Below are 113801 nucleotides of genomic sequence, written 5' to 3'. Positions count from 1 at the left end.
TGGGGCAGAGCTCGTTCTGGCTGCGTCCGGACGGGAACGTGACGTGCGCGGTCTCCACCCAATCAGGAGCGCCCTTGGGCAGCGCCTTCTGGTAGAAACCGTCGCCCACGGTCGCCTTGGGCGATCCCGGGTTGCCGTCGCGGATCGGGACGGCCATCGTCATGCCCTCGCGCCAGCCGTCGGGCCAGCGCTCCAACGCACAGGGCCGCAGCCCGATGCTGGCCATCATCGGCGCACCGACGGCGGCGTAGTACTCGGCGACCATCAGCTTGGTGATCTCAGGCGTCCGTTCGGTCGCCTCGAAGATCACCCGGTCGGGGCTGGAGACGCGGACCTCACGCTCGCCCACCGCCACCATTGCCGCTGCCGCCTTCGCCATGACTCCACGCTAGTGGGTCACGGCGGCGGCGCGGATCAGCTGCGCTTCTTGTACGCGCCCCAGCCGAGGGCAACGATGATGGCACCGATGACCGAGCCGATCAGGCCCGCGGGGTGCAGGCCGAGGTCGCCGTCGACGATCAGGCCGATCAGCAGCCCTCCGACGAACGAGCCCGCCAGGCCCGTCCAGAAGGCGGTCGGCCAGTCGATGTCGTTGAAGCCGTGGCCGAGGATCAGCTGGGCCAGGCCGCCGACGAGGAAGCCGAAGACGAGGATCGCGAGGATGAGCATGCCCGAACGCTATCGGTTCGGGCATGCTCACGCTCGCTCAGACCCGCTCAGTAGCGGAAGGTGCCCACCAGCTGGTCCAACGTGCCAGCCATCTCAGCCAGCTGGGTCGCCGACAACGACGTCCCCTGCGCACCCTGCTGCGTCTCCGAAGCAGCCCGCGCCACCTTCGTGATGTCCTCAGCGATCCCGGTCGCACCCGTCGCAGCCTCAGTCACCGAACGAGCGATCTCGTTCGTCGTCGCGGTCTGCTCCTCCACCGCAGCAGCAATCGTCCCGGTGATGTCATTGATCTGACCGATCACACTCGACACCTCACCGATCGCCGCCACCGCATCAGCAGTGTCACCCTGGATCGCCTCGATCCGACGACCGATCTCCTCGGTCGCCTTCGCCGTCTCAGCAGCCAGCTCCTTGACCTCGTTGGCCACCACCGCGAAGCCCTTACCCGCATCACCAGCACGAGCAGCCTCGATCGTCGCGTTCAACGCCAACAGATTCGTCTGCTGCGCGATCGAGGTGATCAACGCGATCACCTGGCTGATCTCCGACGACGACTCATCCAACGACGTCACCGTGCCACGCACCTGCTCCGCCACCCGGACCGCACTCTCAGCAACGACCGACGCATCCGTCGCGTTCTTCGCGATCTCCCGGATCGACGCCGTCATCTCCTCAGCAGCAGTCGCCACCGTCGCGATGTTCGCCGAAACCTGCTCAGCCGCAGCCGACACGTTCCCCGCCAGATCAGACGCCTGCGCACTCCCGCGATCCATGTCATCACTCATCCCCGCCAACAACGACGAAGCCGACGTCAACGACGACGAGGTCTGACCGATCTGCGCCATCGAGGAACGCAACGACGACGCCAGCTCACGCAACGCATCAGCCACCATCCCCAGACTGTCCTCACCCGTCACATCCAGATGACCAGCCAGATCACCAGCAGCCAACGCCTGCGCATAGGTCAACATCTGACCCACCCGACGCGCATCCTCCTCAGCCTTCGCCGCCACCTCAGCAGCACGAGCCCGCTCCACCTCAGCCTCAGCCTGCTCACGCTCACGCTCAGCCAGCCGCTGACGCTCCTCCACCTCACGAGCCTCACGCTCGACCTGCGCCTCACGCTCACGACGCTCCAGCTCAGCCGCCGCACGCTCCGACGCAGCCTGCGCCTCCAGCTCAGCCTTCTCCGCCACCTGACGCGCCTCAAGCTCAGTCCGCTCCAACACCGCCTGCTGCTCCGCAGCCAACCGCGCCTCACGCTCACCCTGAGCCACCAACGCCGCCTCATCAGCAGCATCCAACGACGCAATCACCGCATCCACCGACACCGAGATCGACCCGATCTCATCCTCATTCGGATGATCCACCCGCAACGAACGATCACCCCGAGCAATCGCCTGCAACGACTCCACCACCCGCTTCAACGGACGCGTGATCGACCGAATGATCCCGGCCGCGGAGGCCAGGTAGATCAGGATGCCCAGGAGGGCGATCACGATGATGGAGGTGCGCAATGAGCTGAGCGCGTCGTCCATCTGGACCGAACGGTCCTTGCGCTCCTGCAGGTTGTGGGCGATCAGTTTGGTGAAGAGCGCGTCGGTGGCGAGGTACTCGTCGGTGCCCTCGAGCACAGCCACCCGGGAGGCACCCACCATGTCGCCGGCCTTCATCTTCCGGATGAAGTCCTCGTTGAGGTCGTGGTACGTCGCGGCGGCCTGCTGGACCTCGGAGATGAGATCGAGGGCGGCCTGGTCACCACCCCCCTCTCCGGAGGTCTGGTCGGCGGCCTCGATGTCCTTCACGGTCTCCAGGTGCTTGACGACCAGGTCGTACATCTCGTCGACGTAGGCGATCGTCGAATCGGTGACGCCGGGCGACTCCTTCTCGACCCGCGGTGCACTCAGCGAGGTCTGAGCCGCGTCGTCACTGCCGATCCAGGCCGCGTGGGCGGCGTTGATCGCGGTGGCTGCGTCGGCGTTGGAGTCGTTCGCCTTGATCGCCTCCATCACCGGGTTGACCCGCAGCAGGACGATCCCGCCCATGACGGCGATCACGAGGACCGCGATCGCGGACATCACCCACAGGCGCTGACGGACCGTGACCCGGCGGGTCAGGCGCTTGAAACCGCCCGGCTGGGCCGGAGCAGGAGCGGAGGTGGATGCGGAGGCCCAGGATCCCTGGCCGCCATGGGGTGAAGCGGGGTTCGGCAGAGCGCCCGAGCGCTCGAGGACCAGGGAGGTCATGGTTGTCCTTCGCGTGTCAGAAATCAGTACGGACGACCTATCGGCCACGGTGCGTCCGACCCAAGCGCGGAAGCGAGACAGAAATCGGGACGTCCCGGCCGGGTCCTGGGACCTGACCGGGACGTCCCGTGTCTGTGGAGCAGAACTCAGTAGCGGAAGGTGCCCACCAGCTGGTCCAACGTGCCAGCCATCTCAGCCAGCTGGGTCGCCGACAACGACGTCCCCTGCGCACCCTGCTGCGTCTCCGAAGCAGCCCGCGCCACCTTCGTGATGTCCTCAGCGATCCCGGTCGCACCCGTCGCAGCCTCAGTCACCGAACGAGCGATCTCGTTCGTCGTCGCGGTCTGCTCCTCCACCGCAGCAGCAATCGTCCCGGTGATGTCATTGATCTGACCGATCACACTCGACACCTCACCGATCGCCGCCACCGCATCAGCAGTGTCACCCTGGATCGCCTCGATCCGACGACCGATCTCCTCGGTCGCCTTCGCCGTCTCAGCAGCCAGCTCCTTGACCTCGTTGGCCACCACCGCGAAGCCCTTACCCGCATCACCAGCACGAGCAGCCTCGATCGTCGCGTTCAACGCCAACAGATTCGTCTGCTGCGCGATCGAGGTGATCAACGCGATCACCTGGCTGATCTCCGACGACGACTCATCCAACGACGTCACCGTGCCACGCACCTGCTCCGCCACCCGGACCGCACTCTCAGCAACGACCGACGCATCCGTCGCGTTCTTCGCGATCTCCCGGATCGACGCCGTCATCTCCTCAGCAGCAGTCGCCACCGTCGCGATGTTCGCCGAAACCTGCTCAGCCGCAGCCGACACGTTCCCCGCCAGATCAGACGCCTGCGCACTCCCGCGATCCATGTCATCACTCATCCCCGCCAACAACGACGAAGCCGACGTCAACGACGACGAGGTCTGACCGATCTGCGCCATCGAGGAACGCAACGACGACGCCAGCTCACGCAACGCATCAGCCACCATCCCCAGACTGTCCTCACCCGTCACATCCAGATGACCAGCCAGATCACCAGCAGCCAACGCCTGCGCATAGGTCAACATCTGACCCACCCGACGCGCATCCTCCTCAGCCTTCGCCGCCACCTCAGCAGCACGAGCCCGCTCCACCTCAGCCTCAGCCTGCTCACGCTCACGCTCAGCCAGCCGCTGACGCTCCTCCACCTCACGAGCCTCACGCTCGACCTGCGCCTCACGCTCACGACGCTCCAGCTCAGCCGCCGCACGCTCCGACGCAGCCTGCGCCTCCAGCTCAGCCTTCTCCGCCACCTGACGCGCCTCAAGCTCAGTCCGCTCCAACACCGCCTGCTGCTCCGCAGCCAACCGCGCCTCACGCTCACCCTGAGCCACCAACGCCGCCTCATCAGCAGCATCCAACGACGCAATCACCGCATCCACCGACACCGAGATCGACCCGATCTCATCCTCATTCGGATGATCCACCCGCAACGAACGATCACCCCGAGCAATCGCCTGCAACGACTCCACCACCCGCTTCAACGGACGCGTGATCGACCGAATGATGAACACCGCGGCGAGCAGGAACAGCAGGCCGCCGATGACGGCGACGCCGACGATGGTGATCCGGAGCGAGCTCAGGTTGTCGTTGACGCTCGCGGTCCGGGTGGCCTGCTCCTTCGCGTTGGCGTCGAGCAGGTCGAGGAACGCAGTGTCGAGCTTGGCGTAGGCGTCGTTGCCGGAGATGACCGCGATCTGAGCTGCCTCCACCTCGTCGCCGGCCTTCATCTTCCTGATCGCCTTCAGGCCGAGCTCGTGGTACCCGGTGACCTGGCTCTGGATCGACTCGACCATGGCGACCGCCTGGGGCAGGCTGGCCACGATCTTCGCCGCGTTGTCCAGATGCCCCATCGCGGTCTCGTAGTCCTCGTCGAACAGGTCGACCAGATCCTGGGTGGTGCCCGGGTTGTCAGCCTCGATCGGCTCCGCGTTGATCGCCGTCTGCACGTCGTCGTCGCTGGAGATCCAGGCAGCGCGGGCCGCGCTGATCTCGGCGTACGACTTCGTCGCGAGCGTGTTCGCGTCCGTCGACTCCATCACCGGGGTGACGCTCTTCATCACCAGGACCGACATCACGGCGATGACGACCAGCGCGATCGCGGCCATCGCCCACAGTCGCTGCCGGATGGTGACCCGACGCACGAGGCGCTTGAAGCGGCTCGGCTGCGGCGCGGCGGGGCCGGCGTCGGAGGCGGACCAGGATCCCGGTCCGCCAGCGGGTGAAGCGGGGTTCGGCAGAGCGCTCGAGCGCTCGAGGACCAGGGAGGTCATGGTTGTCCTTCGGTGTCAGAAATCAGTAACCCCTCCCTCATCGACCGGGGACACCCAGACCGAAGTCCCGGATCAGATGAATCTCGTCACCTCCCCCATTAGCGTGGGTGTATGAGCAGCCCGGACGATGCGGTCGCCCTCGTCGAGGAGTTCCTCGACCTCCTGGCCCAGCGCCAGGCCGACGCGGCGATCGCCCTGCTCAGCCCCGACATCGCCTGGCGCAACACCGGCATGCCGACGCTGCGCGGAGCCCGGGCGATCGATGCTCTGCGGCAGATGGAGCGACGCAACATCACCTTCCGTGTCGACACCCACCACATCGCCGGTACGACGTCCGCGACCGCGGCCGGCGAGCAGTCGGTGGTCCTCACCGACCGCACCGACTTCCTCGGCTACGGAAAGTTCGAGGCGTCCTTCTGGGTCTGCGGCACCTTCATCGTGCGTGAGGGCCGGATCACCGACTGGAACGACCACTTCGCCGGCGGCAACGTCGTCGTCGGCCTGGTGCGCGGACTGATCGGGCTGGCCTCGCGATAACCGCCGCCCTGGTGTGCCCGATTACGCTGGTGCCCATGGGCTACAACGTCGAGAAGAGTGACGCCGAGTGGCGCGAGGAGCTGTCTCCTGAGGAGTACGCCGTCCTGCGCCAGGCCGGCACCGAGCGTGCGTTCGTCGGCGAGTACACCGACACCGAGACCAAGGGCGTCTACGTGTGCAAGGCGTGCGACGCCGAGCTGTTCGCCTCCGACACGAAGTTCCACTCCGGCTGCGGCTGGCCGTCGTTCTACCAGCCGATCACCGACACGATCGAGTACATCGAGGACAACAGCCACGGGATGAAGCGGACCGAGGTCCGGTGCGCCAACTGCGGCTCGCACCTGGGTCACGTCTTCCCCGACGGTTACGGCACCCCGACCGGGGACCGGTACTGCATCAACTCGATCTCGATGAAGCTCAACACCGCGGAGTAGACGCGTCTGCTAGACCTGTGGCGTGAACGTCGCGCGCCGGATGTGGACCCTGCTCGAGCCGATCCACGTCGTCACCTACTTCTCACCTGAACCGCTCGGCGCCCTGCGGGACGCCGGCTATCGCGGCTACTGGATGGGGTACTTCGCCCAGCGCAGTGCGCCCTTGGGCGCGGCGAGCCCGGAGCTGGTCGAGGCGCTGTTCTACAACTTCAGCCCCGAGCACATCGGTCGGGCGCTGCCCGACGCCTGGGCGATCGCCCCACCGGGGGCAGCCCTGGCCGCGCGACGCGACGGCTCGGCGGCCGCGCTCGCCCGGATGGCGGCCACCGGCGACGTCCGGACCGACATCGCCCGGGCTGCGGAGATCGCCGGCGAGATCGCCCAGGGCGCACCGGTCGAGGGTCGTGCGCTCTTCGCCGCACACCGCGCGCTGCCGGAGCCGGGTGACCCGTTCGCTCGGCTCTGGCACGCGGCCACCCTGCTGCGCGAGCACCGGGGCGACGGCCACGTCACCTCCTTGCTGGCCCACGGGATCGGCGGCCGCGAGTCCCACGTCTTCCACGCCCTCAAGCACCAGATGCCGGCGGAGGGCTACGAGATCAGCCGCAACCTGTCGGCCGAGGAGTGGGCCGGCCACCTCGAGGCGCTGCGCCTGCGGGGCCTGGTCGACGCCGACGACTCGCTGAGCGACGACGGCCAGGAGATGAAGCAGTCGATCGAGGACCTGACCGACATCCTCGCGGAGGCGGCGTACGCCGGGGTGAGCGATGCCGACCTGGAGGAGCTCGAGGCGCTGGTCGGCCCCCTGCGGCACGCGATCGCGGCCAGTGGCGAGCTGCCGAACCCGACGCCGACCGGGCTGGTGCTGTGACGCGCCGGATCGCGATGTGGTCAGGTCCGCGCAACCTGTCGACGGCGATGATGCGCGCGTTCGAGAACCGAGCCGACTGCACGGTCGTCGACGAGCCGCTCTACGCCGCCTACCTGGCCACCACCGGCATCGACCACCCCGGGCGTGAGGACGTCATCGCCAGCCAGTCCACGGACTGGCGCGAGGTCGCGGCGGAGCTGACCGGCGGAGCGCTGGCCACCGAGCTCGGCTACCAGAAGCACATGACCCACCACTGGCTGCCCGGGATGGACGCCGCGGCGTTCGCGGGACTCGAGCACGCCTTCCTGATCCGCGACCCCGAGCGGGTGCTGACCTCGTACGCCAAGGTCCGCGAGGAGCCGACCCTGGAGGACCTCGGCCTGCCGCAGCAGGTCGCCCTCTTCGAGACCTTCGGCGGGCCCGTGATCGACGCCGCCTCCGTGCTCGCCTCGCCCGCGTCCGCTCTCACGGCGCTGTGCGCGGCCCTCGGGATCGACTTCGACGAGGCGATGCTGACCTGGCCGGCCGGACCCCGGGACAGTGACGGCGTCTGGGCGCCGCACTGGTACGCCGGGGTGTGGGCCTCGACCGGCTTCGACGCCGTCTCCCCCGGCGCCGCGGATCCGTTGCCGGACCGTCTCGCACCGCTGCTGGAGCGGTGCCTGCCCTACTACGAGCGGCTGGCGCCGTACGCCCTGAAGGAGAGTGCCTGATGCAGCAGAGCTACGACGAGCGCAACGCCGACCTCCAGGTCTGGATCAACGGGGAGCTGGCGCACCGGGACGCGGCGCGGATCAGCCCGTTCGACTCGCTCGCCCAGGGCGGCGACGGGGTCTGGGAGGGACTGCGGCTGACCCGGGGTCGGATCTTCAAGCTGACCGAGCACCTCGACCGGCTGCGGCGCTCGGCGAAGGCGCTCGCGTTCACCGACATTCCCACCGACGCGGCGATCACCGAGGCGATCCGGGAGTGCCTGGCCGCCAACGCGATGCACGACGACGTCCACATCCGGCTGACGCTCTCGCGCGGGGTGAAGGTGACCAGCGGGATGGACCCCCGGCTCAACCAGGCCGGGCCGACGCTGATCGTGCTGGCCGAGTTCAAGTCACCGGTGTACGACGACGGGGGGATCTCGTTGATCACCGCGTCGCAGCGGCGGCCGCGCGCCGACATGCTCGACCCGAAGATCCACCACAACAACCTGCTGCCCTCGATCCTGGCCAAGATCGAGGCCAACGTCGCCGGCGCCGACGACGCGCTGATGCTCGACGACCTCGGCTTCATCGCCGAGACCAACGCGACCCACGTCTTCCACGTCGCCGGCGGAGTGCTGCGCACCTCGACCACCCGGGCGTGCCCCGAGGGCATCACGCGGGAGTGCGTGCTGTCCGAGCTGGCGCCGTCCCTCGGCATCGCGACCGAGGTCGGCGACTTCTCGCTGACCGAGATCTACAACGCCGACGAGGTGTTCGTGACCGGCACGATGGGTGGCCTGACTCCCGTGCTGACCATCGACGGACGCACGATCGGGGACGGTCGGCCGGGACCGGTCACCGCGTCTGTCAGCGCTGCCTACCGGGAGCTGCAGGCAAGCGAGGGGACCGTGGTGGCTCCCCTCGCCGGGTGAGTCAGGACTTCCAGAACGAGTAGGCGCCGGAGCCGGCGACAGCGGTGACCACCCAGCGGTAGGTGCCGCTGGCTGCGGTGTAGCTGACGTCCTCGGCCGATCCGCTCGACGTGCTCGACGCCACCGTCGACCACGAGCAGAGCACCAGGACGCAGGACTGCTTCTGCAGTGCGAGGTCGAAGTTGGCGCCCGCCGGTCCGCGCAGGAAGCCCTTGAGGACCCCGCTGCCGGTGAAGCTGCCGGCCGGGGTCGCGGTGGCTCCCGCGGCGAGAGTGCCGTCGTAGCGGGTGCAGGTGCTGCACGGGGTGCTGGCCACGGTCACGCTGGTCGTCGTGGTCCCGGTCTGGCCGGCGGTGTCGGTGACCGTCAGTCGCACGGTGTAGGTGCCGGCGGCGTAGGTGCGGTTCGCCGTCACCCCGGTCGCGGTGGCACCGTCACCGAAGCTCCAGGCATAGCTGGCGATCCCGCGGTCGTCGCTCGACCCGGAGGCGTTGAAGGAACAGGCCAGACCGGTGCAGGCCACCGTGAACGCGGCTGTCGGGGCGCTGTCGACGTTCGGGTCGGACGTCGCGACCCCGTTGTAGAGGAGCTTGTTGGGCGATCCGCTGCCCGGGTCGGTGACCACACCGGGGGTGGCACCGTCGGCGACCAGCTGCTGGGCCGCGGCCGCACTGAGCCCGGGCTGCGCCGTCCGCACGAGGGCGAGCACGCCGGCGACGTGCGGGGAGGCCATCGAGGTGCCGCTCATGGTGGTCGAGCCCGAGGTGGTGCTATAGCTCGCCGCGGTGATCGTGTCGCCGGGAGCGAACAGGTCGACGCAGGTGCCGAAGTTGGAGAACGAGGCCCGGGCGTCGGTCTTCGTGGTCGCCCCGACGGTGAGCACCGACGGCGCGGCCGCGGGCGAGGTGGTGCAGGCGTTCTTGTTGTCGTTCCCGGCCGCGACCGCGAGGGCGACGCCGGAGCTGACCAGCCGGGCCGCAGCGGCATCGATGTCCGCGGAGACCGCGGTGCTGCCGAGCGACATGTTCGCCACCGCGTTGGGGCCGTGGTTCTGGGCGACCCAGTCCATCCCCGCGATGATGGCGGTGCCGCTGCCCGACCCCTGGCAGTTGAGCACCCGGATCGCGTGGATGGTCGCCTTCTTGGCGACGCCCCAGACGGTGCCGGCCGCGGTGCTGGAGACGTGGGTGCCGTGCCCGTTGCAGTCCGTCCAGGCGGCGGGGTCGGGGGTGCCGATGCCGAGCAGGCCGCCGGCGACGAAGTTGCGGCTCACGCCGACCCGACCGGTGAACTCGCTGTGGTTCGGGTTGATCCCGGTGTCGATCACGTAGAGGTTGCTGTTCTGGCCGGCGCTCGACGGGTAGGAGTAGGACCCGCTGAGCGGCAGCGCCCGCTGGTCGATCCGGTCGATCCCGTACGTCGCCCCGGGCTCGACGTCGGTCGCGCGGACGTCGACGTCCTGGCGCACGCTGGTCACACCGGGCAGTGCCCGCACCAGGGCTGCGGCGCTGCTGGGCAGCACCACGGAGAACCCGTTGAGGACGGTGTCGAAGGTGGTCAGCACCTGGCCGCCGAACGGCGCGACCAGGGTGCGGGCCAGGCTCGGCACCACGTCGCGGCTCGGGCTCAGCTGGACGATGTAGCGCTGGAGGGGGCCGGTCGGCACCGCGGCTGCCGCCCGTGTGGCCGACGTCGGTGCGGCCGACGTCGGTGCGGCCGAGGCCGCAGGCGTGAGGGCGGGAGCGGCGGCGAGCCCTCCCGAAGCGACCAGCGTCAGTGCTGCTGCACTGGCGAGACGACGTACGACGAGAGCTGACAAGGCGTGCCTCCTCCGTGGAGCACCCCGCTGTGCTCCTCCGGAGTGAGCAACGACACACCCCCGGCGGGGGTCACGGAAGCTGTTTGAGCAGCTCCGCGACGGTGATCCGGCGGCCGGTGTAGAACGGCACCTCTTCGCGCACGTGGCGACGGGTCTCCGAGGCACGCAGGTGGCGCATCAGGTCGACGATCCGGCCGAGGTCGTCGGCCTCGAACGCGAGGATCCACTCGTAGTCGCCGAGCGCGAACGACTGCACCGTGTTGGCGCGGACGTCGGGGTAGCCGCGGCCCATCTGGCCGTGCTCGGCGAGCAGACGGCGGCGCTCGGACTCCTCGAGCAGGTACCACTCGTAGGAGCGGACGAAGGGGTAGACCGCGACGTAGTCGTGGGCGCGCTCGTCGGCGAGGAAGGCCGGCAGGTGCGAGCGGTTGAACTCGGCCGGGCGGTGCAGCGCCGCCTGGGACCAGACCGGGGTGAGGCGGCTTCCGAAGGCGGTGCGGCGCAGGGCGTGGTAGGCCGCCTGCAGCGTGCCGATCTCCTCGGCGTGCCACCAGACCATCAGGTCGGCGTCCGCGCGCAGTCCGGCGACGTCGTACAGGCCGCGGAGCACGACCCCGCGCTCCGCCTGCTCGGCGAGGAACGCCTCGAGCTCGGCGGCCTCACCCTTGCGGACGACCTCGTTGGAACCGAGGGTGCGGGTGAGGGAGAAGACCGACCACATCGTGTAGCGCTGGGTCTCGTTGAGCTCGTTGATCCGGGCTGCGTTGGACTTGATGTGGGCCTGCGGGTCGTCGGCGCCCGGCGTCTCGGTCATTGCGCCATTATGGCTGTGGCACCAGCATCCGACAGCACCGGGGACAGCGAGGGTGGAGATGAGCGCAGGGAACGTGATTCGGTCTCGGCCGGTCTGGATCGGACTGCGGATCGCGGCGCCGGTCGCGATCCTGGCGGCGATCTGGGTGACGCTGGACGCCTCCCGAGACCTCTGGGCGCGGGAGGGGTACGACGACCTGACGACGCTCTGGGTGAACTTCTTCTCCTACTTCACGATCCTGTCCAACCTGGCCTCGGCGGTCGTGCTGGCGGTCGGGGCCGTCGTGCTGCTGTGCGGAGGGAATCCCCAGCTGCCCCGCTGGAACCTGGTGCGGATCTCGGTAGCGGTCTACATGGGCATCACCGGCGTCGTCTACAACCTCCTGCTCCGCGGCATCGAGCCCACCGGACCGCAGGCGGACATTGCCGACTGGCCCAACGAGATCCTGCACGTGGTCGCCCCGATCGTGGTGGTGCTGGACTGGCTGCTCGCGCCCGGGCGCACACCGATCGCGTGGAAGAAGATCTGGACGATCCTGGCGTTCCCGATCGCGTGGGCCGCGTACACGTTGATCCGCGGCCCGCACACGGTCGACCAGATCAACGGTGAGTCCTTCTGGTACCCGTACCCGTTCCTCGATCCCCACAACGGCGGCTACCTCGCCGTGGCCGGCTGGGTTGTGCTGATCTCCGCCGCGTTCGCCGGGATGGCCGCGCTGCTGATCTGGGCCTCGCGCCGCGGTCCGACCACCTAAGTGGCCCCAAAACCGGAGTCCTCGGCGTCATCGGGCGACTTTTGGGGCCACTTGAGGGACCGGCCCAGGCGTCGCTCGAAGGCTTCTCGCCCTGAGTCGGTGTAGAGGCTGTCCGCCAGCAGGGCGAGCCACGGGGCGACACTGATCAGCCGCCCGAGGCGTGCCGCGATCGGAGCCAGGATGTCCGCGGGCCGAAAGAGCAGGTCCGGCGCGGTCCAGGCTCTTCTCGGCCGTCCCAGATCGGCCAACCCCCGATCGCGGGCGAGGTCCTTGCGCAGCTCCGCGGCTGTGCGGTGCCCAGCGCCGTCGTACTCCTGGGGGTCCCCCGTCTCGTCGACCACCAGGTCCACGCGGGCGACGAAGCGCCCGGAGTTGTCCCGCAGCACGACCTGCGGCGTGACGGGGATCCCGCACGCGACGTGCAACACCCGGAGCATCGTCTCCCAGGCCGACTCGGAGCGGCCGTCTGCAAGGGCGAGCGCTGCACGGAAGGGTCGCACCCCTCGGCGCGGACGGCTGCAGATCTCGTCCAGCTCGGCGCGGGTGCAGAGCTGCTGGTGCAGTGCGCTGTCGATCAGCACGACCTGATCGAGGAGGCCGAGGACGGACGCGGTGGCCAGCAGTGCCTCGGGGACCGACGCGATGCCGATGCCTCGGACCTGCACGTGTGCGGGGGTGCCGGACGACGTGGAACTGGGGGCGCCGCGAGCGCCGGGTCTTGCAGTCCTGGGCCACGAACAGGGGCAGGTCGTCAGGGAGCGACGGGAGCCAGAGTCCGTGGAATCGGGCGGCAGTCAGCCCGGTGAAGATCGCGCTCGGTCCGAGCACGGGACCCCAGCCCATCACCTGGTCGAGGCCACGCTCGCTCGGCAGGGTGGGGTCGAGGCGGACGCCGTAGGCGGGGTGGTCGGGGGTGGGTTCCATCCGTCCACGCTGCCGATTAGACCTCCACCCACGGGCTCGGACGCCGACCGGCGGTGAACAAGTGGCACCAAAACCCCGCCTGGGGACGCTAGCTGGGCACTTTTGGGGCCACTTGGCGGGCCCATCAGTGGGAGCTAACGGAGCGGTGCGGCCAGGTCGGCGGCTGCGCGATGGGCGCTGGCGATCACGGCGGGAATCCCCACGCCGTCGTACGTCGCCCCGGCGATGGCCAACCTCGGGACCTGCGCCACGGCCTCACGGATGCGAGTCACCCGGTCGAGGTGGCCGACGGCGTACTGCGGCAGGCCCTCGGTCCAGCGCTGCACGGCCGCGTCGACGGGGAACGCCGTGATCCCGGCGGCCTCGGCGAGGTCGGCCAGGGAGTCGGTGATCAGCTCCTCGTCGGAGCGGTCGAGGGCTGTCTCGCGGTGGCGGCCCACGGAGGTGCGCAGGATGGTCAGGTCTCCGCCCTCCGCGGCACGTCCGGCCTCGCGGACCCAGTCCCACTTGGCGAACGAGAACGTGGCCGCCTTGATCTTGCGGCCGTCGACCGGCGGCACCAGGAAGCCGGACGTGGAGCCGTCCAGGCGGGGGACGTCGGCGGTCCGGAACGCGAACGTCACCACGGCCATGTTCGCGGTCTCGATGCCCGCGAGCTCGGCGGCAGCGACGGGCGCCACGGTGTCGAGCAGTCGCGCGGCAGCCGGTGCCGGGGTCGCGATCACCACCCCGGCAGCCCGGAGCTGGTCGGCGCCGCCGGCCAGGGTGTTCTCCGCGACCGAGACGCTGGCACCGGCAGCACTGTGCAGGGCCGCCTCCCAGGCGCCGGCGGCGCGGTCGGGGACCCCGGGGCCGGCGATCTCGAGGACGAAGTCGGTGTCGGTGCGGCGGAGGCTGGTCACGGTGATCCCCGTGCGGACGTCGAGTCCGTCGGCCAGCGCGGCGGGGAGCTGCCACATCCCTCCCCGGACCCCGGCGAAGACCGGCTCGGTGGAGACCGGGATCGCAGCCGCCTGCGAGAGCAGCGAGCCGCGACCGGCCAGGGCGGCCAGCTGCGGGACGGTGGCGCGCAGCGAGAGCTCACGGGCGCGGCCGGCGTACACGCCGCCGAGCAGGGGCTCGACGAGACGGTCGGTGACCTCGGGGCCGAGCCGGGCGTCGATGAACTCGCCGACGGAGACGTCAGCGTCCTCGTTCAGCTGCTGGACGATCTCGTGCTCGACCGCGGTGATCCCGGAGACCGAGAGGACCCCGGAGGCCTGCAGCTGAGCCAGATCCATCGGGACGCCCATCAGCGAGCGCGGCATCGGACGCAGGGCGCCGCGGGTCCAGATCGTCGACGTGGCCGCGGTCGGGTGGACGATCGGCAGGCCGAGCTCGGTGGCCAGCGCGGTGCCTTCGGGGCGACGGTGCAGCATCGCTTCGGCGCCGACGTCGACGGTGACCCCGGCGACCGTGCCGGCGCGGAGCTTGCCTCCGATCCGGTCGCCGGCCTCGAGCACCAGCACCTGGTGGCCGGCGGCGACGAGGTCCCGGGCGGCGGTCAGCCCCGCGACCCCGGCCCCGATGACGACGACCCGCTTGGAAGCACCCACCGCGCCATCCTGCCACCCGCCCCTGGGTCGAAACCTGGAAGGCTGGCCCCATGAGCACCTCCGTCCTCGTCACCGCCGCCGAGCTGGCTTCCGCCCTCGACTCCCCCACTCCGCCGGTGGTGCTGGACGTGCGCTGGCTGCTCGGAGGGCCTCCGGGACACGGCGAGTACCTGACGGGCCACATCCCGGGCGCGGTCTTCGTCTCCCTCGACCGGGAGCTGGCCAGCCACGGCGAACCCACCGACGGCCGCCACCCGCTCCCCTCAGTGGAGGCGTTGCAGGAGGCGGCGCGACGCTGGGGGATCTCCTCCGACAGCTCCGTCGTCGTGTACGACGACAGCGGGAACACGGCCTCGGCGCGGGCGTGGTGGCTGCTGCGCTGGGCGGGCCTGTCCGACGTGCGGCTGCTCGACGGGGCGCTCGGGGCGTGGCGGGCGGCCGGGCTGGAGCTGGCCACCGACGACGTCTCCCCGGCTCCCGGAGACGTCACCCTCGTCGGGGATCAGCTGCCGGTGCTTCAGTTCGCAGACGTCGCGGCCTTCGACGGGGTGCTGCTCGACGCCCGGGCCGGTGAGCGCTACCGCGGCGAGGTCGAGCCCATCGACCCGAAGGCCGGCCACATCCCGGGTGCGGTCAGCGCACCGACCGGGGAGAACCTCACCTCCGACGGATTCTTCAAGCCGGTCGACGAGCTGCGGGCCCGGTTCGAGGCGGTCGGCGCCACCGACGGCGCCCGCGTGGCGACGTACTGCGGCTCAGGGGTGACCGCGGCGCACGAGATCGTCGCGCTCGAGCTGGCCGGGGTCAGCGCGGCGCTGTACCCGGGGTCATGGAGCCAGTGGAGCCAGCACGACCTGCCCGTCGAGACCGCGTGATCAGACGCAGCAGGGCGACGTTGGTCACGGCGGCGGTCGCCACCGCGAGCACTCCGACGATGTCGGTGGTCAGCTCGAACCAGGACGCGGGGCCGTCGATGAAGCAGGTCTCTTCGGTCCCACTGCCGATGCAGGTCCCGCTCGCGGTGTCGGGGTTGGCCCCGGGCAGCAGCGCGAGGAACCCGTAGACCAGGTAGTACCCGGGGAGCGCCGCGAGGCCCATCGGCAGCGCCAAGGCGAACCCCGCCAGGATCCACTCCGTCGACTCGGTCGCGAACCCTCGGGCCGCCACGCCTGAGACGACGAGGACGTACGTCGCCTCGGCGACGAATCGGGGGGTGATCCGCATGAGGGCCATCCTCCCCCGGTTCACCGCGTGCTCGACGTTACTTTCCCCCTGTTCACCACTCAGCCGGCGAGGGAGGCGAAGCCGCTGCGGTGGAACACCAGCGGTGAGCCGACCTCGGGATGGGCGACGGCCTTGATCTCGAGCAGCACGATGATGTGGTCCCCGGCCTCGACCTCGCGGTAGATCGCGGTGTCGAAGTGCGCGACACCGTCATCGATCACCAAAGCACCGGCGGACGAGGACGACACGGCCACGCCGTCGAAGCGCGTCTCGGGCTCGCCGGCGAGCTGGCGCGCCACGGCTCCGTGGTGGGCCGCGAGCACGGTCACGCCCAGCCGCCCCGCCCGCCGCAGGTCCGGCCAGGTCTTCGAGGTCGCGGCGATCGAGAACGAGACCAGCGGCGGGTCCAGGCTCTCGGAGCGGAACGACGACGCCGCCAGCCCGACCGGTTCCCCGTCCACGACGGCGGCCACGGCCACGACGCCGGAGGGGAAGATCCCGAACGCCGTGCGCAACCGCGCCGGGTCGAGATCCTGGTTGGTCGGGAAGGAAGCTGTCATGAGGACACCACCGGAGACGTCGTACGGAAGGAGGGCGAAGCCAGGGGGGCGGTCCAGCGGCCGCGGCGCTCGAGCTCGGGCAGCACGCCCTCGCCGAACCAGTAGGACTCCTCGAGGTGCGGGTAGCCCGACAGCACGAACTCGCTGATCCCGACCGCGGCGTAGGCCTCGATCAGGTCGGCGATCTCCGCGTACGAGCCGACCATCGCCGTGCCCGCGCCGCCGCGCACCAGCCCGACGCCGGCCCACAGGTTGGGGTAGATCTCGAGGTTGTCCTTGGACCCGCCGTTGAGGTCGAGCATCCGGCGCTGCCCCTCGGACCCGCTCTTGCGCAGGCCCTCCTGCACCCGGGCGATCTCGGCCTCGTCGATCCCGTCGATCAGCCGCGCCGCCTCGGTCCAGGCGGCGTCCGCGGTCTCGCGGGCGATGGTGTGCAGCCGGATCCCGAACCGCAGCTCCCGGCCGTACGTCGCCGCGGCGGTGCGGACGCGGTCGATCTTCTCCGCGACGGCTGCCGGCGGTTCGCCCCAGGTGAGGTAGACGTCGGCATGCTTCGCGGCGACCTCGATCCCGGCCGGCGAGGAGCCGCCGAAGTAGATCTCCGGGACCTCGCGTGGCAGCAGCTGCAGGGTCGAGTCCTCGACCGAAAGATAGGTGCCGGCGTAGTCGACGGTCTGCCCGCTCCACAGCGCCCGGACGATGGTGAGGAACTCGTCGCAGCGGGCGTAGCGCTCGTCCTTGGACAGGAAGTCGCCGTACATCCGCTGGTCGTGGTCCTCGCCGCCGGTGACGACGTTGAGCATCAGCCGGCCGCCGGTCAGGTTGGTGTAGGTCGCCGCCATCTGGGCTGACGCGTAGGGCGAGACCGCGTCGGGTCGCAGGGCGACCAGGAACTTCAGCCGCTCCGAGACCGCGGCCAGCATCGCCGAGGTCACCCAGGCGTCCTCGCACCAGTTGCCGGTCGGGATCAGGGCGCCCTCGAAGCCGAGCTGTTCGGCCGAGCGGGCGATCTGCCCGAGGTAGGGCACGGTGGCAGCGCGGCCGGAGGATGCGACGCTGACACCGTGCCCACCGCCGACGACCTGGCGGCCGTCTCCGCCATTGGTGGGGATGAACCAATGGAAGGTGAGGGCGGACATCAGAGCTGTCCGTGGCGGGGCGGGAGCAGACCTTCGACGGCCCAGCGGCCGAGGTGCTGCAGCTTCCAGGCGGCGGGGTCGTGCAGCGTGTGGGTGCGGGCGTTGCGCCAGTGCCGGTCGAGGCCCTCGGCGGTCAACGCGGCGCGGGTGCCGGCGACCTCGAACAACCGGGACGACACCTCGACGGAGACCTGCGTCGAGGAGGCGCGCGCGGCGGCGACGGCGAGCGTCGCGGCCGAGGCGGTCTCCTCGGAGAGCGAGGCGTTGGCGGCGTCGACGGCGCGACCGGCCTCGGCCAGCAGCGCCTCGGTGGACCGGACGGCGAGCTCCATCTCCCCGAACGCCTTCACCGTCAGCGGGTCCTCAGCGGCGCGCGTGACGTCGTAGATCGCGACCGCGTCGGGGTAGGGCCGCGACTTCGTGGTCACGAACGCAGCGGCGTCGTCGAGCGCCGCACGGGCGATCCCGACGTCGATCGCGGCGTGCAGCAGCTGCGCATAGGCGCCGTACGTCGTCGGGCCGGTGAACGCGTCGGCGTAGTTGGTGATCCACTCGGCCGTGACCTCGACCTCGGTGAAGATCGCCGTGCCGGACGCGGTCGTGCGCTGTCCCACGGCGTCCCAGTCGTCGACCAGCTCGACCCCAGCGGCCTCGCTGTTGACCCAGGCGACGTGCATCGGGCCGTCGATGCCGAGGTGGGAGAGCACCGGGATCCAGTCGGCGAAGAGCGCGCCGGTGCAGTAGAACTTCGTGCCGTTGAGGTGCCAGTGCAGCTCCTGACCCTCGCCGACCGGGGAGAGCGTCGCGCGGTACTCACGGATGTGCTTGGTGCCGACCTCGGACTGGGCGTTGCCGATCTTCTTGCCAGCGAGCACCTCGGCGAAGATCCGCTCCTGCTGCTCGAGCGTGCCCTGCAGACGGAGCTGGTTGACGTAGACGAAGTGCGAGTGCGGCAGCTGGCCGATGTTGGGATCGGCCTGGCTGATGCGACGGATCACCTCGGCCACCACGGAAAACGGCAGGTCCGCTCCCCCAAACCGCGCCGGCACGGTGATCGCGAGCAGACCCGACGCCGCGAGCTGGTTGATCTGGTCGTGCGGCAGGATCCGCTCCCGGTCGCGTAGGGCGGCGCCGGCGGCGAACTCGCCCGCCAGCCGGGCCGCCTCGGCCAACGCCTGCTCCGCACTCAGCACCGGCACGCGCTGCTCCGGCGGGGCAGCGGCCTCGGGCCGTGCGGCCAGCGCGGTCATCGCCGACACCTGTTCGTCCTGAAGTTCCGCATCTCGATCACCCTCCGCGGTTCTATAGATTGTTGAGTCTGTTTCTTGACTTTAACTCACGCCGTGGTCGCTACCCCAGCGGTGGCGTAGAGCGAGTCCGGGCGATCGAGCCCGTAGTGCTCGCGCAGGGTGCTGCCGGCGTACTCCGACCGGAACAGTCCCCGCTCCTGGAGCAGCGGCACGACGCCGGAGGTGAACGCGTCGAGCAGCGACGGGTAGAGCGGCGGCATCACGTTGAACCCGTCTGCGGCGCCCTCGGTGAACCAGGAGGCGATCACGTCGGCGACCTGCGTCGGGGTGCCGGCCACGACGTTGTGGCCACGCCCGCCGGCGAGCCGGTGGAGCAGCTCGCGCAGCGTCGGCCGATCCCGCTCCACGATGTTGGCCACGACCTGGAGTCGGCTGCGGTTGTTGTCGAGCACGTGGCCGGCGCCGGCGAAGAGCTCGACCGGGACCCGCTCGTCGAGCTCGAGGTGACCCAGCGAGACACCAGTGATCCCCTCGAGCTGGGCCAGCCCGTAGGCGGGAACGGTGAGCGCGTTCACCTCGGCCTGGAGCTCGCGGGCCTCGGCCTCCGTGTCGGCGATGAACGGGCTGATCCCAGGCAGCACCTTGACCGTGTCGGGCGACCGGCCGAAGCGCACGGCTCGGGCCTTGATGTCGTCGTAGAAGGCCCGCGCGTCCCCGAGGGTCTGGTGGGCGGTGAAGATCGCCTCGGCGTTGCGGGCCGCGAAGCTGCGCCCCTCGTTGGAGGAACCCGCCTGGATGTAGACCGGTCGACCCTGAGGGCTGCGCGGGGAGGCGAGCGCCCCCTCGACCTGGAAGTACCGCCCGACGTGGTTGATCGCGTGCACCTTGGCGGTGTCGAAGTAGACCCCGGACTCCTTGTCGGACAGGACGGCATCGTCCTCCCAGCTGTCCCACAGCTTGGTCACGACGTCGAGGAACTCCTGGGCGCGGGCGTAACGCTCCTCCGGTGCCGGGATCTGGCTCAGGCTGAAGTTCCGCGCGACCGCGTCGGACTGGGTGGTGACGATGTTCCACCCGGCGCGTCCGCCCGAGAGGACGTCGAGCGAGCTGAACAGGCGAGCCAGGTTGTACGGCTCGTAGAACGTCGTCGAGGCCGTGGCGATCAGACCGATCCGCTCCGTGCGAGCCGCGATCGCGGACAGCCGGGTGATCGGTTCGAGGTGTGCGACCGGGCGGTGCGCCGACGCCGACCACATGCCGGGCGAGTCCGCGAAGAAGACGGCGTCGAGCTTGGCCGCCTCAGCCCGCTGGGCCAGGTCGACCACGAAGTCGATCTCGGTCACGCGTTCGGGATGGCTGTCGGGATGGCGCCACGAGGCCTCGTGGTGGCCGGTGTCGTGCAGGAAGGCGTTGAGGACGAGCTGACGGGCGGGGGTGGACTGAGACATGGGAGTTCTCCTGTTCGAGGGTGGGTCAGACCGGGCGCCAGCGCGAGAAGCGGCGCTCCAGGGCGATGAGTCCGTAGTTGACGGCGACGCCGATCACCGAGGTGGTGAGGATGGCGGCGTACATCGTCGGGATGAGGAAGTTGAACTGGGCGTAGTTGATCCGGTAGCCCAGGCCCGCGTTGGCGCCGATCATCTCGGCGGCGATCAGGACCAGGACGGCAGCCGCACCGCTGATCCGCACACCGGTGAAGATCGTCGGGACGGCGGCAGGGAACACGACCTTTCGGAACGTCGCCGCCGGCGACAGGCCGAGCACCCGGGCCGAGCGCAGCAGCTGCGTGTCGACGGTCGCGACACCGCTGACCGTGGCCAGCAGGATCGGGAAGAAGCACGCGTAGAAGACGATCGCGACCTTGGAGGTCTCCCCGATCCCGAGGATCAGGGTGAAGACCGGCAGGATCGCCAGCGCCGCGGTGTTGCGGAACAGCTCGAGCAGCGGCGTGAAGAACTCCCGCACCGGGCGGTACCAGGCGATCGCAGCCCCGAGAGGGATTGCCGCCACGACGGCCAGCGAGAATCCGATCGCCGAGCGGCCGAGGCTGGCTTTGGCGTCACTGGCGAGCAGTCCCGACCGGGCGTAGTCCCACCACGCCTGGCCCACGACGTGCAGCGGCGGGATGAAGTAGTCGTCGACCAGGTGCAGGGTCGGTGCCAGCTCCCAGACCAGAGCGAAGACGACGATACCGGCGATCCCGCGGGCAAGGGTGACGGCCCGACGGCGTCGCGGGTTCGGGACACCCTTCGCCTTGGCCGACTCCTCCTGCCGCGGGTTGGGTCGGGCAGCGGTGCGTTCGAGGACCACGGAGTCAGGCAACGGAATACACCTCTTCCTTCTGCACGGCTTCCTTCTGTACGGCGACGGAGCGGTCCTCCGCCGGCGAGCGCAGCAGCGTCCAGATCCGGTGGCGGTACTCGGCGAACTCGGTCGAGCTGCGCAGGTCGCGGTCCCCCGCCGCCGTACGGTCGAGGTCGATGTCGATGACCTCGCTGATCCGGCCGGGGCGCGATGTCATGACCGCGACGCGTTGACCGAGGAAGACGGCCTCGTCGATGTCGTGGGTGATGAAGACGATCGTGGTGCCCGTGCGACGCCAGATGGCGAGGAGCTCCTCCTGGAGTCGCTCGCGGGTCTGGGCGTCGAGGGCGCCGAAAGGTTCATCCATCAGCAGGACCTGCGGCTCGTACGCCAGCGAGCGGGCGATGGCGACGCGTTGCCGCATGCCACCGGAGAGCTCGTGCGGGTAGCGACCGGCGAACTCGGTGAGCCCCACCAGGTCGAGGTACTCGCGGGCCCGCTCACGGCGCTGCTGACGGGGGTACTTCGCAGCCTCCAGCGCCAGCTCGATGTTGCCCTGCGCGGTGCGCCAGGGCAACAGCGTGTACTGCTGGAAGACGACACTGCGGTCCAGGCCGGGGCCGGTGACCTCCGTGCCGCCGGCGGCGACGGTGCCCGAGCTCGGCGAGGCGAGGCCGGCGATCAGGTCGAGCACCGTGGACTTGCCGCAGCCCGAGGGGCCGACCACGGTGAGGAACTCGCCCGCCTCGACGGCGAGGTTGAGCTCCTCCAGTGCGACGAACTCGCGCAGCTGTCGGTCATCGTTCCCGCGGACCCAGAACGTCTGGCGCACGTCTGTCAGCGTGATCGTGGCGCTCATCAGGCATCTCCCGCGTACGGGTTGAACTCGTTGGTGTAGACCTCGCCCGGCTCCAGGTCGTCGACCCCGGGGATGTCCCGGCTCTTGAGCCAGTCGAGCCAGATCGAGATGTCCTTGTCGCTGATCGACGGGGTGGCCGACGGGACACCGAGCGAGCCGGGGAAGTTGGTCTCGATCGCCGCTTCGTACTCGGCGTACCCGTGCTTCTCGAGCCAGGGGAACAGGACGTCGAAGACCTCCTGCTTGTCGTGGGTCTCGATGAAGTTCACCGCCTTGGCGACCCCCGTGACGAGCTCCTTGGCGGCCTCCGGATTGTCGTCGATGAACTCCTCGCGCAGAGTGAGCCCGCCGCCGGAGTACGGGCCGACGACGTCGGTGTCGCGGACCAAGGTGGCGAGCTTGACCGACTGCTGGGCGGCGGTGATCGCGCCGATGCTGAGGTAGGCCGCGTCGACCTGCCCCTCCTTGAGCGCCTGCACGGTGTTGAGCGGCGGCAGCGCGACGAGGGTGACCTTCTTGATCTCGTCGGCGGTCAGGCCCTCCTGGGCGAACCAGGTGTCGAGGATCGCTTCGGCGTTGGCGCCGAGGGTGTTGACCGCGACCTTCTTGCCGATCAGGTCCTTCGCGCTGGTCAGCTTCGAGCCGTCCAGCGTGACGACGGCCTGGCTGACCTTGTCGTTGGACCCGTAGGTCGGCACGACCGCCTTGATCGGGACGCCCGACGCGACCGTCTGGGCGATCGCCCCGAAGAACGCGCTCGCGCCGATGTCGATCTGCTTCGAGGCCAGTGCCTGCAGGCTGGCCGGGCCGCCCGTGACGTCGCCGACCTTGTCGAGCTTGAGATGGGTGAAGTAGCCGAGCGCGTCGGCCAGCTGAACCGGATCGACGCTACCGGCGCCGCTCTGGTAGCGGATGGTGGTGATGCCGTCACTGCTCGCCTGGGAGGCCTCCCCGCACGCGCTCAGTGCGCTCAGGGGCGCCAGGGCGGCGAGGGCGAGGGCAGCAGTGCGGATGCGGATCGTGGTGCGGGCCATGGCGGAACTCCAGGTCGTCATCGTGGATTGAGTTAACGAGTAAGACCATAAAGTTACTAGACTTTTAGTTCAAAGAGCCGTCCGCATCATGAGATGTAGGTTCTAAAAGGTGAGACGGCTCAGCGCGGGTACTCGTGCACGAAGTCGGTCAGCGCCTTGAGCTGATCGGGGTTCGTCGAGGGGATGACCCCGTGGCCGAGGTTGAAGATGTGGCCCTTGGCCGCCTTGCCGGCCTCGATGATCTGGGCAGCGCGGGCGGTCATCACCTCGGTCGGCGCGAACACCAGCGCCGGGTCGAGGTTGCCCTGGACGCCGCGGTCCGGTCCGGCGGCAGCGATGCCGTGCTCCAGCGGCGTGCGCCAGTCGACACCGAGCACGTCGGCCCCGGCGGCGGCCATCTGCGGCAGCAGGCTGGCGCTGTTCACCCCGAAGTGGATCCGCGGCACCCCGAGCTCACCGGCCCGGGCCAGCACGTTCGCCGAGTACGGGGCGACGTACCGCGCGTAGTCGTCGGGGTGGACCGCACCGGCCCACGAGTCGAACAGCTGCACCGCGCTGGCGCCGGCGGCGACCTGGACCTCGAGGAAGGTCGCGGACATGTCGGCGATCTTCTCCATCAGCGCTGACCAGATCTCGGGAGCACCGAACATCAGCGCCTTCGTCTTGGCGTACTCCTTGGACGGGCCGCCCTCGACGAGGTACGACGCCACGGTGAACGGGGCACCGGCGAAACCGATCAGCGGCGTGCCCTGCTCCCCCATCGAGCCCAGCTCGGCGGTCAGCGACCGGATCGCGTCGGTGATGAACGGCAGGTCCTCAGCAGTCAGCGTGGGGATCGCTTCGACGTCGGCGAGCGTGCGCACCGGAGAGGCGACGACCGGGCCGACGCCCGGCTTGATGTCGATGTCGAGACCGGCGGCCTTGAGCGGCAGCACGATGTCGGAGAAGAAGATCGCCGCGTCGACGCCGTAGCGCCGCACGGGCTGCAGCGTGATCTCGGTGATCAGCTCGGCGTTCATGCAGGCGTCGAGCATCTGGACGCCCTCACGGACCTTCAGGTACTCCGGCAGCGACCGCCCCGCCTGCCGCATGAACCAGACCGGCGTGTGCGACGGGGTCTCACCCCGGGCAGCCTGGAGGAACGGGCTCTGGGACAGATCACGGCTGGTCGCGGAGGCGGACATCGTGGTGCTCACAGGGCCGATCGTCCCACCCGATCCGGCGTGGGTACACATTCCGAGGACCCCCGAGGCCTACGCTGCGAGGGTGGTCATGCGGAAGGAAGCGCAGCCTCGCGAGTTCGAGGCCGCCGTCGCGGGGATGAGGGCGGCCGTGCTCCGACCCGAGATCTCGTGCGAGGAGATGCCCGCGCCGCAACGGATCGCCCCCTACGCCTCGGCCCTGTCGGCCGACGTGACCGTGGACGACATCGAGTCCGGGACCGGCCGGCTGATCCTGCTGCACGACCCCGAGGGCAACGACGCGTGGGCCGGCGGCACGTTCCGCTGCGTGCTCTACGCGCGCGCCGACATCGACCCCGAGATGATCACCGACGGCCTGCTGGGCGGCGTGAGCTGGACCTGGCTGACCGAGGCGCTGGAGATGCACGAGGCGCCGTACGCGGCCATCTCGGGCACCGTGACCCGGGTCGCCACCGAGAACTTCGGCTCGATGGAGGAGGAGGACGCGAGCGCGCAGATCGAGATCCGCGCCTCCTGGACCCCCGTCGCCGACGCCTCCGGAATCCTTGATCTCCGCCCGCATGTGGAAGCGTGGGGCGAGTTGCTCTGTACGGCGGCGGGGTTGCCGCCGGTCCCTGACGGGGTGGCGATCCTGCCCAGTCGACGCGGTCAGCGAGGCTCATGAGTTCCCAGAACGACGGTTCCCTCGAGGTGGATGAGGAGACCCCTGAGCCCGCGCCGCTGCTGACGCTGCGCGACGGGCTCCCCCCGCTGATCGACACCGACGAGGGCCTGGTCGAGGCCGCCGCCGCCCTGGCAGCCGGGACCGGTCCGGTGGGGATCGACGCCGAGCGCGCCTCGGGCTACCGCTACTCCAACCGCGCCTACCTGATCCAGCTCCGCCGCGAGGGTTCGGGCAGCTGGATGATCGACCCGATCGGGCTGTCGACGATGCAGCCGCTGATCGACGCCCTGGACGGCACCGAGTGGATCCTGCACGCGGCCACCCAGGACCTGCCGTGCCTCAACGAGCTCGGCCTCTACCCCGCTGCGCTGTTCGACACCGAGCTCGCCGGCCGGCTGCTGGGCTACCCGCGGGTGGGCCTGGGTGCGCTGGTCGAGCGGGTGCTCGGCTTCGGGATGCTCAAGGAGCACTCGGCCGCCGACTGGTCGACCCGGCCGCTGCCGGAGGCGTGGCTGGACTACGCCGCCCTCGACGTCGAGGTGCTGATCGAGCTGCGGGCCGCGCTGATCGAGGAGCTGAAGGCCGCAGGCAAGGCGGAGTGGGCGCGTCAGGAGTTCGACGCGCTGCGTTCCTTCGTGCCGGCGGTCAAGGTGGATCCCTGGCGCCGGGTCACCGGCTCACAGAAGCTGCGCGGGCATCACCTCGCGGCCGTACGCGAGCTGTGGACCGCCCGCGACGCGCTCGCCGCCGAGCAGGACGGCACTCCCGGGCGGATCCTGCCCGACTCCGCGATCGTGGTCGCCGCCACGGCGCTGCCGTCGGACCGGGGCGCGCTGCTCGGGCTGAAGGGCTTCCACGGGCGCGGCGCTGCGCGCTACGCCAAGGACTGGCTGGCCGCGATCCAGCGTGCCGTCGAGCTGCCGGAGTCCGAGCTGCCCGGTCGGGCACCGCGGACCGACGGTCCCCCGGCCGCGCGGGCGTGGGGCGACCGCGACCAGCGCGCGGCGAACCGGCTGGCGCTGGCCCGCGACGACATGGCCGTCCTGGCCGAGGAGCACTCGATCCCGGTCGAGAACCTGCTCACCCCGGACACGATGCGGCGCGTGCTGTGGACGCCTCCGAAGACCCGGGAGCCCGGCGACCTGCTCGACGAGGTCACGGGCCTGCTGGCGTCGTACGGCGCCCGCGGCTGGCAGATCGCGCTGACCGCCCCCCTGCTGGCGCACGCGATCATCGACGCCGACGCCTGACCCTCACGGTGAGCAGGCAGAAGTTTTCAGCTGCGGCCCGCTGAGCAGGCAGAACCTTTCACCGGCGGTGAAAACTTCTGCCTGCTCACCACTCAGGGTGCGGGGGTCTGCGGCCCGACGACCGTGACCGACGCGGCGTCGATCTTCTGAGCGATCTGCTCGATCGTCACCGGCAGCTGGCCGGGCAGGAAGAGCTCCTTGACCGACGGGGCGACCGCGACGGCGACCTTCGTCCAGTCGTCGTCGAACGGGAACATCTCCATCGTCCGCACCGCGGTCGGGAAGACCAGCGCGTGCAGCGGCGACGACTCCGGCTGCAGGAAGGTCGGCGAGAGCGCGACCTGCTGGTTGACCGGCACCACGGTGCCGGTCTGCACCAGCGGCGTCACGCCGGCCTCGGAGGAGAGCCCGACGAGCAGGTCGGCGGCGTTCTCGATCCGCTTCGAGTCGGCCGAAAGGCACAGCGCGGTGTAGTCACCGGTGGTGGCGACGGTGTCGATCTTCGGGATCGGGAGCACGTCCCAGCGCAGGTTCGTGGCCGCGCGTAGCGTCGGGGTGATGGAGCGGTCGCCGACCATCATCGCCAGCTTGCCCTGCGCGAACAGCGCGATCTGGCGGGCCTGACTGGCCTGCGTGGTGATCTTCGGGTTGGCCAGCACCGGCAGGACCGCGTTGAGCGCCTCCAGCGAGTTGTCCTCCGAGAACGCCAGCGAGGACTCGTCGGGCTCGGCCAGCGTGCCGCCGGCGGCGAGCAGGAACGGCGCGATCCCGCCGAGCGTCGGGCTGATCGCGAACGGCTTGGCCTCCCCGCCCTGGGCCTCGGCCCACTCGGCCGCGACCTGGAACTGCTCCCAGCTCCAGGACTTCGAGGCGACGACGTCCGGGACGTCGAGGCCCTGCTGCAGCATCCGCGGGAAGTCGACCAGGTCGGTGTTGTAGTACACGACGCTCGGCGAGACCGTGTACGGCATGCACTGCAGGTGGTGGTCCTGGCTGAACGCCTCGAGCGCGTCGCGGGAGTACTCGTCGCCGATGTCGACGTTGCGAGCGTCGAGATAGGTGTCGACCGGCTCGACCTGGTGGGCCTGCTCGACGGTGTCGAGGTCGGCCCGGTTGATCAGGAACACGTCCGGGACGGCCGCTCCCGGAGCGGTGAGCGCGGCGTGCATGGCTGCGGAGCTGGGCCAGGAGCGCAGGGTGACGTCAGCGAGGTCGGTGCCGGCGTTGTAGTCCTCCACGGACTGCTGCCAGGCCCCGATCTGGGTGGTGCTCCCCCACACGCCGAGGGTGAGCTTGGCCGGGTCGTTGACCGGCTTCGAGGGGGACGGCTTCGCGCTCGGGGAGCTGGTGGAACCGTCGGAAGGACCGCCCGAGCCGCACGCCGCCAGAACGAAGACCCCGGCGAGCGCCGCTACCTGCTTCCACACGAGGGGTGACTCTACCGAGATGGCCTGAGCAGCGCCTGAGCGACCAGAACCCGGGACTCGACCCACCAAAACTCGGGACTCGGCAAATAAGTAGTGCACGCCGGACCGGGAGCGCCTCACGGCGCAAGGCCGCTCTAGGCGGCTGATTTTGGGACCCGGGGCTGCCACGGCCCGACGTGCGTCGCCCAGTTTAACCCCTCAGACCAGGGGGTGATCCAACTCGCGATGACCGGCCTCTTCGAGCTGCTCGGCCAGCTGGAGCATGGCCCGCGGGTCGCGGTCGAGGTGGGCTCGGCCGGTGGCGACGATCCGGGCGAAGGCCGAGGCCCGGAAGAGTACGTCGGCGAAGTCGGTGCCCCCGAGGCCCGCGATGCCGCGCAGCACCTCGTCGATCATGGCGCGCAGCTGGTCCGGCCCGGGCGGGTCCGCGACTCCGGCGACGACCTGCGCGACCTGCCCGACGTGGGCGTTGCGTCCGGCGGAGAACTCGTGCGCGGCCTCGACCGGCGACTGGTAGACCCACTGCCGCAGCACGAACAGCCGCCACAGGCAGCCGGCCAGGGTGTCGGCCGGGGCACCGGACCAGACCTCGGCCACGGTCTCGATGCCCTCGTCGTCGGCCAGGTGGAGCAGCCGCTCAGCCACCGCCGGATCCTTGGCCTCACGAGCGCCGCGGACCAGCAGCGTCGCGGCGAGGTCACCGGCCTCCCGGATCATCGCCGGGTCGGTCCCGGACTCGATCTCGTCGAAGTACCGGTCGCCCGGCTGCATCGGCTTGTGGTGGATGCGGCTCACCGTGTCGAGATTACTCGCCGCGTGTGACGGCAGTGTCACCCGAAAGGTCAGTGCCGCATGGTCAGAGCAGCTTGCGGATCCGGGCGTCGGAGACGGGGACGGCGGTGCCGAGCTGCTGGGCCCACAGCCCGATCCGCCACTCCTCCAGCATCCAGCGCACCTCGCGCAGGTTCGCGCCAGCAGGGCGACCGGGCGGAAGCGCGGCGACGGCGTGCAGGTACCGCTCGGCCAGGTCGGTGAACTGAGCCATCAGGTCCTGGTCGCGCCGCAGGCCGGCCGCGTCACCGAGTCGGGCGCGGCGTTGCATCAGCGCGGCGACGTACGTCGGGTAGCGGCGCAGGTGCGGGCCGGCGTCGGCGATGAAGCCGGGCGCGTACAGACGGGACAGCTGCGCCTTCATGTCGGTGACGGCGGGCAGCTGGTACATGTCGACACGACCGGTCAGCGCCTTGTCGGCCTCGCGCTGGGCGGCCAGGGCACGGAGCGCGTCGGCCAGCGTCGCCTGCACCTTGGCCTCGAGCTCGGCGCGGAAGGCAGCCAGCACGACGCCGTACGCCTCGTCGTCACGTGCCGGCGGGTAGGCGTCGACGGTGGTGCGCGCCACGGCGGCGCGACAGTCCTCGATCAGGTCGAGCGCGCTGGGATACGGCGTGGCGGCCAGCGCGAGCTTGTCGGTCATCGACAGCGAGTCGGCGATCTTCTTCACCAGGCTCGAGCCGCCGCCGGCGTCGAGGAGCAGCAACCGGGCGACGCCCAGTCGGTGCCGGGCCTCGGCCTCGTCGAGCTGCCCGACGACGACCAGCCCCACGGTGGCACCCTCGTCGACGAGCGCACGGTGCACGGTGACCTCGTGCCCGGCGCGACGTTCGGTGACGGTGGGCGCGATCGCGCCGAAGGTCCACGCGGTGGCGCCGGTCGCGGTCAGGCCGGCGTCGGTGGCGACCTGGTCGATCGCGCGCGCGAACTCCCCGGCCAGCGGCGCCTTGAGCGCCTCGAGGTCCTTGCCCCGGGCCTGCTCGCGGCCCTTCTCGTCCAGGACGCGGTACGTCGGGCGCAGGTGCTCCGGCAGCGGGGCCCAGGCCTCGGGCGGGATCACGATCCCGGCGGTGGCTCGCGCCCAGCGGGTGAGGGCCTCGAGCAGCCCCTCCTCTCCGGGAGGTACGGCGCCGAGGAACTCCCGCGCCTTGTCCGGTGCCGGCACGAGGTGGACCCGGAGGTTCTTCGGCAGACCGCGGATGAGCGTGGTGACGAGCTCCTCGCGGAAGCCGGCGACGTTCCACGAGAAGTCGGTGTCACTGACCCGGTTGAGGGTGGCGACCGGGATGTCGACGGTGATGCCGTCGTCGGCGGCGCCGGGGTTGAAGGCGTAGCTGAGGTCGAAGCTGAGCCCCCCATCACTGCCGGCGCCGTCGCCGGAGTGCCACTCGCTGGGGAACTCCGAGACGTCGACGTCGCGGGCCAGCACCGACGGGTCGAAGTCGAGGATCGTCTTGTCGGACTGCTTGCGCCACCAGCTGTCGAAGTGGGCGCCCGAGACGACCTCGGCGCCGATCCGGTCGGCGTAGAAGTCGACCAGCGTCTCCTCGTCGACCACGATGTCGCGGCGCCGGGCCTTGTTCTCCAGCTCGCGGGCCTCGGTCAGGAGGCGGGCGTTGGTGCGCAGGAACCGGTGGTTGGAGCGCCACTCCCGCTGCACCAGCGCGTGCCGGATGAAGAGGTCGCGGGCGACCTCGGGGTCGACCTTGCCGTAGTTCACCAGCCGGTCGGCGACGATCGGGACGCCGTAGAGGGTGACCTTCTCGTGCGCCATCACGGCGGCACGACGGGTGCTCCAGTGCGGCTCGGTGTAGGTCCGCTTCACCAGGTGCGGTGCGAGACGTTCGGCCCACTCGGGCTGGATCGCCGCGACCTGGCGGGCCCAGAGCCGGCCGGTCTCGACGAGCTCGCCGGCCATCACGAAGCTCGGGTTCTTCCGGGACAGCCCCGAGCCCGGGAAGATCGCGAACCGGGAGTTCCGTGCGCCGAGGTACTCACGCGGGCCGCGCCGCTTCTGGCCCGCCTTCTGGCCCTGCTTGGGCTTCTCGTCGCGGACGTCGAGCGCGCCGATCTGGGAGAGCAGCCCGGACAGCAGCGCCTGGTGGATGCCGTCGTCGTCCGGGGTGTCGGCCGGGGTGCCGGTGAGGCCGAGCTCCTTGCAGACCTGCCGCAGCTGGGACTCGAACTCCTGCCACTCCCGCACCCGCAGGTAGTGCAGGTGCTCGGCCCGACACATCCGCCGGAACGCGCTCGAGGACAGCTCCCGCTGCTGGGTCTTGATGTAGATCCACAGGTTCAGCCAGGCCAGGAAGTCGCTCGACTCGTGCTTGAACCGGGCATGCAGCTGGTCCGCCCGCGCCTGCCCCGCCGGGTCATCGGCCCCCGGCCGCTCGCGCGGGTCCTGGAGCGACAGCGCCGCGGCGATCACGATCACCTCGCGCAGGCACCCGAGCCGGTCGGCCTCGAGCACCATCCGCCCCAACCGTGGGTCGATCGGCAACCGGCTCAGCCGCTGACCGAGCCGCGTCAGCCGAATTGAGGGTTCCTGCCGCCGACTTGAGGGTTCTGGGCGTCGAGTTGAGGGTTCCTGCGCCTTCGGTACGTCGGCCTCGCCGGTGGCCAACGCACCGAGCTCGGTCAGCAGGTCGATGCCGGCGGTGATGTTGCGCCGGTCGGGCGGCTCGACGAACGGGAAGTCCTCGATCGAGCCGAGCCGCAGCGACGCCATCTGGAGGATGACGCTGGCCAGGTTGGTGCGGAGGATCTCGGGGTCGGTGAATTCCGGGCGGGCGTCGTACTCCTCCTCGGAGTAGAGCCGGATCGCGATGCCCTCGGCGACACGTCCGCACCGACCCGACCGCTGGTTGGCGGAGGCCTGTGAGATCGGTTCGATCGGCAGGCGCTGCACCTTGGTGCGCGCGGAGTAGCGCGAGATCCGGGCGACGCCGGAGTCGATCACGTACCGGATCCCCGGCACGGTCAGGGAGGTCTCGGCGACGTTGGTGGACAGCACGATCCGGCGGCCGGTGTGGGAGGAGAAGACGCGGTGCTGCTCGGCCGCGCTCAAGCGACTGAACAACGGAATCACTTCCAGCGTCTTCTTCGCCGGGTCGATCCGCAGCGCCGACGTCAGCGCATCGGCGGTGTCGCGGATCTCCCGCTCGCCCGGCAGGAACACCAGGATGTCGCCCGGCCCCTCGGCGGAGAGCTCCTTGACCGCGTCGACGATCGCCTCGGTCTGGTCCTTGACCACGACCTCGCCCTCGTCATCAGACTCGGGCACCTCCATCAGCGGCCGGTAACGCACCTCGACGGGGAACGTCCGCCCGGACACCTCGATGATCGGCGCGGGCTCACCGGTGCGGACGTCAGCGAAGTGCGCCGCGAACCGCTCGGGGTCGATCGTCGCCGAGGTGATGATGATCTTCAGGTCGGGGCGCCGCGGCAGCAGCTGGCGCAGGTAGCCCAACAGAAAATCGATGTTCAGCGACCGCTCGTGCGCCTCGTCGATGATCAACGTGTCGTACCGCTTGAGGTCGCGGTCGCGCTGCAGCTCGGCGAGCAGGATGCCGTCGGTCATCAACTTCACCCGCGACGCCCTCGAGGTCCGGTCGGTGAACCGGACCTGGTAGCCGACGAGGTCACCGAGCTCGGTGCCGAGCTCCTCGGCGATCCGCTCCGCGACGGACCGGGCGGCGATCCGCCGCGGCTGGGTGTGACCGATGATCCCGTGCTCACCGCCGCGGCCGAGCTCGAGGCAGATCTTGGGCAGCTGGGTGGTCTTGCCCGACCCGGTCTCGCCGGCGACGATCACGACCTGGTGGTCACGGATCGCTGCGGCGATCTCCTCGCGCACCGCTGAGACCGGCAGGTCCGGGTAGGTGATCTCGAGCGGCGCGGACATGACCCGCCCATTCTGCCACCTTGCTAGTTCTTGATCGGGTCACAGGCAGCCTTCAGGTGAGCGCCGCATGCTGATGACATGAGTGAGACACCGCAACCCCCGGCGGGCGAGCCGCCGACCTGGCAGCCGGCTCCTGAGCCGACCGCTGCCCTTCCGCCGCAGGCACAGCCCGTGCCGGCGGCCACGCGTCCGCCCCGGTTGCTGAAGATCTGGCAGGCCGCCCTCGTGGGCGCCGCCTGCCTCGTCGTCGGCATCGGGCTCGGCGGATTCTTCGGCGGCCTTCTCGGGTACGTCGTCGCCGACCACCACAACGACAACGACCGGACGTTCCACGTCCAGCTGCCCGACGGCTCGGGCAGCCACCGCTTCGGTGACGGCAACGGCCGTGGCAACGGCTTCGGCCAGGGTCGCCCCGGCATGGGCCAGGACCTCCCGCAGCAGGCGCCGGACAACCAGACCCCCGAGAGCACCGCCCCCTCGACGGGTCAGTAACGAGTCGCACCAGAGTCGGACCGCGAGACCGACTGCTTCTCCTCAGCACCGCCCTCACGTCGTACGGCGTGGGGCGGTGTTGTTTCGTCCCCGGACCTACTCGGGCAACGAGGCAGCCAGGGAGGGGAGGGAGGTGGCGACGAGCTGGAGCAGCTGGTCACGGGTGACACCGGAGTCGCCGCGCTTCCAGGCCAGCACCATCTCCTCGACCAGGGCGGCCCAGCCGCTGACCAGCAGCCGGGCGGCGGGGGTGTCGGGGATCAGCCCTCCGGTGTCCTCCAGGAAGATCCGCGAGGTCAGCGCGGCCCGGCTCTCCTCGTAGATCGCCCGGAGGGTCTCGTTCCCGCTGCGGGCGCCGGTGACCAGCGACAGATAACCCTCGTAGGTCTCATCGACATAGTCGACATAGGCGACCATCGACACCAGCAGCCGCTCGTAGGCATCGCCCGACTCGGGCGGCGCGGTCCGCGCGATCAGGTCGTCGGCGGCACGGCGGACGACCGCCTCCTGGAACCCGTTCAGTCCCCCGAAGTAGTGGTACAGCAGCCCCCGGGAGATCCCCGCGGTCTCGGCCAGGAGGTCGATCGAGATCTCCGAGACGGAGCGGTGCGCGAAGAGGCGCACTCCCAGGTCGAGCAGCTGGGAGCGCCGTTCCTCGGGGCTCAGTCGGGTGCGTGCCACATCACCCACTCTATTGAACAAACGTCAACAACGCTATTGACGTCCATTCAATAACTTTCTACGGTGGACGACATGACCAGCATTCAGGTGGATCACGTCATCGTCGGCGCCGGCTTCGGCGGCCTGTGCGCCGCGATCAAGCTCGACGAGGACGGCGAGCGCGACTTCGTCATCCTCGAGCGCGGCACCGACGTCGGCGGCACCTGGCGCGACAACACCTACCCCGGTGCCGCCTGCGACGTCCCGAGCCAGCTCTACAGCTACTCCTTCGCCCCCAACCCGGACTGGTCGGCCAGCTTCTCCCCCCAACCCGAGATCCAGGCCTACATCCGTTCCGTCGCCCAGCAGTACGGCGTCCTCGACCGCGCCCGGTTCAGCACCACGGTCACCGACGCCGCCTGGGACGCGGCCGCCGAGCGCTGGATCACGACCGCGACCACCGCCGACGGCACCAGCACGACGTTCGTCTCGAAGACCGTCGTGATCGGCCCCGGCCCGCTGTCGGAGCCCAAGCTGCCGGACATCGCGGGACTCGACTCGTTCGAGGGCGAGATCTTCCACAGCGCCCGCTGGGACCACGACCTCGACCTGACAGGCAAGCGCGTCGCCGTGATCGGCACCGGCGCCAGCGCGATCCAGATCGTCCCCGAGGTGCAGGCGGTCGCGGCCCACCTCGACGTCTACCAGCGCACCGCGCCGTGGGTGATCCCCCGCAACGAGCACCGCTACTCCCGGCTCGAGAAGGCAGCGTTCCGGCACATCCCCGGCGTCCAGAAGCTGGCCCGCACCGCGGTCTACTGGGGTCGCGAGGCCTACGTGCCCGCGTTCGTGTGGAAGCCGCAGATCGCCGCCCCGGCCAAGAAGCTCGCGCTGCGCAACATCGCCAAGGGGATCAGCGACCCCGAGCTTCAGGCGAAGGTCACCCCCGCCTACGAGTTCGGCTGCAAGCGTGTCCTGATCTCCAACCGGTACTACCCCGCCCTGGCCGCCGACACCACCGACCTCGTCACCGACCCGATCCGCGAAGTCACGAAGACCGGCATCACCACCGCCGACGGCACCCACCGCGAGATCGACGTCCTGATCGTCGCGACCGGCTTCGAGACCACCGACATCCCGATCGCGCACCACGTCCGCGGCGAGAACGGCGAGCTGATGTCGGAGCGGTTCGCCCGCACCGGCATGGCGGCGTACAAGGGCTCGACCGTGCCCGGCTTCCCGAACCTGTTCTTCATCGTCGGCCCCAACACCGGCCTGGGGCACTCCTCGATGGTCTTCATCATCGAGTCCCAGGTGAAGTACCTGCGCGAGGCCCTGCGCACCATGCGCACCCAGCAGATCGCCACGATCCAGCCGACCGAGGACGCGTTCACCTCGTGGAACGCCACCGTCCAGCAGCGGATGGCGAGCACGGTGTGGAGCACCGGCGGGTGCGAGTCCTGGTACCAGGACGAGCACGGCCGCAACACCACGCTGTGGCCCAGCTTCACTTTCCTCTTCCGGCACCTCCTGCGTAGTTTCGACCTGGAGCACTACGTCGTCACCAGCAACCTCACGTCCACCGACACATCCAACGACAGCAGCAGCACCAAGAACGAGGAGCTCACCCGCGCATGAAGACCATCACCAACAAGGTCGTTGTCATCACCGGAGCCGCCTCCGGCATCGGCCGCGCGCTCGCCCTCGACCTCGCTGGCCGCGGCGCCAAGCTCGCCCTCTCCGACGTCGACCTGACCGGCCTCGAGGCCACCGTCGCAGCCGCCAAGCAGGCCGGCTCCCCCGAGATCGTGCAGCACCGCCTCGACGTCGCCGACCGCGATGCGTTCGAGGCCTACGCGGCCGAGATCATCGAGCACTTCGGCACCGTCAACGTCGTGATCAACAACGCCGGCGTCGCGCTCTCGGGTCGGATCAACGACCTCGAGTGGAGCGACATCGACTGGATCATCGGCATCGACTTCTGGGGCGTCGTGCACGGCACGAAGTTCTTCCTGCCGGCCCTGATCGAGTCCGGCGACGCCCACATCATCAACATCTCCAGCCTCTTCGGGCTGGTCTCGATGCCCGACCAGGGCTTCTACAACGCCGCGAAGTACGCCGTCCGCGGCTTCACCGAGGCGCTGCGCGAGGAGATGCTGATCGACGGCCACCAGGTCGGCGTCACCAGCGTCCACCCCGGCGGGATCAAGACCGCCGTCGCCCGCAACGCCCGGGTCTCAGCCAAGGACGACCAGGCCGCGACCGCGAAGTTCTTCGACGAGAAGCTCGCCCGGATGGAGCCCGCGAAGGCCGCCCAGATCATCGTCGAGCACGGCCTGGTCAAGGAGAAGGCGCGCGTCCTGGTCGGCATCGACGCCCACCTGATCCACCACGCCGCCAAGCTGGCCGGCTCGCGCTACCAGGACTTCATCGCGATGGGTGCGCGCAAGGTGATGCCGCGCAAGCAGTCCTCCACCAAGAACGAGAGCAAGACCGAGACCAAGACCGAGGCGAAGACCAGCAGCACGAGCTAGTCCGGCAACCCGGGCAACGCGTCGGTCGCCTCGAACTGCCCCATCCCCGTGATCTGCAGCAGATCCACGGTGATGGCGCGCAGCTGCAGCAGCACGCCCTCGGCGTTCAGCAGGTGCGTGCGCCCCAACGTCGCGGACCGCTCCCCGAGCCCCACCAGCTCGGCCTGCACCGCGTCGGCCATCCGGTTCTCCGCCAGCTCCGCCGCGATCGACCGGGTGGCCGACGCCAACGCATCGGCCAGCTCGGCGTACTCCTCGGGGATCGGTTGCCCGCGGTACGCCGCCACGGCGACCTGACGCACCAGCACCCGCGTCGAGCGCAGCGCCCGGTCGAGCGGCTCGACGAGCTCACTCATCGCCCGCACGTGCGTGCGGTGCCGCACCCGGAACGGTGAGGACGCGACGACGCTCATGCCCTCGTCGGCCGCGGCCTGAAGCTCGCGCACCAGCGGGTCGGTCGACCGGGCATCAGCCAGCACCGCCATCCCGTGCACGGCGTCGGCCTCCCGCATCACCTCACCGGCCGCGGTCAGCAGCGCGGCGATCTTGCGGGCGACGACGGCGGCCTGCTCGCGGGGCCGGCGCAGGGGTGCGGCCGGCACGATCGTGGCCGCGACCAGCGCGACACACCCACCGACCAGGGCGTCGATCCACCGCGTCCACGCCGATCCCCCGGCGGGCACGATCACCGACACGAAGATCCCCTGCACCGCGGCCTGGTTGAGGAACACCTGTCCCCCGTCGAGCACGATCGCGATCGACATCGCGGCCCCGACGATCAGCACGATCTCCAGCGGTCCGCCGCCGAGCAGCGAGACCAGGAGGTCGCCGAGCAGCACGCCGAGCGCGACGCCCAGGGTGACCTCGGCGACCCGGCGCAGCCGCTGCCCGTAGGACGTCCCCAACGAGACCACCGCAGCCACGGCGGCGAACACCGGTGACGGGTGGCCGAGGACGTCGGAGGCGAGGAACCAGGCGATGCCGGCGGCCAGCGCACACTGGGCGATCTGCCAGCGTCGCGCCTTCCAGCGCGCCATCCCCCGCCGCAGACCGGCAGCGGAGAAGACAGGACTCACGGGTGCCACACGGACTCCACGAACCCGCCACCCAGCGCAGCGTCCACCGCCGTCAGCCGAGCGCGGGTCACGTCAGCCACGGTCACCAGACCGGCCGCCGCGGCGTTGGAGCCGACCCGCACCGGTTCGGCGGAGTTCACCAGCACACACGTCCGGGTCCCCCCGTCGGCGGCGTTCGCCAACGCGACCGCGTGTCCGGTCGTCCCGGACCCCGCGAAGAAGTCCAGCACCCGCGCATCGGCCGGCATCGTGTCGAGCAGTCGTCGGATCAGCCCGGTCGGCTTCGGGGTCTCGAAGAGGTGCCCGCACAGCGCCTTCAGCTCGGCGACGGCGACATCGGTCGACCCGATCTCCTCCGACATCCAGATGGTGCGCAGCTTCTTGCGCCGCGGCGCCCCCTCGGCCCCCACACTGTCCAGCCAGTCCTTCTGGAACACGTCGACCCGCGACCCCAACGTGCCGCGGATCCGGCGACACCGCAGGTCCTCGGCCCGCGCAGCGATCAGCGGAGCCGACCAGCGCCACACCGCCGGTGCCCCGTCGCCGAAGACCGGTTTGATCTCGACCGCGCCCTCGAACGGCTCCACGTCGACCCGCCCCGACGTCTCGTCGCCGTACACCGGGTACGACAGCGTCGGCGCGGTCACCGGGTTGAACTTCTTGTTCGTGTTGCGCAGTGGCAGGAACCGGAACGCCCGGCCGTCCTCCTCGTGCGGGAAGTCGGCGGCATCGACCAGGTGCGGCACCGACGCCTCGAGCACGCACTCGCGCGCCGACTTCGCATAGACGAGGAGATACTCGTGGGACAACGCGAACCCGCGTCCCAGCTGGCGGCCCTTCGGGTTCAGGTTGACCACGATCTGCGCCAGGAACTGCGCCGGCCCGAAGATCTCGTCGAGCAGCAGCCGCAACCGCGCCTGCTCGTTGTCATCGATCGAGATCGCGATCGCCCCCGACGGCGCGAGCACGCGGTGCGCCTCGGTCAACCGCGGCCGCATCATCCCGACCCAGTCGGAGTGCTTGTCGACGTACACGAAGTCGTTGCCGGTGTTGTACGGCGGATCGAGATAGATCAGGTCGTACGACGCCTCGTCCATGCCCTGCAGGACCGCGAGGTTGTCACCTTCGATGAAGGTGTTGGTCGGCGGCACGACCCCGACTTTAGTCGCGCCTTTGGCCGTAGCCCGGCGAACGCCGACGCGAACCTCTAGTTTCTGGACCATGTCCACCCTCGCCAGCCCGACCCGGCGCCGCCTGCCGCGCTGGCCGCTGTACGCGATCGGCGCGATGATCGGCATCCTGGTCGCGCGGTGCGACACCCAACCCGACACCACCGGGCCGCATGCGTTCCTGCACGACGGCGCGTCCTGGCCCTGCGCGCCCATCCACTACCAGATCAGCGACGCCGAGCTGCCCGACGACTTCCTCCAGGTGGTCAACGGCGCGGTCGGCAAGGTCAGCGCCGCCAGTGGGTTCCGGTTCTACTACGACGGCCTCACTCCGGACCGTGACTTCGCCGCCCGGTTGAACGGGAACAGCACCACGGTCCTGATCGGCTTCGCCAACGCGAAGGAGGAGAACGACTTCCGCGGTGACCCGGTCGGCTTGGCCACCGGCGGGTTCTACCCGTCGCTGGGCTACATCAACTCGGGCGTGATCAAGCTCGACGCCACCAAGTACCAGGACGAGTCCGACCTCGCGACCCGCCAGGCCATCGTGATGCACGAGCTCGGCCACATCCTCGGCCTGGACCACGTCGACGACACCGACGAGATCATGAACCCCTACGTCAGCGCGACCCAGTTCGGTCCGGGCGACCTCGATGGACTCAGGGCGCTGTTCGCGACCTCCTGCCCGGACGGCCGCACACCGTAGGAGCGCAGATCAGCCCGGCGGCGGACCGACCGCGATCGCGACGGTCGTGGTCTTCACGCCACAGCCTTCGGCCGTGGGCGCGTCGGAGGGCTGGATGACCATGCCCTCGAAGGACCGGAAGACGATGGCCTCGGTCGGCGCTCCGCAGCCCACGGAGACGATCGAGGCGAACAGGTCGTCCCCGGCCGGCACGTCGGCGGTCTCGAACGCGGTGGCGAGCTTCTGCTTCATCGGCCCGTCGAACTGGGCGGCGTACTCGGCCGCGTCGGCGTCGCTGCGGAGCCAGGTCAGGGTCGAGGCGGTGGTGCCGCCGGCGCCCTTGGCGCTGACCAAGGTCAGGACGCTGTAGCCGCCGTCGTCGACCGCGCCGGACCCGCCGTCGCCCTTGTCGCCCGCACCCGAGGAGCCGGAGGAGTCGGACGACCCGCATCCGGTGAGCGCGAGGGTGCCCGCGAGCAGGGCAATGGCAGCGAGGGAGGCGTAGCGGTGTTTCATAGCACCCATGACCCTAGCCCCGACGTTCACGCGCGCTGAATTGGAGTCGTTCCGCGACGCCGAGGTGCCGGATCTGGTCGGGCCGGGACTCAAGCTGCTGGTCGTCGGGATCAACCCGGGTCTGTGGACCGCCGCGACCCAGACCCACTTCGCCCACCCGGGCAACCGCTTCTACCCCGCACTGCGCGCTGCCGGGATCGTCACCCTCGACATCCCGTCCACGGGTATGTCGGCCGCGGACCGCGCTCACCTGATCGAGCGCGGCCTCGGCCTGACCAACATCGTGCCCCGTGCGACCGCCCGCGCCGACGAGCTCAGCAAGGACGAGCTGCGGGCCGGTGGCGAGGCGCTGCAGGCGCGGGTCCGCGAGCTCCGGCCCCAGGTGGTCGCGATCGCCGGGATCACCGCCTACCGTGCCGCCTTCGCGCTGCCCAAGGCCACGATGGGCGAGCAGCCCGCCGACCTCACCGGAGCCTGGGGCGACACCATCGTCTGGGTCGTCCCCAATCCGAGCGGCCTCAACGCCCACGAGACCGTCGCCAGCCTCGCCGAGCATTACGCCGCCGCGGCCCGCGCCGCCGGCATCGACCTCATCGAGTGAGTGTCTCGTGACCCCCACGGAGCGCGAGCGGCACTCACTCGACGATCAGGCAGCCAGCGGGACGCCGAGCCGGCGCAGGTCCCGCGCGACTTTCGTCTGCTCGTCACGCACCTCGCGTGAAGTGCAGCGCACGATGATCGTGTCGGGCCCGGTCAGCGATCGCTGACGTGCGATGTCGTCCTCCCAGTGCTCGACCTCCATGTGGAAGAGCCCGTCGATCTCCAGCACCAGCACTCGGCCGTCAGGCAGGTCCCACTCGGCGTCGGTGTAGCGGAGGCGCCCCTGAGCATCGCGTCGCTTCACCTGCCGCTTCGGCAGCGCGAGCCCGGCAGCACGGCACAGGCGAGCGAGGTCGAGCTCAGCGACCGACTGCACCCCGCCCGCGATCTCGCCAAGCATCGCGCGCATCGTGACCTTCCACCGGATGCGGCCCAGCGACGCGAGTGTCGACTGCAGATCCTCGACGGTCACCACTCGCTGCTGCACCGCTGCAGCGAGGATCCCGTCACGTACCCGCTGGTTGCGCTCCCGTGCCGCGAAGTTCAGCACCGCCACCGCCGGCCTCGTGCACGGAATCGCTACCGCGGAGGACCGCAACGGTCCGATGTCGCGACGCATCCGGATGTAGTGATACCCCTCGAGCTCCGGGGTCATCCGCGCGAGGAAGGGCAGGGCGATGAGGATCGTGTCCCGCTGCCAGTTCTTCAGGCCGTGCAGTGCTGCTGCGTGCACCCCGGTGAGCAGGGCGCCGGGTCCACCGTGCAGCACACCGAGCCAGAGTCGCGCCTCGTCGGTCAGAGCCCCTGTCGTCGTACCGATGACGGTGTTGGTGAGGTTCTGCCACCGTTCGCCTCTGATCCGTCGGGCGACCTGCTGCGGCCGGACCCCGGCCTTGTTGAGTTGGTCGCGGGTGATCAGACCCGCCTGCTCGCCTGCGATCCGGCGCCACTCGTCCATGGAGCCCACCCTGCGACGATCAAGGGATCAGCCTCGGCGCTCATCCACAACCCTCGGTCGAGTGAGTGTCTGGTGACCTCTTCTCAGCGTGACCGGCGCTCACTCGACGGGAAGGTCGGCTTCTCCTTGGCGAGGAACGCGCGCACCCCTTCGGTGAAGTCGGGGCCGGAGTAGATCTCCCGGAGCCGCGCCTCCTCGCCCTCGTAGCCCACCTCGAGCTCGTCGACGAGATGGTCGAACTGCCGCTTGGTGTGCCCGATCGTCACCTGGCTCATCACCTCGACGGACGCGACGATGGAGGCCAGCTCCGCCTCCACCTCGTCACTCTCGCCGACGAACGCGACAGCACCGACCGCATACGCGCGGTCGGCCGAGATCAGCCGAGCGGTCAGCAGCATCTCGCGGGTCAGCGACTCCCCGAAGATCGAGGCGCAGCGGTACACGACCCCCGACGACAGCGCGTTCCCGAGCGTCTTGCCGATCGGGTAGCCGAACCGCGACCCGGGCGTCGCCAGCCGCACGTCGCAGTGCGTGGCGACCGCGAGCCCACCGCCGACACAGACCCCGTCGATCACGGCGACGGAGACCTGCGGCAACCGCTGGATCTTCACGAACAGCTGCTGGAGCCACTCCTCATAGTCCACCGCGTCACGCGACAGGAAGTCGGAGATCTGGTTCCCGGCCGCGAACGCGCGCCCGCCGGAACCGCGCAGCACCAGCACCTTGGCCGATGCATCGACGGCCAGCTCGTCGCACAGGTCGTGCAGCCCCTGGTACATCTCGAAGCTGAACGCATTCATCCGCGCCGGCGCATTGAACGTCACGGTCACGACGGTTCCGTCACGCGAGATCAGCAGTTCATCGGTGCCCACGTCCGTGGACCCTACCGACCCCATTAGGCTCAGCGACCGTGACCATCGAGAACGTGTCCCTGGAGACCACCGCCAACGTCTACTTCGACGGCAAGTGCATCTCGCACACCTTCTTCCTCGCCGACGGCACGAAGAAGTCCGCGGGCGTCATCTTCCCCGGCAGCTACACCTTCACCACCGGCGCGCCGGAGGTCATGGAGATCCAGGCCGGTTCCTGCACGGTCGACGGGACGACGTACGCCGCGGGCAGCTCGTTCTCCGTCGCGGGAGACTCCAGCTTCGACATCGAGGTCACCGAGCTCCTCGACTACGTCTGCCACTACGGCTGAGTGAACCTCCGCGGCTGAGCTCAGCCGTCGGCCGAGAGACTGCTGACCGCGTCGAGAACCGACCGCACCAGGGGGATCTCGTGGGTCCGGTAGACGCCGGTGCCACCCAGGTGCGCCATCACGGCGAAGAACCCTTCGCCACTGCGGAACTGGTCGCCGAACAGGTCGAAGGCGTGCGGCAGCGCATGGCACACCGGCACCTCGAGCCGGCGTAGCCGGAACGACTGCAGCAGCGCGGACATCTGGTACTGCGCCCGCGCTCGGGGGTTGTCGAGCCGGAACCCGAAGCCCAGGCCGGGGTCGATCGCGATGTCCGTCACTCCGTGCCGGCGGGCGTTCTCGATCCGCGTCTCGAAGGACCGCAGCATCCCGGGCACGGGATCGGGGTCGACGTCGGACCCGTCCAGGGCCCGCGCGTGCGGGCCGAGGACGTGGCACAGCACGACGGTCGCCTGGTGCTCGGCGGCGAGGGCGAACATCGCATCGTCGTCCTGGGAGCCGGTCAGGTTGAGCACGCGGGCCCCGGCGGCCAGGCCAGCCTTCACGACAGCCGGTGAGTAGCTCTCGAGGGAGACCGTGATCCCCTCGGCCGCCAACGGCTCGATCACCGGCAGCAGCGCCCGCAGCTGGGCGTCGTCGTCGACGGTCGCGGCGGTGGCCCGGCTCGACTCGGCACCGAGGTCGATCACGGCGGCACCCTGGGCGGTCTGCACGCGCGCCATCCGCAGCGCCGACTCGGTGTCGACCGCGATCGACTCGCGGTAGTTGGAGTCGCGCGACAGGTTCACGACCCCCATCAGCACCGGTTCACGATCGGTGTCGAAGGTCCGGTCTCCCACCCGCAACGGGGCGACCGCGTGGTCGAGGTCGTCGGCGTGGGTCGCGGCGAGGCGGGCCAGGTCGCGCAGGGAGATCATGCGGGTCCTCTCAAGTAACGCATCATCAGGAAGTCGTCGTCCCCGCGCAGCACGTGCACGAGTCGTCGCCGCAGGGGATCCCCCAACGCGGGGGTTTCGGGCGAGTTGGCCGTGCCCGCGAACAGCGGCGCCACGGTGATGTCGGCTTCGTCGACGAGGTCGGCCGCCAGCAGCTCGTTGAGGAACCGCGGCCCGCCCTCGCAGACGATGCGCCGCAGACCGCGTTCGACCAGGACGGCGATGATCGCCGCAGGAGACGTGGCGGACAGCTGTACGACGTCCGCGTGCCGCTGCGCGTCGGCCAGCCGGTCCGCCGGCACATCGACCCGGGTGATCACGATCGGTCGATGGGTCGACTCGGCCCACAGCGGGAGGTGCCACGGCAGTTCGAGCGAACCGCTGACCACCACGAGCACCGGGTTGGCCTTCAGCGGGGTGTACTCCTCCGCGCGGAGCGTCTGGGCGCCGATGAGGACCGCATCCGCGTACCGACGGGTGGCCGCGAAGACCCGGCCGTCGGAGGGCGAGGTGACGGAGCGGCTGACCCCGTCGGGGCCGGCGACGGCCCCATCCAGAGTGGTGAGCATCATTGCGCGGACCCAGGTCCCTTCGGCGGGCCACGGATAGGCCTCAGCGAGCGCGTCGTCCGAGAGTTCGGAGACCGCGCGCATTTCCGAGACGGAAGGTTCGCTCACCGTGTGATCGTAGCGAGTGAATGGTCCTGAAATGGCAGCAGGCCCACCCCGTGATGGGGTGGGCCTGCGCAAATATTGTCCGGCGGTGTCCTACTCTCCCACAACCTCGCGGTTGCAGTACCATCGGCGCTGAAAGGCTTAACTTCCGGGTTCGGGATGGGACCGGGTGTTTCCCTTTCGCTATGACCGCCGTAACTCTTGCCCCAACATCGTCGATATCGACGTGTCGGGAAGTCACAGTTGTTTAGCTGTTGAGTGGACGCGGGCAACTACGCAATTTCAACTCCCTTGTGTGGGGGTCTTTGGCGTTTGTTGGTTTTGTTGAGTGCTTGTGTGACAAGCCCTCGGCCTATTAGTACCGGTCGGCTGGGCATTACTGCTGTACACCTCCGGCCTATCAACCCCATGGTCTGTGGGGGGCCTTAACCCATAACGGGTGGGAAACCTCATCTTGAGACGTGCTTCCCGCTTAGATGCGTTCAGCGGTTATCACTTCCGAACGTAGCCAACCAGCCATGCACCTGGCGGTACAACTGGCACACCAGAGGTTCGTCCATCCCGGTCCTCTCGTACTAGGGACAGCCTCTCTCAAGTTTCCTACGCGCGCGGCGGATAGGGACCGAACTGTCTCACGACGTTCTAAACCCAGCTCGCGTGCCGCTTTAATGGGCGAACAGCCCAACCCTTGGGACCTACTCCAGCCCCAGGATGCGACGAGCCGACATCGAGGTGCCAAACCATCCCGTCGATATGGACTCTTGGGGAAGATCAGCCTGTTATCCCCGGGGTACCTTTTATCCGTTGAGCGACGTCGCTTCCACTTGCCGACGCCGGATCACTAGTTCCGACTTTCGTCCCTGCTCGACATGTCTGTCTCACAGTCAAGCTCCCTTGTGCACTTACACTCAACACCTGATTGCCAACCAGGCTGAGGGAACCTTTGAGCGCCTCCGTTACATTTTAGGAGGCAACCGCCCCAGTTAAACTACCCATCAGGCACTGTCCCTGAACCGGATCACGGTCCGAGGTTAGATATCTAATTCGATCAGAGTGGTATTTCAACGTTGACTCCACACATGCTGGCGCATGCACTTCACAGTCTCCCACCTATCCTACACAAACCGAACCAAACACCAATACCAAACTATAGTAAAGGTCCCGGGGTCTTTCCGTCCTGCCGCGCGTAACGAGCATCTTTACTCGTAGTGCAATTTCGCCGAGTCCACGGTTGAGACAGCGCCCAAGTCGTTACTCCATTCGTGCAGGTCGGAACTTACCCGACAAGGAATTTCGCTACCTTAGGATGGTTATAGTTACCACCGCCGTTTACTGGGGCTTAAATTCTGAGCTTCGATATTGCTATCTAACCCGTCCTCTTAACCTTCCAGCACCGGGCAGGAGTCAGTCCGTATACATCGTCTTACGACTTAGCACGGACCTGTGTTTTTAGTAAACAGTCGCTTGGGCCTGGTCTCTGCGGCCCTTCACGCTTCCCCAGCAAGTGGGTTCACGATCCGGGCCCCCCTTCTCCCGAAGTTACGGGGGCATTTTGCCGAGTTCCTTAACCATGGTTCACTCGATCGCCTCGGTATTCTCTACCTGATCACCTGAGTCGGTTTGGGGTACGGGCGGCGCATAGCTCGCTAGAGGTTTTTCTCGACAGCATAGGATCATCGACTTCCCCATACGGGTCCCCATCAGATCTCAAGCTCGTGATCAAACACAGTGTTGCGGATTTGCCTACAACACGCCCTACATCCTTAGCCACGGACTACCATCGCCGTGGATCGACTACCTTCCTGCGTCACCCCATCGCTTGCCTACTACCAGCTCGGGTCATGCGCTACGCACACACGCCGCTCCCGAAGGATTGGTCGCGGTGTTTCGGGCACTTAGCATCACTGGGGTCAGCATGGGCGCTATTTTGCCGGTACGGGAATATCAACCCGTTGTCCATCGACTACGCCTGTCGGCCTCGCCTTAGGTCCCGACTTACCCAGGGCAGATTAGCTTGACCCTGGAACCCTTGATCAATCGGCGGATATGTTTCTCACATATCATTCGCTACTCATGCCTGCATTCTCACTCGTGTGGCATCCACGGCTGGATCACTCCGCCGCTTCACTCGCCACACGACGCTCCCCTACCCATCCACACAACTGGACCAACCTTCCGGCGGCCTGTCTTATGTGAATGCCATAGCTTCGGTGGATAACTTGAGCCCCGCTACATTGTCGGCGCGGAATCACTTGACCAGTGAGCTATTACGCACTCTTTCAAGGGTGGCTGCTTCCAAGCCAACCTCCTGGTTGTCACTGCGACTCCACATCCTTTTCCACTTAGTTATCGCTTAGGGACCTTAGCTGATGATCTGGGCTGTTTCCCTCTCGACAATGGAGCTTATCCCCCACTGTCTCACTGCTGCGCTCTCACTTACCGGCATTCGGAGTTTGGCTAACGTCAGTAACCTGGTAGGGCCCATCGGCTATCCAGTGCTCTACCTCCGGCAAGAAACACGCAACGCTGCACCTAAATGCATTTCGGGGAGAACCAGCTATCACGGAGTTTGATTGGCCTTTCACCCCTATCCACAGGTCATCCCCTCCATTTTCAACTGAAGTGGGTTCGGTCCTCCACGACGTCTTACCGTCGCTTCAACCTGCCCATGGATAGATCACTCCGCTTCGGGTCTAGAGCGTGCGACTAAAACACCCTATTCGGATTCGCTTTCGCTACGGCTACCCCACACGGGTTAACCTCGCCACACACCGCTAACTCGCAGGCTCATTCTTCAAAAGGCACGCTATCACCCAACCAAACGGCAGGCTCTAACGGATTGTAGGCACACGGTTTCAGGTACTATTTCACTCCCCGCCAGGGGTACTTTTCACCTTTCCCTCACGGTACTGGTCCGCTATCGGTCATCAAGGAGTATTTAGGCTTAACAGGTGGTCCTGCCAGATTCACACGCCATTCCAGGAGTAGCGTGTTACTTGGGAACACTCTCAACAGACTCGAACTTACGACTACGGGACTATCACCCACTACGGTGCAGCTTTCCAACTGCCTCGCCCTCGATCGAGTTTTCTTACTGTTTCGCAGACCGGCAGATCTACACGAAAGGTCCCACGACCCCGTACACGCAACCCCTGCCGGGTATCACACGTATACGGTTTAGCCTCATCCGATTTCGCTCGCCACTACTCTCGGAATCACTCTTGTTTTCTCTTCCTGTGGGTACTGAGATGTTTCACTTCCCCACGTTCCCTCCACACGCCCTATATATTCAGGCGCGGGTACCACGACATGACTCGTGGTGGGTTCCCCCATTCGGACACCCCCGGATCAACGCTTCGTTGCCAACTCCCCAGGGCTTATCGCAGGCTCGTACGTCCTTCATCGGCTCTTGATGCCAAGGCATCCACCATGTGCCCTTCATAGCTTGTCGCACAAACACTCAACAAAAACAACAACCACCACCCACACTGTGAGCAGCAACCCGTGCCTCGTTGAATGCTGATTAGATCAACAAAACTCAACTACAAAAGACCAGACAAGACACTTAACTGTGATCTCATCTATAAAAATTGCTTACAAGATGCTCGCGTCCACTATCCAACAACCAAACAACACACCCACACCAACCATCAACCAGCACTACCGGCATCCGCGTCGATCGGGCAGCTGAGTCACACGCTTGCGGCGTGATTCCTCAGAACCCCAACAGTGTGCTTGGAAAACACGCGACCCCATACCCATGAACTCTTTCCACTCCAGCAAGCTGGCTGTACTAAAGACAAGAGATACGGCCGCGGCCGTTCGTCGACGATTCCACTAGTGAACACCACGATTCCACCCGAACATTCGCCGGGTGCGAGTGTGTGTGCTCCTTAGAAAGGAGGTGATCCAGCCGCACCTTCCGGTACGGCTACCTTGTTACGACTTCGTCCCAATCGCCAACCCCACCTTCGACGGCTCCCTCCCACAAGGGGTTAGGCCACCGGCTTCGGGTGTTGCCGACTTTCGTGACGTGACGGGCGGTGTGTACAAGGCCCGGGAACGTATTCACCGCAGCGTTGCTGATCTGCGATTACTAGCGACTCCGACTTCATGGGGTCGAGTTGCAGACCCCAATCCGAACTGAGACCGGCTTTTTCCGATTCGCTCCCCCTCACGGGATCGCAACGGTTTGTACCGGCCATTGTAGCATGCGTGAAGCCCTGGACATAAGGGGCATGATGACTTGACGTCATCCCCACCTTCCTCCGAGTTGACCCCGGCAGTCTCCCATGAGTCCCCGGCATTATCCGCTGGCAACATAGGACGAGGGTTGCGCTCGTTGCGGGACTTAACCCAACATCTCACGACACGAGCTGACGACAGCCATGCACCACCTGTATACGAGTATCAAAGAGACCCACATCTCTGCAGGCTTCCCGTATATGTCAAACCCAGGTAAGGTTCTTCGCGTTGCATCGAATTAATCCGCATGCTCCGCCGCTTGTGCGGGCCCCCGTCAATTCCTTTGAGTTTTAGCCTTGCGGCCGTACTCCCCAGGCGGGGCGCTTAATGCGTTAGCTGCGGCACGGAACACGTGGAATGTGTCCCACACCTAGCGCCCAACGTTTACGGTGTGGACTACCAGGGTATCTAATCCTGTTCGCTCCCCACACTTTCGCTCCTCAGCGTCAGGTAATTCCCAGAGAACCGCCTTCGCCACCGGTGTTCCTCCTGATATCTGCGCATTTCACCGCTACACCAGGAATTCCGTTCTCCCCTGAATACCTCAAGTCTGCCCGTATCGAAAGCAAGCCCAGAGTTAAGCCCTGGGTTTTCACTCCCGACGCAACAAACCGCCTACGAGCCCTTTACGCCCAATAATTCCGGACAACGCTCGGACCCTACGTATTACCGCGGCTGCTGGCACGTAGTTGGCCGGTCCTTCTTCTGTGCATACCGTCACTTGCGCTTCGTCTGCACTGAAAGAGGTTTACAACCCGAAGGCCGTCATCCCTCACGCGGCGTTGCTGGATCAGGCTTCCGCCCATTGTCCAATATTCCCCACTGCTGCCTCCCGTAGGAGTCTGGGCCGTGTCTCAGTCCCAGTGTGGCCGGTCACCCTCTCAGGCCGGCTACCCGTCGAAGCCTTGGTGAGCCATTACCTCACCAACAAGCTGATAGGCCGCGAGCACATCCTGTACCGAAAAAACTTTCCAAACCCAACCATGCGATCAGATTTCATATCCGGTATTAATCTCAGTTTCCCAAGGCTATCCCAGAGTACAGGGCAGATTACTCACGTGTTACTCACCCGTTCGCCGCTCGAGTACCCCCGAAAGGGCCTTTCCGCTCGACTTGCATGTGTTAAGCACGCCGCCAGCGTTCGTCCTGAGCCAGGATCAAACTCTCCGTAGAAAACTACAAAAAATTATCTTCCCGACAGGAGATCACTGACTAACACCACCACCAAAGTAGCGGCGCCAATTGTCAGAATCATTGTCAAAGAAATCCATCAACCAACACCAGCCAAAAGCTGACATCAGTCGACGGGTTACAAACTAATTCGTCGACTATCCAAACACACTGTTGAGTTCTCAAGAATCACACACACACTGCGGCTCAGAGCTTCTCGCTCTTCCCCTTCAGGGCTTGTCGTAAAACTTAGCGGGCTTTCCGTTTCCGACCTAATCGGCAACTTTCCACCCACACCCACCGACACTTCACCTAAGCGAAGGTTGGTTGGTGGCCGATCCCGGGGCCGGAAGCCCTACCCTCTCGGGTCTTGCTCCCCGCCGCTCCGTTCGCGACGTCGAGAACATTAGGGATGCCGCGGCACGAACACAAATCGACGGCGCACCCCGCCTGCCCGACCCCCGATCCACGCCTGATTCACGCTCAGCGCGCCCCTCCTCATCACCACATTCGGTGATCTCGGCGCTCCCGCTCTCGACCCCCTGAGGCTCCTTCGTAGCGTCCGATTCGTGCGATGGCGCCCTTCCCTCTCAGCGTGGATCAGCACTCGACGACGCCCCGCCCCAGCGCAGCCGGACGCGGAGTTCCTCGAGGGTCCGACCTTGAACGAGCTCGCGGAGCTCGTTCGACTGCACCTGTCCCCCCAATGTCTTCACTCCACACCGATGCTCTCCTCCGCTCCTGTGCGGCTGGCTCTGGCGACCGGATCGTTCCTCGCCCCGGAGTCCCCGGAGTTCCTCCCGTTCAGCCGACAGGTGGTGCCCGGACGGTGGCGGGTCGACTGGTTCCCCAGGCATGAGCGTCTGGCTCTGCACTTCATCGGCGAGGACGACCGGTTGTTCGCGGAGATCTTCAGCGAGGACATCGCGGCGGTGAACAGCTCCGTCCGCGGTCCCGACCTCACGACCGAGGTGATCACCACGGACGGGGACTACTTCGTCTTCTCGGGGCGACGCCACGGGATGAACAGCATCCTCAGAGAGCTCGGACTGTCGGCTTAGCCGCACCCCGTATCGTCCTCCCCCATGACGTGGTTGGTGACGGGCGGCGCTGGATACATCGGTTCACACGTGGTGAAGGCCCTGCAGGCCGCCAGCGAGCAGGACCCGAGCCTGGCTCCCGTGGTGCTCGACGACTTGAGCTCCGGCCACGCCGCCTTCGTCCCGGCGGGCGTCCCGTTCGTCCAGGGCACGATCCTCGATCAGGCCCTCCTGGAGGAGACGTTCAAGGAGCACGCCGTCACCGGCGTCATCCACCTCGCCGGGTTCAAGTACGCCGGCGTCAGCGTCGATCGGCCCCTCCACACCTATGCGCAGAACGTCCAGGGCACCGCGGTCCTGCTCGAGGCGATGCTCGCGACCGACGTGAAGCAGATCGTCTTCTCCTCCAGTGCCGCCACCTTCGGCACCCCCGACGTTCCTCTCGTCACCGAGGAGACCCCGACCCTGCCCGAGAGCCCGTACGGCGAGTCGAAGCTGATCGGTGAGTGGCTGATCCGCGACGTCGCCCGGGCGCACGGCGTCACCCACACCAGCCTGCGCTACTTCAACGTGGTCGGCTCCGGCAGCCCGGAGCTGTTCGACTCCAGCCCGCACAACCTCTTCCCGCTCGTCTTCAAGGCGTTGGCCGAGGGCCGCACCCCGCGGATCAACGGCGAGGACTACAACACCGAGGACGGGACTTGCGTGCGCGACTACGTCCACGTCGCCGATCTCGCCCACAGTCACGTCGTCGCGGCGCGCAAGCTCGCGGCCGGCGAGGTGCTCAACCCGGTCTACAACCTCGGCAGCGGCGACGGCGTGAGCGTTCAACAGATCATGGACGCCGTCCGCGAGGTCACCGGCATCGACTTCACGCCCGAGGTCGGCCCCCGCCGACCGGGCGACCCGGATCGGATCGTCGCGACCGGCGAAGCGGCCCGTCGGGACCTCGAGTGGGAAATGCGCCACACGCTGGCCGACATGGTTCAATCCGCTTGGTCATCAGCGCCCAAGGGATGAGCAGAACGGCCCGGGACTAACTACCCGCGCTAGTCCACGTGAGTCAGTGCGTGACCCAGATCCGAGTGGGATCGTTGGGTAGGCAGTGAATCGATGAGGACCCCCGCAACGGGGCCCTGCTCTCCTCGGGGATTCGCAGCTGGGCTTCATCTCCTCCGGGAGTGACGTCTGCGGAGATGTGATTCCGGTCTCGTCAGATCCAGGATTTTCCTGGTTTTAACGTCCCAGGACAAAAGTCTCCGTAGCGTTGCGCACGGTCGGCGGTGTGGCGACCAGCTCATCCATCCGAGCACGTCCCAAGGGAGCACCGTGACCATCCTGTCCGAGCGTCGAGCGCGCCTCGCGGCAACCCCCGCCTCTCGCGTCCTCCGGGCTCTCCCGCTGGTCGCCTTCGTGGTGGACTTCGGTCTCATCCTCATCGCCACGCTGGTCGCAGTTGTGGGCCGCACGCACCTGTCCTGGTTCGAGGACCCGGCCGACGTCTCCGACGCCGCCTACAAGGTCGCTCCCTACGTGGTGTTCGGCTGGCTCGGGATGATCGCGCTCATGGGTGGCTACCGCGCCCCCGTCTTCGGCGAAGGGACGGCGGAGTACAAGCGCGTCCTCAACGCCTCCGGTTACACGGCCGCGCTCGTCGCCGGGTCCTGCTACCTCCTCAAGTTCGACCTCTCCCGCGGCTTCTTCATCCTGGTCTTCACCGTCGGCACCATCCTGCTGACTGCCGGCCGCTTCCTCCTGCGCCGCGCCCTGCACACCGCTCGCACCCGAGGCGCGCTGCTGCAACGGGTCGTGATCGCCGGCGGCGAGGCCCAGATCGACGAGATCGCTGCGGTCCTGCGCCGCGAGCGCTGGCTCGGCTACCGTCTGGTCGGAGCACTGACGCCCGACGGCATCGTCGGCAACGAGACCCGCTCGGGCATTCCGGTCCTCGGCGATGCGAACAGCCGACGCGACCTCACCACGCTCGACGGCGTCGACGTGCTCTTCTTCACCGGTGGCTCGCAGCGCTCGGCCAGCGACCTGCGCAAGGTCGTGTGGGACCTCGAGCGCCACGACATCCAGCTGGTGATGGCCCCGGCGATGACCGACTTCTCCGCAGAGCGGGTCCACACCCGCCCCGTCGGCGGCCTGCCGATGATCCACATGGAGTCGCCCCGGCACGAGTTCGCCGGCCGCTGGGCCAAGCGCACGTTCGACCTGGTCGGCACCTCGCTGCTGATCCTGATCTGCTCGCCGATCCTGATCTACGCCGCGCTCCGGGTGAAGCTCTTCGACCGCGGCCCCGTCTTCTTCCGCCAGACCCGGGTGGGCAAGGACGGCCTCGAGTTCGGCTGCTTCAAGTTCCGCACCATGGTCATCGACGCCGAAGCCCGCCTGGCCGCCCTCCGTGACGAGATCGGCTTCAGCGACGGACTGTTCAAGATGAAGGACGACCCCCGCATCACCAAGCCGGGCAAGTGGCTGCGTCGCTTCTCGATCGACGAGCTTCCCCAGCTCTTCAACGTCTTCATCGGCGACATGAGCCTGGTCGGGCCCCGTCCGCCGCTGCCCTCCGAGGTGGCCACGTATGACACCGACACCGCCCGCCGCCTCCACGTCCGCCCGGGCATGACCGGCCTGTGGCAGGTCTCCGGTCGATCGGACCTCTCCTGGGAGGAAGCCGTCCGGCTCGATCTCTACTACGTCGACAACTGGTCGATGTCGCAGGACCTGTCGATCCTGGCGCGCACCTTCGGCGCCGTCGTCGGCTCCAAGGGCGCTTACTGATCCATCAACGTAAGAACGGCTTCCCCGCGATCGGGGAAGCCGTTCTTACGTTTCTGAGTTGCGTCAGCCGAGGTAGCCCCGCAGTGCGTCGAGCTGGTCGACGGGCTCGAAGCCGGTGGCCTGGATCTTGTCCAGACCCATCACCGAGTTGAGCGGCCGCGGGCTGATCGGCTTCCCGGCCGCGATCGCCCCGGCGAAGTACTCCTCCGTCGAGGTTCCGCTGACGTCGCTGCGCTCGCGACCCGAGAGGGCGAAGACCTCGGCGGCGATCGCCTGCCAGGAGAGCGGCTCACCGGTGTTGGTCACGTTGTACGTGCCGTACGGCGCCTCCATGGCGACCAGGTGCGCGATCGCGTCGGCGAGCGTCGTGGTGAAGGTGAGCCGCCCGATCTGGTCAGAGACGACCGACGGTGACACCCCCTTCTCCGCGAGCGAGGCCATCGTGCGGACGAAGTTGTTGCCTTCGCCGATCACCCAGGAGGTGCGCACGACGTAGTGCTTCGGCGTGGTCGCGACGGCGATGTCGCCGGCCGCCTTGGACTGGCCGTAGACGCCGAGCGGGGAGTAGGGCTCGTCCTCGGTGTGCACGTCGGCGACGCCGTCGAAGACGTAGTCCGAGGAGACGTGCACCAGCGTCAGCCGGTGCTCGGTCGCCGCCGTGGCCAGGAGGGCCGGGGCGACCGCGTTGGCCGCCCAGGAGACGGCGCGCCCCTCGGCCGTCTCGGCGAGGTCGACCGCGGTGTAGGCGGCGGCGTTGAGCACGACGGCGTAGTCGCGCCACGGCCAGGCGGCGACCGCCTCGGCCGAGGTGATGTCGAGCTCGTCGAGGTCGACCTGGTCCGCGTCGGGGAAGACGGTGGCCAGAGCACGACCGAGCTGGCCCTTCGCGCCGACGATGAGGGTCTTCTTGGGCTGCATCGGGGTGACATCACCCAGACGCGGGTTGCCCAGGTCCTTGGCCGAGATCTCGACCTCAGCGGAGTCCAGCGGCAGCGGCCACGGGATCCCAGCGGTCTCGTCGGCCAGGTTGAGTGCCGGGTAGGTCACGCCGGCGACGTAGTGGTCGTTGACCAGGTAGGAGTAGACGGTGCCCTCCTCCAGCGCCTGGTACGAGTTGCCGACGCCTCGCGGCACGAAGACCGCGGTCTCCGGGCCGATCTCGATCCAGAACTTCTTCCCGAAGCTCTCACCGGCGCGCATGTCGACCCAGGCGGCGAAGACCTTGCCGGTGGCGACGGAGACGAACTTGTCCCACGGCTCGGTGTGGATGCCTCGGGTGGCGCCGCGGGCGGCGTTGAAGGACATGTTGTTCTGCACCGGCCCGAAGTCGGGCAGGCCGAGCGCTGTCATCTTCTCCCGCTGCCAGTTCTCCTTGAACCAGCCGCGGGCGTCGCCGTGCACGGGCAGGGTGACGACCAGCAGCCCGGGGATCGCCGTGGTCGTGACGGTCAGGTCAGCCACGGATCAGTGCCCCTTCTGCGCGTACTTGGCTTCGGTCTCGTGCTTGAGCGGACCCCACCAAGCCTCGTTCGCCTTGTACCACTCGATGGTCTCGAGGATGCCCTTGTCGAAGTCCTGGTAGGCCGGGGTCCAGCCGAGCTCGGTGCGCAGCTTGCCCGACTCGATCGCGTAGCGCCGGTCGTGGCCCGCGCGGTCGGTGACCCACTCGATGTCGTCCTCGTCGCGACCGAAGGCGCGCAGGATGGCCCGCACGACGTCGACGTTGGACTTCTCGCCGTCGGCACCGATCAGGTAGGTCTCGCCGATCTGGCCCTTCTCCAGGATCGTCATCACGGCGGAGGAGTGGTCCTCGGTGTGGATCCAGTCGCGGACGTTGAGGCCGTCGCCGTAGACGCGCGGCTTGCGGCCCTCGATCACCTCGGTGATCTGGCGCGGGATGAACTTCTCCACGTGCTGCCAGGGACCGTAGTTGTTGGAGCAGTTCGAGATCGTCGCCCGCACACCGAAGCTGCGCACCCAGGCGCGGACCAGGTGGTCGGAGCCGGCCTTGGACGCGGAGTACGGCGAGGACGGCTGGTACGGGGTGTCCTCGGTGAAGCGCTTCGGGTCGTCGAGCTCCAGGTCGCCGTAGACCTCGTCGGTGGACACGTGGTGGAAGCGGACGTCATGGGCACGGACCGCTTCCAGCAGCACGAACGTGCCGATGATGTTGGTCTGAATGAAGGGCGCCGGGTCGGAGAGCGAGTTGTCGTTGTGCGACTCGGCGGCGTAGTGCACCACGGCGTCGTCCGGGCCGGTCAGCTCGGCGACGAGGGAGTTCACCAGGGTCGCGTCGGCGATGTCGCCCACGACCAGGGTCACCCGGTCGGCGGGCAGGCCGGCGAGGGAGGCCTCGCTGCTCGCGTAGGTGAGCTTGTCGAGCACCGTGACATGTGCGTCGGTCGTGCGCACGAGGTGGTGGACGAAGTTGGAGCCGATGAAGCCGGCGCCGCCGGTGACCAGGATCTTTCTCACGGTCGGCAATCCTACGGGCGGAGGGCCCTGCACCTAGGATCATGGCCTGTGAAGGGAATCATACTTGCCGGTGGCACCGGCTCACGTCTGCACCCGATCACCCTCGCGGTGAGCAAGCAGCTGATGCCGGTCTACGACAAGCCGATGATCTACTACCCGCTCTCGACGCTGATGCTGGCCGGGATCCGGGACATCCTGATCATCACGACGCCGCACGACGCCGAGCCGTTCCGCCGCCTCCTCGGGGACGGGTCCCAGCTCGGCGTGAACATCACCTACGCCCAGCAGCCCTCCCCCGACGGGCTGGCGCAGGCCTTCACCATCGGCGCCGACCACATCGGCGACGACCGGGTCGGCCTGGTGCTCGGCGACAACATCTTCTACGGCTCCGGGCTCGGTGCTCGACTGAGCCGGTTCGAGGAGCTCGACGGCGCCGCGGTCTTCGGCTACCGCGTGTCGAACCCGCGCTCCTACGGCGTGGTCGAGTTCGACGACGACTTCCGTGCCGTCTCCCTGGAGGAGAAGCCGGAGAACCCGAAGTCCAACTACGCCGTCCCGGGCCTGTACTTCTACGACAACTCGGTCGTCGAGCACGCCCGCGACCTCCAGCCGAGCGCCCGCGGCGAGCTGGAGATCACCGACCTCAACCGGATCTACCTCGAAGCCGGCACGCTGTCGGTCGAGGTGCTCCCCCGCGGTTCAGCCTGGCTCGACACCGGCACCGTGGAGGACCTCAACGAGGCCGCCAACTACATCCGCGCCATCGAGCACCGACAGGGCACCAAGGTCGGTGCTCCCGAGGAGATCGCCTGGCGGATGGGCTGGCTGAGCGACGAGGACCTCGAGCGCCTCGCACAGCCGCTGGTCAAGAGCGGCTACGGCGCCTATCTCCTCGACCTGCTCAACGACTGAGGTGAGCAGCCGCGCGCTGGCCGCGATCGTCGTGATCGCGGCGAGCGTGATGGCGATCTACGGGCTGGCGGGAGCCTCGCGGCTCTCCGGTCCCGTGATCCTCGAGTTCAACGACGCTCACGGCATCCACCGCGACGATGTCCTGATCGCCGCGAGTTGGCTCGCCTGCGCTTGGGTCGCGGCTGCACTCTGGAGAAAATAGTCGGCACACAAGGCCGCCAGCCTTCCGGTCTCCGGAGCTACAGGCAACGCTCCTCGTCGTACTTCGCCCCACCAGCACACATTGGCTCGGGCAACCGACGGAGGCGTGCAAACCATTCGGTGACCGGACCAGCCACTCGGGCGCCGCACATAGCGCATGCGGTGCAGCCGGCCGGAGCGTCCCTGTCCCTTGTATCGAATGGCGAGATCACCCTCGTAGCCTCGACTCGGTGACGTCGAGAGAGATTGTTCGTTGCCGAAATACCTAGGGTTGGGGAGGACCTCTTCCTAGCCGACCCGCCCGAAGTCGTCTTCGAGCCGGCAGATGTCGTCCTCGCCGACGTAGGAACCCCGCATCACCTCGATGATGACCAGTTCTTCGTCATGGGCGTTCCCGATCCGGTGCGGGACGCCGATCGGGACGTCAATACAGCCGCCGATCCCGGCGACCACGGTGCCGCCCCCGATCGTGCAGGTCGCGGTCCCGGCAGCGATGACCCAGTGCTCACCCCGATGCTCGTGGGTCTGGTACGAAAGTCGCGAATGCGGGTTCACCCGGATCCGTTTGACCTTATAGCCATCTCCGACCGCGAGCACTTCCCACGTTCCCCACGGCCGCTCGCCGACGTCGCCAATGACATCTCCCAACACGCTTCGGACCTTATCCCCTAGCGACGGCGCAGGGAGGCCATTGCGGGCCGCACATCAGCCAGATAGACGAAGGCGGCGATCGTGAGCGCCAGGTTGATGATCCCGCCGCCGGGCCAGATCACCTGGAGGAAGGCGGCCACCCCCAGGAGGATCACCCAGCCCTGCTTGGTCCACTTGTCGGCCGCGCGGTAGTGCTCGGTGCTCCAGAGGAGTGAGTTGATGAACGCGTAAAGCTTCACCGCAAGCATCACGAAGTAGACGGCCGTCGCAACAACGTACGGGAGGCCCAGCAGATCCATACGTGGATCCTACTGAGCCTCCCGGACGAGACGTGCAGAGATCAGGCCTCGGCGGTGGTCCCGGTGAACAGGTCCTCGGCGGGGGCGGTCGGCTTGGCGGCCGGGGCCTTCTTCGCGGCGGCGGGCTTCTTGGCAGCAGCCTTCTTGGCGGGGGCCTTCTTCGCCGGAGCCTTCTTGGCAGCGGCGGGCTTCTTGGCGGCAGCCTTCTTGGCCGGGGCGGGAGCCGGAGTCGGAGCCGGGGCGGCCGCGGCCTCGGCCTTGTTGAAGGCGGGGATCTTCAGACCAGGCACCGTGACGGCGGGGATCTTGACGGCGGGCAGCTTGATCTCCGGGACCTTCACCGCCGGCACCTTGAGCTCCGGCACCTTCACGGCGGGAAGCTTGAACGTGGGCAACTTGATCTCCGGGACCTTGACCGCCGGCACCTTGAGGTCGGGGAGCTTGACGGCGGGGATCTTGAGGTCAGGCAGAGTCAGCTTCGGCATGGGTTTCTCCATTCACGGATGAGGGGGGCGCTTCATTGAGTGCGAGGAACGACGCATAGACATCGAGCAGCGACCGCTTCTGCCGCTCGGTGAGATGCGAGTCCTGGAGCACGGCCTTCTCGAACGAGGTGCCCGACTCCGGCAGGATGCCGGCCCGGACGTAGAGCGACTCAGCGGAGATCCGCAGTGCCTTGGCGATCTGTTGCAGCACCTCGGCGGACGGCTTGCGCAGTCCACGCTCGATCTGACTGAGGTAGGGGTTCGAGACCCCTGCCAGATCTGCCAGCTGACGCAGCGACAGCTCGGCCGCTACGCGCTGCTCTTTGAGGTGCTCTCCCAGCGCACGCGCCTTGGCTGCGCCGGGGATCGCCTTGCTCATGGCCATGCTTTCCATCGTGCTTGCAGGTTGCTAACTCTTGCAAGCATCCCGACGTGTGCCTCGCATCACACTCAGAACGCCGCGCGGATCTCACCCACCGGCACGCCACCGCCGGTCAGCACGTGGGTCCCGATGGCGTCGACCGCGTCGACGTGGACGCCGAGGCGCCGCAACAGCTCGGCCATCACGACCGGCCGGGCGCGATCGCCGCCGTCATCGATCTTGAGCGCGGCGACGCGACCGTCGGGAAGGGCGACGACGTACACGGCCTCGGCCCCGAACTTGCCGATCGCTCCCGGCAAGGCCGCCAACAGCCGCGCCTCGTCACGTCGGGTGCCCGACACCAAGGTGGGGTGCTGCCGGATCGCCTCGGCGACGCGCTTCTCCGGTCCGTCCTCGGCCAACGCCACCTGTTGGAAGGCGCGGGCCAGTCCGAGCAGCGACACCGAGAGCAGGGGCGCACCGCAGCCATCGACGGTGACGACTGCCGTCTCGCCGGTGATCGCTTCCACTCCCTGACGGATGCCGATCTGGAGCGGGTGGTCGTGCTCGAAGTAGCCGGAGAGCTGCCAGTCCCGGGTCACACAGGTGGCGATCATCGCGGCGTGCTTACCAGAGCAGTTCTGCGCGATCCGGCTCGGCTCACGCCCCTCCCGGACCCAGGTGTCGCGTTCGACCGGGTCGTAGGGCCAGTCGACGATGTTCCCCAGAGCCTGCTCGTGCAGTCCTGCGTCGCCGAGGATCTCGCGCACGGTCTCCAGGTGGACGGCCTCACCGGAGTGGGAGGCGCAGGCGAGCGCCAGGTGGCGTGAGGGCAGGTCGAGGCCGAGCTGGAGCATGGCGAGCGCCTGGAGCGGCTTGTTCGCCGACCGGGGCAGGAAGGGCGCCGACGGGTCACCGGCGCTGACCAGCACCCCGCCGTCGGCATCGATCGCCACCGCGCTGCCGTAGTGGTGGCCCTCGATGAATCCGGAACGAACGATCTCTGCGAGCACCTGAGTCACGCCTTCACCCTATGAGCTCCCCCTAAGATCTCCGCCGTGCAGCCCTTCCACCCGGATCAGACGACCATCGACGACCTCACCCTCGAGGCCGCCGGCCTGATCGAGGGGCCCGTCCTGACTGCCGACCAGGTCGAAGGCGTCGAATTGGTGGACGCCGAGGGAGCGCCTCTGGTCCTCGACCCGCTGCCTGCGGCTCCGGGTGCCGTCGCGCTCGTCGGTCACCTGCGCGACCGACGTGCCACGCTCGCAGGACTCGGAGAGGACGTCACGCCGCTGCCGATCCGCGCCGACGACGCCCGTCTCGCCGACGTGCTCGACCGGCTCGGCAACCCGCCTGTCGTTCCCGCCGAGCCGCAGCCCAGCGGCGGCACGGTCATCTTCTTCACCGGGCTCTCGGGCAGCGGCAAGTCGACCATCGCGCGTTCGCTGATGGAGGCGTACGACACCGATGGCCTGCTGTACACCTCCCTCGACGGCGACATCGTCCGTCGCAACCTCTCGGCCGGGCTGACCTTCAGCCGCGAGGACCGGGAGACCAACATTCGCCGGATCGGGTGGGTGGCCGCCGAGATCGCCCGCAACGGCGGGACCGCGATCTGCAGCCCGATCGCCCCGTTCGACGAGACCCGCCAGGACGTTCGCCGGATGGTGGAGGAGGCCGGCGGCCGCTTCCTCCTCATCCACGTCGCCACCCCGCTCGAGGAGTGCGAGCGCCGTGACCGCAAGGGGCTCTACGCCAAGGCTCGTGCCGGCGAGATCCCCGAGTTCACCGGCATCTCCTCGCCGTACGAAGTGCCCACGGACGCCGACCTGGTGATCAACACCGTCGACGTTCCCGTCGCGGATGCGGTGACCAAGGTTCGGAACCTGCTCGCTGGCACCGAGTCCAACGACTCCTTCAAGGTCCTCTTCGTCTGCACCGCCAACATCTGCCGCAGCCCGTACATGGAGCTCGCAGCCCGAGCCCTGGACATCCCCGGGATCGAGATCGACTCGGCCGGCACGAGGGGATTCGACACCAACGCGATGGACGGGGAGATGCTGGCCCAGCTTCCCGCTGGCCTCCGAGAGGCCGGGAGCGAGTTCCGGAGCAAGCCCGTCACCCGGGAGCTCCTCGAGTCCGCCGATCTTGTGCTCACGGCCGAGGCCTCCCACCGGCAGTGGATCCTCGACGACCACCCGGGGCTGTTCAAGAAGGTCCTCACCCTGGGCCAGGCCGCCGCCGCGTTGGAGTCAGCGCCGAGCGACATCGACCGCGCTGGGGTCCTGTCATACCTCGCGACGCACCGCGGCAGCGCCGGCGGAATCACGGACGTTGCCGACCCCTACCGCCGAGGCACCGAGGCAGCCCAGATCTGCGCGAAGCAGATCACCGCGCTGGTCGAGGCGGTCATCCCGCGGCTGGCCTGACCGAGTGCCGCTCGAGGTGGGGGCAGCGGTCGCCGTACTTCTTGCGGCAGTCCGCCTTGCGCCGCCACTTCCGGTACCAACTCATGCCGTGAAGTCTGGCGAGCGAAAGTAAAGGGAATGTGACCAGGCGGGTGTGACGTACGCCGCATTACCGATTTGTGTCCGACAGGACCCGGACACGAGCGCGCGGAACCCGCGGCCCGGTCTAGAACACCTGGGGTTCCAGGTCGGTCAGATGCGGGCGAACGTGCGCCCGACCACGGTCCCGACGCCGAGCGCGACGGCACACCATGCGGTCACCAGGCCCACTCCGAAGAACAGCATGTGGACCGAATCGGAGAACAGCCGCCCGACCTGAGATGTTTCTCCTCGTGGATTGGGTGTCGTTACTGGTCGTGGCCTTCGGTGTGGGCATCGTCGTCGGCCTCACCGGGATGGGTGGTGGCGCGCTGATGACGCCGGCACTCATCGCGCTCGGGGTCCCCCCGAGTGCGGCGGTGGCCAACGACCTGGTCGCCGCCGGGATCAACAAGTCCGTCGGCGCTGCGGTGCACTGGCGCCACGGCTCCCCCAACCTCAAGCTCGCCGGCTGGCTGATGGTCGGTTCGGTGCCGTTCGCCTTCGCCGGCGGGTTCATCGTCCACGACCTCGTGCCCGGCGACACCGAGGGATTCCTGAAGATCGCGATCGGGATCGCGCTCGTCTTCGCGGCCGCCTCCTACACGCTGCGGATCCTGGTGCAGCAACGCCGGCTCGCCCAGGGCAACGTCACGACGAGTGAGATCTCCGTTCGCCCGATCCCCACCCTGCTCGTGGGCGCGTTCGGTGGACTGCTGGTCGGGATCACGAGTGTCGGGTCAGGCTCGTTGATCATGGTGGCGCTGCTGATGCTCTATCCGATGCTGAGCGCGGTGAAGCTGGTCGGCACCGACCTCGTCCAAGCCGTTCCGCTCGTGATCGCCGCAGCGATCGGCCACGTCATCACGACCGGTGTGGACTGGAACGTGCTGATCCCGCTGATCCTCGGCGGCACGCCCGGCACCTACGTCGGCGCACGGCTGGCTGCCCACATCAACCAGAGCGTCATCCGCCGCGGCATCGTGATCGTGCTGACCCTGACCGGCCTGAAGATGCTGGACGTGCCGCCGACCTGGATCAGCCTGATCGGAGCTGGTCTGCTGCTGCTCGGGCCACTCGCCTGGGGCGGGATCCGCTACGCCGCCGGGCTCCCGGCCTTCGATGAGAACCGGTCAGCCTGGCGAACGTCGGCACCTAGCCGAGATCGAGTCCACTGAGGATCTCGAGCACCCGGTCGGCCAGCTCGGGGCGGCAGACCACCAGGTCGGGCAGGTAGGGCGACTCGCGGTTGTAGGCGAGCTCGGAGCCGTCGACCCGCGAGGTGAAGAGCCCCGCGGCACGAGCGACGGCGACCGGCGCCGCCGAGTCCCACTCGTACTGGCCACCGGCGTGGACGTAGATATCGGTGATGTCGCGCACCACCGAGAGCACCTTGACCCCGGCCGAGCCCATCGGCACCAGGTCCGCGTCCAGAGCCTCGACAAGCGCATTGGTGAACGCCGCCGGCCGCGACCGCGACACCGCGATGCGGAGCGCACCGTCGCCACGCTCCGGAAGCACCGGCGCGGTCGGCCCCGTGACGAAGACGTCACCGAGCGCCGGCTGCGCGACCGCGCCCACCGTCAGTCCCTGGCCTCGCTCCCACAGCGCCACGTGCACGGCCCAGTCGTCCCGCGGCGGCTCGGAGAACTCCCGCGTCCCGTCGAGCGGGTCGATGATCCAGACTCGGTCGGCGCTTAGCCGGGCGGCGGAGTCGGCGGCCTCCTCGGAGAGCACGGCATCGCCGGGAGCGAACGCGGCGAGCAGGTCCGCGAGGACCGCTTGGGCAGCCTGATCGCCCGCGTCCTTGAGTTCCTTGCCCTCAAGCCCGGAGGTGGCACGGACGTTGAGCAAGCGTTCTCCCGCCTGCGTGGCGAGCCAGGCGGCGAGGTCGTGGTCAGTGGCGAAGTCGGACACGAAGCGAACCCTAGCGATGTCCGCGCCCGTCATCTGCGCGATATCAATCTCCCGTAGGCTCGCGGGGTGAAGATCGCTATCGCCGGCACCGGCTACGTCGGCCTGAGCAACGCCGTCATCCTCGCCCAGCACCACGAGGTGTTCGCGCTGGACCTCGACGCCGACAAGGTCGCCAAGATCAATGCCGGAGTCAGCCCGATCGAGGATGCGGAGCTCGAGGACTACCTCGCGACTCGCGACCTGAATCTCACTGCCACCCTCGACAAGGGGGCCGCCTACGTCGGTGCCGACTTCGTCGTGATCGCCACCCCGACGGACTACGACACCAAGTCCAACTACTTCAACACCCGCAGCGTCGAGAGCGTGATCGCCGACGTCGTCGCGATCCAGCCGACAGCGGTGATGGTGATCAAGTCGACCATCCCGGTCGGCTTCACCCAGAGGATGCGGGAGGAGCACCCCGGCGCGCAGATCGTCTTCTCTCCCGAGTTCCTCCGCGAGGGACGTGCGCTCTACGACAACCTGCACCCCAGCCGGATCGTGGTCGGCTCGGCCCACTTGGACGAGGCGGGCCAGGCGGCAGGCAAGCAGTTCGCCGACCTGCTCCTCGAGGGTTCACTCGAGACCGACGTCCCCGTGCTCTTCACCGGCTCGACCGAGGCCGAGGCGATCAAGCTCTTCGCCAACACCTACCTCGCTCTCCGCGTGGCCTACTTCAACGAACTGGACACCTACGCCGCCCTGCACGGACTCAGCAGCGCCCAGATCATCGAGGGCGTGGGCCTCGATCCCCGGATCGGCGGCCACTACAACAACCCGAGCTTCGGCTACGGCGGCTACTGCCTGCCCAAGGACACCAAGCAGTTGCAGGCCAACTACGAGAAGGTGCCGCAAAACCTGATCAGCGCGATCGTCTCGGCCAACACGACGCGCAAGGACTTCATCGCTGACGACATCCTCCGCCGCAAGCCGCAGGTGGTCGGGGTGTACCGACTGATCATGAAGGCCGGCAGCGACAACTTCAGGATGTCGTCGATCCAAGGCGTGATGAAGCGGATCAAGGCCAAGGGCGTTGAGGTCGTCATCTACGAACCCGCCCTGGAGGACGACACCTTCTTCAACTCACGGGTCATTCGCGACCTCGACGAGTTCAAGGCCACTGCCGACGTGATCGTCGCGAACAGGCGTACCGACGTCCTCGACGACGTCGCCGACAAGGTCTACACGCGGGACATCTACGGCCGCGACTGAGCGACTCGCACCAGGTCGCCCAACGCCACGAGCTGGTCCGGACCGAGCCGGTCTCGGTGGTAGCCCGCCGACGCGAGCAGACTGACCGCCTTGTGGGCCTGTCCCAGGGAAACCTGAGCCCTCTCGGCAAGGACCCGAAGCGAAGCGGCACCCAGCGCCGGGTCATCGACGATGGCAGCCAAGATCTTCACATTCGCCGCCGTCATCAGGCTGACCGTTCGGACTGACGTCCCGTTGGATGCCCGCGGAGCCGGACGCGGCCTGCCGTTGATCTCGACCACCACCATCCCGAATCGAACGGCCATGTTCCCGACGCTGTCGGCCCACGCCACGCCCGCTCCGGAGAGCTTGCGGCCCATCGCGGGACTGATCCAGGGGGCCACCACCATTCCGCCCTGCTCCACGCGGGCAGCAAGGACACCTTCCATGCGCACCGGATCCATCGCGTGGACAGCGAACCGCTGACGCGAAGCGCCCCAGCGAAGCGCGATGGTCGCGTCGGCTGCAACCAGGGGGGAGTTCTCCAGACGTACCGAACATTCCAGACCGACACTCTCGAAATGGCGACGAGCCGCCTCCATCAGGGTGTTCACATCTAGCATTTGTTCAGAATAGACGAACGATCGACTTCAATGAACAAAGCGGCCCCGAGCGTCGCACGGACGCTCTTCCGCCGCTAGGGTCGCCGCATGTCCGCCACGCACTCCGACTACCGGCTGAGCCAGCTCGACCAGCTCGAAGCCGAGTCGATCCACATCTTCCGGGAGGTGGCCGCCGAGTTCGAGCGGCCCGTCCTCATGTTCAGCGGCGGCAAGGACAGCATCGTCATGATGCGCCTGGCCGAGAAGGCCTTCTACCCGGCGAAGATCCCGTTCCCGGTGCTGCAGGTGGACACCGGCTACGACTTCGACGAAGTCCTCGCGACCCGTGACAACTGGGTCAGCCGGCTCGGCGTCAAGCTCATCGTCGCCTCGGTCGAGCAGGCCATCGCGGACGGGATCGTCATCGACGACGGCAAGACCCCGCGCAACCGCCTCCAGATCGGCACGCTGCTCAACGCGCTCGAGGAGGGCCAGTTCACGGCCGCATTCGGTGGTGGCCGGCGGGACGAGGAGAAGGCCCGAGCCAAGGAGCGCGTCTACTCCCACCGCGACGAGTTCGGTCAGTGGGACCCCAAGAACCAGCGCCCCGAGCTATGGAGCCTGTACAACGGCCGCCTGCACGAGGGCGAGCACATGCGGATCTTCCCGATCAGCAACTGGACCGAGCTCGACATCTGGGACTACATCGGCCGCGAAGGCATCGAGATCCCCAGCATCTACTACAGCCACCAGCGCCGGGTCTTCGAGCGCGACGGCATGCTGCTGAGCGAGACCCCGTTCAACCCGTGCCGTCCCGGCGAGGTCGTCGAAGAGCGCACCGTGCGTTTCCGCACCGTCGGCGATATCACCCTGACCGGGTGTGTGGAGTCCACCGCTGCCACCATCGACCAGATCATCGACGAAGTCGCAACCGCCCGGGTGACCGAGCGCGGCGCGACCCGCGGTGACGACAAGTTCAGCGAAGCGGCCATGGAAGACCGCAAGAAGGAGGGCTACTTCTGATGGCCAGCACGATCTCTTCCGGCGGCATGGACCTGCTTCGTTTCGCCACGGCCGGCTCGGTCGATGACGGCAAGTCGACCCTCATCGGTCGCCTGCTCCTCGACTCCAAGGCGATCTTCGAGGACCAACTCGAGGCCGTCGAGCGCACGAGCGAGGCCAAGGGCCACGACTACACCGACCTGTCACTGTTGACGGACGGTCTGCGCTCGGAGCGCGAGCAGGGCATCACGATCGACGTCGCCTACCGCTACTTCGCGACGCCGAAGCGGAAGTTCATCATCGCCGACACCCCTGGGCACGTTCAGTACACCCGGAACATGGTCACCGGTGCGAGCACGGCAGATCTCGGGCTCGTCCTCGTCGACGCTCGTCACGGGCTGACCGAGCAGTCCCGCCGGCACGCGGTCCTCCTCAGCCTGCTCCGCGTGCCGCACCTGGTGCTGTGCATCAACAAGATGGACCTGGTCGACTTCGATGAGGAGACCTTCAACAAGATCCACGCCGAGTTCACCGCATTCGCGACGAAGCTCAACGTGCCGGACCTCGAGGTCATCCCGATCTCGGCTCTCCAGGGCGACAACGTGGTCGAGCGCAGCCAGAACATGGACTGGTACTCCGGCCCGACCCTGATTCATCACCTGGAGAACGTCCACGTCGCCTCCGACCGCGACCTCGTCGACGTGCGCTTCCCGGTCCAGTACGTCGTGCGGCCCAAGTCGGACGAGCACCACGACTACCGCGGCTACGCCGGCCAGGTCGCCGGCGGCGTCCTGCGCCCGGGCGACGAGGTGATCGTGCTTCCGAGCGGCATGACCAGCACGATCGAAGGCATCGACCTCTTCGATCAGGAAGTCCCCGCCGCCTACCCGCCCATGAGCGTGACGATCCGACTGGCTGACGACGTCGACGTGAGCCGCGGCGACATGATCGCGCGCGTCAACAACGCGCCGGAGCCGACTCAGGACATCGACGCGATGGTGTGCTGGATGACCAACGCTCCCCTGCGCCCGCGGATGAAGCTCGCAATCAAGCACACCACTCGCTCTGCGCGCGCCCTCGTGAAGGACGTCCAGTACCGCCTGGACGTCAACACGCTCCACCGCGACCAGGACACCAAGGAGCTGGGGCTCAACGAGATTGGTCGCGTCCAACTGCGCACGACCGCACCGCTGTTGGCGGACGCGTACTCGAAGAACCGCACGACCGGCTCATTCATCCTGATCGACGAAGCGACCGGCGTCACCGTTGGCGCGGGCATGATCAACGGCTGACCTGGAGGCCTCGGTTCCGAGCCGCGCCCCAACGAGCAAGGGCCCGCACACCCATCCAATGGAACCGCGGGCCCTTGGCGGCTCAGCCGACCCCGATTCCCGCAGACGATGAGGTCAGAAGGTCCTTAAGACCCGCGCAGGGATTCCACCAATTAACGACCGCGCCGGAAACTCCCCCCGAACAACGGATCCAGCTGCGACGACGGAACCGGCGCCGACCCGAGAACCCGCGAGGATGACGCTGCCGGCACCAATCCAGACATCGTCGCCGATCTCTACTCCCGATACTAGATACTTATCGAAGTCGTCCGGATCATCCGATCCATAAACGTGATTCTCATCATGAATTGAGACGCGCTCACCTATCCGGACACGGTCGCCAATTTGCACATTGCAGTAGATCGAGATATACGCGTTCCTGTTCACAAATACTCGATCGCCAAGAACGAAATCACCTTGACAGTAGATATACGAACCACTCCGGATATCTGGGCGCCGCCCGATCTGCCACCTACCGGCACCCCGGAAGACCAACTCCACCCCGCGACCAAAGCGAACATACCCAACGCGTCGAACCTGGGGGAAACGCAACGCAAACAGGATCCATCGGAAGAGGCCAAAGCCGTCGCGCACGATGCGCTCAAGCAGGGAGGGCGAGACCTGCGAAACCGTTATCTGCGACGCCATGGAAATCCTCACTCCGGGTGAACCGACGGGCCGAACGCCGACTTGAAGCGAATCGCCCAGGGGACGATCACCAGAAAGAACAGGGAAAAGCCAGCGGCGAGAAGGGTGGACGAGGTCGGCGTACCCGTCCCATAGAAACCTAGCGCAAACGTGGCCGCCAAAATAAGGTAGCAAGCCGATGATCCTGGCCGACCACCAAGGACGCCGCGAATCAGTAAGAGAAAAATGAGAATCCCATAAACGCATCCCCCTACTAGCGCACCAACATTTCCGCCGAGCATGTAAAATGTTGTCGGCGTGCCGCCGGGCCTACTAACGAACACCACCGAACCCAGGCTTCCGTACATGTCCACCGTTGCGGCGGTGACAGTGCGTGAATAGCCCGGAAGGAAACTCAGGACATCCTCCACCAGCAGGCCAGCGCCGAGAGGTTCAAACCTGACGGGAATCACTACATGCGCGACACGGGCCGATTCACCAATCACGCCGAGAGTTGCTGCAATAGGGCGGACTACCGCAGGCACACCGGCATATGACACCGTCGCGAGTCGGCCGCTAGATCCAAGCTTCTCAGAGCGTGACTGAGCCAATGAACTGAATAGCGCTAGGGCTAAGAGGGCGACAATTCCAAGCACGGCAATCGCCCGCACAGACAGCCGTCGCCTTCGGGGACGAACAAAGTCTAGAAAAACGAAGAACCGAATCAGAACCATCAGAAGAATCATGCCCGGGACCGTCCGTCCACCTGCAGAGGACGATAGGACCGCAAGCGACAACAGCAGGAACCAATCCATACGGGGAATCGACGAACGCCGAGTCAATACGCAGGCCGAGGCCCCAATAGCCACGGGGCCCCAGATCAGGCCCACAACAGACTTGTTCGTGGCGAAGTTCCCCAATACTGGATCGTACCTAGCGGCGCCGGTTTGGAGCGCAATAATGACAACGGCCAATGCAATCAGCACTGGGAGTCGCTGAATCAACAACGGCAGGTCATCCGACCGCGGACTTCGCCGTCTCTGCCTAGGACCCCGCGAAGCAGTAGGCAATGCCCCGATCACCAGGATTCCAACCACAAACCCGGCGGTGAAGATCAGGTCGGTGATTATCGACGGAAACGCATTGCCAATTCCAAGGGCCAAGGGACCGCGGGTCAGGAGTGCCTCGATTGACCAGACACAACATAGAGCGCAGGCAAGCAGAATCCAACGACGTCGGGCTGAATTGATCACCCAATGGCGCCAATGTTCGCCGTCGTAAGATTTCAGTGGCTCAACTCTCACGAAGTTCGCCCCTCCTGAACCGAACCAAGACCGCAAGGTTCCCAATCAGCCCAACAATCGCTGCGATCAACACTGGGAGCGGCGCAAAAAGATAGGCACCCAACACGCCCAGTCCAACAATTAGTAACCAGTAGGTGAAGGCGGTTGCTACGCCGATTCTCAGTGAATAGCGCGATCCAACGGATCGCGAGACGGTCGTCAGCGGCGGAACTGACGCAACGTTAATTACCGCCGCCGAGGCAAGCACACACGCCACAAAGCCCAGCCACGCGCGATCTCCGGACGGAGCCAGGACAACTTGGACCAGGAAAGGAGGACCAACCGCAAGAATCGCAACGGTTGCCAAGATCTTCATTTCACGACGTACACCACGACCAAGTGTGGACCTTCTAAGAAGAGGCGCCAGCGCAGCAAAACCGATGATTGACCCAAGAGATGCAATTGACTGGGAAACTCGATAACTTCCCAAGACGCTTTGGGATCCGGCGTGAGCTAGCAGGGCCAATTCGCCGGTCCCGGAGGCAAATGACGTCATACCCCACAACGACGAGTTGATTCCAAAAGACTTTGGCGAAAGCCCGACAGCCATTCGGGCGGGTCTCACGCCGACAATGGCCACGCCGGTCAAGACGACTCCGACAAGAGTCTTCCAGAGCATCGATCCGATGAGCGCGTCGTCCGGATTCGAGAAGAGAAAGACAGCCGCGATCGGAGTCGCAAACTCGAACGTCGCGAAGACATTGGCGCGGACGAAACGTCCTTTTTGGACCTCCCAAGCGAACGCAAGCTGGCCAGGAGACAGCAATATCGCCAACGAGAGAGCAATAGCCAATCGAGCGGAGAGGTCAATTAGCCCCGAAACCTGAACTCCCCAGAGTGCGACCGTGCAGACAACGCCCAGCGCGGTCCGCCCTAGCAGTGCAGAAACCGTCTCAGAGATCGTCAGGCTCGCCTTTGTCAACAGCCATTGACTGACACCGTAGTCGGAAATAACCAGCATGAACTGCCAGATACTCATCGCGAGCGCTGCTGAGCCCAGACCGCTCAGGCCGGAGCGCGCCGCGAATATGACCACCAGCGCCAACGGCAAACTTCTCGGGGCAAGGTAGGCCGTCGTTACAAGGGCAGTCTCCAGTCTTGCGCCAACAAGATTCTTAAGCATCGAAATCGTCACAGTTTCCAAATTGCAGCATCTGGCAACTTTCTGCCGGATTGCCGGCGCAGCCGAAGCGGTCGAAGTCGAACCGCTAAGCGCATCACCTCAAGCGGGAATACAATCCAAGTCCGCAACACCTCTGGAGATCTCAGAAATTGGCCACGCCTCTTCCAGAGAAGTTCGTAGATCCACGCGCGTACAAACATCGGAATGATGCCCCAGAAATTCTTGAACTCGTAGTTCAGAAAGGTCGAAACTACGAGATTTCGCCATCCTTGACTCTCGAATCGATAACGCACGGATGTAGCGGCTGGCTTACTCGACGACTTTCGATGGGTCATTGACCAGTCGATGTCACGAACCGCTTTCCCGCCAGACAAGGCGATTGCGTACGAGCCATCCAGGTCTTCTCCGTACGTGTGAAATCCATCGGGAAATAGTCCGACGTCAATCGCAACGGACTTGGCCACCAGTGGCGCGGCAAAGATGTCCCCGAGAATCGGATACATCCTAGGCCCGTGCATGTCAGGCGAAGGGCCAGTAATCCAACCCCGCAAGGGACCCCACGAGCAATCTCTGCTCTGTGTCGATTGGTCCGGATTGAGCACCAGTGGAAAGACGACCGCGAACTCCCGCGAGCTTGAATGTGCCAACGCTCGTTCGATCGAGTCCACGCCCAGTCGAATGTCGTTGTTCAGTAGCCAACATATGTCGGCACTGGCACGACCTAGGAGTACAGACATACCTCCGGAGTACCCAAGATTCACTTGCTCCCGAATTACTCGGACGGATCTCAGCGACGACCACCAAGTGGGAACGGCGTCATCTGAGCCATTGTCAAGGACGAGGATTTCTACTTCGCTATGTGAATCTGTTTGTATCAACTGGCTGTCTAGGTCCCGAAGAAGAGCAGAAGTATCCGAGTGACCGTTCCAATTGAGTATCAAGATGGATAATCTCGGTCGCCCAGCGCCGATGTCATACATGAATGTCACCCGGATGGTTAAGGGCGACGTCCCGCCACGCAGCCACGATCCGGCCGACCGAGAATTCCTGTCGGCGTTTCTCAAGTGCCTCGTCGAAGTCCACCCCTGATTGCATCACTTCCTCGATCGCTGCCGCGATTGCTACTGGGTCCGCCGACACGACTCGGCCTGGGACATAGTCGGGAATGAAGGAGTCCATGACGGGCATCGCAATCGCGACCGTTGGCAAGCCGGCGTCTGCGGCTTCCATTAGGGCGTACCCGAACGTTTCCGCGAACGAGGTCTGAACGACAACGTCATACTCTGGGAGCAGTTCAGACGCATTCGGGACGTGGCCACGAAGTGTCACACGGTTACCAATTTCAAGTTCGCGTATTTGGTCGCGAAGAGATGCCATCTCTGGCCCATCGCCGTAGATGTCCAACGAGTAGGAATCTCCAAGGTGGCTCATCGCATCTATTGCGAGACCCCAATTCTTACGGGGGGTAAGACTTCCCAAGCCGACCAACCTGACGTCACCAGTCCGATCCGCAGGGCGCTCCTCAGAACTGTTCGTTGGCACAATGTTCGGTATCACACGTCTACGGGTTCTAGGCGACCAAAGAAACGGGCGGGCCGCCTTCGCGCTCGCATCGCTAACTGATACGACGTCTGATGCACGCCACGAGAGGAGGGCGAGCAGAATGGCGCCAAGGGTCACCGACCGCTCATGACGAATTCGCCACCGAAGAACACTGTGTTCCCAGAGTATGATCCGCCGATACCGAAGTGGAACCGAAAGTGTCACCGCAGCGAATGACCAGATGCCCGCGGCGACCACCGTCGTCGTCGTCGTTTGCCCACCGATCGCTCGAATCTCTCTTCGAATTCTTGGAATGGCTCGGATGCGGCCAAGCCACCCTGGGCCGATTCCCAGTTCGATGATTGGCTGCGGAAGTGCATCTCCAGGAGTGGCTTCGCCGGAGATGACGAGCAAATGCGTAATCGGCGTGCCACCAGCCGCCATCAGGTCGAGGACTGCGCGTTCCATTCCCAGTCGTGGAACCAAGCGGTCCGCGACAAGTATGACGCTTTCCATGCTTTCATTCACAGGGATCACACAGTCTCACGAATCTCGGCAGGGCAAGATAGAAGGTCATGGCGGGTCAGCCGATCCGCTTCCACCGGCCAAGCGAGGTTTCGAGTTCCAAACTGAGCTGCGGCTTGTTCTTGGTGGTCATCGACGTGCTCGCCGAAGTCAGCCCGGCGCGGGACTGCGATTGGCCGAATACCCAGCTCTGCCATTCGGAGCAGGGATCCGACCCCGGCATGCGATACCACGACATCGGCCCGCTGGCATTGATCGTCGAACTCGGCGGCCGCCATATACTGGTGAACCTCGCCTCGAATCTCCGGAGTCATCGATTCACCCAGTTGCCAGATCAGCGTGTCATCGGCCGTCGTGATTGTCTCGATTTGTCGGATGAGTCTGTCGAACCGATAGGGTCGAATCGTTCCCAACGTGACAAAGATCCGTAGCGGACGCTCCGACATGGGTTGCTCGATGACCGTGTAAGCGTCGAGAAGCGACGATTCGTACCTCCACCGAGGACCTGCCCAGGCCTCGTGCTGCGTGAACAGCGACGCACCCCGCACTCCGGCGGCGAGCATCTTGCCGGTCAGCGACGGTCCGTCGAATCTTGAGACACTTTCAACGTAGACGAACGGGATGCGACGCCTTCTCGCGAATGCCGCGCCAGCCAAGGCGAGAGCTGCGCCCGTCGAAAGCACGAAATCGAAGTCTCCCTTGAGGTCTCGGACCATAATCGCTCGCGCGTTCAGTACTCCACGTACATCCCGAGGCGAAACATAAGGCACCTCAAAAACGTCCTCTTCGCTGAAAAGAGACTTTGTCTGCTCACTAGCGAACGTGACAACGGGACTTGAGGGATCGAGATCAAGCCGCTTCTTCCATCGTGCGATCTGGGCGAGATGCCCTCCAGTGGAAGCGACCAATAGGCCACGCTTTCCACGTAGGTCATCTAATGATGAAACCGTCCAGCTCATGGCAGGTCAATCTCCCTGAGTCACGTCGGGGGCGTAGCCGTACCCGTAGCCATACCCATAGCCGCGTCCCTTGATCGGAACCATGTTCATCACGACCCCTACAAGTCGCGCGTCGACTTGCTCAAGCCGGTCAGCCGAGAGGCGGACCTGTTCGCGGGTTACCTTTCCGTGCCGGACGACGAGAATGACTCCGTCGGCATGCGTCGCGAGAAGCGCTGCGTCCGTTACGGGGAGCAGCGGCGGGGCGTCGATGATCACAACTTCATAGGTGTCGCGAAGCTCCTCCAGAAGGTCGTGCATTGCTCGACTCTGCAGCAGTTCGGCAGGATTCGGCGGGACGGGCCCGGATGCGAGGAAATCAAGCCCTGTCGAGTCGTCGCTCTGAAGTGCGTCGTCGAACGTGACCTTTCCGACAAGGACACTCGTGACACCGACAGCGCCGTCCAAGCCGAGCCGGATGGCGGCGCGGGGCCGTCGCAGGTCTCCTTCGATCAAAAGGGTTCGTACCCCAGCTTGGGCGAGGCTGAGCGCAAGGTTGATGGAGGTCGAGGTCTTGCCCTCCTCCGGCACGGCGGAGGAAAGGACAAATACCTTATTGGACTTGTCGATGTCTACGAACTGCATATTGGTCCGTAGGACCCGGAATGCCTCGGCACGTGGCGAGTGCGAGGGAATTGCAGTGACGAGCGGCGTGTCCTTTGCAGCCGAGTCCAGGCCGATCGTTCCCAGAACAGGCCGGTCCGTGACTTCTTGCAGGTCCACTACGGAGCTGATTCGCGTGTCGAGCGCCTGGCGCAGCACGGCCAGACCAAAGCCCAGGAGGAGGCCCGCCACAAGACCGAGTACGGCGTTCCTCGCAGGTTTCGGCGAGACGGGGACGTCGGAGAAGCTCGCTTGGTCGACGATCGTGACCTTGACCGGAGCCGTTTCCTCCCCTGGCGGGGTCTCCAACTGGCGAACCATGTCACTCAGGTTCTCGGCGTAGGACTGAGCAATCTGCTGCGCCAAATGCGGGTCCGGGTTCGTAACAGTCAAGGTGAGGTTGACCGTGTTCGTCGCCACCTTCGCGGAAACCGATTCCGAAAGCTCATCAGGCCCCATCTCAAGGCCGAGATCGTTGATGACGCTCGTCGCCAACTCCTGGCTCGACACCAAGTCGGCGTATGACTGGACGCGCGCGATCGAGAACTGGCCCCCCTGGTTGAGCGAGTTCGCGTCATCGGTTGTCGTGGATACGAAGAGCCGGGCGCTGGAGGAGTACATCTTCGTCTGAGTGAGCGTCAGAGCGAATGCTGCGAACATGCAGACCAACCCGATCACGACGATCGAAATCCACCGACGACGGAGCACCTTCAGGTAGTCGCTCAGTTCCATGATTCTCCCTCCGAGAGATGTCGCACTGCGTGATCCCTCAGCAAGCGCTGTTTGAGACGGCAGACTCACTGCCAGGGGTGACGGTCGGGGTCGCAGCCAGGGCGGTGGTGCCGGTCTGTCCCTCGCCGGACTTCATCGTCCAGGTCAGGTCACGGGTCTCCCCCGGCTTGAGTTCCAGATAGACCTGCTTGATCGGCCGACGGTCTTCGGTGATGTCGGCCTGGTAGGTGTCCGGCGCATCCGAGATCTTGACCGTGCCGATCGCACCGTCGACAGGCCCGTAGATCTGGATGATCGGCAGGGTCTCGCCGGCCGGGTTGTCGTCGCCATTCCCCTTGATGTACGCGGGAAGCGCCTCGACCTCAGCCTTGGTTGCCGTGTTGGTTGCGGTCAGGCGAGCGGCGTACGTCTGGACGCCGTTGGCGCACGACGTCGGGGTGACCTTGAGGTCGGTCTGCAGGTAGTAGGACATCTTCGAGGACGAGCCCTCGTTGATGTAGACGCCGATCTGGGGGTGCGTCGTCGGCTGGTAGTCGGGGTCGTTCGTGAGGCCCTGGACGTCACCGGAGATCGCGGATCCGCCGAGCACGGCGTCGACGTTCTCATCGAAGCTGTGCACCAGGATGCGGTGCTCGTCGACGCCCTTGGTCAGTGCCGGCATCAGGTCACTGGCCTTCGCGCCAGTGCCGGTGAGCTGGGTGAAGATCTCCGAGGCGACCTTGCGGAAGTACGCGTCCTGCTCGGCGGGGTCCGGGTAGTCGATGTAGACCTGGTGGAGGAGCTGCTCGACCGCGTTGTCCGCGGTGATCTGCTTCCCGTCGACCGTGACCGGCCCGATCACCTTCAGGATGTACGAGAGCGCGACCGGGTCGATGCTCAGGACCCCGTCGACGTCCTGGCCGAAGTTCTGCTTCCAGTGCTCGCGCATGAAGTCGCTGGCGCGGCCCCAGTCAGGCTGCAGATTGGCGTCGAGGAAGATCGTGCCGACGATGCCGCCGTAGGCGATGGATTCGGCGTTGCTCAGCTCGAGGACGGGGATGTCGGCGACGGCGAGCGAGTTGCCTGCGACCTGCCGGGTCAGCTTGAGCTTCCCGTCGTTCGCGTTGATCACGCTGACCGCTCCGGGCAGGCCGCCGGTGGAGCGGAGCTCGGCGTTGTTCTGCACGACCAGGAGGTAGTTCTTGGGACCATCGGCGCCGAGCATGGTCGGCATCACCTGCACGGCGTCGCTGGCGGCGCTGAGCGCGTCAGCAGCATCGCTGACCTGACGCTTCAGGTCGCGGTACTTCAGCTTGAGGCTGTCGACGTACCCGCTGGGGTCCTCCGCCTCGAGCTGGGTGCGGGCCGCCTCCATCTCCTCGGCGCCGGAGATGACCGGCTCCTGGAGCTTCTCGACGGCGGCGAGGTCGACGCCGCCGCCCTGAGGGGCCAGGCCGTCGAGGTCGGCGAGGTTGTGGGCCAGGTCGTTCAGCGAGCCGGAGGCGAGGTCGTCGGCGACCTGGCTGACCGTCTGGACGCCCTGGGCGTCGTCGCCGAAGCCGGGGACGTGGGTGAGGAGGTTCCAGCCGGGGCCGCTGGTGCGCTTCTGCGCGACCGCGGCCTCCTCGGCGAGGGTGTCGAACTGGGCGGTGATGGCCGCATCGTCCCCGGCGGAGACGGCAGCCTTCAGACCGTGCGCGGCGTCAGAGGCGGCGGACAGGTGCTTGTTGACCTGCCACAGCAGCCAGCCGGCGTACAGGGCGGAGAGCAGAACCAGGCCGGCGACAACGGCGATCGTGATCTTCCACGGACGAGTCAGCGACACGTACCTACTCCTCGGGAGTCTTGCTGAGGACCTGAGCGATTACCCGGGCCGGGCATGCAACGAGGCCCCGTGGACGAATCCACGGGGCCTCGTCGAAGAAGTTCTAGGCGTGGGGGGCCTGGATCAGACGATCTTGATGTAGTAGACGGTCGTCGTGGGGACGCCACCCGCGGGGGTGATCGTCACGATGATCTTGTAGGTGCCCTTCTTCGTCAGCTTCGGCAGCTTGACGGAGACGGGCTTGCCCGCGGTGGCCTTGGCCGGCTTCGTGGACTTGCCCTTGGCCCCGGCCTTCGGGGTGTGACCGACGCGGGCACCGATGGTGACCTTGACGGTCGCCTTCGTGCCGGCCTTGCCAGCGAAGGAGATCTTGATCTTCTTGACCGAGCCGGCCTTGACCTTCGGGGCCGTCTTCGGGGTCTTGCCGACGCCGGTCGGCGTGTTCGGCTTAACCTGCGGGCAGGCGCTGGGGTTGTACTTGGACGGCGTGCACGCGGCGGACGCCGGGTTGGTGCCCCCCGACACCGTCACAAGGCCGGCAGCGAGCATGGCCGCTGCGAACAGGCCTGCGATGAGCTTCTTCATGGAATGTCCTCCTGGCGATTCTGCAATACCCATTTTTGCTGAATCTGTCTGGTCGAGCATCAATCACACCAGATCGACCGTTCCAACGCGAGCCGAAGTCCCGAATTGAGATGCAGGAAACCGGGACTTCATCCACTGGGCTAGACCACCCGTTCGGGCTACTCCCTGGGGTGTCAGAAATGGGCCGGTCCCAGAAACGAGCGTGAAACGGCCGAGGCCCCCACTCCCGCAGGGGAGTGAGGGCCTCGGCTACTCACGAGTAGGGCCGTGAGGTTGTGAGACGTGAATCACACGGCGCTCAGAGCGCGATCTCGACCTCGGTGATCTCACCGGTCTTGGCGACGACCTTGCGGTCGGTCACCTCGGCCTTGGGAGCGAGGGTGCGCAGCGTCCACGAACCGTTGCCGGCGAAGAACCGGAAGTGGCCGGTCGCGCTGGTCGGGACCTCGGCGGTGAACTCGCCCGTGGCGTCGAGCAGGCGCACGTAGGCACCGCCGACCGGCTCACCGCCGCGGGTCACCTGGCCCTGGACGATGGCCTCCTTGGCGACGTCGATGCCGGCCAGGCTCAGGCCGCCGGTGGTCGCGCCGCACATCAGGCTTCACCCGGCTCGTCGCCCAGGGCGACCGGGACGCCGACGAGGGAGCCGTACTCGGTCCACGAGCCGTCGTAGTTCTTGACGTTCTTCTCGCCGAGCAGCTCGTGCAGGACGAACCAGGTGAGCGAGGAGCGCTCACCGATACGGCACAGCGCGATGGTGTCCTTGGAGTAGTCGAAGCCGACCTCGTCGTAGAGCGCCTTCAGGTCGGCGTCGGACTTGAACGTGCCGTCGTCGTTGGCGTTCTTGCTCCACGGGACGTTGACCGAGGTGGGGATGTGACCCGCACGCTGGGCTTGCTCCTGCGGCAGGTGGGCCGGGGCGAGCAGTCGGCCGGCGTACTCGTCGGGCGAACGGACGTCGACCAGGTTCTGGGTGCCGATCGCGGCCACGACCTCGTCGCGGAACGCGCGGATGGTCTTGTCCTGCTCCTGGGCGACATACGTCGTGGCGGTGCGCTCGACCGGGTCGGCGGTCAGCTCGCGGGAGTCGAGCTCCCACTTCTTGCGGCCACCGTCGAGCAGCTTGACGTCCTGGTGGCCGTAGAGCTTGAAGTACCAGTAGGCGTAGGCGGCGAACCAGTTGTTGTTGCCACCGTAGAGAACGACGAGGTCGTCGTTGGCGACGCCGCGGCTGCTGAGCAGCTCCTCGAACTGGGCCTTGTTGACGAAGTCGCGACGGATCGGGTCCTGCAGGTCCGTGGTCCAGTCGAGCTTGATCGCGCCGGCGATGTGGCCCTTGTCGTAGGCGGTGGTGTCCTCGTCGACCTCGATCAGGACGATCTTGTCGGCACCGAGGTTCTCTTCCACCCAAGCGGCGGAGACGAGGGAGTTCTCGCGGGTCATGTGTCTTCTCTTTCTGGTGGGAAGTCGTGAATCTGTTGGATGTTTCAGGCCGGCGTGAGCCGCTTGAGCAGGAGGTAGACCTCGCAGCCCAGGCAGAACCGGAAGACGGCGTTGAGCGTGGCCGCGATCGTGGCGAACGCCAGGGCGATCGTGGCCAGGGCGGTGGCGTCAGCGAGCTGGGCCGCCAGGGCGACGACCAGGAACGCAGCGCCGACACCCTGGGCGAAGCGCGGCGGTGCCGCGTCCTCCAGGTGGTCCGGAGCGGCGAGCCGCGGTCGGATCAACGTCTTGAACGCCCAGGCGTGCGGCGTCTTCGTCACTCCGGCCGTCGCACCCCAGATGAACAGCCCGGTCTGGATCGCGGTCAGGACGAGCGCGAACGTGGTGCCCAGCGTCGCCAGGATCAGGACGAGGACCAGGAGCGTGACGATCGCGTTGAACTGCGGGCCGCGCGGGTCGATGCGGGGTTCGGTGGACATGCGGATTCCTTGAAGGATTCGGTCGGATTGACAGGAAGGGTCAGGCCGACATTCGACACAGCGACGAGCGCATGCGGCCGTGGTCCACGGCGCGGCGCTTGGTCAGCAGGGTCGAGTGCATGGGTACGACGGTACGTGTGGGCGCGGGTGTGCCCAAACCGGGATCTCACGATGTGGATACCTATCCATATGATGAGATCTGGCAGGGTGGTGAGGGTGAAGAAGGCACTGCTCTTCGTCGTCCTCCCGCTGGCGCTCCTGGTCAGCGGGATCTGGTTCTGGGGCACCCGCGAGCCGGCGGCCTCGAAGACCCACGACCGGGCCGTGGCCCTGTTCAACGCGATGGAGACGTACGCCGGCACCACGGCGTTGGACCGGTCCGACGAGGCCACCCGGGAGCCCGGGGTGCGGCTGGTGGTCGCCCGCAACACCGAGAACGGCCAGGAGATCGTGCTGGCGATCACGGCGACCAGCCACCAGAAGAACAACTTCGACTGGTGGCCGAGCGAGAACGCCGAGTACTCCGCCACCCGCTGCTACCGCTGGACCGACGGCCGGAAGTGGGACACCGCCGATCGCGTCGACTGTCCGACGAAGACCGACATCGACCCGGCGCGCGCTTCCGAGGCACGGGGAATCTCCGACACCCTTCCCGCCCGGCTCGAGCGCGCTCTGGCCGACGGCGGGGACGCGGCCGCCATCCGCGCCCGCCTGGCCGACGTCCCCGACCTCCAGGTCGCCGAGCTCGGCCCCGTCCTGACCGTCGCGGTCAGCCCGATCATGGGCTACGTCGACGGTCGGCCGGTGCATGACTGCCTCTTCGGCAAGCGCGTCGGGCAGGAGGTCAGCGTGTGGGCCCCGCCTCGGATGCAGGTCGCCCCCGGCGAAGGGGCGTGCACTCCGGAGCAGGCCCGCTCGGACGACCGCTCGCCGCACTGAGCGATCTGGACCGGCTCAGCGGGGCAGGGCTGAGAGGACCTGCTCCTTGCGCGGCGCACCGGCCGCGCGGGCGATCTCGTTCCCGGCGCTGTCGAGGATCAGCGTGGTCGGGGTGCGCAGGATCTTGAGCTCGCGCACCAGGGCGAGCTCGGCCTCGGCGTCGATGTCGTGATGGACGATCCCCTCCTGCTCGGAGGCCACGTCGGTGAGGATCACGCGGGTGGTGCGGCAGGGGGCGCAGAAGGCGCTGGAGAACTGGACCAAGGTGGCGCGCTCGCCGAGCTCGAGGCCGTGCCAGGTCGCTGGGTCTCGATACACCGGCTCCTCCGTCGCCGGCACTCGACCACCGGAAGAGGCGAAACGGCCGTCGGTGGCACGGCGGTAGAAGCCGAAAACGAGCGCCGCAACGATGGCGCCACCGGCGACCAACAGACCAGTCATGCGAATTTCAACCCCGCGACGATGTGATTTGTTTCAGGCTTACAAACGCTCTTTGTAACGCTAAAGTGCCAGGACGATCACCACACCGAGGCTCAACGTTGCGTCTTGGTGCTCCTCATGGCTCCACCACTCCCTCACGGAGGCCTCTGCCACATGAGCACCCTGCTTCTCCTGACCAGCGCCCTGCAGCCCTCCGTCGAGGTCCTGCCCGGCCTGTCACTCCTCGGTCACCACGTGAAGATCCTGCCCGCCGAGGGCTCCGCCCTGCTCGAGGCGCCCGACGCGGACCTGCTCCTCGTCGACGGCCGCCAGGACCTGGCTCACGCCCGCGACCTGTGCCGCCTGATCAGGACCACCGGCTCGGACGTCCCGGTGCTGCTGATCGTCACCGAGGGTGGTCTCGCCGTCGTCGCCCACGACTGGGGCATGGATGACGTCGTCCTGCACACCTGTGGTCCGGCCGAGCTCGAGGCCCGGATCAAGCTCGCCATCGGCCGGCTCGCCGCCCAGCGTGAAGCCGCGGACCCCGAGTCCCACGTGATCCGCTCCGGCGAGGTCGTCGTGGACGAGGCGACGTACACCGCGAAGGTCGGAGGTCGTCCCCTCGACCTGACCTTCAAGGAGTTCGAGCTGCTCAAGTTCCTCGCCCAGCACCCCGGCCGCGTCTTCTCCCGCCAGCAGCTGCTGCAGGAGGTGTGGGGCTACGACTACTTCGGTGGCACCCGCACCGTCGACGTCCACGTGCGGCGCCTGCGGGCCAAGCTCGGCCCCGAGAACGAGACCCTCATCGGGACGGTGCGCAACGTCGGCTACCGGTTCGTGCTGCCGTCGAAGAGCTCCGAGGCTGCCGCCGACGCACGGATGATGGGTGCGCTCGACGCCACCGTGTGACCCCTGTTTAGGGTGGTTGGCATGAAGGCCGCCGATGTTGACCGTGTTCTGACGATCAACGCGGCGGCCGCTGCCGTTGATGGGGTCTCCGCGCTCGACGAGGCCACCACGCGTGCCCTGCGCGACCACCCCACGTCCTTCTGGGCGCACGTCGAGGACGACGGCTTCGTGATCGTGAAGGCGGGCGAGATGACCTTCGCCGTGGCCCCGCACGCCCGCGGTGGCGGACTCGGCGACCGGCTCGCGCGCCTCGGCGTCGAGAACGGGGCCGAGCGGATGTGGCTGCACGCCCCCTCCCCCTCCGGCTACGCGCTCGCCGGGCGCAACGGGATGCGACCGAACCGGGAGCTGCGGGTGATGCGGCGCTCTCTCGCCGATGCTCCCCCGGCTGGTGACGATTCGAAGGTGAGCGTGCCCGAGGGCCTGACCCTGCGTGCGTTCCAGCCCGGCGACGAGGCCGAGATCGTGCGGGTCAACCACGCCGCCTTCGCCTGGCACCCGGAGCAGGCGCTGATGGACGCCGCCGACCTGGCCTCACGGATGGCCGAGCCGTGGTTCGACCCCGAGGGCCTGCTGACGCTGTGGGACGGCTCGAAGCTGGTCGGCTTCCACTGGACCAAGCGCCACCCCGACAGTGCCCTGGGCCGGACCTCGGGTGAGATCTACGTGATCGGGATCGACCCCGCGGCGCAGGGGCGTGGCTTCGGGCGGCTGCTGACGCTCGCCGGGCTCGAGCACATGGCCGGGCTCGACGAGGTGCATCTGTACGTCGAGTCCGACAACGAGGCCGCCGTACGGCTCTATGAGTCGCTCGGGTTCACACACTCCCCCCGCGACACCCACGTGCAGTTCGCGATCCCCTACGTCGAGGCGCTCGACTGACCGATCTGTCGGTGGTCCGACATAGGTCGCTCACGACGACGGCGCTTCACTTCGAACGAAGGGTGATGCACCATGAATGACGTGAGCAGCACGCTGGAGATCCTGCTGATGGCGACCGCCATCGCCGGAGTCACCGGGGCCTCGGTGGTCGGGGCCCTCGTGGGTCTGTGGAAACGGGTCGACAGCCGCCTCGATGCTCGGATCCGTGACGCGGTCGAGCTTGTGCTGGTGAAGTCCGTCGAACCGCGATTCGATGCGATCGACCGGCGGTTCGATCGGGTGGAGTCCCGCCTGGATCGGGTGGAGTCCCGTCTGGACCGGGTCGACCTCAGGCTCGACCACCTCGAGGGCGATATGACGATCGTCAAACAGCGGCTGATCGGGGTCGCCTGAGCGATTCGCTCTAGACTCGGGCCGTGGCTTTTGAGATCCCCGACAACCTGCACCCCGACTGCGGCCCGGTCGCCTGGCTCCTGGGCACGTGGCGCGGCAACGGACACGGGGACTACCCGACGATCGACGGCTTCGAGTACGGCGAGGAGCTGATCTTCACCCACGACGGTCGGCCGTTCTTCCACTACATGTCGCGGACCTGGATCATCGACCCGGAGACCAAGGAGAAGGTGCGCGAGGCCCACCAGGAGACCGGCTACCTGCGCTGCGCTCCCGGCCGCGAGACCGGCACCGCCTCGGTCGAGCTGCTGCTGACGCACAACACCGGGATCATCGAGATCTGGTACGGCCTGGCCGCCGCCGGCAAGGTCGAGCTGCACACCGCCGGCGTCGCGCACACCGAGACTGCCAAGGAGGTCCTCTCCGGCAAGCGGATCTACGGCAACGTCGAGGGTGACCTGCTCTACGCCTACGACATGGAGGCCGCCGGCCAGCCGCTGCAGCCGCACCTGTGGGCGCGGTTGAAGCGCGGCTGACCACCGGCCATGACTGAGGACTGGCGCGAGGAGCTGCGGGCACGCGGCTACCGCCTCACCCCGCAGCGCGAGCTGATCCTCGGCGCCGTGGAGGAGCTCGGCCACGGCACCCCGGACGAGATCTTCGCGTGCGTCGCCGCCAAGTCCTCGGCGATCAACCGCTCCACGGTGTACCGGACGTTGGAGGTGCTCGAGGAGCTCGGCCTGGTCCGGCACCTCCACCTGAGCGATCGCGCGCCGACGTACCACGCGGCGCGCAGCGGCCCGCTGCACTTCCACCTGTCGTGCCGGAATTGTGGAGCCGTCATCTCCGTTCCAGAAGATAGGGCCACGGCGTTGGCGGCGGTGCTGGAGACGGAGTTCTCCTTCGCGCCCGACATCGCCCATCTGACGATCTTCGGGGCCCACTCGCCCGACTGCCCCCAGGAGCATGCTGATGACCACCACCATCACTAGCCCGTTGCTCTCGCTTCCCGGCGCGGTCGCTGGCGACGGCATCGACGCCCCGGTCGCGGCGCACTACGGCTCGTTCAACGCCGAGCAGCGCGCGCTCGTCGCCGGCGAAGGCTTCGTCGACCTCTCCCACCGCGACGTGGTCCGGATCGAGGGCCCCGACCGGCTGAAGTACCTGCACTCGCTGACGTCCCAGGCGTTCGAGGACCTGAGTCCCGGGGTGTGGACGTCGGCTCTGCTGCTCTCCCCGCAGGGTCACACCGAGCACTTCTTCTCCGGCGTCGACGACGGCACCGCGTTCGTGGCCTGGACCGAGCCGGGCGCCGGAGCGGCGTTGGTGGCGTTCCTGGAGCGGATGAAGTTCTGGAACGACGTCACGATCAGCCTCGACACCGACCTCGCCGTGATCTGGCGCCCCACCGCGACCGCCTCCTCGACGGTCTTCGTGCCGCGAGGTGAGCTGATCGGTCTGCCGGACGCGCTCGGCGCCCCGGCCGGGCTCTGGGCCTACGACGCGCTGCGGATCGAGCGCGGCGAGCCCCGGTTCGGGATCGACACCGACGAGAAGACCATCCCCAACGAGGCCGGCTGGCTCCCTGGCGGCGCCGTCGAGGCCGTCCACCTGAACAAGGGCTGCTACCGCGGCCAGGAGACCGTCGCCCGGGTCAACACCCTCGGCCGTCCCCCGCGCCGGCTCACCCTGCTGCACCTGGACGGCTCCGAGAACCGGCTCCCCGCGGTCGGAACTCCGCTCTACGTCGCCACCGACGTGCTGACCGGGACCGAGCCGACCGCGTTCGACGAAGGTGCCCTCGGCGCCCCGGTCGCCCGCCCTGTCGGGTACGTCGGCAGCTCCGCGCGGCACCACGAGCTCGGTCCGATCGCGCTGGCGATGGTCAAGCGGAACGTGCCCCTCGACGCCGTCCTCGCCGTCGACGGGATGCCCGCCGTGCAGGAAGCGGTCGTCGACCCCGAGGTCGGGCTGCACTTCCGTCCGCAGCGCTGACCTCTCGGCAGTTTCGTCGCGGGGTTGTCCAGCCTTGCCGACGATCACACGGTGACCCCTCGACGGCCCTAGAATCGCAGACGCTATGTCTGACTCCTCCTCCTCACGCGATCGGCGCTGGTTCCGCCGCCCCGATCAGGGTCCCGACGACCTGACGGCCGAGGAGCAGCAACCCGAACACGAGTCGACCAACGAGGTCGACGTACGACGCCAGGCGGCTCCTGCCGCGCCCGCTGCTCCGGCCGCTCCGGCTGCTCCTGCCGCTCCTGCTGGTCGGGCGTCGTCGAACCTCGCCGCCGCCGAGGCCGCCCACCAGCTGCGCGGCCTCGCCGAGCAGGCAGCGGCCGCTCAGGCCGCCGAGCGGATCGGCGCCGAGGAGTCCGCTGCCGAGGCACGCCGGATCGCCGCGGCCGCCGACGCCCGCGCGACCGAGTACGCGGAGAAGGCCACCGCTGCCTACTCCGCCCGGGTGCAGGCCGAGGAGGCGCTCACCACGGTGCTGCGCCGGCACACCGACTCCCAGAGCGCCGCCGAGGGCGCTGAGCGCGCCCGCAGCGAGGCCGAGCAGCGCGCCGCCGCGCAGTATGTCGCCACCGCCGAGGCCATCCAGCGCCACCAGGACGCGATCGACGCCGCCGCCGCCCGCGAGTCCGCGCTGCGCGAGAGCCTGGCCGCGCTGGCCTCCGCCCGCACCTCCGCCGAGGAGAGCGCGCGGCAGATGGCCGAGACCGTCCGTGCCGCACACGAGGCCCGGCACGAGGCCGAAGTCCGCGCCGGCGAGCTGGCCGCCTCCGCCGCGGCCGCGCACGCCGCCCGCACCGAGGCCGAAGCGCTGGCCCACTCGGCCACGACCGAGGCGTTCTCCCGCGTGCAGACCGCTGCCGCCGAGGCCGAGCACGCCCACCGCGCTCGGGTCACCGCCGAGCAGTCCGCCGCCGCCACCGTCGAGGCCGGCAACGCCCGCCTGCACGAGGCGCTGGACGCCACCGACGCCCGGCTGGCCGAAGCCGCCTCCGACACGTCGCGCCGGCTGGCCGAGGCGGCCGCGGCGGCCGAGGAGGCGCACCAGGCACGGATCGCGGCCGAGGAGGCGATCGCCAAGGCCCGCCGCGACGCCGAGCAGCAGATCGCCCTGGCCCATGCCGAGACCGAGCAGCAGATCTCCGCGATCCGCGCCGAGGCCGAGGAGCGCGCCGGCGCGATCAAGGTCGCTTCCGAGGAGACCATCGCCGAGGCGCGGGCCGCCTCGCTCGGTGAGGCGCAGAGCCTGCTCGACCAGGTACGTCGCCTCCTGGAGGAGACCTCCCGGGAGACCGCCGCCCTGCACGAGACCCAGCGCTCCGGACTGAACGCCACCGCCGAGTCCGCCCGCGCCGACCTGGCCGCCGTAGCCGAGGCCGGCGTCCGGGACGCCGAGCAGCGCCAGGCCGAGATCGCCCAGGAGATGTCGTCCCGGACGACCGCCCTCCAGCAGCTCGCCTCGGAGACCGCGGAGACCCACGGCACCCTGCGCGCCGAGCTGGCCCGGTCGGCGGCGACCCACCTCGACGAGCTCGCCGCCGCGGCCGCCGAGACTGCGGCGACGCACGCCGGCCAGCGCGACGCCCTGGCGACCGCCGTCCGTGAGCACGACGACGCCCTCGCGGCGTTGGCCCGCGAGACCGCCGCCGTGCACGAGGGCCAGCGCGGTGCGCTGGGCTCGGCGGCGTCCGGTCACCTCGAGGAGCTCGCCGCAGCCGCGGCCGAGACCGCGTCCGCGCTGGAGTCCCAGCGGGTCGCCCTGGAAGAGGCTCACGCCGGTCACGTCGCCGCCCTGGCCGCGTTGGCCGCCGAGACCGCGGCCACGCACGACGTCCTGCGGGCACAGGCCGAGGCGACGTACGCCGAGCTGCGCGGGGAGACCGCGGAGTCGTTGGCCCGGATGGCGGCCGAGACCTCGGCGCGTCATGACGAGCTGCGGACCGAGACCGAGGAGGCGCACGCGCAGCTGCGCGAGACCACCGAGGCGCACCACACGGCGCTGCGCACCCAGACCAGCGGTGAGCACGCGACCCTGCGGTCCGAGACCGCCGAGCTGCACGAGCGGGTCCAGCGCGAGACCCGCGACCAGCACACCGCGTTCCGTGACGAGACCCAGCGGGCGCTGGCCGAGGCCCGCGAGATCGCGACGTCGGCTGCCGCGACCTCGGCGGCCGCGCACACCGAGGCCGACGACCGGTTCGCATCGTTCGTGCAGACCCGCAGCGAGCTCGAAGCCACCGCCGCCGCGAACCTGGCCGCCGCGATCGAGGCCCACGAGGCACGTCTGGACGCCGAGAAGTCCGGCATCGCCCGGGCCGCCGAGGCGGTCGCCGCGGCCGAGGCCCGTGCCGAGGTGGAGCAGGCCTACCGCGAGTTCGTCGCCGAGGCTGAGGAGCGGGTCCGGCTGCGGACCTCCGAAGCCACCGCCGCCGCGCAGGCCCGTGCCGCCGCCGAGGAGGAGGCCCGGTCGCAGTCCGAGGCCGCCGCCGACGCCCACACCGCCCGGATCAACGCCGAGGAGGCGGCCGCGCAGGCCGTCTACGAGCGCGAGCAGGTCGTCTCCCGAGCGATCGGGGAGCGCGAGGAGGCGGTCACCCGCGCCGCCGTCGACCGCGAGGAAGCGCTCAACACGGCCGCCGCGGCACGGCTCGCCGCCGACGCCGACGTGACCGCTGCCGCGGCTGCGCTGGCCGAGGCCGAGTCGCAGGCTGCCGCGGCCCTGGGCGTCGTACGCGATGCGCACGAGGCCCGTGCTGCCGCCGAGACCGCTGCCGCGGCCGCGTCCGCCGAGGCCACCGCCGCTGCCGCTGCTCGGCTGGAGGCCGAGCGGGCCGGGACCGCGCTCGCGGAGCAGGCTGCGCAGGCGCACGCCGACCGTGAGGCGGCCGAGCGCATCGCCTACGAGCGGGCCGAGCAGGTCCGGCTGGCCCAGGACGCGCTCGCGCTGGCGGAGAAGAAGGCCGCCGAGGCGATCACGTTGCGCACCGCCGCTGAGGCCACCGCCGCCGAGGCCCAGCTGGCGCGCCAGGAGGCCGAGGAGTCCGCCCGGGTGCAGGCCAACGCCGCGCACGCCGCGCACGAGCTGCGGGCCAAGGCCGAGTCGATGGCGCGGACGGCGGCCGCGGCTGCCAAGTCCGCCCACCAGCAGCGCACCGAGGCCGAGCAGGTCGTCCAGCAGCACGCCGCCTACACCCAGGCCGCGCACGACGAGACCAAGGCCGCGCTCGCGAAGGTCGGCGAGGCCGCGATGATCGCCCGCGAGGCCCACCTCGAGGCCGAGCAGGCGCACGTCGCCCGCAAGGCTGCGCTCGGGGAGACCCGTGCCGCGACCGCGAAGGTGATGGAGGCCCTCACCGCTCGGCTCGAGGCCGAGGAGGCCGCGATGATCGCGCAGGCCGCCCGCGAGGCCGCCGAGCAGGCCGCGAAGTCCCGCGCCGAAGAGGTGATGGCCGCCGTCGCGTTGCGCGAGGAGGCCGAGCTGCGCACCGCGGAGGCGCTGGCGACGGTGGAGGCGTCGACGGCCGAGGTCGTCGAGGCGCACCGGCTGCGCGCCGAGGCCGAGGAGGCCGCCGCCCAGGTCGCGATCGACCGGCAGGCGATCGAGTCCTCCATCCGGCACAGCCAGGAGCTGGTCGAGACCGCGCTCGCCGAGCGGGCCTCCGCCGAGACCCGTGCCGCGGCGCTGGCCGCGGAGCTGGTGACGCTGCGCGCCGCCGTGGTCGATGCGTTGCGTGAGGCTGCTGCCCCCGGTCGCTCCGGACGTCGCGGCGCTGCCGCCGGCGTCAACCTGGCCGGACTGGCCGCCCTGGCCGACGCCGCCGACCGACCTGCCAGCGCTGCGGTTCCCGCTGCGGTGGTCGAGTCGCTCGAGGCGATGGAGCACACCGGCTCGATCCCCGTGATCTCCGCGTTCGACGCGGCCCCGTCGGCGGACACGTCCGCTCCCGGTGTCGGTGCGGCCCAGGAGGCCTGGATCAAGTCCGCCTGGGACCAGCAGGCCGCGGTGCGGAAGACCACCGGCGCTGGTGCGTCAGGGGTGGGTGTCGCTGCCCCGGTGGGTGCTGCCGCGGCTCCCGCGAAGGCCAGCAGCTCGCGCGCGATCGGCTCCGTCCAGGTCAGCGACGAGGGCATGCTCTTCCTGCCCGACGGCCAGAGCTACGACCTCTACGACCGCGCCACCACGGTGAAGGTGCAGGGCAAGCCCGGTCAGCGCCGCTGGAAGGTCGAGGTCGGGGACGGCCGCACCTCCGCGACCGTCGACGCCCGGCTGACCGACCCCGAGGACTTCACCCGCGAGCTCGCTCGCTGGCGCCCCGACATCGCCTGAGCACATCGTGAGCAGGCAGAAGTTTTCACCCATCCGTTGGTGAGCAGGCAGAAGTTTTCAGTGGGCGACAGGCGCCAGTGAAAACTTCTGCCTGCTCACATGCTCTGGCCTGAAAGGTTCTGCCTGCTCACCGAGCGAGGCCGGCCTTCAAGGCCGCAGCGATGTCGGTGCAGGCGGCGCGCGAGGAGCGCAGCACGGGGGTGTTGAAGAACCCGTGCACCTGGTCGGTGAAGCACTCGGCCGTGACCTCCACGCCGGCCTCGGTGAGCTTCTCCGCATAGGCGTGGCCCTCGTCGCGGAGCGGGTCGAAGCCGGCCGTGCAGAGGTATGCCGGCGCGGTGCCCGCCGGAACCACGGCGTGCAGCGGCGCCAGCCGCGGGTCGCGCGGGTCGGTGCCCGGGGTGACCTGGTTGGCGCTGGCCAGCTCGATGAACTCATCCGTCAGGTAGAAGCCCCGAGAGAACAGCTCCCGCGACTTCGACGTCTCCCCCACGCCGGCGGTCACCGGGTAGATCAACAGCTGGAACGCGCACTCGTCACCGACCGCCAGCGCGACCTCGGCCGCGAGGTTCCCGCCGGCCGAGTCGCCGCCGACCGCGATCCGGGCCGGGTCGATCCCGAGTGCCTCCGCGTGCGCGACCGTCCACCGGAACGCAGCCACCGCGTCGTCGTACGCGGCGGGGAAGGGGTCCTCCGGCGCCAGCCGGTACTCGACGGAGAGCACCCGCACCCCGGAGCGCTCCGACAGGAACCGCACGGCGGCGTCGTGGGACTCGAGGTCGCCGTAGATGAAACCGCCGCCGTGGAAGAAGACCAGCAGCGGCCCGGGCGTCGTGGTGTCGATGAACGTCGGCGTGTAGAGCCGCGCGTGCATCCCCGCGACCCACAGCGTCTCGGTCTTCCCGATCCGCTGGTCACCGCCGGCGAGGGCGGTCTGACGGCGCAGCGTGACGCGGCCCTTCTCGATCGGCTGCGACGCCACGTCGGGCCCGGTCAGGGCGGCCAGCTTCAGCATCATCTGGACGTCCGGCGCGAGGGTCTGGCCGTCGATCTCGACCGCCTTGCCGTTGAGCCGGCGCAGGATCGCGTCGGGCAGGCCCATGGTGGTGGTGAAGGTGACCTTCTCGGCGGCCGCGACCGTCGAGCCGACCACTGAACCAGCGAAGGAGCCGGCCACGTCGCCAGGCTTGGAGAGGATGCTCACGTTCGGGAACATACCGTGAGTTTGTCAGGCTCTCCGTGAAAGACTCGGCGCCATGACGCTCTCTGATGAGGAGCCCGCCGCCGAGCACCTCGGCGAGTACGACGTCGAGCCGCCGTACATCCCCGATCATGAGGCCCTCGCGGCCGTCGAGGCCTTCGCCGATCGGTTCCTCGATCGTGAGCTGAGCTGGTTGAAGTTCAACCAGCGCGTGCTCGAGCTGGCCGAGGATCCGCGGGTGCCGCTGCTCGAACGCGTCCGGTTCCTGGCGATCTTCACCTCCAACCTCGACGAGTTCTTCATGGTCCGCGTCGCCGGCCTCAAGCGGCGCATCGCCGCCGGCCTGGCGGTGCGTGCGGCCAGCGGCCTGCTGCCGCGCGAGGTGCTGGAGCAGATCTGGTCCACCACCCGCGTCCTGTCGGAGCGGCACAGCTCGGTCTTCACCGACGTGATCGGCCCGGAGCTGTGGAAGGAGGGCATCGAGATGGTCCGCTGGGCCGACCTCTCGGAGTCCGAGCAGAAGACCTGCAAGAAGCTGTTCAAGGAGCGGATCTTCCCGGTCCTCACCCCGCTCGCGGTCGACCCGGCCCACCCGTTCCCCTACATCTCCGGGCTCTCGCTCAACCTCGCGGTGCTGATCCGCGACCCGCGCACCGACAAGGAGCACTTCGCCCGGGTCAAGGTGCCCTCGAACTTCACCCGCTTCATCTCCCTGGGCGGTGACCGGTTCGTGCCGCTCGAGGACGTCATCGCCGAGCACCTCAAGAAGCTCTTCCCCGGCATGGAGATCCTCGAGGCGCACTCCTTCCGCGTCACCCGCAACGAGGACCTCGAGGTCGAGGAGGACGACGCCGAGAACCTCCTCGCCGCCCTGGAGAAGGAGCTGCTGCGGCGCCGCTTCGGTCCCCCCGTCCGGCTGGAGGTGGAGACCTCGATCTCCACCGGCGTGCTCGACCTGCTCGTCACCGAGCTCGGAATCACCGACGCCGAGGTGTTCCACCTGCCCGGGCCGCTCGACCTGCGCGGCCTGCACGCGATCGCCGACATCGACCGGGCCGAGCTCAAGTACGACGCCTTCGTGCCGACCACGCACCACCGGCTCGCCGACGTCGAGTCGGCGGCTCCGGTCGACGTCTTCAAGGCCGCTCGGCGCCGCGACGTGCTGCTGCACCACCCCTACGACTCCTTCGCGACCTCGGTGCAGCGCTTCATCGAGCAGGCGGCTGCCGACCCGCACGTCCTGGCGATCAAGCAGACGCTGTACCGGACCTCGGGTGACTCCCCGATCATCGACGCCCTGATCGACGCCGCCGAGGCCGGTAAGCAGGTGCTGGTGCTGGTCGAGATCAAGGCCCGCTTCGACGAGTCGGCCAACATCCGCTGGGCGCGCAAGCTCGAGCAGGCCGGCTGCCACGTGGTCTACGGCCTGGTCGGGCTCAAGACGCACTGCAAGCTCGCGATGGTCGTCCGCGACGAGGGCAAGTACGGCGGCGGGATCCGGCGCTACACCCACATCGGGACGGGCAACTACAACCCGAAGACGTCACGCCTCTACGAGGACTTCGGCCTGATCACCACCAACGAGGAGATCGGCGAGGACGTCGCGCACCTGTTCAACAACCTGTCGGGCTGGTCGCGCCAGACCGAGTACGACTCGCTGCTGGTGGCGCCGTCGTCGGTGCGCTCCGGGCTGATCGACCAGATCCACGCCGAGATCGCCCACCACCGGGCCGGGCGACCCGCACAGATCCGGCTCAAGGCCAACAGCGTGGTCGACGAGGCGCTGATCGATGCGCTCTACCTCGCCTCCCAGGCCGGCGTGCCGGTGCAGCTGCTGGTGCGCGGCATCTGCGCGCTGCGCCCCGGCGTTCCCGGGCTGAGTGAGACGATCGAGGTGCGCTCGGTGCTCGGCCGATTCCTGGAGCACTCCCGGATCTTCACCTTCGCCAACGGTGGCGAGCCGAAGGCGTGGATCGGCTCGGCCGACATGATGCACCGCAACCTCGACCGTCGGGTCGAGGTGCTGGTGAAGATCCCGCTGGCCGACCACGTCGCCGTGCTGGGCGAGCTGCTGGACCAGGCGTTCGACGCCGGCACCAAGGCGTGGCTGCTCGACAGTGACGGGGCCTGGACGCTCAACGCCGGCGAGCTGGACCTGCAGGAGTCGCGGATCGAGCTGCAGCGCCGCAAGCGCTGAGGGCCGCTGGCCGGGTGCTGACGGCTGTCAGGCTGCCGCTCAGAGCAGGATCGGACGCAGGATCGCGTAGAGCAGCGCGGCCATCAGCCCGGCCGCGGGGAACGTGGTGACCCAGGCGAACAGAATGTTGCCGGCCACGGACCAGCGCACGGAGTTCAGACGCTTCGAGGCGCCGGCACCCATGATCGCCGAGGTGATCGTGTGCGTCGTCGAGATCGGGGCGTGCCACAGGAACGCGGTCGTGTAGAGCACCGTGGCACCGACGGTCTCGGCGGCGAACCCTCGCGCCGGGTCCAGGTCGATGATCCGGCGACCCAGGGTCCGCATGATCCGCCACCCACCGGCGTAGGTGCCGGCCGAGATCGCAGATGCGGCGGCCAGGATGACCCAGAGCGGGAGCGGGTCGCTGGCGTCGGCGTAGCCGGCCGAGACCAGCACCAGGAAGATGACACCCATCGTCTTCTGCGCGTCCTGCAGTCCGTGCCCGAGGGCCAGCGCCGCGGCGGAGAAGGTCTGCATGAACCGGAAGCCGCGCATCACCTTGACCGCGGGCCGGTTCCGGAAGATCCACATGATCGCGATCATCACCGCGAAGGCGGCGGAGAAGCCGAACAGCGGCGAGACCACCATCGGGATCAGGACCTTGTCCACGATCGTCTGCCAGTGCACGGTCGCGACCAGCGAGCCGGCCGCGAGGGCGGCACCGACCAGTCCACCGATGAGCGCGTGCGTGGACGACGACGGCAGGCCGAACCACCAGGTGATCAGGTTCCAGGCGATCGCGCCGAGCAACGCGGCCAGGATGATCACCATCGCGTGGCGCTCGTCAGCATTGTCCAGATCGAGCGTGTCGGCCACCGTGTGGGCGACCTTCTGGCCGAGCAGGGCACCGAGGAAGTTCATCGCGGCGGCCAGCGTGAGCGCCACCTTGGGCGTCAGCGCGCGGGTCGAGACCGAGGTGGCGATCGCGTTGGCGGCGTCGTGGAATCCGTTGGTGTAGTCGAACGCAAGGGCGACGACGATGACCGTGATGACGATCGCGAGGGTCATGGGTTCAGGCTCGTTCTTCGCTCAGCGGATGCCGAGTCAGGATTCCTTCAGCGCGATCTGCTCGATGGTGTTGGCCACCCGCTCGAAACCGTCGATCGCGTCCTCCAGCGTCTCGACGATGTCCTTGAGCTTGAGCACCTCCATCGCCTTGAACTCGCCGGAGAAGATCTGGGCGAGGATGCGGCGGTGGTTGCGGTCACCGGCGTTCTCGAGACGGTTGATCTCGATCCAGAACTCCTCGAGCGAGCGCATCGACTGGAGCTTCGGCATCGCCTCGGCGGTCAGCTCGGCGCAGCGCTGGATGACGGCGACCTGGTCGCCGAGCTCCGGCGGGAGCACCTTCACGCCGTAGACCAGGACCATGTCCACGACCTCGTCCATCGCGTCCATGATGTCGTCGAGGCCGCTGGACAGCGCGTAGATGTCCTCGCGGTCGAACGGCGTCACGAAGACGCTGTTGACCCGCTTGACGACGTTGTGGGTGGACTCGTCGGCGGCGTGCTCGGCCTCGCGCATGCGACGGGCGACGTCGTCATGGTCCGCGCCTTCGCCGAGCATCTCAGCCAGCAGGCTGGCGCCGGTGATCAGGTGACGAGCCTGCTGCGTGAAAAGGTCGTAGAAGGCCGTGTCGACCGGACGAATGCGGAACCGCACGAAGAACCCCTGGAGATCGCTGGAGGGCCGGGTGGTGAACGGCGATCACTCTAAGGGAGGAATCGCCCGCCCGACCAACCCCCGATCGACCGGGGTGACCTGCGCCTCAGCCGAAGCGACCGGAGATGTACTGCTCGGTAGCCTCGTTGTCCGGGTTGGTGAACATCTTCGTGGTCGGGTTGAACTCGACCAAGTGGCCCGGCTGGCCGGCCGCCTTGAGGTTGAAGAAGCCCGTCTCGTCCGAGACGCGGGCCGCCTGCTGCATGTTGTGGGTGACGATCACGATGGTGAACTCGTTCTTCAGCTCGTGGATCAGGTCCTCCACCGCGGCGGTCGAGATCGGGTCGAGCGCGGAGCACGGCTCGTCCATCAGCAGCACCTCGGGCTCGACCGCGATCGCGCGGGCGATGCACAGCCGCTGCTGCTGGCCACCGGACAGGCCCATGCCCGGCTTGTTGAGCCGGTCCTTGACCTCGTTCCAGAGGTTGGCGCCGCGCAGGGACTTCTCCACGATCGCGTCGGCCTCGGACTTCGGCATCCGCTTGGCGTTGAGCCGGTTGCCGGCGAGCACGTTCTCGTAGATCGACATCGTCGGGAACGGGTTGGGCCGCTGGAAGACCATGCCGATCATCCGGCGGACGGCGACCGGGTCGACCTCGGGGGCGTACAGGTCCTGGCCGCCGACGGCGATCTTGCCCTCGACGGTCGCGCCGGGGATCACCTCGTGCATCCGGTTGAGGGTGCGCAGCATGGTCGACTTGCCGCAGCCCGACGGTCCGATGAACGCGGTGACGGCCCGCGCCCGGATCGTCATGTTGACGCCCTCGACGGCCTTGAAGTCGCCGTAGTAGATGTTGACGTCGCTGATGTCGATGCTCTTGGCCACTGGTGTTTCCCTTTCAGCGCCCGGTCTTGGGGGCGAAGATCTTGCTGACGAGCCGCGCGGTGAGATTCAGGATCATCACCAGCACGATGAGGATCAAGGCCGCCGACCAGGCGTTCGAGTAACCCTCGGGGGTTGCCACGCTGTACTGCGTGAGGATGTAGACCGGGATGGACATCATCCGGCCGTCGAACAGGTTCCAGTTCACGGCTTCGGCGGCGCCGACCGCGACCAGCAGCGGCGCGGTCTCACCGATCACGCGACTGGTCGCCAGCATCACGCCGGTGACGACACCGGGCAGCGCCGTGGGGATGACGACCTTGATGATCGTCCGCCACTTCGGCACCCCCAGGGCGTACGACGCCTCGCGCAGGTCGCCGGGCACGAGCCGCATCATCTCCTCGGCCGAGCGGACCACGGTCGGGATCATCAGCAGGGACAGGGCGACCGAGCCCATGATCCCCATCCGGGTCCCGACGCCGAAGATCAGCGTGAACAGGGAGAGCGCGAACAGACCGGCGACGATCGACGGGATACCCGTCATCACGTCGACGAGGAACGTGATCACCCGACCGATCCGGCCCTTGCCGGCGTACTCGGTGAGGTAGATCGCGGTGAAGATGCCGACCGGGACCGAGATCACGATCGCGCCGGCGGTGATCAGGATGGTGCCGATCAGGGCGTGCTTGAGGCCTGCGCCGGCGACGAGCTTGCCGGTCTCCGGGTCGAGCCGCTGCACCTGGTCGTTGCTGAGCAGGTCCCAGCTGATCCCGGGCAGCCCCTCGCGGAGCACGACCCAGATCAGCCAGACCAGCGGCACCATCGCGATGCAGAACAGCGCCCAGATGACGGAGGTGACGAGCCGGTCGGTGGCCGCGCGGCGGTTCTCGACGATCAGCGACCAGAGCGGGTAGCCGACCAGGCTGAGCAGCCCGCCGACGATGGCGAAGGAGACGACGCTCCAGCCGAGCAGCAGCGCGGCGAGTCCGGACAGGCCGAACGAGATCGCCAGCACGATCGCGGGCGCGTACGACGGCAGCCGGGCGCCGCCCAGGTCGGGCAGCTGCTGCGGGGTGATCTGCTGGGTGCTCATCAGGCGCCCTTCTGTCCACGGCCGGCGATGTAACGGGCACCGAAGTTGACCAGGAACGTGAAGACGAAGAGCACCAGACCGGTGGCGAGCAGGACCGCCTGGATCCGGCTGTCCTCAGCCTTGTAGTTCGAGGCGATGTTGGAGGCGATCGTCGCCGGGTTGGTCGAGGAGATCAGGTTGAGCGTGACGATCGGTGTCGCGGAGAGCACCATCGCCACCGCCATCGTCTCGCCGAGGGCACGACCGAGACCGAGCATGATCCCGGCGATCATGCCCGAGCGGGCGTAGGGGAAGACGGCGTAGCGGATGGTCTCCCAGCGAGTGGCGCCCAGCGCGAGGGCGGCCTCCTCGTTGAGCCGCGGCGTCTGCGCGAAGACCTCGCGACAGATCGCGGTGATGATCGGGATGCACATGATCGCGAGCACGAGCCCGGCGATCAGCATGGTGCGGCCGGTGGCCGAGGCGGGGCCCTTGAAGAACGGGAGCCAGCCGAGGTTCTCCTCGAGCCACTTCTGGCCCGGCTGGGAGGCGACGGCGAGCGCGCGGGCACCCCAGAGGCCGAAGACGACCGAGGGCACCGCGGCGAGCATGTCGATCACGAACGCGACCGGTCCCGCGATCCGGCGGGGCGCGTAGTGGGTGATGAACAGCGCCAACCCGATCGAGAACGGGACAGCCACGATCAGGGCGATGACCGCGGCGAGGATGGTGCCGAAGAGGAGCTTGCCCGCATATCCCCAGAAATCGGTCGAGGACGGTCCGTAGACGTCAGGGTCGGCGGAGAAGCCGGGGATTCCCTTGACGGTCAGGAACACGAAGACCGCGACCAGTGTGACGAGGATGGTGAGGCCTGCGGCCAGGGCGGTGCCGGAGAAGATCCGGTCGCCCTGGCCGCGTTTCCCGCCAGTCGTCAGCCCGGGAGCAGAGACGTCTGGCGTGGTGGTCACTTCGCGGCGATCTTCTCGAGGATCGCGGTGGCCTTCTCACCGATGTCGGTCGGCAGCGGGGCGGACAGCGCGTTGGCCGCCGCAGCCTTCTGGCCGGCCGGGGAGACGGCGTACTGGCCGAAGCCCTTGACGATGTCGGCGGTGGCCTTGTCGTCGTAGGTCTGGCAGGCCAGGAAGTACGACGCCAGGAAGACCGGGTAGACGCTCGGGTCGGTCGTGGTGCGGTTGAGCGTGTAGACGAGCTGGGTCTCGGCGTTGCCCTCGGCGAGCTCGGAGGCGGCCAGACCGGCGGCAGCGCCCTCGGCCGAGGGAGCGACGAACGTGTCGCCGACCTTGACCGAGACCTTGCCCAGGTCGGTGGAGGCCACGGCGGAGTCGTCGGCGTAGCCGATCGTGCCCTCACCGTCGGTGACGGCACCGATGACACCGGAGGTGCCCTCGGCGGCCTCGCCGCTCTGGACCGGCCACTCGCTGTTGTGCTCGGTCTTCCAGGTGCCGCCCGACGCCCGGAACAGGTAGTCGGTGAAGTTGTCGGTCGTGCCCGAGGAGTCGCTGCGGTGCACCGGCGCGATCGCCAGGTCGGGCAGGTTGACACCGTCGTTGAGACCGGCGATGGCCGGGTCGTTCCACTTCTTGATCGAGCCGCTGAAGATCGAGCCCAGGACCGGGGCGTCGAGCTTGAGCTCGGTGACACCGGGCAGGTTGAAGATGACGTCGATCGGGGAGACGAACACCGGGACCTCGATCGGGTCGGTGCCGCCACAGCCGGCCTTGGCCTTCTCCATGTCGTCGGCCGAGATCGCCGAGTCCGAGCCGGCGAACTTGTAGGAGCCGTTGTAGAAGTTGTCGCGCCCGGTGCCGGAGCCGACCGGGTCGTAGGTGATGGAGGCGTCGGGGTTGTCGGCACCGAAGCCGGCACGCCAGGACTCCTGGGCCTTCTCCTGCGCGGACGAACCGCCACCGGCGACCGAGCCGGACAGGCCGGAGGCACCGCCGCTGGACGAGTCGTCAGAGCCGCACGCGGTGAGGGTGGTGATGGCGGCGAGGGCCGCGACGCCGGGGAGAACGATCCGGCGGAAAGAAGTGGCGTTCACTTCAGTAACTCCTTGAGAACTGGACTATGTCAACGGCGACGTTAAGGAGCCCAAGTGACGTGATCCGGAGTCGAAAGTGAACGGACGGTGTATCGGACATGCCGTTTCGGTGTCGGCCAGCGGCCGGTGTGACCAACGCCCGGTGAATTCGCCCCAGGAGCCCTTGACGCGGGCTCCTCCGGCTGCGTGTGTCAGTAGCGCTCGATCGCCACGAGCGCGCCCTTGCGCCGGTGCACGACGATCAGCTCGCCCTTCTCCAGCCCCTGGTCGACCAGGTCGAGCGCGTCGGTGACCAGCGGCAGCACCGGGCGGTGCGAGCAGATCGCGATCGGGGCCTTGCCCGGCAGGGCCGCGACCGCCTCGGGAGTCGCCTGGCGACGTACCCCCTCCTCGCTCAGCAGCGGCTCCAGCTCGATCTCGATCCCGGCGGCGTCGGCGTAGGGGGCGACCGTCTGGACGCAGCGCAGGCTGGGGCTGGTGACGATCCGGCGGACGCCGTACGCCGCCAGGACCGGCGCGAGCCGCTCGGCCTGCACCTTGCCGGTCGCCAGCAGCGGGCGCTCGGTGTCGTCCTTGCGCCAGGAGCCGCGGGCCCGGGAGAGCGCGTGCCGGATCACGATGACGGTCTCGGTGCGCTTGGGCTGCTGGAGCGCCTCGCGCAGGGTGTTGCGGTCGTGCGGGTAGCTGAGCTGGCGCAGCGCCTTGTCGATCGGCACCCACGCGATCTCGTCGATCTCGTCGTTGGCGACGTAGTCGCCGACCAGCGCGGTGTTGCGGGGGCTGATCCGGCCGATCCAGTAGTGCACCTGCTTCATCCCGCGCGAGGTGGGATAGCGCTGCATGGTCAGCGGCCGGCCGAGCTCGACCAGCAGGCCGGTCTCCTCCTCGACCTCGCGCACGGCGGTGGCGACGACGTGCTCGCCCCGGTCCTCCTTGCCCTTGGCGAAGGACCAGTCGTCGTACTTCGGCCGATGGACCAGCAGGACCTCGGTGTGCTTGCTCCCCGGCCGGAACACGACCGCCCCGGCGGCGACGATGTCGCTCGCGCGCTCTCTCACCCCCCTAGTGTTACCGATCATGTGGGTGAGGGTGCAGACCAGGCGGCGTCTCGTGATCGCGGGCGCCGCCGTGCTGGCGCTCCTCCTGATCTGGGGACTGGCCTCCTGGTGGACGGCCGCGCACCGATCGCGGCTGGTCTCCGCCCTGGAGGAGGTGCCCAGCGACGCGCAGCGGGTCTCCTTCACCGACTGGGACCGGGTGGTCTCGGCGGTCGGGACGAAGGGCGGCACCACGGGGATCCTGGACCGCGCCTACGACGCCGACCTCTCCTCGGCCTCGGCCCTGGTGACCTCCGCGCCGGCGCTGGACAAGCTCGGCCTGTCCCTGCGCTCGGTGTCGTGGGAGCTCTACGCCCAGTCCTCCGAGGGCGCGGTGGAGATGCTCTCCTTCGACTCCGACGAGGACCTGGAGCGGTGGGTCGCACGGCTGAAGAAGTCCGGCTGGAAGCCCGCCGCCGACGCGACGGACGCGCAGCCGATGTACGACGGCTCCGACCCGGTCTCGGAGCTCGGGCTGTCCCCCGAGCTGATCTACGTGACCACCGCCGACGACCTGCTGATCGCCAGCGACAACCCGGACTACGCCCTGCGGGTGGCGGGGCACGACATCGCCGCGGGATCACCGCAGCTGGCCGACGTGGCTGCCGCGTTGGGCTCCGAACCGCTGTCGGCGGTCGTCTACACCGGGGAGTACGCCTGCGGTCACCTCGCGATGAGCCAGGCCGACGACCTCGATCAGCAGCAGGCCGCCGTCCTCCTCGACGCGGCCGGCGAGACGGACCCGATGACGGCGTTCGCGATGGGCTACGTCTCCTCGCCGCGCCAGGTCCGGGTGGCGATGGAGTTCGACAACGACGACGTGGCCGCGGCGAACGCGGACTCGCGGGCGACGTTGGCCGCCGGGGACGCCCCCGGGCAGGGTGGCACGTTCGCGGACCGGTTCACGCTGGGTGAGGTGCGCTCGGACGGGAAGATCGTGACGATGGCGATGACGCCGCACAAGGCTCAGAGCGTGCTGTCGGACCTGTCCAGCGGGCCGGTGCTCTGGGCGAGCTGCTGAGGGCTGGTCGCCGGGGCTATTTGTCCGGGGTGTCGCGCGGGTGCGGGATGCCGAGGATGTCGTCGATCTCATCCTGGGTGAGGTGCTCGTCGGTCTCGCCCGCAGCGACGATCAGGTTGGCGGTCAGCTCGACCTCGTCGAAGAGGTCGTCGTCGCGCAGCATCGGATCGGTGCCCGATCCGAAGGGGTCGATCGGCCCCTCGACGTGCTCCCCCATCGCCGCCTCCCGGCACGGTTCCGTACGGGGGCCTCGTTGCCCGCCGTGCGTATCGCCTCCGACGGTACTGCACGCACGCGATCGGCGACGCTGAAATGCCGCGAGGCCGGCACCCCGTGGGGTACCGGCCTCGCCGAGTGCTCGTCGTCTCAGAGAGGACGGACGTTCTCCGCCTGCGGGCCCTTCGGACCCTGCGTGACGTCGAACTCGACCTTCTGGTTCTCGTCGAGGCTCTTGTAGCCGTTGGACTGAATGGCCGAGTAGTGCACGAAGACGTCGTCGCCGCCGTCCTCCTGCGCGATGAAGCCGAAGCCCTTCTCAGCGTTGAACCACTTCACGGTGCCCTGAGCCATTGCTCTTGTTCTCCTTCGTCGGGGCGAGAAGCTGCCCATTTCGACAGCCTCACAACTCATTGCTGTCGTCCTCCGACGGAACTGCACTGTGTTGCGTTCGGAACCCTACCAACGTTGTAGGGATTGCCGCAGCCCCCCTTTTTACCTTTTTCGCGACAGGCGAATGAAGGTTCTGCAACAGGGGTGTGACACGGCATTCGCCGTGTGATCCGGCGCGTGGCGCGCCGGTGGCTCGCACGCTCGCAGGACGGAACCGGCGCGGTGACAGCGCCTGTTCCGTCCTGGACGATTGATCTGCCTGGCCGACCGCAGGTCACTGCGGGTCATCCAGGGCGAGATCAGTCGCGCGAGTCTTCGGCGTAATCCGCCCAGCCAGCGTGATCGCTGCTGGTATCCGGGCCATCATCACCGGACGATTCGGAGTGGTGGAGCTCGCGCTCCAACGCACCGAAGTCCGTGTCATGAGTGCGGTACTTCAGGTCGCGAGCGACCTTGGTCTGCTTGGCTTTCGCTCGGCCGCGCCCCATAGGGTCAGCCCCCTCGCACGTTGGCCGGGGCCGCAGGCTCCCGGGCGTCTCACAGTGATTTCGTGGTTCCAAACTTACCCGGAGGAAGGCTCGAACGCACACTCGACGGGCCAAAACGTGTTCGCCTATGGCGAAGTTCACCTGTTTCGGGCACCTCGGCGGTGGGTACCGCCGCTCACCAGCCGGCGTGCTGGCCCTCCAGGGTGACCCGTCCCTCGAGCCCGTCCTGAGCGGCCGTGACCTCGCCGGCGACCCAGGCGTCGATACCGGACTCCGCGAGGATCGCGAGCGCGGCGTCGACGCTGTCGGGGGCGGTCAGGGCGACCATGCCGACACCCATGTTGAGGGTGGCCTCGAGGTCGGGCTGCGCGACGTCGCCGGTCCGCTTGACCAGGTCGAAGATCGGCGCCGGGATCCAGGTGTTGCGGTCCATGGTGACGCTGACCGTCTTGGGCAGGACGCGCTCCAGGTTGGCGGCCAGGCCACCACCGGTGACGTGGCTCATCGCGTGCGTGGCGGTCTCGCGGGCCAGGCGCAGGGAGGGCTTGGTGTAGAGCCGGGTCGGGACCAGCAGCTCCTCACCGAGGGTCGAGCCGAGCTCGTCGAGGTGGCCGTCGAGCGGCAGGTTCGCGGTGTTGAGCAGCACGTGGCGCACCAGGGAGAAGCCGTTGGAGTGCAGGCCGCTGGAGGCCATCGCGATCACCACGTCGCCCGCGACGACCTTGTCGGAGCCCAGCATCCCGTCGGCCTCGACCACGCCGGTGGTCGCTCCGGCGACGTCGTACTCGCCCGGGGCGAGGAGGCCCGGGTGCTCGGCGATCTCGCCGCCGACGAGGGCGACGCCGGCCTCGGCGCAGGCGTTGGCGATGCCGGTGACGATCGCGGTGATCATCTCCGGGACGACCTTGCCGGTGGCGATGTAGTCGGTCATGAACAGCGGCTCGGCGCCGCACACGACGAGGTCGTCGACGACCATGCCGACCAGGTCGAACCCGATCGTGTCGTGGATGTCCATCGCCTGCGCGATCGCGACCTTCGTGCCCACACCGTCGGTGCTGGTGGCCAGGATCGGCCGGTCGTAGTTCTTGAGGGCGCTCGCGTCGAACAGGCCCGCGAACCCGCCCAGACCACCGATCACCTCGGGGCGCTTCGTCTTCGCGACGGCCGCCTTGAACATCTCGATCGCGGTGTCTGCGGCGTGGATGTCCACACCTGCCTGGGCGTACGCGTTGCTCACGGCGGTCCTTAGGGGTTGTTGAGGACGGGCAGGGCCTTGCCCATGGTCGGGGAGTTGAGGCTGACCTCGAGCAGGTGCTTGCCGAGCTGGCTCTCGTCGGGCAGCGCCACCGGGTACTCGCCGGTGAAGCAGGCGGTGCAGAGCTGGTCCTTGGTCTGCCGGGTCGAGTCGACCATGCCCTCGAGGGAGATGTAACCGAGGCTGTCGGCACCCACCGAGGCGGCGATCTCGTCGACGTCGAGGCCGTTGGCGATCAGCTCGGCGCGGGTGGCGAAGTCGATGCCGTAGAAGCACGGCCACTTCACCGGCGGGCTCGAGATCCGCACGTGCACCTCGGTGGCGCCGGCCTCACGCAGCATCCGGATCTGGGCGCGCTGGGTGTTGCCGCGCACGATCGAGTCGTCGACCACGACGATCCGCTTGCCGCGGATCATGTGGTCCAGGGCGTTGAGCTTGAGCCGGATGCCGAGCTGGCGCAGGGTCTGCGACGGCTGGATGAAGGTGCGTCCGACGTAGGAGTTCTTGACGAAGCCCTGGCCGAACGGGATGCCCGACTCCTCGGCGTACCCCGTCGCGGCCGGCGTCCCCGACTCCGGGACGGGCATGACGAGGTCGGCCTCGACCGGGAACTCGCGGGCGAGCTGGCGGCCCATCTCGACGCGGGCCTCGTGCACGCCGCGGCCGGCGATGGTGGCGTCGGGGCGGGCGAGGTAGACGTACTCGAAGACGCAGCCCTTGCGGGTCGGCTCGGCGAACTTGCGGCTGCGCAGGCCGTCGGAGTTGATGATGATCAGCTCGCCGGGCTCGATCTCGCGGACCACGGAGGCACCGGTGGTGGCCAGGGCGGCGTCCTCGGAGGCCACCACCCAGCCGTTGTCGAGCCGGCCGAGGACCAGCGGGCGGATGCCGTGCGGGTCGCGGGCGGCGTAGAGGGTGTCCTCGTCCATCCAGACCAGGCAGTAGGCGCCGTCGATCTTGGGCAGCAGCTCCATCGCCCGCTCCTCGACGCTGGAGTCGGGGTGGTGGGCGAGCAGCTCGGTGAGCAGGCTGGTGTCGTTGGTCGACACCGGGCCGTGCTCGTCGCGGTGCAGGTCGAGCTCGTCGGCCGGGCTGGGCAGGTCGCGGACCATGTCGCGCAGCTCGTGGGTGTTGACGATGTTGCCGTTGTGCCCCAGCGCGATCGAGCCGTGGCTGCTCGGCCGGAACGTCGGCTGCGCGTTCTGCCAGGTGCTCGCCCCGGTGGTGGAGTAGCGAGCGTGGCCGACCGCCATGTGGCCCTGGAGCGAGTCCAGGGTGGTCTCGTCGAAGACCTGGGACACCAGCCCCATGTCCTTGTAGACCAGGATCTGGCGGCCGTTGCTCACTGCGATCCCCGCGGACTCCTGTCCGCGGTGTTGCAGGGAGTAGAGACCGAAGTAGGTGAGTTTTGAGACATCCTCGCCGGGGGCCCACACCCCGAACACGCCGCACACGTGGCTCATCCTACGGGCGGAGCGGTGGGACACCGAACCGCCGCGTCGGGCGTGGACCCTCCGTCGAGCGGGACCTCAGCCCAGGTTGCGGAGAAGCAGCGCCTCGGCGAGCAGGACGCGCTCGAACTCGGCCAGGTGCAGACCCTCGTTGGGGCCGTGCGCGCGGGTGTCGGGGTCCTCGACACCGGTGACCAGGACGCTGGCGGCCGGGAAGGCCTCGAGGAACTCGGCGATGAACGGGATCGAGCCGCCCACCCCCATGTCGATCGGGGCGGTGCCGTCCCACGCCTCGGTGAACGCCGACCGGGCGGCGTCGTACGCCGGGCCCTCGGCGTGCAGGGCGATCGGCTCGCCGGTGTCGACGACGGTGGTGCTGAGTTCGGCGCCGTACGGCGTGTGCTTCTCGAGGTGCGCGAGGAGGCGCGCCACGGCGTTCTCGGCGGTGTCGCCGGGTGCGATCCGGATCGTGACGCGGGCCTTGGCGCTCGGGATGAGGGTGTTGGAGGCGCCGGCGACCTTGGGGGCGTCGAAGCCGGTGACCGTGATCGCGGGCTGGGTCCACATCCGCTCGACGGCGGATCCGGTGCCGACCCAGGTGGTGCCCGGCAGGGCGCCGGACTCGGCGCGGAGGCGCTCCTCGGGGTAGTCGACGTCGGCGGCGGGGCCGGAGAAGAGTCCCTCGACGGCCGGGGAGCCGTCCTCGGTCCAGAGGCTGTTGAGCAGGCGGATCATCGCCATGATGCCGTCGGGGGCGAGGCCCCCCCACATGCCGGAGTGGACCGCGTGGTCGAGGGTCTTGACCTCGACGTCGACGCGGATCAGGCCGCGCAGACCCGTGGTCAGGGCCGGGACGCCGATGTCCCAGTTGCCGGAGTCGGCGATCACGATGACGTCGGCGCGGAGGTCGTCCTGGAACTGCTCGAGGAGCTGCGGCAGGGTCGCGCTGGCGACCTCCTCCTCACCCTCGATGAAGAGCCGGACGGTGACCGGGAGGTCGTCACCGAGCGCGCGCAGGGCGGCGACGTGGGTGAGGATGCCGGCCTTGTCGTCGGCGGCACCGCGGCCGTAGAGGCGGTCACCGCGGAGGGTCGGCTCGAACGGAGCGGAGTCCCAGTCGGCGTGGTCGTTCTCGGGCTGGACGTCGTGGTGGGCGTAGAGCAGCACGGTCGGGGCACCCTCGGGGCCCTTTTTCTCGCCGACGATCGCCGGCGGGGCACCGTCGAAGGCGCGCACGATCCGGGCGTCGACGCCCTCCGCGAGGAACAGGTCGCGGGTGAGCTCGGCGGACTTCTCGACCTCGTCGAGCCGCTCGGGGTCGGCGCTGACGGACTGGATCCGGACGAGGCGCTTGAGGTCCTCGAGAACACCGGGGAGTTCGGCCTGGATGCGGGTCTTCAGTTCGTCCGTGCTGAGCATGCCTCCCACACTAAGTCAGGGGGAGGTAGGGGGTCAGATCCGCGCGTTCGCCGCTGGCCCTGACGCTCGGGGTGGCGGCAGCGTCCTCCCACGCGATCCTCCCCGTGGCGATGCCGATCCACGTGGCCGCGTCGGTCTCGATCACCGCCGGCGGCGTCCCGCGGGTGTGGCGGACGCCGTCGATGCACTGGATCGCCGCGAACGGCGGGACCCGGACCTCGACGCTCCGCCCCGGCGCCTTGGTCTCGAGGAGGGCGAGGAAGTGCTTGGTCAGCAGCTTGAGGTCGGCGCGCTCGTCCCCGCCGGCGCGCAGCCGCTCGAGCGCCGCCTCGACCTCGAGCGGGTCGGCGGGTTTGAGGCGGGCGGGCATCAGGCCTCGTCCCCCGTCGCGCCGAAGCCACGGACCCGGACGGGCTCGGCGATGTCCTCGTGCAGCGCCGGGTACGGCTGGACCATCTGGAAGACCGAGTACGTCGTCCGCGGCACGTCATCGCCACGGGTGCGATCGCGCCAGGAGTCGACCAGGCCCTGCAGCTCGGAGCTGAACTCCAGCACCTCGGCGTTGCTGAGCCTGACGCCGGTCTCGCTGACCACCCGCTCGGTCGAGTCGTCGACGGGGTCGGTGTAGATCGACTCGACCAGGAGGTGGGCCCGGGCGCTGGCGGTGTGCCGGAACACCTCGACCGCTGCCTCTCCCCCGGGCTGACTGATCACGTCCCGAGTGCGGAAGCTGATCCCGCTGGGATCACTCAGCCGCCAGACCCGGTCGCGCTTGTCGCGCGCCTGCTCCGGGGCCTCCTCGACCAGTCCGTACTTGGCCAGCTGGCGCAGGTGGAAGCTCGCCTGGTTGGCCGGGATCTCCAGCGCCTGGGCCAGATCGGCCGCCCGCGAGGTCCCGGTCGCGCCGATCTCGGCGAGGATCCGGTTGCGGGTCGGGTGCGCGATCGCGCGGAGGATCCGCGGGTCGTCGTACGTCGCCATGGATCCATCGTAGCGAATCCGCACCAACTATTGCGCAACTAATGTTGCGCAACGTAGCGTGCGGGATATGTCCTCCTTCCGCAGCCTCGCCCGCAACCGCGACTTCACCCTCCTGTGGGCCGGCCAGACCATCTCCGAGCTCGGCACCCGGGTCAGCGGGTTCATCTTTCCGCTGATCGGGTTCGCGCTGACCGGGTCGGTCTTCTGGGCCGCCACCGTCGAGGCGGCGCACCTGCTCGGGATCGTGGTGATGCTGCTCCCGGCCGGCCTGTGGGCCGACCGTCTCGACCGGGCTCGGCTGATGCGGACGGCGGCCGTGCTCGGCGTGATCGCCTATGCCCCGCTGGCGGTGGCCGGGATCCTCGGCTCACTCACCCTGGCGCACCTGCTCGTCGCGGCCGCACTCGCCGGCGTCGGGACGGGCCTGTTCAACCCGGCGGAGACGTCGGCCGTCCGGACGCTGGTCAGCGACGAGGAGCTGCCGACCGCCTTCAGCCAGATCCAGGCGCGGGAGAACCTCGCCAGTCTGCTCGGGGCGCCGCTGGGCGGGCTGCTCTTCGGGCTCGCGCGGTGGATGCCGTTCGCGTTCGACGCGATCTCGTCGGTGGCGCTGTGGATCCTGGTCGGACGGATGCGCACGCCGCTGCCGGGCCTGGCGCGCGACGATCGGGAGGGGGCACTGGCCGAGATCGGAGCCGGGCTGCGGTTCAGCTGGGGCACGCCGTTCTTCCGCACGCTGCTGGTCTGGGCCCCGTTGATGAACCTGGTCGGCAACGCGCTGGTGATCCTCGCCATCCTGCGGCTGGTCGCGGCCGGGGTGGCGCCCGGCGTGATCGCGCTGGTCGAGGTCGCCGCCGGTGCCGCCGGGATCCTCGGTGCCCTGATCGCGCCCTGGATCATCGAGCACACCCGGACCGGGATGCTCTCGGTCGTCCTGGCCTGGTTCTCGGTACCGATGGTGATCCCGGTGGCGCTCTGGAACTCGGCCTGGTCGGTGGCGGCGATGCTGGTCCTGGTGATGCTGGTCAACCCGGCCGGCAACGCTGGGATCGGCGCCTACCGTGCCGCCATCACCCCGCCCGAGCTGCTCGGCCGGACGCAGTCGGCGATGCGATTCGTCTCGATGTCGATGATGCCGCTGGCGCCGCTCCTGGCCGGCGTACTTCTCGAGCGGTTGGGCGGCTCGCAGGCGGTCCTGGTGATGGGCGTGCTGCTGGTCGGCGTCGCCATGATCCCGACCCTGTCGAGGTCGGTCCGCTCGGTTCCTCGCCCCGCGCTCTGGCGTGTCGAGCCGGTGGGTGTCTAGCGTCGAAGCATGGCCAAACTCAATCCCTACCTGTCCTTCGTCGACACGGCACGCTCGGCGATGGAGTTCTACCAATCGGTCTTCGGCGGTGAGCTGGTGGTCAACACCTTCGGCGAGTACGGCGCCGACGACGCTGCGGTCGCCAACCTGGTCATGCACGCCTCGCTCGAGACGCCGGCCGGGTTCACCCTCTTCGCCTCCGACGCCCCTCCCGGGATGGCGGAGCTCTCCCCCGGCTCGCAGATCACCGTCTCGGTCTCCGGCGGGCACGAGGACGCCGACGCCCTGCGCGGCTACTGGGCCGCCCTCGCCGAGGACGGCACCGTCCACATGCCGCTCGAGAAGCAGATGTGGGGCGACGACTTCGGCCAGCTGACCGACAAGTTCGGCATCCCCTGGATGGTCGACATCGGCCCCGAGGAGAGCTGACCGCCCCTCCCACCAACTAACTGGTCTTGAACCGGCCCGGAGAGCCCCTCCAAGCATCCGTTCAAGACCAGTTAGTTGAGTTTCGTTCGTTGAGCTTCGGTGAGTGGGCCGCTGAGCCTCCACATCCGGGCCTCACGGCTGGCTCGTCCGCAGGCAGCCCGTTCCCCCGGGCACCGGAGTCACCAGCGGCCGATGCTCACCGGGTGCACGTCACCGACCTCCACCCCAGCCGCGGGGTCCACGTCCCCGCCGGCCTCACCGGCCATGACGCCGTACTCGCCGAGCTGCTGGCCTGGCAGGCGCTCCTGCCGCCGAGCTCGTCGTTCACCGGATTGAGCGCGGCGCGCGCGTGGGGCCTGGCACTGCCGAGCCTGCCGTCCAACCTGCCCCACTTCGCCGCGATCGGCGGGGTCCGCGGTGAGGTCAAGCCCGACCGGGACGGGCTGGTGGTCGCTCGTCACACCTGGATCCCTGCCCACGACGAGATCGCCATGGCCGCTGGCGACCCGGTCCGCGTCGCGCCGGTGTGCGAAGCGATCTTGGTCGCCGGCCGGGTGCTCAACCGCCTCGACCTCGTGGTGCTGATCGACTCCGCCCTCAACATGGGCGCTTGCACGCTCGACCAGCTGGCCGCCGCGGCTCTTCAGCGGCGGCGCGGCGTCCGTGCGCTCCGCGATGCACTCGCCTGGGTCGACGGCCGCTCCGAGTCGCCCTGGGAGACGATGCTGCGGATGCTGCACACCTCGTGCGGAGTGGCGGTGGACATCCAGGTGGTTCTCGAGGATCCCGACGGTTTCTTCATCGCCCGGGTCGATGCGTTGGTCCGAGGGACCACCCTGGTCCAGGAGTACGACGGCGCCGACCACCGCACCCCCCAGCAGCTCGCCAGCGACCTCACGCGCGACCGACGACTCGCTTCCATCGATCACCACCGCCACGCCTATGTGGCACGGGACCTGCTGCGTCAGCCGTGGGTCGTCATGCGACCCGTGGAGAAGGCGCTCGGACGACGGATCAGCCTGGACCCGTGGTGGGATCTGCTCGAGGAGAGCCTCTACGGCACGCGGGGACGAGCTCGCCTCCAAGCGCAGGTGAAACCCGCGCTCGAGTGGCCCTATCCCCCAGTTCGTCGGCCCAGCCGAAGAACTAACTGGTCTTGAACCTCGCTCTCAGGGCGTCCTGAGGAGCGGTTCAAGACCAGTTAGTTGAAGTCGGGGCTCAGGCGAGGGCGTTGGGGAGGGTGGCCTTCCAGGCGGCCTCGAGCTCGGCGACGGGGACCTCGAACTGGCCCTCGATCGCGAGGACGTCGCCACCGGTGACGCCGATCTCGGTGACCGTGACACCGGCCGCGGAGGCGGCGCGGAGGAAGGCGGCGCCGTCCTCGAGGTGGGTGGTCACCATGATCCGGGCGGCGGACTCGCTGAAGAGCGCGACGAACGGGTCGCCCAGGAGTGCGACGGAGGCGCCGATGCCGGAGCCGATCGCTGCCTCGGCGAGCGCCTGCGAGAGACCGCCGTCGGAGAGGTCGTGCGCCGAGGTGACGAGCGAGCGAGCCGCCTGGAGGAGGTCCAGGTTGCGCTTCTCCGCGGCCAGGTCGACCTTCGGCGGCAGACCACCGAGGTGGCCGTGCGCCACGAGCGCCCACTCGGAGCCGGAGAGCTCCTCGCGGGTCTCACCGAGCACGAAGATCCGCTGGTTCTCGGCGACGAAGGCCGACGGGATGCGGGTCGTGACGTCGTCGATCAGGCCGAGGGTGGCCACGACGGGCGTCGGCAGGATCGCCACATCACCCGTCTGGTTGTACAGCGACACGTTGCCGCCGGTGACCGGGACACCGAGCTCGAGGCAGGCGTCCTTGAGGCCACGGCAGGCCTCGGCGAACTGCCACATCACGGCCGGGTCCTCGGGCGAGCCGAAGTTGAGGCAGTCCGAGATCGCGACCGGGACGGCACCGACGGCGGTGACGTTGCGGAACGACTCGGCCAGCGCCAGCTGCGCGCCGAAGTACGGGTCGAGCTTGGCGAAGCGACCGTTGCCGTCGGTGGACAGGGCGACACCGCGGACGGAGTCCTCGGCGATCCGGATCATGCCGGCCTCGGCGTTCTTGGACATCACCGTGTTGCCGCGGACGTAGTGGTCGTACTGCTGGGTGATCCACGACTTGTCGCACAGGTTCGGGGAGGCAACCAGCTGCAGCCAGGTGGCCTTCAGGTCCTCCGGCGTCGACGGGCGAGCCAGCGCCTCGGCGACGTCGGCCTGCAGGGTGTCCTGCCAGTCGGGGCGGGCGTAGGGACGCTCGTAGACCGGGCCGTCGTGGGCGACGGTGCGCGGGTCGACGTCGACGATGGTCGAGCCGTGGAAGTCGATGACCAGGCGGCCCTGGCCGGTGACCTCACCGATGGTGGCGGCCTCGACGTCCCACTTCGCGCAGATCGCGTAGAAGGTGGCCTCGTCCTCGGGAGCGATGACGGCCATCATCCGCTCCTGGGACTCGCTCATCAGGATCTCTTCGGGCGTCAGCGTGGAGTCGCGCAGCGGCACCCGCTCCAGGTGCACGTGCATGCCACCGTCACCGGCCGCAGCAAGCTCGCTCGTCGCGCACGAGATGCCCGCGGCACCGAAGTCCTGGATACCCCGGACGATGCCCGAGGCGTAGAGCTCCAGGGTGCACTCGATCAGGAGCTTCTCCATGAACGGGTCGCCGACCTGGACGCTCGGCCGCTTGGCGGGGCCGTCCTCGTCGAACTCGACCGACGCCAGGATGGAGGCACCGCCGATGCCGTCCCCACCGGTGCGGGCGCCGTACATGATGACGAGGTTGCCGGCGCCGGACGCCTGGGCGAGGTGGAGGTCCTCGTGCTTGAGCACGCCGACCGCGAGCGCGTTGACCAGCGGGTTGCCGAGGTAGGTCTCGTCGAAGACGACCTCGCCACCGATGTTGGGCAGGCCGAGGCAGTTGCCGTAGCCGCCGACGCCGGCGACGATCCCGGGCAGGACGCGGTGGGTGTCGGGCTCGTGCAGCGGGCCGAAGCGGAGCGGGTCCATCACGGCGACCGGGCGAGCACCCATCGCGAGGATGTCGCGGACGATGCCGCCGACGCCGGTCGCGGCGCCCTGGTAGGGCTCGACGTACGACGGGTGGTTGTGCGACTCGACCTTGAAGGTGACCGCGTAGCCCTCGCCGATGTCGATCACGCCGGCGTTCTCGCCGATGCCGGCGAGCATCTTGCCGGCCGGGGTCTCCTGCGGGATCTCACCGAACTGGCGCAGGTGCACCTTGGAGGACTTGTAGGAGCAGTGCTCGGACCACATCACCGAGTACATCGCGAGCTCGGCACCGGTGGGCCGGCGGCCGAGGATCTCGCGGATCGCGGCGTACTCGTCCTCCTTGAGCCCGAGCTCGGCCCAGGGCTGCACCTTGTCCGGGTCGGAGGCGGCGACAGCAACAGTGTCGAGGGCGGTGATCGGAGCCGAAGTCACGGCGCACAATCTATCCGGGCTGAGCGTCGAACCCTTAGTCGAGGCCGCGGATGGACACCGGAACCCTCAACTCGACGGCCACAAGCCTCAAGTCGGCGGGTTGAGGAGGCCGTCGGCGACGACGCTGAGGAGGGGGCGGACGGCCGCCTCGTCCATCTCCGACTGGTCGGCCACGGTGGCCACGCCGCCGACCAGCTTGATCACGCCGACCGGGTCGACGTCGGGGCGGAGCTGGCCCTCCAGCCGGGCGAGGACCGCCTCGTTCGAGTTCCGCAGGATCTGGCACTTGTGCAGCAGCGGGGAGGTCTCGTCGTCGATCGCGGCGGTGAGCTTGGCCGGGGTGCCCTTGTTGTAGGAGATCAGCCGGACGTACGTCGTCAGCCACTCCATCAGCAGCTCGCGGCCCTCGGCCTCCGAAGCCAGCACCTTGTCGGTCGCCGTGGTGACGTTGTCGACCCAGGCCTGCATCACCGCGTCGTGCAACGCCTCGCGGGTCGGGAAGTGGCGGTAGAGCGTCCCGGGGCCGACCTCGGCCCGGCGGGCGATCTCGTCGAGCGGGGCGTCGTACCCCTTCTCACGGAAGGTGGCGCGCGCCGCCTCGATGATCCGTTCGCGGTTCCGCGCGGCATCGGCCCGCATCCGCCCGCCCTCCTTCCAGGGGTCCTGAATCACACTTGCTAAACGGAGACACTCTCCGGTACTGTTCCCGACAAGCGGAGAATGTCTCCAATTAAAGCCTAGGTGGCCCGATCAGGCCAGAACAGGACCTCTCCTCATGTCTCTCACCTCGACTCCGCGGACCCACGAGGTCCGCGCCGGCAGCGGGAAGCAGGCCGGTCGCAACCCGACCCTCGGCCTCGCGTTCATCCTCACTGCCCAGCTCATGCTCGTCCTCGACGCCACGATCGTGAACGTGGCCCTGCCCGACATCGCCTCGCTCGGCTTCGGCCCCGCGTCCCTGTCCTGGGTGCTCAACGCCTACACCCTCGCCTTCGGTGGCCTGCTGCTCCTCGGCGGCCGACTCGGCGACGTGCTCGGCCGGCGCCGGATCTTCCTGCTCGGCATCGCGATCTTCACACTCTTCTCCCTGGTCGGCGGTCTGGCCGCGGACCCGACGATGCTCGTCATCTCCCGCGCCGCCCAGGGCGTCGGCGCCGCGCTTGCCGCGCCCAGCGTGCTCGCCCTGATCACCACGAACGCCCGCTCCGAGCAGGCCCGGAACAAGGCGCTCGCCGCGTTCACCGCTGTCTCCTCCGGCGGCGGCGCGCTCGGCATGGTCCTCGGCGGCATCCTCACCGAGGCCGTCTCGTGGCGCGCGACGCTGTTCGTCAACGTGCCGATCGGCCTGGTCATCCTGGCCGTGGTTCCCCGTCTGATCGACGAGACCCCGCGCCGTCACGGCCGGTTCGACATCGTCGGCGCGATCACCGCGACCGGTGGTGCGGTGGCCCTGGTCTTCACCCTGGTCAAGGCTCCCGAGTGGGGCTGGACCGATCCGCGCACCTTCGGCGGGATCGTCCTGGCGCTGGCCCTCTTCGCGGTCCTGGCCGCGACCGAGAAGCGCCACCCGCACCCGCTGCTGCGCCCGGAGCTGCTGCGCAGCCGTCGCCGGGTCGCGACCCTGGCGACGTCGGTCGCACTGTTCGGATCGATGCTCGGCATGTTCTTCGTGACCGTGCAGTTCCTGGAGGACCACCTGGGGATGTCGCCGATCCAGGCGGGCCTCGGCTTCCTGCCCTGGCCGGTGTCGATCTTCGTGCTCTCCCGGTTCACGCCGCGGCTGGTCGCCCGCTACGGCCACGCCCGGATGATCCTGACCGGCACCCTGATGGCGCTGGTGTCCTTCACCCACATGGCCACGCTGCCGCACGACGCCGGGTACTGGATGATCATGCCGTCGCTCTTCCTCGGCGGGATGGCCGTCGGCCTCGCGCTGATGCCAATGACCGGCCTCGTCCTCCAGGGCGTCGAGCCCGAGCACGCCGGCTCGGCCTCGGGCCTGCTGCAGACCACGCAGCAGCTCGGTGGGGCGATCGGCTTCGCGATCGTGACCAGCGTCTACGCCTCGCACCACGCCTCCGGGTTCGTCGACGCGGCCCGGGCCGGCTACACCGCGGCCGCGATCCTGGTCGGTCTCGGCGTGATCACCGCGCTCACGTTGAACGTCCGACGCCCGGCGCTGGTGCCCGAAGCGGCCTGAGGCTCGCCTCCATCGCCTAAGGTCCACCCACATGAGGAGACGCCGACGTGTGCTGCCCGCACGCGTCGGCGTCTCGGTCGTTCTGACCCTCCTCGCGATCGCGGTGCCGATCTTCCTGAGCACCACCGAGACCCCCGTGCCGGCGCACTCCGAGAACGTCAGCCAGGCACTCCAGGCCACCCCGCCGAGCAGCACCCCGACCCCTGCGGCGGCAGTCAGCACTCCTGTCTCCCCCGAGCCCCC

The 113801-nt window shown here is 68.1% G+C and carries 108 protein-coding genes and 3 rRNA genes (2 of these 111 cut by a window edge); 40 read left to right on the top strand and 71 right to left on the bottom strand.

What is annotated here, in order from left to right; all coding sequences use genetic code 11:
• The 4 genes from ACZ5J1_RS01355 to ACZ5J1_RS01340 all read right to left on the bottom strand — a co-directional run.
• Positions 1-379: the beginning of a DNA polymerase domain-containing protein gene (locus ACZ5J1_RS01355; RefSeq protein ID WP_464561826.1), read on the bottom strand. 743 nt of this gene lie to the left of the window's left edge; the window shows 379 of its 1122 coding nt (coding positions 1-379); it begins with the start codon at positions 377-379; its stop codon lies beyond the left edge, outside the window.
• 35 nt (positions 380-414) lie between these two features.
• Positions 415-669 (bottom strand): GlsB/YeaQ/YmgE family stress response membrane protein, encoded by a 255-nt coding sequence (locus tag ACZ5J1_RS01350; protein ID WP_464561824.1) that lies wholly within the window; start codon positions 667-669, stop codon positions 415-417.
• A 47-nt stretch (positions 670-716) separates the two neighbouring features.
• Positions 717-2915 (bottom strand): methyl-accepting chemotaxis protein, encoded by a 2199-nt coding sequence (locus ACZ5J1_RS01345; protein ID WP_464561823.1) that lies wholly within the window; start codon positions 2913-2915, stop codon positions 717-719.
• A 146-nt stretch (positions 2916-3061) separates the two neighbouring features.
• Positions 3062-5230, bottom strand: a complete 2169-nt coding sequence (locus tag ACZ5J1_RS01340; protein ID WP_464561821.1) for a methyl-accepting chemotaxis protein — start codon at positions 5228-5230, stop codon at positions 3062-3064.
• A gap of 111 nt (positions 5231-5341) precedes the next feature.
• On the opposite strand from ACZ5J1_RS01340, the gene ACZ5J1_RS01335 reads away from it, so the two are divergent.
• From ACZ5J1_RS01335 to ACZ5J1_RS01315, 5 genes are read left to right on the top strand one after another with little or no spacing between them, the layout of a single operon-like run.
• Positions 5342-5767 carry a limonene-1,2-epoxide hydrolase family protein gene (locus ACZ5J1_RS01335; protein WP_464561820.1) on the top strand — a complete coding sequence of 142 codons (426 nt, stop codon included), beginning with the start codon at positions 5342-5344 and terminating at the stop codon, positions 5765-5767.
• A gap of 35 nt (positions 5768-5802) precedes the next feature.
• Positions 5803-6201 carry a peptide-methionine (R)-S-oxide reductase MsrB gene (msrB, locus tag ACZ5J1_RS01330; protein ID WP_464561819.1) on the top strand — a complete coding sequence of 133 codons (399 nt, stop codon included), beginning with the start codon at positions 5803-5805 and terminating at the stop codon, positions 6199-6201.
• Between the two features lie 22 nt (positions 6202-6223).
• Positions 6224-7072 (top strand): SCO6745 family protein, encoded by an 849-nt coding sequence (locus tag ACZ5J1_RS01325; RefSeq protein WP_464561817.1) that lies wholly within the window; start codon positions 6224-6226, stop codon positions 7070-7072.
• Positions 7069-7785 (top strand): sulfotransferase-like domain-containing protein, encoded by a 717-nt coding sequence (locus tag ACZ5J1_RS01320; protein ID WP_464561815.1) that lies wholly within the window; start codon positions 7069-7071, stop codon positions 7783-7785. The genes ACZ5J1_RS01325 and ACZ5J1_RS01320 overlap by 4 nt, the downstream gene beginning before the upstream one ends.
• On the top strand, positions 7785-8699 hold the full coding sequence (locus ACZ5J1_RS01315) for an aminotransferase class IV (protein WP_464561814.1): 915 nt from the start codon (positions 7785-7787) through the stop codon (positions 8697-8699). Before ACZ5J1_RS01320 ends, ACZ5J1_RS01315 begins: the two co-directional genes overlap by 1 nt.
• A gap of 1 nt (position 8700) precedes the next feature.
• On the opposite strand, the gene ACZ5J1_RS01310 is transcribed toward ACZ5J1_RS01315, so the two are convergent.
• On the bottom strand, positions 8701-10518 hold the full coding sequence (locus ACZ5J1_RS01310; RefSeq protein WP_464561812.1) for a S8 family serine peptidase: 1818 nt from the start codon (positions 10516-10518) through the stop codon (positions 8701-8703).
• A 70-nt stretch (positions 10519-10588) separates the two neighbouring features.
• Positions 10589-11332, bottom strand: a complete 744-nt coding sequence (gene hemQ / locus ACZ5J1_RS01305) for a hydrogen peroxide-dependent heme synthase (protein ID WP_464561811.1) — start codon at positions 11330-11332, stop codon at positions 10589-10591.
• A 58-nt stretch (positions 11333-11390) separates the two neighbouring features.
• Here hemQ and ACZ5J1_RS01300 point away from each other — a divergent pair, with 58 nt between their 5' ends.
• On the top strand, positions 11391-12086 hold the full coding sequence (locus tag ACZ5J1_RS01300; protein ID WP_464561810.1) for a Pr6Pr family membrane protein: 696 nt from the start codon (positions 11391-11393) through the stop codon (positions 12084-12086).
• Here ACZ5J1_RS01300 and ACZ5J1_RS01295 read toward each other — a convergent pair.
• Both ACZ5J1_RS01295 and ACZ5J1_RS01290 read right to left on the bottom strand, forming a co-directional pair.
• Positions 12083-12751 (bottom strand): hypothetical protein, encoded by a 669-nt coding sequence (locus ACZ5J1_RS01295; protein WP_464561807.1) that lies wholly within the window; start codon positions 12749-12751, stop codon positions 12083-12085. The two genes, ACZ5J1_RS01300 and ACZ5J1_RS01295, sit on opposite strands and share 4 nt — an antisense overlap.
• A 393-nt stretch (positions 12752-13144) precedes the next feature.
• Positions 13145-14605: a protoporphyrinogen/coproporphyrinogen oxidase gene (locus tag ACZ5J1_RS01290; RefSeq protein WP_464561806.1), complete on the bottom strand. Its 1461-nt coding sequence runs from the start codon at positions 14603-14605 to the stop codon at positions 13145-13147.
• 50 nt (positions 14606-14655) lie between these two features.
• On the opposite strand from ACZ5J1_RS01290, the gene ACZ5J1_RS01285 reads away from it, so the two are divergent.
• Positions 14656-15480 (top strand): sulfurtransferase, encoded by an 825-nt coding sequence (locus tag ACZ5J1_RS01285; protein ID WP_464561804.1) that lies wholly within the window; start codon positions 14656-14658, stop codon positions 15478-15480.
• Here ACZ5J1_RS01285 and ACZ5J1_RS01280 read toward each other — a convergent pair.
• The 9 genes from ACZ5J1_RS01280 to hemE form a co-directional block, all read right to left on the bottom strand.
• Positions 15410-15829 (bottom strand): hypothetical protein, encoded by a 420-nt coding sequence (locus ACZ5J1_RS01280; protein WP_464561802.1) that lies wholly within the window; start codon positions 15827-15829, stop codon positions 15410-15412. The genes ACZ5J1_RS01285 and ACZ5J1_RS01280 overlap by 71 nt on opposite strands.
• Positions 15830-15888: 59 nt before the next feature.
• Positions 15889-16389, bottom strand: a complete 501-nt coding sequence (locus tag ACZ5J1_RS01275) for a flavin reductase family protein (protein WP_464561800.1) — start codon at positions 16387-16389, stop codon at positions 15889-15891.
• Positions 16386-17528, bottom strand: a complete 1143-nt coding sequence (locus tag ACZ5J1_RS01270) for an LLM class flavin-dependent oxidoreductase (protein ID WP_464561799.1) — start codon at positions 17526-17528, stop codon at positions 16386-16388. Before ACZ5J1_RS01270 ends, ACZ5J1_RS01275 begins: the two co-directional genes overlap by 4 nt.
• Positions 17528-18778: an SfnB family sulfur acquisition oxidoreductase gene (locus tag ACZ5J1_RS01265; protein ID WP_464564665.1), complete on the bottom strand. Its 1251-nt coding sequence runs from the start codon at positions 18776-18778 to the stop codon at positions 17528-17530. Before ACZ5J1_RS01265 ends, ACZ5J1_RS01270 begins: the two co-directional genes overlap by 1 nt.
• Positions 18779-18864: 86 nt before the next feature.
• Complete coding sequence (locus tag ACZ5J1_RS01260) at positions 18865-20226, bottom strand: LLM class flavin-dependent oxidoreductase (protein WP_464561797.1); 1362 nt, start codon at positions 20224-20226, stop codon at positions 18865-18867.
• Between the two features lie 25 nt (positions 20227-20251).
• A complete protein-coding gene (locus ACZ5J1_RS01255; RefSeq protein WP_464561795.1) occupies positions 20252-21100 on the bottom strand; it encodes an ABC transporter permease in 849 nt (282 codons plus the stop codon).
• Entirely contained in the window at positions 21093-21941 is an 849-nt protein-coding gene (locus tag ACZ5J1_RS01250; protein ID WP_464561794.1) for an ABC transporter ATP-binding protein, read from the bottom strand. The genes ACZ5J1_RS01255 and ACZ5J1_RS01250 overlap by 8 nt, the downstream gene beginning before the upstream one ends.
• The gene (locus tag ACZ5J1_RS01245; RefSeq protein WP_464561792.1) at positions 21941-22975 is read right to left on the bottom strand and encodes an ABC transporter substrate-binding protein; all 1035 of its coding nucleotides are present in this window, start codon (positions 22973-22975) and stop codon (positions 21941-21943) included. The genes ACZ5J1_RS01250 and ACZ5J1_RS01245 overlap by 1 nt, the downstream gene beginning before the upstream one ends.
• A gap of 119 nt (positions 22976-23094) precedes the next feature.
• Positions 23095-24159 carry a uroporphyrinogen decarboxylase gene (hemE, locus tag ACZ5J1_RS01240; RefSeq protein WP_464564663.1) on the bottom strand — a complete coding sequence of 355 codons (1065 nt, stop codon included), beginning with the start codon at positions 24157-24159 and terminating at the stop codon, positions 23095-23097.
• 88 nt (positions 24160-24247) lie between these two features.
• On the opposite strand from hemE, the gene ACZ5J1_RS01235 reads away from it, so the two are divergent.
• Complete coding sequence (locus ACZ5J1_RS01235; RefSeq protein ID WP_464561790.1) at positions 24248-24841, top strand: DUF3000 domain-containing protein; 594 nt, start codon at positions 24248-24250, stop codon at positions 24839-24841.
• Complete coding sequence (locus ACZ5J1_RS01230) at positions 24838-26091, top strand: HRDC domain-containing protein (RefSeq protein ID WP_464561788.1); 1254 nt, start codon at positions 24838-24840, stop codon at positions 26089-26091. The genes ACZ5J1_RS01235 and ACZ5J1_RS01230 overlap by 4 nt, the downstream gene beginning before the upstream one ends.
• Positions 26092-26183: 92 nt before the next feature.
• Here the strand turns inward: ACZ5J1_RS01230 and ACZ5J1_RS01225 are convergent, their stop codons facing one another.
• From ACZ5J1_RS01225 to hrpA, 3 genes are all read right to left on the bottom strand, one after another.
• Positions 26184-27518, bottom strand: a complete 1335-nt coding sequence (locus ACZ5J1_RS01225) for an ABC transporter substrate-binding protein (RefSeq protein ID WP_464561786.1) — start codon at positions 27516-27518, stop codon at positions 26184-26186.
• 198 nt (positions 27519-27716) lie between these two features.
• Positions 27717-28313: a hypothetical protein gene (locus tag ACZ5J1_RS01220; protein ID WP_464561785.1), complete on the bottom strand. Its 597-nt coding sequence runs from the start codon at positions 28311-28313 to the stop codon at positions 27717-27719.
• 61 nt (positions 28314-28374) lie between these two features.
• On the bottom strand, positions 28375-32253 hold the full coding sequence (gene hrpA, locus ACZ5J1_RS01215; RefSeq protein WP_464561784.1) for an ATP-dependent RNA helicase HrpA: 3879 nt from the start codon (positions 32251-32253) through the stop codon (positions 28375-28377).
• A 78-nt stretch (positions 32254-32331) separates the two neighbouring features.
• Here hrpA and ACZ5J1_RS01210 point away from each other — a divergent pair, with 78 nt between their 5' ends.
• The gene (locus tag ACZ5J1_RS01210; protein ID WP_464561783.1) at positions 32332-32745 is read left to right on the top strand and encodes a hypothetical protein; all 414 of its coding nucleotides are present in this window, start codon (positions 32332-32334) and stop codon (positions 32743-32745) included.
• 96 nt (positions 32746-32841) lie between these two features.
• On the opposite strand, the gene ACZ5J1_RS01205 is transcribed toward ACZ5J1_RS01210, so the two are convergent.
• On the bottom strand, positions 32842-33426 hold the full coding sequence (locus ACZ5J1_RS01205) for a TetR/AcrR family transcriptional regulator (RefSeq protein WP_464561781.1): 585 nt from the start codon (positions 33424-33426) through the stop codon (positions 32842-32844).
• 72 nt (positions 33427-33498) lie between these two features.
• Here ACZ5J1_RS01205 and ACZ5J1_RS01200 point away from each other — a divergent pair, with 72 nt between their 5' ends.
• On the top strand, positions 33499-35043 hold the full coding sequence (locus ACZ5J1_RS01200) for a flavin-containing monooxygenase (protein ID WP_464561780.1): 1545 nt from the start codon (positions 33499-33501) through the stop codon (positions 35041-35043).
• On the top strand, positions 35040-35939 hold the full coding sequence (locus ACZ5J1_RS01195; RefSeq protein WP_464561778.1) for an SDR family NAD(P)-dependent oxidoreductase: 900 nt from the start codon (positions 35040-35042) through the stop codon (positions 35937-35939). The genes ACZ5J1_RS01200 and ACZ5J1_RS01195 overlap by 4 nt, the downstream gene beginning before the upstream one ends.
• Here ACZ5J1_RS01195 and ACZ5J1_RS01190 read toward each other — a convergent pair.
• Positions 35936-37015: an FUSC family protein gene (locus ACZ5J1_RS01190; RefSeq protein WP_464561776.1), complete on the bottom strand. Its 1080-nt coding sequence runs from the start codon at positions 37013-37015 to the stop codon at positions 35936-35938. The two genes, ACZ5J1_RS01195 and ACZ5J1_RS01190, sit on opposite strands and share 4 nt — an antisense overlap.
• Positions 37012-38166 (bottom strand): site-specific DNA-methyltransferase, encoded by a 1155-nt coding sequence (locus ACZ5J1_RS01185; RefSeq protein WP_464561775.1) that lies wholly within the window; start codon positions 38164-38166, stop codon positions 37012-37014. The genes ACZ5J1_RS01190 and ACZ5J1_RS01185 overlap by 4 nt, the downstream gene beginning before the upstream one ends.
• A 70-nt stretch (positions 38167-38236) precedes the next feature.
• Between ACZ5J1_RS01185 and ACZ5J1_RS01180 the strand changes: the two genes are divergently transcribed.
• Positions 38237-38890 (top strand): matrixin family metalloprotease, encoded by a 654-nt coding sequence (locus tag ACZ5J1_RS01180; protein ID WP_464561773.1) that lies wholly within the window; start codon positions 38237-38239, stop codon positions 38888-38890.
• Positions 38891-38899: 9 nt separating this feature from the next.
• Here ACZ5J1_RS01180 and ACZ5J1_RS01175 read toward each other — a convergent pair whose 3' ends face one another.
• A complete protein-coding gene (locus ACZ5J1_RS01175; protein WP_464561771.1) occupies positions 38900-39394 on the bottom strand; it encodes a hypothetical protein in 495 nt (164 codons plus the stop codon).
• Here ACZ5J1_RS01175 and ACZ5J1_RS01170 point away from each other — a divergent pair.
• The gene (locus tag ACZ5J1_RS01170; protein ID WP_464561769.1) at positions 39393-39986 is read left to right on the top strand and encodes a mismatch-specific DNA-glycosylase; all 594 of its coding nucleotides are present in this window, start codon (positions 39393-39395) and stop codon (positions 39984-39986) included. The genes ACZ5J1_RS01175 and ACZ5J1_RS01170 overlap by 2 nt on opposite strands.
• A gap of 45 nt (positions 39987-40031) precedes the next feature.
• Here ACZ5J1_RS01170 and ACZ5J1_RS01165 read toward each other — a convergent pair whose 3' ends face one another.
• Together ACZ5J1_RS01165 and ACZ5J1_RS01160 are read right to left on the bottom strand one after the other, a co-directional pair.
• Positions 40032-40943: a hypothetical protein gene (locus tag ACZ5J1_RS01165; protein WP_464561767.1), complete on the bottom strand. Its 912-nt coding sequence runs from the start codon at positions 40941-40943 to the stop codon at positions 40032-40034.
• 83 nt (positions 40944-41026) lie between these two features.
• Positions 41027-41815: an enoyl-CoA hydratase-related protein gene (locus ACZ5J1_RS01160; RefSeq protein WP_464561765.1), complete on the bottom strand. Its 789-nt coding sequence runs from the start codon at positions 41813-41815 to the stop codon at positions 41027-41029.
• Positions 41816-41853: 38 nt separating this feature from the next.
• Here ACZ5J1_RS01160 and ppnP point away from each other — a divergent pair, with 38 nt between their 5' ends.
• A complete protein-coding gene (gene ppnP / locus ACZ5J1_RS01155; protein WP_464561763.1) occupies positions 41854-42144 on the top strand; it encodes a pyrimidine/purine nucleoside phosphorylase in 291 nt (96 codons plus the stop codon).
• Between the two features lie 20 nt (positions 42145-42164).
• On the opposite strand, the gene ACZ5J1_RS01150 is transcribed toward ppnP, so the two are convergent.
• The 5 genes from ACZ5J1_RS01150 to ACZ5J1_RS01130 form a co-directional block, all read right to left on the bottom strand.
• Positions 42165-43061 (bottom strand): dihydropteroate synthase, encoded by an 897-nt coding sequence (locus ACZ5J1_RS01150; protein WP_464561761.1) that lies wholly within the window; start codon positions 43059-43061, stop codon positions 42165-42167.
• Positions 43058-43756 carry a dihydrofolate reductase family protein gene (locus ACZ5J1_RS01145; protein WP_464561760.1) on the bottom strand — a complete coding sequence of 233 codons (699 nt, stop codon included), beginning with the start codon at positions 43754-43756 and terminating at the stop codon, positions 43058-43060. Before ACZ5J1_RS01145 ends, ACZ5J1_RS01150 begins: the two co-directional genes overlap by 4 nt.
• A gap of 77 nt (positions 43757-43833) precedes the next feature.
• Positions 43834-43950, bottom strand: a 5S ribosomal RNA gene (gene rrf / locus ACZ5J1_RS01140).
• 138 nt (positions 43951-44088) lie between these two features.
• Positions 44089-47204, bottom strand: a 23S ribosomal RNA gene (locus ACZ5J1_RS01135).
• 446 nt (positions 47205-47650) lie between these two features.
• Positions 47651-49171 (bottom strand): 16S ribosomal RNA (locus ACZ5J1_RS01130).
• The 16S, 23S and 5S rRNA genes sit together here, the layout of an rRNA operon.
• Positions 49172-49893: 722 nt before the next feature.
• Between ACZ5J1_RS01130 and ACZ5J1_RS01125 the strand changes: the two genes are divergently transcribed.
• The 3 genes from ACZ5J1_RS01125 (at position 49894) to ACZ5J1_RS01115 (ending at position 52995) form a co-directional block, all read left to right on the top strand.
• Positions 49894-50229: a hypothetical protein gene (locus ACZ5J1_RS01125; RefSeq protein WP_464561759.1), complete on the top strand. Its 336-nt coding sequence runs from the start codon at positions 49894-49896 to the stop codon at positions 50227-50229.
• A gap of 24 nt (positions 50230-50253) precedes the next feature.
• Complete coding sequence (gene galE / locus ACZ5J1_RS01120; protein ID WP_464561757.1) at positions 50254-51228, top strand: UDP-glucose 4-epimerase GalE; 975 nt, start codon at positions 50254-50256, stop codon at positions 51226-51228.
• 309 nt (positions 51229-51537) lie between these two features.
• Positions 51538-52995, top strand: coding sequence for a sugar transferase (locus ACZ5J1_RS01115; RefSeq protein ID WP_464561756.1), 1458 nt, complete (start codon positions 51538-51540; stop codon positions 52993-52995).
• Positions 52996-53058: 63 nt separating this feature from the next.
• On the opposite strand, the gene ACZ5J1_RS01110 is transcribed toward ACZ5J1_RS01115, so the two are convergent.
• Complete coding sequence (locus ACZ5J1_RS01110) at positions 53059-54456, bottom strand: sugar nucleotide-binding protein (protein WP_464561755.1); 1398 nt, start codon at positions 54454-54456, stop codon at positions 53059-53061.
• 3 nt (positions 54457-54459) lie between these two features.
• A complete protein-coding gene (gene rfbB / locus ACZ5J1_RS01105; RefSeq protein ID WP_464561753.1) occupies positions 54460-55470 on the bottom strand; it encodes a dTDP-glucose 4,6-dehydratase in 1011 nt (336 codons plus the stop codon).
• 48 nt (positions 55471-55518) lie between these two features.
• On the opposite strand from rfbB, the gene rfbA reads away from it, so the two are divergent.
• Together rfbA and ACZ5J1_RS01095 are read left to right on the top strand one after the other, a co-directional pair.
• Positions 55519-56382 (top strand): glucose-1-phosphate thymidylyltransferase RfbA, encoded by an 864-nt coding sequence (gene rfbA, locus ACZ5J1_RS01100; RefSeq protein WP_464561752.1) that lies wholly within the window; start codon positions 55519-55521, stop codon positions 56380-56382.
• 1 nt (position 56383) lies between these two features.
• Positions 56384-56584 carry a hypothetical protein gene (locus ACZ5J1_RS01095; protein ID WP_464561751.1) on the top strand — a complete coding sequence of 67 codons (201 nt, stop codon included), beginning with the start codon at positions 56384-56386 and terminating at the stop codon, positions 56582-56584.
• A gap of 287 nt (positions 56585-56871) precedes the next feature.
• On the opposite strand, the gene ACZ5J1_RS01090 is transcribed toward ACZ5J1_RS01095, so the two are convergent.
• The 5 genes from ACZ5J1_RS01090 to ACZ5J1_RS01070 all read right to left on the bottom strand — a co-directional run bounded on the left by ACZ5J1_RS01090 (position 56872) and on the right by ACZ5J1_RS01070 (position 59401).
• Complete coding sequence (locus tag ACZ5J1_RS01090; RefSeq protein WP_464561750.1) at positions 56872-57234, bottom strand: phosphomannose isomerase type II C-terminal cupin domain; 363 nt, start codon at positions 57232-57234, stop codon at positions 56872-56874.
• Between the two features lie 17 nt (positions 57235-57251).
• Positions 57252-57533: a DUF2516 family protein gene (locus ACZ5J1_RS01085; protein WP_464561749.1), complete on the bottom strand. Its 282-nt coding sequence runs from the start codon at positions 57531-57533 to the stop codon at positions 57252-57254.
• Positions 57534-57574: 41 nt separating this feature from the next.
• Positions 57575-58018 carry a hypothetical protein gene (locus ACZ5J1_RS01080; protein WP_464561748.1) on the bottom strand — a complete coding sequence of 148 codons (444 nt, stop codon included), beginning with the start codon at positions 58016-58018 and terminating at the stop codon, positions 57575-57577.
• Positions 57996-58403, bottom strand: a complete 408-nt coding sequence (locus ACZ5J1_RS01075) for a helix-turn-helix domain-containing protein (protein WP_464561747.1) — start codon at positions 58401-58403, stop codon at positions 57996-57998. The genes ACZ5J1_RS01080 and ACZ5J1_RS01075 overlap by 23 nt, the downstream gene beginning before the upstream one ends.
• A gap of 65 nt (positions 58404-58468) precedes the next feature.
• The gene (locus tag ACZ5J1_RS01070) at positions 58469-59401 is read right to left on the bottom strand and encodes an asparaginase (protein WP_464561746.1); all 933 of its coding nucleotides are present in this window, start codon (positions 59399-59401) and stop codon (positions 58469-58471) included.
• Positions 59402-59437: 36 nt separating this feature from the next.
• On the opposite strand from ACZ5J1_RS01070, the gene cysC reads away from it, so the two are divergent.
• Positions 59438-60811, top strand: a complete 1374-nt coding sequence (gene cysC, locus ACZ5J1_RS01065) for an adenylyl-sulfate kinase (RefSeq protein WP_464561745.1) — start codon at positions 59438-59440, stop codon at positions 60809-60811.
• Between the two features lie 395 nt (positions 60812-61206).
• Positions 61207-62106: a sulfite exporter TauE/SafE family protein gene (locus ACZ5J1_RS01060; RefSeq protein ID WP_464561744.1), complete on the top strand. Its 900-nt coding sequence runs from the start codon at positions 61207-61209 to the stop codon at positions 62104-62106.
• Here ACZ5J1_RS01060 and ACZ5J1_RS01055 read toward each other — a convergent pair.
• Positions 62084-62845 (bottom strand): 3'(2'),5'-bisphosphate nucleotidase CysQ, encoded by a 762-nt coding sequence (locus tag ACZ5J1_RS01055; protein ID WP_464561743.1) that lies wholly within the window; start codon positions 62843-62845, stop codon positions 62084-62086. The two genes, ACZ5J1_RS01060 and ACZ5J1_RS01055, sit on opposite strands and share 23 nt — an antisense overlap.
• Positions 62846-62947: 102 nt before the next feature.
• Between ACZ5J1_RS01055 and ACZ5J1_RS01050 the strand changes: the two genes are divergently transcribed.
• Positions 62948-64096, top strand: coding sequence for a nucleotide sugar dehydrogenase (locus ACZ5J1_RS01050; RefSeq protein ID WP_464564828.1), 1149 nt, complete (start codon positions 62948-62950; stop codon positions 64094-64096).
• Here the strand turns inward: ACZ5J1_RS01050 and ACZ5J1_RS01045 are convergent.
• Entirely contained in the window at positions 64081-64698 is a 618-nt protein-coding gene (locus ACZ5J1_RS01045) for a hypothetical protein (protein WP_464561742.1), read from the bottom strand. The genes ACZ5J1_RS01050 and ACZ5J1_RS01045 overlap by 16 nt on opposite strands.
• An 87-nt stretch (positions 64699-64785) precedes the next feature.
• On the opposite strand from ACZ5J1_RS01045, the gene cysD reads away from it, so the two are divergent.
• On the top strand, positions 64786-65700 hold the full coding sequence (gene cysD / locus ACZ5J1_RS01040) for a sulfate adenylyltransferase subunit CysD (RefSeq protein WP_464561741.1): 915 nt from the start codon (positions 64786-64788) through the stop codon (positions 65698-65700).
• Complete coding sequence (locus tag ACZ5J1_RS01035; protein WP_464561740.1) at positions 65700-66971, top strand: sulfate adenylyltransferase subunit 1; 1272 nt, start codon at positions 65700-65702, stop codon at positions 66969-66971. The genes cysD and ACZ5J1_RS01035 overlap by 1 nt, the downstream gene beginning before the upstream one ends.
• A gap of 114 nt (positions 66972-67085) precedes the next feature.
• Here the strand turns inward: ACZ5J1_RS01035 and ACZ5J1_RS01030 are convergent, their stop codons facing one another.
• The 12 genes from ACZ5J1_RS01030 to ACZ5J1_RS00975 form a co-directional block, all read right to left on the bottom strand.
• On the bottom strand, positions 67086-67658 hold the full coding sequence (locus tag ACZ5J1_RS01030; protein ID WP_464561739.1) for an acyltransferase: 573 nt from the start codon (positions 67656-67658) through the stop codon (positions 67086-67088).
• Between the two features lie 8 nt (positions 67659-67666).
• Positions 67667-68383 carry a hypothetical protein gene (locus tag ACZ5J1_RS01025; RefSeq protein WP_464561738.1) on the bottom strand — a complete coding sequence of 239 codons (717 nt, stop codon included), beginning with the start codon at positions 68381-68383 and terminating at the stop codon, positions 67667-67669.
• A gap of 547 nt (positions 68384-68930) precedes the next feature.
• Positions 68931-70115: a hypothetical protein gene (locus ACZ5J1_RS01020; protein ID WP_464561737.1), complete on the bottom strand. Its 1185-nt coding sequence runs from the start codon at positions 70113-70115 to the stop codon at positions 68931-68933.
• Complete coding sequence (locus tag ACZ5J1_RS01015; RefSeq protein ID WP_464561736.1) at positions 70112-71083, bottom strand: glycosyltransferase family 2 protein; 972 nt, start codon at positions 71081-71083, stop codon at positions 70112-70114. Before ACZ5J1_RS01015 ends, ACZ5J1_RS01020 begins: the two co-directional genes overlap by 4 nt.
• Positions 71076-72089, bottom strand: a complete 1014-nt coding sequence (locus ACZ5J1_RS01010; RefSeq protein WP_464564827.1) for a glycosyltransferase — start codon at positions 72087-72089, stop codon at positions 71076-71078. The genes ACZ5J1_RS01015 and ACZ5J1_RS01010 overlap by 8 nt, the downstream gene beginning before the upstream one ends.
• An 89-nt stretch (positions 72090-72178) precedes the next feature.
• Positions 72179-73129, bottom strand: a complete 951-nt coding sequence (locus ACZ5J1_RS01005; protein WP_464561735.1) for a glycosyltransferase — start codon at positions 73127-73129, stop codon at positions 72179-72181.
• A gap of 6 nt (positions 73130-73135) precedes the next feature.
• Positions 73136-74503 (bottom strand): tyrosine-protein kinase domain-containing protein, encoded by a 1368-nt coding sequence (locus ACZ5J1_RS01000; RefSeq protein WP_464561733.1) that lies wholly within the window; start codon positions 74501-74503, stop codon positions 73136-73138.
• A 37-nt stretch (positions 74504-74540) separates the two neighbouring features.
• Entirely contained in the window at positions 74541-76307 is a 1767-nt protein-coding gene (locus ACZ5J1_RS00995) for a DUF4012 domain-containing protein (RefSeq protein WP_464561732.1), read from the bottom strand.
• Positions 76308-76430: 123 nt separating this feature from the next.
• Positions 76431-76892 carry a hypothetical protein gene (locus ACZ5J1_RS00990; protein ID WP_464561731.1) on the bottom strand — a complete coding sequence of 154 codons (462 nt, stop codon included), beginning with the start codon at positions 76890-76892 and terminating at the stop codon, positions 76431-76433.
• A gap of 298 nt (positions 76893-77190) precedes the next feature.
• Entirely contained in the window at positions 77191-77487 is a 297-nt protein-coding gene (locus ACZ5J1_RS00985) for a DUF1416 domain-containing protein (protein WP_464561730.1), read from the bottom strand.
• On the bottom strand, positions 77487-78335 hold the full coding sequence (locus ACZ5J1_RS00980) for a sulfurtransferase (RefSeq protein ID WP_464561729.1): 849 nt from the start codon (positions 78333-78335) through the stop codon (positions 77487-77489). Before ACZ5J1_RS00980 ends, ACZ5J1_RS00985 begins: the two co-directional genes overlap by 1 nt.
• Positions 78336-78379: 44 nt before the next feature.
• Positions 78380-78814: a DUF4395 domain-containing protein gene (locus ACZ5J1_RS00975; RefSeq protein ID WP_464561728.1), complete on the bottom strand. Its 435-nt coding sequence runs from the start codon at positions 78812-78814 to the stop codon at positions 78380-78382.
• A 216-nt stretch (positions 78815-79030) separates the two neighbouring features.
• On the opposite strand from ACZ5J1_RS00975, the gene ACZ5J1_RS00970 reads away from it, so the two are divergent.
• Complete coding sequence (locus ACZ5J1_RS00970) at positions 79031-79753, top strand: hypothetical protein (RefSeq protein ID WP_464561727.1); 723 nt, start codon at positions 79031-79033, stop codon at positions 79751-79753.
• Positions 79754-79768: 15 nt separating this feature from the next.
• On the opposite strand, the gene ACZ5J1_RS00965 is transcribed toward ACZ5J1_RS00970, so the two are convergent.
• On the bottom strand, positions 79769-80194 hold the full coding sequence (locus ACZ5J1_RS00965) for a thioredoxin family protein (RefSeq protein ID WP_464561726.1): 426 nt from the start codon (positions 80192-80194) through the stop codon (positions 79769-79771).
• 153 nt (positions 80195-80347) lie between these two features.
• Here ACZ5J1_RS00965 and ACZ5J1_RS00960 point away from each other — a divergent pair, with 153 nt between their 5' ends.
• The 7 genes from ACZ5J1_RS00960 to ACZ5J1_RS00930 all read left to right on the top strand — a co-directional run bounded on the left by ACZ5J1_RS00960 (position 80348) and on the right by ACZ5J1_RS00930 (position 88703).
• Complete coding sequence (locus ACZ5J1_RS00960) at positions 80348-81085, top strand: response regulator transcription factor (RefSeq protein WP_464561724.1); 738 nt, start codon at positions 80348-80350, stop codon at positions 81083-81085.
• A 21-nt stretch (positions 81086-81106) separates the two neighbouring features.
• The gene (mshD, locus tag ACZ5J1_RS00955; protein WP_464561723.1) at positions 81107-81967 is read left to right on the top strand and encodes a mycothiol synthase; all 861 of its coding nucleotides are present in this window, start codon (positions 81107-81109) and stop codon (positions 81965-81967) included.
• A gap of 81 nt (positions 81968-82048) precedes the next feature.
• Positions 82049-82360, top strand: coding sequence for a hypothetical protein (locus tag ACZ5J1_RS00950; RefSeq protein ID WP_464561722.1), 312 nt, complete (start codon positions 82049-82051; stop codon positions 82358-82360).
• A 23-nt stretch (positions 82361-82383) separates the two neighbouring features.
• The gene (locus ACZ5J1_RS00945) at positions 82384-82896 is read left to right on the top strand and encodes a heme-binding beta-barrel domain-containing protein (protein ID WP_464561720.1); all 513 of its coding nucleotides are present in this window, start codon (positions 82384-82386) and stop codon (positions 82894-82896) included.
• Between the two features lie 9 nt (positions 82897-82905).
• Positions 82906-83352 (top strand): Fur family transcriptional regulator, encoded by a 447-nt coding sequence (locus ACZ5J1_RS00940; RefSeq protein ID WP_464561719.1) that lies wholly within the window; start codon positions 82906-82908, stop codon positions 83350-83352.
• A complete protein-coding gene (gene ygfZ / locus ACZ5J1_RS00935) occupies positions 83333-84355 on the top strand; it encodes a CAF17-like 4Fe-4S cluster assembly/insertion protein YgfZ (RefSeq protein WP_464561718.1) in 1023 nt (340 codons plus the stop codon). Before ACZ5J1_RS00940 ends, ygfZ begins: the two co-directional genes overlap by 20 nt.
• Before the next feature lie 85 nt (positions 84356-84440).
• Entirely contained in the window at positions 84441-88703 is a 4263-nt protein-coding gene (locus tag ACZ5J1_RS00930; protein WP_464561716.1) for a coiled-coil domain-containing protein, read from the top strand.
• A gap of 127 nt (positions 88704-88830) precedes the next feature.
• Here ACZ5J1_RS00930 and ACZ5J1_RS00925 read toward each other — a convergent pair whose 3' ends face one another.
• Positions 88831-89907 carry an alpha/beta hydrolase gene (locus ACZ5J1_RS00925; protein WP_464561715.1) on the bottom strand — a complete coding sequence of 359 codons (1077 nt, stop codon included), beginning with the start codon at positions 89905-89907 and terminating at the stop codon, positions 88831-88833.
• 52 nt (positions 89908-89959) lie between these two features.
• On the opposite strand from ACZ5J1_RS00925, the gene ACZ5J1_RS00920 reads away from it, so the two are divergent.
• Positions 89960-92101, top strand: a complete 2142-nt coding sequence (locus ACZ5J1_RS00920; RefSeq protein ID WP_464561714.1) for an RNA degradosome polyphosphate kinase — start codon at positions 89960-89962, stop codon at positions 92099-92101.
• Between the two features lie 39 nt (positions 92102-92140).
• Here ACZ5J1_RS00920 and ACZ5J1_RS00915 read toward each other — a convergent pair whose 3' ends face one another.
• The 7 genes from ACZ5J1_RS00915 to ACZ5J1_RS00885 form a co-directional block, all read right to left on the bottom strand.
• Positions 92141-93151, bottom strand: coding sequence for an anion permease (locus tag ACZ5J1_RS00915; RefSeq protein WP_464561713.1), 1011 nt, complete (start codon positions 93149-93151; stop codon positions 92141-92143).
• A 36-nt stretch (positions 93152-93187) separates the two neighbouring features.
• On the bottom strand, positions 93188-93805 hold the full coding sequence (locus ACZ5J1_RS00910) for a DUF47 domain-containing protein (RefSeq protein WP_464561711.1): 618 nt from the start codon (positions 93803-93805) through the stop codon (positions 93188-93190).
• Between the two features lie 106 nt (positions 93806-93911).
• Positions 93912-94691 carry a phosphate ABC transporter ATP-binding protein PstB gene (pstB, locus tag ACZ5J1_RS00905; RefSeq protein ID WP_464561710.1) on the bottom strand — a complete coding sequence of 260 codons (780 nt, stop codon included), beginning with the start codon at positions 94689-94691 and terminating at the stop codon, positions 93912-93914.
• A gap of 13 nt (positions 94692-94704) precedes the next feature.
• Positions 94705-95781: a phosphate ABC transporter permease PstA gene (gene pstA, locus ACZ5J1_RS00900; RefSeq protein ID WP_464561709.1), complete on the bottom strand. Its 1077-nt coding sequence runs from the start codon at positions 95779-95781 to the stop codon at positions 94705-94707.
• Entirely contained in the window at positions 95781-96728 is a 948-nt protein-coding gene (gene pstC, locus ACZ5J1_RS00895; protein ID WP_464561708.1) for a phosphate ABC transporter permease subunit PstC, read from the bottom strand. The genes pstA and pstC overlap by 1 nt, the downstream gene beginning before the upstream one ends.
• Complete coding sequence (gene pstS, locus ACZ5J1_RS00890) at positions 96725-97822, bottom strand: phosphate ABC transporter substrate-binding protein PstS (protein ID WP_464561707.1); 1098 nt, start codon at positions 97820-97822, stop codon at positions 96725-96727. The genes pstC and pstS overlap by 4 nt, the downstream gene beginning before the upstream one ends.
• 191 nt (positions 97823-98013) lie before the next feature.
• Positions 98014-98880, bottom strand: coding sequence for an NUDIX hydrolase (locus ACZ5J1_RS00885; RefSeq protein WP_464561706.1), 867 nt, complete (start codon positions 98878-98880; stop codon positions 98014-98016).
• A gap of 19 nt (positions 98881-98899) precedes the next feature.
• On the opposite strand from ACZ5J1_RS00885, the gene ACZ5J1_RS00880 reads away from it, so the two are divergent.
• On the top strand, positions 98900-99940 hold the full coding sequence (locus tag ACZ5J1_RS00880; protein WP_464561705.1) for a hypothetical protein: 1041 nt from the start codon (positions 98900-98902) through the stop codon (positions 99938-99940).
• 16 nt (positions 99941-99956) lie between these two features.
• On the opposite strand, the gene ACZ5J1_RS00875 is transcribed toward ACZ5J1_RS00880, so the two are convergent.
• From ACZ5J1_RS00875 to ACZ5J1_RS00840, 8 genes are all read right to left on the bottom strand, one after another.
• Entirely contained in the window at positions 99957-100157 is a 201-nt protein-coding gene (locus tag ACZ5J1_RS00875) for a hypothetical protein (RefSeq protein WP_464561704.1), read from the bottom strand.
• A 149-nt stretch (positions 100158-100306) separates the two neighbouring features.
• Positions 100307-100510, bottom strand: coding sequence for a cold-shock protein (locus ACZ5J1_RS00870; protein ID WP_056598399.1), 204 nt, complete (start codon positions 100508-100510; stop codon positions 100307-100309).
• Between the two features lie 338 nt (positions 100511-100848).
• On the bottom strand, positions 100849-101037 hold the full coding sequence (locus ACZ5J1_RS00865; RefSeq protein WP_464561703.1) for a DUF3073 domain-containing protein: 189 nt from the start codon (positions 101035-101037) through the stop codon (positions 100849-100851).
• A gap of 175 nt (positions 101038-101212) precedes the next feature.
• Complete coding sequence (gene purM, locus ACZ5J1_RS00860) at positions 101213-102274, bottom strand: phosphoribosylformylglycinamidine cyclo-ligase (RefSeq protein WP_464561702.1); 1062 nt, start codon at positions 102272-102274, stop codon at positions 101213-101215.
• 8 nt (positions 102275-102282) lie between these two features.
• A complete protein-coding gene (gene purF, locus ACZ5J1_RS00855) occupies positions 102283-103746 on the bottom strand; it encodes an amidophosphoribosyltransferase (protein WP_464561700.1) in 1464 nt (487 codons plus the stop codon).
• Positions 103747-103821: 75 nt separating this feature from the next.
• Positions 103822-105162: a M20/M25/M40 family metallo-hydrolase gene (locus tag ACZ5J1_RS00850; RefSeq protein WP_464561699.1), complete on the bottom strand. Its 1341-nt coding sequence runs from the start codon at positions 105160-105162 to the stop codon at positions 103822-103824.
• Positions 105163-105172: 10 nt separating this feature from the next.
• Positions 105173-105532 (bottom strand): sterol carrier family protein, encoded by a 360-nt coding sequence (locus ACZ5J1_RS00845; RefSeq protein WP_464561697.1) that lies wholly within the window; start codon positions 105530-105532, stop codon positions 105173-105175.
• Positions 105532-106143 carry a winged helix-turn-helix domain-containing protein gene (locus ACZ5J1_RS00840; RefSeq protein WP_464561696.1) on the bottom strand — a complete coding sequence of 204 codons (612 nt, stop codon included), beginning with the start codon at positions 106141-106143 and terminating at the stop codon, positions 105532-105534. The genes ACZ5J1_RS00845 and ACZ5J1_RS00840 overlap by 1 nt, the downstream gene beginning before the upstream one ends.
• 67 nt (positions 106144-106210) lie before the next feature.
• On the opposite strand from ACZ5J1_RS00840, the gene ACZ5J1_RS00835 reads away from it, so the two are divergent.
• The 3 genes from ACZ5J1_RS00835 to ACZ5J1_RS00825 all read left to right on the top strand — a co-directional run bounded on the left by ACZ5J1_RS00835 (position 106211) and on the right by ACZ5J1_RS00825 (position 109038).
• Entirely contained in the window at positions 106211-107449 is a 1239-nt protein-coding gene (locus ACZ5J1_RS00835) for an MFS transporter (protein ID WP_464561695.1), read from the top strand.
• 9 nt (positions 107450-107458) lie between these two features.
• Positions 107459-107878, top strand: a complete 420-nt coding sequence (locus tag ACZ5J1_RS00830; RefSeq protein WP_464561694.1) for a VOC family protein — start codon at positions 107459-107461, stop codon at positions 107876-107878.
• 203 nt (positions 107879-108081) lie between these two features.
• The gene (locus tag ACZ5J1_RS00825; RefSeq protein ID WP_464561692.1) at positions 108082-109038 is read left to right on the top strand and encodes a hypothetical protein; all 957 of its coding nucleotides are present in this window, start codon (positions 108082-108084) and stop codon (positions 109036-109038) included.
• A 58-nt stretch (positions 109039-109096) separates the two neighbouring features.
• Here ACZ5J1_RS00825 and purL read toward each other — a convergent pair whose 3' ends face one another.
• Together purL and ACZ5J1_RS00815 are read right to left on the bottom strand one after the other, a co-directional pair.
• On the bottom strand, positions 109097-111358 hold the full coding sequence (gene purL, locus ACZ5J1_RS00820; RefSeq protein WP_464561691.1) for a phosphoribosylformylglycinamidine synthase subunit PurL: 2262 nt from the start codon (positions 111356-111358) through the stop codon (positions 109097-109099).
• Between the two features lie 87 nt (positions 111359-111445).
• On the bottom strand, positions 111446-111997 hold the full coding sequence (locus ACZ5J1_RS00815; protein WP_464561689.1) for a TetR/AcrR family transcriptional regulator: 552 nt from the start codon (positions 111995-111997) through the stop codon (positions 111446-111448).
• Positions 111998-112133: 136 nt separating this feature from the next.
• Between ACZ5J1_RS00815 and ACZ5J1_RS00810 the strand changes: the two genes are divergently transcribed.
• Both ACZ5J1_RS00810 and ACZ5J1_RS00805 read left to right on the top strand, forming a co-directional pair.
• Positions 112134-113558 carry an MFS transporter gene (locus ACZ5J1_RS00810; RefSeq protein WP_464561687.1) on the top strand — a complete coding sequence of 475 codons (1425 nt, stop codon included), beginning with the start codon at positions 112134-112136 and terminating at the stop codon, positions 113556-113558.
• A gap of 49 nt (positions 113559-113607) precedes the next feature.
• On the top strand, positions 113608-113801 hold the 5' end (the start) of the coding sequence (locus ACZ5J1_RS00805) for a M15 family metallopeptidase (protein ID WP_464561685.1). It continues 607 nt past the right edge of the window; the window shows 194 of its 801 coding nt (coding positions 1-194); its start codon is at positions 113608-113610; the stop codon falls past the right edge of the window.

Source organism: Nocardioides sp. JCM 18999, assembly GCF_055391175.1.
Note: the sequence above shows the minus strand (reverse complement) of the source record. Positions and strands in the feature narration are given on the sequence as shown.

Coding starts and splice junctions, on each gene's coding strand:
- ygfZ (WP_464561718.1), top strand. CDS start 83,333: ATGACCACCACCATCACTAGCCCGTTGCTCTCGCTTCCCGGCGCGGTC.
- ACZ5J1_RS00960 (WP_464561724.1), top strand. CDS start 80,348: ATGAGCACCCTGCTTCTCCTGACCAGCGCCCTGCAGCCCTCCGTCGAG.
- ACZ5J1_RS00810 (WP_464561687.1), top strand. CDS start 112,134: ATGTCTCTCACCTCGACTCCGCGGACCCACGAGGTCCGCGCCGGCAGC.
- ACZ5J1_RS01125 (WP_464561759.1), top strand. CDS start 49,894: ATGCTCTCCTCCGCTCCTGTGCGGCTGGCTCTGGCGACCGGATCGTTC.
- ACZ5J1_RS01210 (WP_464561783.1), top strand. CDS start 32,332: ATGAGTGAGACACCGCAACCCCCGGCGGGCGAGCCGCCGACCTGGCAG.
- ACZ5J1_RS01275 (WP_464561800.1), bottom strand. CDS start 16,389: ATGACAGCTTCCTTCCCGACCAACCAGGATCTCGACCCGGCGCGGTTG.
- ACZ5J1_RS00845 (WP_464561697.1), bottom strand. CDS start 105,532: ATGCCCGCCCGCCTCAAACCCGCCGACCCGCTCGAGGTCGAGGCGGCG.
- ACZ5J1_RS00915 (WP_464561713.1), bottom strand. CDS start 93,151: ATGACCCTCGCGATCGTCATCACGGTCATCGTCGTCGCCCTTGCGTTC.
- ACZ5J1_RS00965 (WP_464561726.1), bottom strand. CDS start 80,194: ATGACTGGTCTGTTGGTCGCCGGTGGCGCCATCGTTGCGGCGCTCGTT.
- ACZ5J1_RS01165 (WP_464561767.1), bottom strand. CDS start 40,943: ATGGACGAGTGGCGCCGGATCGCAGGCGAGCAGGCGGGTCTGATCACC.
- ACZ5J1_RS01250 (WP_464561794.1), bottom strand. CDS start 21,941: ATGAGCGCCACGATCACGCTGACAGACGTGCGCCAGACGTTCTGGGTC.
- ACZ5J1_RS01230 (WP_464561788.1), top strand. CDS start 24,838: ATGAGTTCCCAGAACGACGGTTCCCTCGAGGTGGATGAGGAGACCCCT.
- ACZ5J1_RS01300 (WP_464561810.1), top strand. CDS start 11,391: ATGAGCGCAGGGAACGTGATTCGGTCTCGGCCGGTCTGGATCGGACTG.
- ACZ5J1_RS00990 (WP_464561731.1), bottom strand. CDS start 76,892: ATGAAGAAGCTCATCGCAGGCCTGTTCGCAGCGGCCATGCTCGCTGCC.
- ACZ5J1_RS00850 (WP_464561699.1), bottom strand. CDS start 105,162: ATGCTCAGCACGGACGAACTGAAGACCCGCATCCAGGCCGAACTCCCC.
- ACZ5J1_RS00920 (WP_464561714.1), top strand. CDS start 89,960: ATGACGCTCTCTGATGAGGAGCCCGCCGCCGAGCACCTCGGCGAGTAC.
- ACZ5J1_RS01035 (WP_464561740.1), top strand. CDS start 65,700: ATGGCCAGCACGATCTCTTCCGGCGGCATGGACCTGCTTCGTTTCGCC.
- ACZ5J1_RS00980 (WP_464561729.1), bottom strand. CDS start 78,335: ATGACCCGCGAGAACTCCCTCGTCTCCGCCGCTTGGGTGGAAGAGAAC.
- ACZ5J1_RS00985 (WP_464561730.1), bottom strand. CDS start 77,487: ATGTGCGGCGCGACCACCGGCGGCCTGAGCCTGGCCGGCATCGACGTC.
- hrpA (WP_464561784.1), bottom strand. CDS start 32,253: ATGTCCGCGCCGCTCGAGATCACCTACCCGGACCTGCCGGTCTCAGCG.
- ACZ5J1_RS01340 (WP_464561821.1), bottom strand. CDS start 5,230: ATGACCTCCCTGGTCCTCGAGCGCTCGAGCGCTCTGCCGAACCCCGCT.
- ACZ5J1_RS00835 (WP_464561695.1), top strand. CDS start 106,211: ATGTCCTCCTTCCGCAGCCTCGCCCGCAACCGCGACTTCACCCTCCTG.
- msrB (WP_464561819.1), top strand. CDS start 5,803: ATGGGCTACAACGTCGAGAAGAGTGACGCCGAGTGGCGCGAGGAGCTG.
- ACZ5J1_RS01005 (WP_464561735.1), bottom strand. CDS start 73,129: ATGAGCTGGACGGTTTCATCATTAGATGACCTACGTGGAAAGCGTGGC.
- ACZ5J1_RS01080 (WP_464561748.1), bottom strand. CDS start 58,018: ATGCCGAAGCTGACTCTGCCTGACCTCAAGATCCCCGCCGTCAAGCTC.
- ACZ5J1_RS00830 (WP_464561694.1), top strand. CDS start 107,459: ATGGCCAAACTCAATCCCTACCTGTCCTTCGTCGACACGGCACGCTCG.
- ACZ5J1_RS01265 (WP_464564665.1), bottom strand. CDS start 18,778: ATGACCGCGCTGGCCGCACGGCCCGAGGCCGCTGCCCCGCCGGAGCAG.
- ACZ5J1_RS01280 (WP_464561802.1), bottom strand. CDS start 15,829: ATGCGGATCACCCCCCGATTCGTCGCCGAGGCGACGTACGTCCTCGTC.
- ACZ5J1_RS01150 (WP_464561761.1), bottom strand. CDS start 43,061: ATGATCTCCCTGCGCGACCTGGCCCGCCTCGCCGCGACCCACGCCGAC.
- ACZ5J1_RS01000 (WP_464561733.1), bottom strand. CDS start 74,503: ATGGAACTGAGCGACTACCTGAAGGTGCTCCGTCGTCGGTGGATTTCG.
- ACZ5J1_RS01170 (WP_464561769.1), top strand. CDS start 39,393: ATGACCCTAGCCCCGACGTTCACGCGCGCTGAATTGGAGTCGTTCCGC.
- pstA (WP_464561709.1), bottom strand. CDS start 95,781: ATGAGCACCCAGCAGATCACCCCGCAGCAGCTGCCCGACCTGGGCGGC.
- galE (WP_464561757.1), top strand. CDS start 50,254: ATGACGTGGTTGGTGACGGGCGGCGCTGGATACATCGGTTCACACGTG.
- ACZ5J1_RS01270 (WP_464561799.1), bottom strand. CDS start 17,528: ATGTCCGCCCTCACCTTCCATTGGTTCATCCCCACCAATGGCGGAGAC.
- cysD (WP_464561741.1), top strand. CDS start 64,786: ATGTCCGCCACGCACTCCGACTACCGGCTGAGCCAGCTCGACCAGCTC.
- ACZ5J1_RS00815 (WP_464561689.1), bottom strand. CDS start 111,997: ATGCGGGCCGATGCCGCGCGGAACCGCGAACGGATCATCGAGGCGGCG.
- ACZ5J1_RS01285 (WP_464561804.1), top strand. CDS start 14,656: ATGAGCACCTCCGTCCTCGTCACCGCCGCCGAGCTGGCTTCCGCCCTC.
- ACZ5J1_RS01315 (WP_464561814.1), top strand. CDS start 7,785: ATGCAGCAGAGCTACGACGAGCGCAACGCCGACCTCCAGGTCTGGATC.
- hemQ (WP_464561811.1), bottom strand. CDS start 11,332: ATGACCGAGACGCCGGGCGCCGACGACCCGCAGGCCCACATCAAGTCC.
- ACZ5J1_RS00875 (WP_464561704.1), bottom strand. CDS start 100,157: ATGGGGGAGCACGTCGAGGGGCCGATCGACCCCTTCGGATCGGGCACC.
- ACZ5J1_RS01235 (WP_464561790.1), top strand. CDS start 24,248: ATGCGGAAGGAAGCGCAGCCTCGCGAGTTCGAGGCCGCCGTCGCGGGG.
- ACZ5J1_RS00940 (WP_464561719.1), top strand. CDS start 82,906: ATGACTGAGGACTGGCGCGAGGAGCTGCGGGCACGCGGCTACCGCCTC.
- ACZ5J1_RS00930 (WP_464561716.1), top strand. CDS start 84,441: ATGTCTGACTCCTCCTCCTCACGCGATCGGCGCTGGTTCCGCCGCCCC.
- ACZ5J1_RS01195 (WP_464561778.1), top strand. CDS start 35,040: ATGAAGACCATCACCAACAAGGTCGTTGTCATCACCGGAGCCGCCTCC.
- ACZ5J1_RS01260 (WP_464561797.1), bottom strand. CDS start 20,226: ATGTCTCAGTCCACCCCCGCCCGTCAGCTCGTCCTCAACGCCTTCCTG.
- hemE (WP_464564663.1), bottom strand. CDS start 24,159: ATGTCCGCCTCCGCGACCAGCCGTGATCTGTCCCAGAGCCCGTTCCTC.
- ACZ5J1_RS01200 (WP_464561780.1), top strand. CDS start 33,499: ATGACCAGCATTCAGGTGGATCACGTCATCGTCGGCGCCGGCTTCGGC.
- ACZ5J1_RS00870 (WP_056598399.1), bottom strand. CDS start 100,510: ATGGCTCAGGGCACCGTGAAGTGGTTCAACGCTGAGAAGGGCTTCGGC.
- ACZ5J1_RS01030 (WP_464561739.1), bottom strand. CDS start 67,658: ATGGCGTCGCAGATAACGGTTTCGCAGGTCTCGCCCTCCCTGCTTGAG.
- ACZ5J1_RS00975 (WP_464561728.1), bottom strand. CDS start 78,814: ATGTCCACCGAACCCCGCATCGACCCGCGCGGCCCGCAGTTCAACGCG.
- ACZ5J1_RS01010 (WP_464564827.1), bottom strand. CDS start 72,089: ATGGCGGCTGGTGGCACGCCGATTACGCATTTGCTCGTCATCTCCGGC.
- ACZ5J1_RS01085 (WP_464561749.1), bottom strand. CDS start 57,533: ATGGATCTGCTGGGCCTCCCGTACGTTGTTGCGACGGCCGTCTACTTC.
- ACZ5J1_RS01180 (WP_464561773.1), top strand. CDS start 38,237: ATGTCCACCCTCGCCAGCCCGACCCGGCGCCGCCTGCCGCGCTGGCCG.
- ACZ5J1_RS01015 (WP_464561736.1), bottom strand. CDS start 71,083: ATGTATGACATCGGCGCTGGGCGACCGAGATTATCCATCTTGATACTC.
- ACZ5J1_RS00840 (WP_464561696.1), bottom strand. CDS start 106,143: ATGGCGACGTACGACGACCCGCGGATCCTCCGCGCGATCGCGCACCCG.
- ACZ5J1_RS00865 (WP_464561703.1), bottom strand. CDS start 101,037: ATGGGGCGCGGCCGAGCGAAAGCCAAGCAGACCAAGGTCGCTCGCGAC.
- ACZ5J1_RS01335 (WP_464561820.1), top strand. CDS start 5,342: ATGAGCAGCCCGGACGATGCGGTCGCCCTCGTCGAGGAGTTCCTCGAC.
- ACZ5J1_RS01075 (WP_464561747.1), bottom strand. CDS start 58,403: ATGGCCATGAGCAAGGCGATCCCCGGCGCAGCCAAGGCGCGTGCGCTG.
- ACZ5J1_RS01175 (WP_464561771.1), bottom strand. CDS start 39,394: ATGGGTGCTATGAAACACCGCTACGCCTCCCTCGCTGCCATTGCCCTG.
- ACZ5J1_RS01350 (WP_464561824.1), bottom strand. CDS start 669: ATGCTCATCCTCGCGATCCTCGTCTTCGGCTTCCTCGTCGGCGGCCTG.
- ACZ5J1_RS01025 (WP_464561738.1), bottom strand. CDS start 68,383: ATGATTCTTCTGATGGTTCTGATTCGGTTCTTCGTTTTTCTAGACTTT.
- ACZ5J1_RS01245 (WP_464561792.1), bottom strand. CDS start 22,975: ATGGCCCGCACCACGATCCGCATCCGCACTGCTGCCCTCGCCCTCGCC.
- mshD (WP_464561723.1), top strand. CDS start 81,107: ATGAAGGCCGCCGATGTTGACCGTGTTCTGACGATCAACGCGGCGGCC.
- ACZ5J1_RS01045 (WP_464561742.1), bottom strand. CDS start 64,698: ATGCTAGATGTGAACACCCTGATGGAGGCGGCTCGTCGCCATTTCGAG.
- ACZ5J1_RS01345 (WP_464561823.1), bottom strand. CDS start 2,915: ATGACCTCCCTGGTCCTCGAGCGCTCGGGCGCTCTGCCGAACCCCGCT.
- ACZ5J1_RS00880 (WP_464561705.1), top strand. CDS start 98,900: ATGTGGGTGAGGGTGCAGACCAGGCGGCGTCTCGTGATCGCGGGCGCC.